At 64.6% G+C, this 87350-nt stretch carries 85 protein-coding genes, 1 tRNA gene and 3 pseudogenes; 52 read left to right on the forward strand and 37 right to left on the reverse strand.

Annotated features, from left to right (window positions below):
* Both BMW90_RS20925 and BMW90_RS20930 read left to right on the forward strand, forming a co-directional pair.
* The coding region (locus tag BMW90_RS20925) for an integrase core domain-containing protein (RefSeq protein WP_139211136.1) at positions 1-324 on the forward strand (324 nt) is incomplete at its 5' end.
* Entirely contained in the window at positions 321-1235 is a 915-nt protein-coding gene (locus BMW90_RS20930) for an ATP-binding protein (protein WP_074838851.1), read from the forward strand. The genes BMW90_RS20925 and BMW90_RS20930, both read left to right, overlap by 4 nt.
* 281 nt (positions 1236-1516) lie before the next feature.
* Here BMW90_RS20930 and BMW90_RS20935 read toward each other — a convergent pair whose 3' ends face one another.
* Entirely contained in the window at positions 1517-2113 is a 597-nt protein-coding gene (locus tag BMW90_RS20935) for a TetR/AcrR family transcriptional regulator (RefSeq protein ID WP_074838854.1), read from the reverse strand.
* Positions 2114-2231: 118 nt separating this feature from the next.
* On the opposite strand from BMW90_RS20935, the gene BMW90_RS20940 reads away from it, so the two are divergent.
* The 8 genes from BMW90_RS20940 to BMW90_RS20975 all read left to right on the forward strand — a co-directional run bounded on the left by BMW90_RS20940 (position 2232) and on the right by BMW90_RS20975 (position 8704).
* Positions 2232-3257, forward strand: a complete 1026-nt coding sequence (locus tag BMW90_RS20940) for an aldo/keto reductase (protein WP_074838856.1) — start codon at positions 2232-2234, stop codon at positions 3255-3257.
* A gap of 53 nt (positions 3258-3310) precedes the next feature.
* Positions 3311-4258 (forward strand): SDR family oxidoreductase, encoded by a 948-nt coding sequence (locus tag BMW90_RS20945; RefSeq protein ID WP_074838859.1) that lies wholly within the window; start codon positions 3311-3313, stop codon positions 4256-4258.
* A gap of 40 nt (positions 4259-4298) precedes the next feature.
* Positions 4299-4805, forward strand: coding sequence for a hypothetical protein (locus tag BMW90_RS20950; RefSeq protein WP_074838861.1), 507 nt, complete (start codon positions 4299-4301; stop codon positions 4803-4805).
* A 103-nt stretch (positions 4806-4908) separates the two neighbouring features.
* The gene (locus BMW90_RS20955) at positions 4909-5265 is read left to right on the forward strand and encodes a YigZ family protein (RefSeq protein WP_074838864.1); all 357 of its coding nucleotides are present in this window, start codon (positions 4909-4911) and stop codon (positions 5263-5265) included.
* Between the two features lie 114 nt (positions 5266-5379).
* Positions 5380-6267, forward strand: a complete 888-nt coding sequence (locus BMW90_RS20960; RefSeq protein WP_074838867.1) for a LysR family transcriptional regulator — start codon at positions 5380-5382, stop codon at positions 6265-6267.
* 107 nt (positions 6268-6374) lie between these two features.
* Entirely contained in the window at positions 6375-6998 is a 624-nt protein-coding gene (wrbA, locus tag BMW90_RS20965; protein ID WP_074838869.1) for an NAD(P)H:quinone oxidoreductase, read from the forward strand.
* A complete protein-coding gene (locus tag BMW90_RS20970; protein ID WP_074838872.1) occupies positions 6998-7636 on the forward strand; it encodes a DsbA family oxidoreductase in 639 nt (212 codons plus the stop codon). Before wrbA ends, BMW90_RS20970 begins: the two co-directional genes overlap by 1 nt.
* A 171-nt stretch (positions 7637-7807) precedes the next feature.
* Complete coding sequence (locus tag BMW90_RS20975; RefSeq protein WP_074838875.1) at positions 7808-8704, forward strand: EamA family transporter; 897 nt, start codon at positions 7808-7810, stop codon at positions 8702-8704.
* 37 nt (positions 8705-8741) lie between these two features.
* On the opposite strand, the gene BMW90_RS20980 is transcribed toward BMW90_RS20975, so the two are convergent.
* Positions 8742-9506: an IclR family transcriptional regulator gene (locus tag BMW90_RS20980; protein ID WP_048532580.1), complete on the reverse strand. Its 765-nt coding sequence runs from the start codon at positions 9504-9506 to the stop codon at positions 8742-8744.
* A 217-nt stretch (positions 9507-9723) separates the two neighbouring features.
* On the opposite strand from BMW90_RS20980, the gene BMW90_RS20985 reads away from it, so the two are divergent.
* The 15 genes from BMW90_RS20985 to BMW90_RS21055 all read left to right on the forward strand — a co-directional run bounded on the left by BMW90_RS20985 (position 9724) and on the right by BMW90_RS21055 (position 23645).
* Positions 9724-10560: a cyclase family protein gene (locus BMW90_RS20985; RefSeq protein ID WP_074838878.1), complete on the forward strand. Its 837-nt coding sequence runs from the start codon at positions 9724-9726 to the stop codon at positions 10558-10560.
* An 84-nt stretch (positions 10561-10644) separates the two neighbouring features.
* Positions 10645-10989, forward strand: coding sequence for a cupin domain-containing protein (locus tag BMW90_RS20990; RefSeq protein ID WP_074838882.1), 345 nt, complete (start codon positions 10645-10647; stop codon positions 10987-10989).
* Position 10990: 1 nt separating this feature from the next.
* A complete protein-coding gene (locus BMW90_RS20995; RefSeq protein ID WP_074838884.1) occupies positions 10991-11788 on the forward strand; it encodes an SDR family NAD(P)-dependent oxidoreductase in 798 nt (265 codons plus the stop codon).
* Between the two features lie 24 nt (positions 11789-11812).
* Positions 11813-12718 (forward strand): 3-hydroxyacyl-CoA dehydrogenase family protein, encoded by a 906-nt coding sequence (locus BMW90_RS21000; RefSeq protein WP_211568988.1) that lies wholly within the window; start codon positions 11813-11815, stop codon positions 12716-12718.
* A gap of 43 nt (positions 12719-12761) precedes the next feature.
* Positions 12762-14036, forward strand: coding sequence for an ABC transporter substrate-binding protein (locus BMW90_RS21005; RefSeq protein WP_074838890.1), 1275 nt, complete (start codon positions 12762-12764; stop codon positions 14034-14036).
* 52 nt (positions 14037-14088) lie between these two features.
* The gene (locus BMW90_RS21010) at positions 14089-14817 is read left to right on the forward strand and encodes an ABC transporter ATP-binding protein (RefSeq protein WP_074838892.1); all 729 of its coding nucleotides are present in this window, start codon (positions 14089-14091) and stop codon (positions 14815-14817) included.
* On the forward strand, positions 14810-15517 hold the full coding sequence (locus BMW90_RS21015) for an ABC transporter ATP-binding protein (RefSeq protein ID WP_074838895.1): 708 nt from the start codon (positions 14810-14812) through the stop codon (positions 15515-15517). The genes BMW90_RS21010 and BMW90_RS21015 overlap by 8 nt, the downstream gene beginning before the upstream one ends.
* Position 15518: 1 nt before the next feature.
* Positions 15519-16382 carry a branched-chain amino acid ABC transporter permease gene (locus BMW90_RS21020; RefSeq protein ID WP_048532569.1) on the forward strand — a complete coding sequence of 288 codons (864 nt, stop codon included), beginning with the start codon at positions 15519-15521 and terminating at the stop codon, positions 16380-16382.
* The gene (locus BMW90_RS21025) at positions 16379-17395 is read left to right on the forward strand and encodes a branched-chain amino acid ABC transporter permease (protein ID WP_074838897.1); all 1017 of its coding nucleotides are present in this window, start codon (positions 16379-16381) and stop codon (positions 17393-17395) included. Before BMW90_RS21020 ends, BMW90_RS21025 begins: the two co-directional genes overlap by 4 nt.
* A 10-nt stretch (positions 17396-17405) precedes the next feature.
* Positions 17406-18341, forward strand: coding sequence for a 3,5-dioxohexanoate:acetyl-CoA acetone transferase (locus BMW90_RS21030; protein WP_074838900.1), 936 nt, complete (start codon positions 17406-17408; stop codon positions 18339-18341).
* Positions 18342-18353: 12 nt separating this feature from the next.
* Positions 18354-19166, forward strand: a complete 813-nt coding sequence (locus BMW90_RS21035) for a glutathione S-transferase family protein (RefSeq protein ID WP_074838903.1) — start codon at positions 18354-18356, stop codon at positions 19164-19166.
* 55 nt (positions 19167-19221) lie between these two features.
* Positions 19222-20238 (forward strand): type 2 periplasmic-binding domain-containing protein, encoded by a 1017-nt coding sequence (locus BMW90_RS21040; RefSeq protein WP_074838905.1) that lies wholly within the window; start codon positions 19222-19224, stop codon positions 20236-20238.
* Positions 20238-20756, forward strand: a complete 519-nt coding sequence (locus tag BMW90_RS21045) for a TRAP transporter small permease (RefSeq protein ID WP_048532564.1) — start codon at positions 20238-20240, stop codon at positions 20754-20756. The genes BMW90_RS21040 and BMW90_RS21045 overlap by 1 nt, the downstream gene beginning before the upstream one ends.
* Positions 20756-22051, forward strand: a complete 1296-nt coding sequence (locus BMW90_RS21050) for a TRAP transporter large permease (protein WP_074838908.1) — start codon at positions 20756-20758, stop codon at positions 22049-22051. The genes BMW90_RS21045 and BMW90_RS21050 overlap by 1 nt, the downstream gene beginning before the upstream one ends.
* A gap of 4 nt (positions 22052-22055) precedes the next feature.
* Positions 22056-23645 (forward strand): alkaline phosphatase family protein, encoded by a 1590-nt coding sequence (locus BMW90_RS21055; RefSeq protein ID WP_074838911.1) that lies wholly within the window; start codon positions 22056-22058, stop codon positions 23643-23645.
* 39 nt (positions 23646-23684) lie between these two features.
* Here the strand turns inward: BMW90_RS21055 and dtd are convergent, their stop codons facing one another.
* The 12 genes from dtd to BMW90_RS21115 form a co-directional block, all read right to left on the reverse strand.
* Positions 23685-24128, reverse strand: a complete 444-nt coding sequence (gene dtd, locus BMW90_RS21060; RefSeq protein WP_074838914.1) for a D-aminoacyl-tRNA deacylase — start codon at positions 24126-24128, stop codon at positions 23685-23687.
* Positions 24125-25036, reverse strand: coding sequence for a carbohydrate kinase family protein (locus tag BMW90_RS21065; RefSeq protein ID WP_074838916.1), 912 nt, complete (start codon positions 25034-25036; stop codon positions 24125-24127). The genes dtd and BMW90_RS21065 overlap by 4 nt, the downstream gene beginning before the upstream one ends.
* Before the next feature lie 285 nt (positions 25037-25321).
* Complete coding sequence (locus BMW90_RS21070; protein WP_074838919.1) at positions 25322-26440, reverse strand: TFIIB-type zinc ribbon-containing protein; 1119 nt, start codon at positions 26438-26440, stop codon at positions 25322-25324.
* 79 nt (positions 26441-26519) lie between these two features.
* A complete protein-coding gene (locus tag BMW90_RS21075; protein WP_074838922.1) occupies positions 26520-28127 on the reverse strand; it encodes a Tad domain-containing protein in 1608 nt (535 codons plus the stop codon).
* A 93-nt stretch (positions 28128-28220) separates the two neighbouring features.
* Positions 28221-28610, reverse strand: a complete 390-nt coding sequence (locus BMW90_RS21080; protein WP_048532554.1) for a hypothetical protein — start codon at positions 28608-28610, stop codon at positions 28221-28223.
* A gap of 540 nt (positions 28611-29150) precedes the next feature.
* Positions 29151-30269, reverse strand: coding sequence for an SPFH domain-containing protein (locus BMW90_RS21085; protein WP_074838929.1), 1119 nt, complete (start codon positions 30267-30269; stop codon positions 29151-29153).
* A gap of 43 nt (positions 30270-30312) precedes the next feature.
* On the reverse strand, positions 30313-31275 hold the full coding sequence (locus tag BMW90_RS21090; RefSeq protein ID WP_053083368.1) for a DUF2927 domain-containing protein: 963 nt from the start codon (positions 31273-31275) through the stop codon (positions 30313-30315).
* A 4-nt stretch (positions 31276-31279) separates the two neighbouring features.
* Positions 31280-32479, reverse strand: a complete 1200-nt coding sequence (locus tag BMW90_RS21095; protein WP_074838931.1) for a toxic anion resistance protein — start codon at positions 32477-32479, stop codon at positions 31280-31282.
* A gap of 34 nt (positions 32480-32513) precedes the next feature.
* Positions 32514-33392, reverse strand: a complete 879-nt coding sequence (locus BMW90_RS21100) for a 5-bromo-4-chloroindolyl phosphate hydrolysis family protein (RefSeq protein ID WP_048532550.1) — start codon at positions 33390-33392, stop codon at positions 32514-32516.
* Complete coding sequence (locus BMW90_RS21105) at positions 33392-33574, reverse strand: hypothetical protein (protein ID WP_048532548.1); 183 nt, start codon at positions 33572-33574, stop codon at positions 33392-33394. Before BMW90_RS21105 ends, BMW90_RS21100 begins: the two co-directional genes overlap by 1 nt.
* A gap of 52 nt (positions 33575-33626) precedes the next feature.
* Entirely contained in the window at positions 33627-34445 is an 819-nt protein-coding gene (locus BMW90_RS21110; protein ID WP_074838933.1) for a TerC family protein, read from the reverse strand.
* Positions 34446-34540: 95 nt separating this feature from the next.
* The gene (locus tag BMW90_RS21115) at positions 34541-35326 is read right to left on the reverse strand and encodes a pseudouridine synthase (protein WP_048532546.1); all 786 of its coding nucleotides are present in this window, start codon (positions 35324-35326) and stop codon (positions 34541-34543) included.
* A gap of 51 nt (positions 35327-35377) precedes the next feature.
* On the opposite strand from BMW90_RS21115, the gene BMW90_RS21120 reads away from it, so the two are divergent.
* Both BMW90_RS21120 and BMW90_RS21125 read left to right on the forward strand, forming a co-directional pair.
* Complete coding sequence (locus tag BMW90_RS21120; protein ID WP_074838935.1) at positions 35378-35827, forward strand: nucleoside deaminase; 450 nt, start codon at positions 35378-35380, stop codon at positions 35825-35827.
* A complete protein-coding gene (locus tag BMW90_RS21125) occupies positions 35824-36372 on the forward strand; it encodes a pseudouridine synthase (protein WP_074838938.1) in 549 nt (182 codons plus the stop codon). The genes BMW90_RS21120 and BMW90_RS21125 overlap by 4 nt, the downstream gene beginning before the upstream one ends.
* A gap of 152 nt (positions 36373-36524) precedes the next feature.
* Here the strand turns inward: BMW90_RS21125 and hemF are convergent, their stop codons facing one another.
* The 4 genes from hemF to clpS form a co-directional block, all read right to left on the reverse strand.
* Positions 36525-37418, reverse strand: a complete 894-nt coding sequence (gene hemF, locus BMW90_RS21130) for an oxygen-dependent coproporphyrinogen oxidase (protein ID WP_074838940.1) — start codon at positions 37416-37418, stop codon at positions 36525-36527.
* Between the two features lie 119 nt (positions 37419-37537).
* Positions 37538-38338 (reverse strand): SDR family NAD(P)-dependent oxidoreductase, encoded by an 801-nt coding sequence (locus BMW90_RS21135; RefSeq protein WP_048532540.1) that lies wholly within the window; start codon positions 38336-38338, stop codon positions 37538-37540.
* Between the two features lie 38 nt (positions 38339-38376).
* Complete coding sequence (locus BMW90_RS21140; protein ID WP_074838943.1) at positions 38377-39351, reverse strand: class I SAM-dependent methyltransferase; 975 nt, start codon at positions 39349-39351, stop codon at positions 38377-38379.
* A 25-nt stretch (positions 39352-39376) separates the two neighbouring features.
* On the reverse strand, positions 39377-39730 hold the full coding sequence (gene clpS, locus BMW90_RS21145; RefSeq protein WP_048532537.1) for an ATP-dependent Clp protease adapter ClpS: 354 nt from the start codon (positions 39728-39730) through the stop codon (positions 39377-39379).
* A gap of 350 nt (positions 39731-40080) precedes the next feature.
* Here clpS and BMW90_RS21150 point away from each other — a divergent pair, with 350 nt between their 5' ends.
* The gene (locus BMW90_RS21150; RefSeq protein ID WP_074838945.1) at positions 40081-41568 is read left to right on the forward strand and encodes a D-alanyl-D-alanine carboxypeptidase family protein; all 1488 of its coding nucleotides are present in this window, start codon (positions 40081-40083) and stop codon (positions 41566-41568) included.
* Positions 41569-41776: 208 nt separating this feature from the next.
* Here the strand turns inward: BMW90_RS21150 and BMW90_RS21155 are convergent, their stop codons facing one another.
* Both BMW90_RS21155 and BMW90_RS21160 read right to left on the reverse strand, forming a co-directional pair.
* A complete protein-coding gene (locus tag BMW90_RS21155) occupies positions 41777-42835 on the reverse strand; it encodes a quinone-dependent dihydroorotate dehydrogenase (RefSeq protein ID WP_074838948.1) in 1059 nt (352 codons plus the stop codon).
* Positions 42832-43170 carry a DUF952 domain-containing protein gene (locus tag BMW90_RS21160; RefSeq protein ID WP_074838951.1) on the reverse strand — a complete coding sequence of 113 codons (339 nt, stop codon included), beginning with the start codon at positions 43168-43170 and terminating at the stop codon, positions 42832-42834. Before BMW90_RS21160 ends, BMW90_RS21155 begins: the two co-directional genes overlap by 4 nt.
* Before the next feature lie 186 nt (positions 43171-43356).
* Here BMW90_RS21160 and BMW90_RS21165 point away from each other — a divergent pair, with 186 nt between their 5' ends.
* The 7 genes and pseudogenes from BMW90_RS21165 (at position 43357) to BMW90_RS21195 (ending at position 51353) form a co-directional block, all read left to right on the forward strand.
* Entirely contained in the window at positions 43357-44916 is a 1560-nt protein-coding gene (locus BMW90_RS21165) for a bifunctional metallophosphatase/5'-nucleotidase (RefSeq protein ID WP_074838953.1), read from the forward strand.
* Positions 44917-44997: 81 nt separating this feature from the next.
* Positions 44998-45290: pseudogene (locus BMW90_RS21170) on the forward strand (DnaJ family domain-containing protein).
* A gap of 121 nt (positions 45291-45411) precedes the next feature.
* Positions 45412-46608 carry a class I SAM-dependent methyltransferase gene (locus BMW90_RS21175; protein WP_074838955.1) on the forward strand — a complete coding sequence of 399 codons (1197 nt, stop codon included), beginning with the start codon at positions 45412-45414 and terminating at the stop codon, positions 46606-46608.
* 5 nt (positions 46609-46613) lie between these two features.
* Positions 46614-47279 carry an SOS response-associated peptidase gene (locus tag BMW90_RS21180; RefSeq protein WP_074838957.1) on the forward strand — a complete coding sequence of 222 codons (666 nt, stop codon included), beginning with the start codon at positions 46614-46616 and terminating at the stop codon, positions 47277-47279.
* A gap of 83 nt (positions 47280-47362) precedes the next feature.
* Positions 47363-47436, forward strand: a tRNA-Gly gene (locus BMW90_RS21185).
* A gap of 115 nt (positions 47437-47551) precedes the next feature.
* Entirely contained in the window at positions 47552-49345 is a 1794-nt protein-coding gene (locus BMW90_RS21190; protein WP_074838960.1) for an ABC transporter transmembrane domain-containing protein, read from the forward strand.
* A 124-nt stretch (positions 49346-49469) separates the two neighbouring features.
* A complete protein-coding gene (locus BMW90_RS21195) occupies positions 49470-51353 on the forward strand; it encodes an acyl-CoA synthetase (protein WP_048532526.1) in 1884 nt (627 codons plus the stop codon).
* A gap of 393 nt (positions 51354-51746) precedes the next feature.
* Here the strand turns inward: BMW90_RS21195 and BMW90_RS21200 are convergent, their stop codons facing one another.
* From BMW90_RS21200 to BMW90_RS21210, 3 genes are all read right to left on the reverse strand, one after another.
* Positions 51747-52118 carry a DUF2237 family protein gene (locus BMW90_RS21200; protein ID WP_048532525.1) on the reverse strand — a complete coding sequence of 124 codons (372 nt, stop codon included), beginning with the start codon at positions 52116-52118 and terminating at the stop codon, positions 51747-51749.
* 18 nt (positions 52119-52136) lie between these two features.
* The gene (gene pth / locus BMW90_RS21205; RefSeq protein WP_074838963.1) at positions 52137-52832 is read right to left on the reverse strand and encodes an aminoacyl-tRNA hydrolase; all 696 of its coding nucleotides are present in this window, start codon (positions 52830-52832) and stop codon (positions 52137-52139) included.
* Between the two features lie 113 nt (positions 52833-52945).
* Positions 52946-53590: a 50S ribosomal protein L25/general stress protein Ctc gene (locus BMW90_RS21210; RefSeq protein WP_074838965.1), complete on the reverse strand. Its 645-nt coding sequence runs from the start codon at positions 53588-53590 to the stop codon at positions 52946-52948.
* Between the two features lie 163 nt (positions 53591-53753).
* On the opposite strand from BMW90_RS21210, the gene BMW90_RS21215 reads away from it, so the two are divergent.
* Together BMW90_RS21215 and BMW90_RS21220 are read left to right on the forward strand one after the other, a co-directional pair.
* Positions 53754-54911 (forward strand): MFS transporter, encoded by a 1158-nt coding sequence (locus BMW90_RS21215; RefSeq protein ID WP_074838967.1) that lies wholly within the window; start codon positions 53754-53756, stop codon positions 54909-54911.
* On the forward strand, positions 54901-55500 hold the full coding sequence (locus BMW90_RS21220) for a GNAT family N-acetyltransferase (RefSeq protein ID WP_074838969.1): 600 nt from the start codon (positions 54901-54903) through the stop codon (positions 55498-55500). The genes BMW90_RS21215 and BMW90_RS21220 overlap by 11 nt, the downstream gene beginning before the upstream one ends.
* Positions 55501-55605: 105 nt before the next feature.
* Here BMW90_RS21220 and BMW90_RS21225 read toward each other — a convergent pair whose 3' ends face one another.
* On the reverse strand, positions 55606-56772 hold the full coding sequence (locus tag BMW90_RS21225) for an alpha-hydroxy acid oxidase (protein WP_074838972.1): 1167 nt from the start codon (positions 56770-56772) through the stop codon (positions 55606-55608).
* 134 nt (positions 56773-56906) lie between these two features.
* Between BMW90_RS21225 and BMW90_RS21230 the strand changes: the two genes are divergently transcribed.
* Together BMW90_RS21230 and BMW90_RS21235 are read left to right on the forward strand one after the other, a co-directional pair.
* Positions 56907-57452, forward strand: coding sequence for a heme NO-binding domain-containing protein (locus BMW90_RS21230; RefSeq protein ID WP_074838974.1), 546 nt, complete (start codon positions 56907-56909; stop codon positions 57450-57452).
* Positions 57453-57456: 4 nt separating this feature from the next.
* Positions 57457-58827 carry an ATP-binding protein gene (locus BMW90_RS21235; RefSeq protein ID WP_083416145.1) on the forward strand — a complete coding sequence of 457 codons (1371 nt, stop codon included), beginning with the start codon at positions 57457-57459 and terminating at the stop codon, positions 58825-58827.
* 27 nt (positions 58828-58854) lie between these two features.
* On the opposite strand, the gene trpA is transcribed toward BMW90_RS21235, so the two are convergent.
* Positions 58855-59646, reverse strand: a complete 792-nt coding sequence (gene trpA, locus BMW90_RS21240; protein WP_048532517.1) for a tryptophan synthase subunit alpha — start codon at positions 59644-59646, stop codon at positions 58855-58857.
* Positions 59647-59853: 207 nt separating this feature from the next.
* On the opposite strand from trpA, the gene ychF reads away from it, so the two are divergent.
* Positions 59854-60951, forward strand: coding sequence for a redox-regulated ATPase YchF (ychF, locus tag BMW90_RS21245; RefSeq protein ID WP_074838976.1), 1098 nt, complete (start codon positions 59854-59856; stop codon positions 60949-60951).
* Positions 60952-61031: 80 nt separating this feature from the next.
* Here ychF and BMW90_RS21250 read toward each other — a convergent pair whose 3' ends face one another.
* Complete coding sequence (locus BMW90_RS21250) at positions 61032-61781, reverse strand: FadR/GntR family transcriptional regulator (protein ID WP_048532515.1); 750 nt, start codon at positions 61779-61781, stop codon at positions 61032-61034.
* A gap of 297 nt (positions 61782-62078) precedes the next feature.
* On the opposite strand from BMW90_RS21250, the gene BMW90_RS21260 reads away from it, so the two are divergent.
* From BMW90_RS21260 to BMW90_RS21270, 3 genes are all read left to right on the forward strand, one after another.
* Complete coding sequence (locus BMW90_RS21260) at positions 62079-63506, forward strand: sulfatase-like hydrolase/transferase (RefSeq protein WP_074838980.1); 1428 nt, start codon at positions 62079-62081, stop codon at positions 63504-63506.
* Between the two features lie 119 nt (positions 63507-63625).
* On the forward strand, positions 63626-65059 hold the full coding sequence (locus BMW90_RS21265) for an aldehyde dehydrogenase family protein (RefSeq protein WP_074838982.1): 1434 nt from the start codon (positions 63626-63628) through the stop codon (positions 65057-65059).
* A gap of 38 nt (positions 65060-65097) precedes the next feature.
* Positions 65098-66267, forward strand: coding sequence for a mandelate racemase/muconate lactonizing enzyme family protein (locus tag BMW90_RS21270; RefSeq protein ID WP_074839037.1), 1170 nt, complete (start codon positions 65098-65100; stop codon positions 66265-66267).
* Between the two features lie 119 nt (positions 66268-66386).
* On the opposite strand, the gene BMW90_RS21275 is transcribed toward BMW90_RS21270, so the two are convergent.
* The gene (locus BMW90_RS21275) at positions 66387-68900 is read right to left on the reverse strand and encodes a cation:proton antiporter (protein WP_048532511.1); all 2514 of its coding nucleotides are present in this window, start codon (positions 68898-68900) and stop codon (positions 66387-66389) included.
* 212 nt (positions 68901-69112) lie between these two features.
* Here BMW90_RS21275 and BMW90_RS21280 point away from each other — a divergent pair, with 212 nt between their 5' ends.
* On the forward strand, positions 69113-69862 hold the full coding sequence (locus BMW90_RS21280) for a sulfite exporter TauE/SafE family protein (protein ID WP_074838984.1): 750 nt from the start codon (positions 69113-69115) through the stop codon (positions 69860-69862).
* A 168-nt stretch (positions 69863-70030) separates the two neighbouring features.
* Positions 70031-70960, forward strand: coding sequence for a DMT family transporter (locus BMW90_RS21285; protein WP_244526570.1), 930 nt, complete (start codon positions 70031-70033; stop codon positions 70958-70960).
* 4 nt (positions 70961-70964) lie between these two features.
* Here BMW90_RS21285 and BMW90_RS21290 read toward each other — a convergent pair whose 3' ends face one another.
* Positions 70965-71660, reverse strand: a complete 696-nt coding sequence (locus tag BMW90_RS21290; RefSeq protein WP_074838987.1) for a FadR/GntR family transcriptional regulator — start codon at positions 71658-71660, stop codon at positions 70965-70967.
* 480 nt (positions 71661-72140) lie between these two features.
* The gene (locus BMW90_RS21295; RefSeq protein WP_074838990.1) at positions 72141-73199 is read right to left on the reverse strand and encodes a tyrosine-type recombinase/integrase; all 1059 of its coding nucleotides are present in this window, start codon (positions 73197-73199) and stop codon (positions 72141-72143) included.
* 755 nt (positions 73200-73954) lie between these two features.
* On the opposite strand from BMW90_RS21295, the gene BMW90_RS21300 reads away from it, so the two are divergent.
* The 4 genes from BMW90_RS21300 to BMW90_RS21315 all read left to right on the forward strand — a co-directional run bounded on the left by BMW90_RS21300 (position 73955) and on the right by BMW90_RS21315 (position 77760).
* A complete protein-coding gene (locus BMW90_RS21300; protein ID WP_074838993.1) occupies positions 73955-75049 on the forward strand; it encodes a tyrosine-type recombinase/integrase in 1095 nt (364 codons plus the stop codon).
* A 767-nt stretch (positions 75050-75816) separates the two neighbouring features.
* Positions 75817-76221: a hypothetical protein gene (locus BMW90_RS26475; RefSeq protein WP_074838997.1), complete on the forward strand. Its 405-nt coding sequence runs from the start codon at positions 75817-75819 to the stop codon at positions 76219-76221.
* Between the two features lie 79 nt (positions 76222-76300).
* Complete coding sequence (locus BMW90_RS21310) at positions 76301-76747, forward strand: hypothetical protein (RefSeq protein WP_074839000.1); 447 nt, start codon at positions 76301-76303, stop codon at positions 76745-76747.
* A 518-nt stretch (positions 76748-77265) separates the two neighbouring features.
* Positions 77266-77760, forward strand: coding sequence for a DUF421 domain-containing protein (locus BMW90_RS21315; RefSeq protein WP_074839002.1), 495 nt, complete (start codon positions 77266-77268; stop codon positions 77758-77760).
* An 87-nt stretch (positions 77761-77847) separates the two neighbouring features.
* Here the strand turns inward: BMW90_RS21315 and BMW90_RS21320 are convergent, their stop codons facing one another.
* The 6 genes from BMW90_RS21320 to BMW90_RS21345 form a co-directional block, all read right to left on the reverse strand.
* On the reverse strand, positions 77848-78306 hold the full coding sequence (locus BMW90_RS21320; RefSeq protein ID WP_074839004.1) for a protein tyrosine phosphatase family protein: 459 nt from the start codon (positions 78304-78306) through the stop codon (positions 77848-77850).
* Between the two features lie 10 nt (positions 78307-78316).
* A complete protein-coding gene (locus BMW90_RS21325; protein WP_074839006.1) occupies positions 78317-79708 on the reverse strand; it encodes an MBL fold metallo-hydrolase in 1392 nt (463 codons plus the stop codon).
* 120 nt (positions 79709-79828) lie between these two features.
* Positions 79829-81568 carry a SulP family inorganic anion transporter gene (locus tag BMW90_RS21330; RefSeq protein ID WP_074839010.1) on the reverse strand — a complete coding sequence of 580 codons (1740 nt, stop codon included), beginning with the start codon at positions 81566-81568 and terminating at the stop codon, positions 79829-79831.
* 61 nt (positions 81569-81629) lie between these two features.
* On the reverse strand, positions 81630-82547 hold the full coding sequence (locus tag BMW90_RS21335; protein ID WP_074839013.1) for an MBL fold metallo-hydrolase: 918 nt from the start codon (positions 82545-82547) through the stop codon (positions 81630-81632).
* Positions 82544-82984: a YeeE/YedE family protein gene (locus tag BMW90_RS21340; RefSeq protein WP_074839016.1), complete on the reverse strand. Its 441-nt coding sequence runs from the start codon at positions 82982-82984 to the stop codon at positions 82544-82546. Before BMW90_RS21340 ends, BMW90_RS21335 begins: the two co-directional genes overlap by 4 nt.
* A gap of 10 nt (positions 82985-82994) precedes the next feature.
* Positions 82995-83423, reverse strand: coding sequence for a YeeE/YedE family protein (locus BMW90_RS21345; protein WP_074839018.1), 429 nt, complete (start codon positions 83421-83423; stop codon positions 82995-82997).
* 95 nt (positions 83424-83518) lie between these two features.
* Between BMW90_RS21345 and BMW90_RS21350 the strand changes: the two genes are divergently transcribed.
* Together BMW90_RS21350 and BMW90_RS21355 are read left to right on the forward strand one after the other, a co-directional pair.
* On the forward strand, positions 83519-83818 hold the full coding sequence (locus tag BMW90_RS21350) for an ArsR/SmtB family transcription factor (protein WP_074839021.1): 300 nt from the start codon (positions 83519-83521) through the stop codon (positions 83816-83818).
* Positions 83819-83905: 87 nt separating this feature from the next.
* A complete protein-coding gene (locus tag BMW90_RS21355; RefSeq protein ID WP_139211502.1) occupies positions 83906-85600 on the forward strand; it encodes a hybrid sensor histidine kinase/response regulator in 1695 nt (564 codons plus the stop codon).
* Between the two features lie 116 nt (positions 85601-85716).
* Here the strand turns inward: BMW90_RS21355 and BMW90_RS27075 are convergent.
* Positions 85717-85806 (reverse strand): annotated as a pseudogene (locus BMW90_RS27075) (L,D-transpeptidase family protein); the annotation flags it as partial.
* 28 nt (positions 85807-85834) lie between these two features.
* Positions 85835-86994 (reverse strand): IS3 family transposase gene (locus BMW90_RS21360; protein WP_139211503.1). Its coding sequence is split into 2 segments (ribosomal slippage): positions 85835-86745 and positions 86745-86994, totalling 1161 coding nucleotides; the frame shifts between segments, so codons are not numbered across the junction.
* Between the two features lie 67 nt (positions 86995-87061).
* On the opposite strand from BMW90_RS21360, the pseudogene BMW90_RS21370 reads away from it, so the two are divergent.
* Positions 87062-87262: pseudogene (locus BMW90_RS21370) on the forward strand (integrase core domain-containing protein); the annotation flags it as partial.
* Positions 87263-87350 lie beyond the last annotated feature (88 nt).

Below are 87350 nucleotides of genomic sequence, written 5' to 3' on the forward strand. Positions count from 1 at the left end.
TGGCATTACATCGCACCGGGAAAGCCAATGCAGAATGGGTTCGTCGAGAGTTTCAACGGGCGGATGCGCGATGAACTGCTCAACGAGACCATGTTCCGCAACCTGGCACACGCGCGCGTCGTGATCGCCGCATGGGTCGAGGACTACAACACCGAACGCCCGCATTCGGCCTTGGATTACCAGACCCCGGTCGACTACGCGCGGACCCTGACCACCGCAATCGCCCGTCCCGCTGCGCGAGATGATAGCTCCGCGCGTCGGGCGATTGCTCAACCTGCGCCAACCGGCGTAAACACCAATTGGGCTCCGGTCGCGGCTGGATGAAAGTTCAGTGGCAGGTCACGAGGGGTAAGCAACTTTTCGACGCGATGACATGGTGCACTACCGACTACTATGTGAAGGCGAAATCTGGCCAACCCTTTGAGGCCCGGGGTATCATGGTTATCGGGGAATCCCGCCAAGGAAAGTCGAAAGAAATTGAGCGGCTCCGAGAGAAGTTCAACGACGGGACGGTGATTATGCCCGACGGGCGACCGGCCAAGATCCTTCACTGCATACTCTCAGGCAAGATCACGTGGAAAGATCTGGGCCAAAAAATTCTCGACCTCCTTGGCTACTCCCTAAAAGGGCGAAGGACCCAAGCCGAGATTTGGGAGAAAGTCATCAAATACGCCGAACTGCAAGGTGTGGTGGGCATTCATTTCGACGAATGTCAGCACGTCTTCGTCGAAAAGAGCTACCGAACCAACCAGCAGATACTCGACAGTTTCAAAACCCTCCTGAAAGAGTCCCGCTGGCCTTTGATGCTAATCTTGTCTGGTGTTCCGAGCCTGGCGCTGCACATTGCTCGGGAGGAACAACTTTCATTCCTCCTCAGGACCGTTCGTTTCGAGAGCATCGACATGGAAAAACAAGGCGATCTCGATGAGATGCTACAGCTGACGTTTACTTACGCCGAAAGAGCCGGACTGGATTTCGAACCGCTCGGAACTAAAGACTTCTTGGAGCGGCTTGCCTTTGCCTGCTGCAACCGCTGGGGCCTGGTTATCGAAATGCTGATTGAAGCTTTCACCTATGCTCAATTAAATGGCGACGAGGTCTGCGCTATAGATCATTTTGAACATGCCTACGCGAAGGCTTATTCGGCCCCGCTTGGATATTCCCCATTCACCATGCCGGACTATCGCGACGGGTTCGATCACGAACGAATGATGGAACTGCTCCTTCGCACTTAACTCCTCGACATCAGTAACAAGACATCAGGCCCGCTTCAGCGGGCCTTTTTCTTTGCAAGCCCTCCGGTGTAGGTGCGCATGCTTTTGATGTCAGTGCGCACGCTTTTCCCTGACCGGAAAAAGGGTGTCCATTTAACTGAATGAAAACAGTTGGTTGTAGTGTGGTCGAATCACCCTCTATCGCTGGATGCGCACGCTTTTGGTGATTTGGCACATGTTGCCACGCATGGCCACGCCCCTGCGTCACGTGCGCCGACTGGCCTGGGCCGCCGAGAGCGCAGTCAGCTTTCCGGCGAATAATGGGCGAGGAACATGTCCACGCAATCGGCAATGACGCTGCCTGCGTTTTCACCGGCCTGCGTTCCCAGCAGGAATTGCGGCCAGACCAGGAAATGCTTGACCATCGACAGGAGCTGACCGGCCGCGAAACCGGGCTCGCCCTGCCGCAAGGCGCCCGCCTGCATGGCCTCTGCGATCAGCCCCGAGATCGGGCCGTCCTGCAAGGCGGCCTTGTCAAAGAAGGCGCGCGCCAGCACCTGGTCGCGCAGAAGCTCGGACAGCACCAGCCGGTTCAGCCCCATGTAATGCTCACCGGTCAGATGCGAGATGTAATCCTCCACCGCCGCGATCAGCTGCGCGCGCAGCGGCGCCTCCGGGTGATAGCGCAGCCTCGGTGCGGCCGCGATCTCGTCGAGAAGGATGTCGGTGATGGCCTGAAACAACACCTCCTTGCTTTCGAAATGCTTGTAGAGCGTGCGCTTCGACACTTCCGCCAGTTCGGCGATTCGGTTCACCCGCGCGGCGGGAAAGCCCTGCTCCCGGAACTCCTGAATCGCCGCATCGAGAATATCTTTTCGTTTCTTTTCAGTCAGTTTCATCTCTTTTGCCCGGTTTGGATCGAAAAATGTAAACATCAGGGTTTACACGTATCGCTGCCGCTTCTATGTAAACACCAAGGTTTACCAACGCAAGCGCCACGGCGCGAAAGGAGCCAGGATGAAATACAAGCAACTCGGACAGACCGGCCTTTACGTTTCGGAGCTGACACTGGGGACGATGACCTTTGACACCGAGGGCGGCAGCTATGCCGGGTTGATCGGCGCCACCGGGCAGGATCTGGCCACCCGCATGGTCGACCTGTCGATCGAGGCGGGGATCAACATCTTCGACACCGCCAATGTCTACAGCTCCGGCGTCTCGGAAGAGATGCTGGGCAAGGCGCTTGGCGCGCGGCGGCAGGACGTGCTGATCGCCACCAAGGTCTACAACACCATGACCACCGGGCCGAACGATCTGGGCACCAGCCGGCTGGCCATCATGCGCGAAGTCGAGGCCAGCCTGAAACGGTTGGGCACCGATTACATCGATCTCTACCAGGTGCATAATTTCGACATCACCACGCCGCTGGAAGAGACGCTGCGCGCGCTCGATGACCTCGTGCGCCAAGGCAAGGTGCGCTACATCGGGCTGTCAAACTTTGCCGGCTGGCAGATCGCCAAGGCCGATGGCATGGCGCGGCTGCTGGGCACCGAGCGGTTCTGCTCGGCCCAGTCCTACTACTCCCTCGTCGGTCGCGAGCTGGAGCGCGAGATTCTTCCGGCGGCGATGGATCTCGGCCTCGGCACCTTTATCTGGAGCCCGCTGGCCAGCGGCTTTCTGAGCGGGAAATACACCCGTGACAGCGAAGCTTCGGGGCGCCGGGCCAACTTTGACTACCCGCCGATCGACAAGGATCAGGGGTTCGACATCGTCGACGTGCTGACGGACATCGCCGAAACCAAGGCCGCCTCGGTGGCGCAGATCGCGCTGGCCTGGCTGCTGCACAAGCCCGGCGTGACCAGCGTCATCGTCGGCGCCCGCAAGGAGGCGCAGCTGGTCGACAACCTCGGGGCCGCCAACATCGCGCTGAGCGAAGAAGAGATGGCACGGCTCGACACGGTAAGCGCGCTGAAGCCTGAATATCCGGGCTACCTGCCGACGTGGAGACGCGGCGACACCCTGTTCGGCATGCTCGACGACTGAGCGAAAAACATCGCGGCCTTCACCGGGCGCCTCTCACACCAAGGATGACCCCCATGAAAGACACTCAATTCGGCCCCGAGGGCTGGACGCCCGAGCGCCTCGGCGACCTCAGCGGCAAGACCTATGTCATCACCGGCGCCAACGCTGGCGCCGGCTTTCAGGCGGCACGTATCCTGCTGGGCAAGGGCGCGGAGGTGGTGATGCTGAACCGCAGCGCCGAGAAATCCGCCGCTGCCGTGGCTGAGCTGAAGCAGGAATTCGGCGCCGACGCCCCGGCGCGCTTCATCCGCATGGACCTGGCCGAGCAGGCCTCTGTCCGCATGGCTGCCGAAGAGGTGCTGAGGACCACCCCGCGCATCGACGCGCTGATCTGCAACGCCGCCATCGCCCAGGTGCCGACCCGCAAGCTGACGCCCGACGGCTTCGAGAGCCAGCTCGGCACCAATCACTACGGCCATTTCACCCTTTGCGGCATGCTCTTCGACCGCATCGAGGCGTCGAAAGGCCGGATCGTCGTCGTCGCGAGCCTCGGCTACAACATGGGGCTGAAGACCATCCGTTTCGAGGACATGAACTGGGACAAGGGCTATGGCCCGAACACCGCCTATTCGCAGAGCAAGCTGGCGCAGATGATGTTCGCCTACGAGCTTCAGGACCGGGCGCAGGCCGCCGGCCGAAAGGTCGCGGTCTATGTCTGCCATCCCGGCTCGTCCCGCACCTCGCTGATCTCGACCAGCGGCGGCTGGGCCACCCGGATCATCTTTGGCCTGATGTCGCTGTCGCCGATGGTGCAATCGGCCGAAAAGGGCGCCTACCCGGAGATCATGTGTGCCACTGAGGACGGCCTGCAACAGCGCGCGCTTTATGGCCCCACCGGTCGCATGGAATTCGTGGGCCCGGTCGGCCAAGGCACGCTGGAGCCGCACGCCCATGACAAGGCAGTAATGGTCAAGCTCTGGGAGCGGAGCGAGCAGGACACCGGTTTCACCTGGGCGTTGTGACACCCGCGTGGCGCCGATCCCTAAAACGAAGGGCAGAACCATGGACATCTTGAAAACAGCGACGGAGTGGACGCGAGCCGAGATGCTCTCTTCCACCGTCTTCATCCTTTTCGCGCTGGCATTTCTTTTGGCCAGCCTGGGGTTCTGGCAGATGGGCAGAACCGATGTGGCGCGGGCCTATGTCATCCCCATGCTGATCGCCGGCACATTGATCCTGATCCTCGGGCTTGGATTGTTCTTTCTCAGTCAGGCCCGGTTGACCGGATTTCCGGCGGCTTATAGCGCCGATCCTGCCGGTTTTCTCACCGCCGAGATCGCGCGGGCCGACAAGGTGCTGAACGACTACCGCATCGCCGTTTATCGCATCTTCCCGGTGATCATCGCCCTCTGTGCTGTCTTGATCCCGTTTCTCGCGGGGCCGATCTGGCGGGCGAGCCTGATTACCACCATCGCCGCGCTGGCGGTCGCCCTTGTGGTCGACACAAACGCCGATGCGCGGCTGCAAGCCTATCGGGCGCAGCTGTCCCTGGCGGGGGCGTCCGGCTGAGGCATTGCGGCTGCGCCGGGCGCCGCGCTCGGGGCGGCCGCTCTGGTGACACACTCCCCGGCGGGGCCTTGCCGCCGGCGAGATGCGGCTCTAAGCCTGCGGCATGCGTATCCTGGAGAATGTCATCACCGACCGCGGATCGAAATACGCGGTCTCGGGCGGGCCCTGTACCTCGGCGGCGGAGGCCAAGGCCTTTATCAAGGCGCTGTGCCGCAACAAGAAATTCGCCAAGGCCACGCATAACACCTGGGGCCTTCTGACCGAAGATGGCCCACTCAAGAACGACGATGGCGAGGCCGGGGCGGGCATGGTCATCTTGCGGATGCTGGAGCGGGAGCGGCTGCACAACCACATTATCGTCGTCACCCGTTGGTTCGGCGGCAAGCACCTGGGCGGAGATCGCTTTCGCCACGTGCAGGGCGCGGTGCGGATCTATCTCGACGATCTGGGGACGTCCTGACCGCGGGAACATCGCCACGGCGGCCGGTCTTCGCAGCCGGATGCAATCCGTGTTATGGCATCCGGCGTGCGCCGCGGGGGGCACGTTTTCGGGCCTTGCGGAGCCAATCGACAGATGGACAAGCTTTCCGTCATGCACGCCTTCCGGCGCATCGTTGAACGCGGCAGCTTTGCGCGTGCGGCCGAGGATCTCGGCGTTTCGCCGGCGCTCCTGAGCCGCGAGATCAAGCTGCTGGAGGAAAGCCTCGGCAGCACGCTGCTGACCCGGACAACCCGGTCGATGTCGCTGACCGAGGCGGGGCGCTTGTACTACGACGAGGCGAGCGGCATCCTCGAGGCGGTGACCGGGGTCGAGGCCCGCATCCGCGCCGGCGCCGGGGCGGTGCGCGGGCACCTCAAGGTCAATGCCTCCAGCTCATTCGGCCAGGCCGTCATCGCGCCGATGCTGCCGGGGTTTTTCGCGGCCTATCCCGAGCTTCGGGTCACGCTGTCGCTGGACGACCGGATCGTCGACATGGTCGAAGGCGGCTTCGACCTGTCGATCCGCATTCGCGCCGTCCTGCCGGATTCGGCCTTGCTGGCGCGCAAGATCGGCAGCATCCGGCAGAGGATCTTTGCCGCGCCCGCCTATCTTGACCAGGCCGGCCGCCCTGAGACGCCCGAGGATATCGCCGGCCACCGGGTCGTCGGTTTCCTGCTGGCCGATCACCTGAGCTCCTGGTCGCTGCACGGCCCCGCCGGCCATCGCACGATCGAGCTTGATCCGCCTGTCCGGGTCGGCAACAGCCTGGTGCTGCGCGATCTCTTGATTGCCGGGCAGGGGCTTGGCACCTTGCCGGATTTTGTCTCGAAAGAGGCCGAGGCGCGCGGCGCGCTTGTCCGGGTGCTGCCGGAGTGGGAGCTTCCGGCGCCGGAGGTCTTTGCCGTGACCGGCTCGCGGCTGGGCATGGATGCCAAGGTCACCGCCTTTCTCGATCACCTGCGCGTGGCCATGACCGCCTGACATTCTTCAGCCGGCGTAAAGAATGAAGTGAAAACCCGCCGGTTATTCCGGCCCGCCGCCGGCGCCATTCTCTTGGACAGCGAAACCGCAAACCCCGAGAGGATACCATGACCCGCGTTCTTGTTCTTTATTACTCCAGCTACGGCCATGTCCGCGCGTTGGCACAGGCCGAGGCCGAAGGCGCCCGGAGCCAGCCCGGCGTGCAGGTCGATCTGCGCCGCGTGCCCGACACCGTGCCCGAGGAGATCCGCCGATCCGCCGGCTTTGTCGCCGATGACACCCCGGTGGCGGCGCCGGCTGATCTCGAAGCCTATGACGCCATCATCTTCGGCACGCCGACGCTGTTCGGCATGATGGCCGGGCAGATGAAATCCTTTCTCGATCAGGCCGGCGGGCTCTGGGCGCGCAACGCGCTGGTGGGCAAAGTCGGCGCCGTCTTCGCCTCGACCGGCTCGCAGCATGGCGGGCACGAGGCGACGTTGCTCTCGACGCAGATTCCGCTTCAGCACTTCGGCATGCTGATCGCGGGCATGCCCTATACCTTTGCCGGCCAGACCTCGGCCGAGGGGATCGTCGGCGGCGCGCCTTACGGGGCCGGCACCATCGCCGGCGCGGATGGCGCCCGCACGCCCTCCGAGACCGATCTGGCCGGCGCGCGGTTCCAGGGCGCCCATGTCGCCCGGATCGCCACGCTTCTTTCCGGGGCCGCCCTCGCCGAAGAGGCCGCGTGATGGCTGCGCTGACCGTGGATTTCTTTCATGACGTCGTCTGCTGCTGGTGTTTCAACATCTCGTCGCGGATGCGCGGGCTTGCGGCGGAGTTCGACCTGGATATCCGCCACCGGACCTTTGTGTTGCAGGCGAGCCGGGCGGAAATGGCGGCGCGCTGGGGCACGCCCGAGGACGCGCGCGAAACCATCCTGGGCCATTGGGAGCTGTGCCGGCAGGCCAGCGACCGGCCCGAGCTGGTCGATATCGCGGCCATGCGGGCGGCCCGCTTCGACTATCCCCACGGGCTGATCGCCGCGCAGGGCTGCAAGGCAGCCGAACGGATCGGCGGGCAGGGCGCGCATTGGGACATGTTCGACCGCCTGCAATTCGCGCATCTGACCGAGGCCCGCAATGTCGCGGACCGCGCCACCATCTTTCAGGCCGCCCGAGATCTCGGCTTCGATGCGGCGGCTTTTGCCGGGGCGTTCGAAGACCTGGCCACCAGCCATGCGGTAGAGAAAGACCGGCAACTGGCCCGCAGGCTTCAGGTGCGCGCGGTGCCGACGCTTGTGGTCCGTGAGACCGGCGCCCGGCTGGTCAATGGCCCGGTCGAGGATCTGCGCGCCCAACTGCGCGCGGCGCTGCGGCTTGCGGCGTGAAAGGGGGGCAGATGTTTCTTTCGTTGTTCCGGCCCCGTCCGAGCCGTCGCCGCCGCGCTCCGCGTCGCGTGCCGCCCTGTCTGTTGCGCGACCTCGGCCTCTTGCCCGGGCCGGAAGGGCCGCGCTTTTCCCATCACTGGCCTTGGTAAACCTCGAACAGGAGACATCATCATGTCGCGCACGACCGATATCCTTATCACGGCACTGGCCCCTGCCGTCTGGGGCAGCACCTATCTTGTCACCACCGAGGCGCTGCCGGCCGGCTATCCGGTGACGCTGGCCGCGCTGCGCGCGCTTCCGGCCGGGCTGCTGCTTCTGGCGCTGACCCGGTGCCTGCCACCGCGCATCTGGCTTGGCCGCGTCTTCCTGCTGGGAAGCTTCAACTTCGCGCTGTTCTGGGTGCTGTTGTTCGTCGCCGCCTACCGGCTTCCCGGTGGGGTCGCCGCGACCCTGGGCGCGCTCCAGGCGATGATGGTCATCTTCATGGCCCGTGGCTGGCTTGGTACCGCGATCCGGGCCGGCGCGGTGGCCGCCGCCGCCGCCGGTGTCGCCGGGGTGGCGTTGCTGCTGATCGGCCCCGGGGCCGCGCTCGACCCCATCGGCATTGCCGCCGGCCTGGGGGGTGCCGCGTCGATGGCGGCGGGCACGGTGCTCAGCCGGAAATGGCAGCCGCCGGTTTCCGCCCTCAGCTTCACCGCCTGGCAGTTGACCGCCGGCGGTCTGATCCTTCTGCCGCTGGCGCTGATCGTCGAGCCGCCTCTGCCGGCGCTGACGGTCACCAACCTTGCCGGTCTTGCCTGGCTCGGCCTCATCGGCGCGGCGGCGACCTATGCGATCTGGTTCAGGGGCGTCGCCCGGCTCGAACCCGGCGCGGTTTCCATGCTGGGGATGATGAGCCCGGTGACCGCCGTCATTCTCGGCTGGGTCTGGCTGGGGCAGTCGCTGTCCCCGGTGCAGGGCGCCGGCGCGGTCATCGTCCTTGGCTCGGTCTGGTACGGTCAGCGGGCGAACCGGGTCCGCGCTGCGCCGGGGGCGGACCGCGGGGCCGCTCGCCTGGCCCGAGCCTGACTTCGACCCGGGGGAACTATCGTCCAAGACATCGCATCTAGGGGTCGAGCGGGAATTCGCTCTGCACCCGGTCGCGGGCGTCGCGCAGCGCGGCGTCCAGCTGCGGCCTGACGGCCGCGAAGCGCAGGGTCGGAACCGGAACCGAGATCGCGTGATAATTGCCGCTGAGGTCGCGAAAGGCAAAGCCCGCCGCAGAAATGCCAGGGGTGTGCTCGTCGATGTCATAGGCCAGGCCGGTTTCGCGGATCTCGGCGAGCTTGCGCAGCGTCGCCTGGCGGTCGCTGACGGACAGCGCGCGGGCGGTTTCCTGTTCGATCAGGCGCAAGGCCTCGTCATCGGTCATCAGCGCCAGGCAGGCGCGGCCGTTGGCGGTGGTCGACAGCGGAAAGACCTCGCCCACCGAGGACACCGTGCGCAGCCGGTGCAGGCCGGGCACCTGATCGAGAAAGATCATGCTGCCGTTGCGCAGCACCGCGAGATCGGTGGTTTCGCCGGTTGCCTGCGTCACCTCGTTGAGGATCGCGCGGCAACGTTCGACGATGTTGAAGTTCGCGGCTTCGGCAAAGGCGCCAAGCTCCGGCCCGAGCCGGATGCCGCCGCCTTTCGGGTCCTGGATGATGAACCGCTCTGCGGACAGGGCGCCGGTGATTCGCTGTACCGTAGAGCGGGGCAGGTCGACCCGCGTGGCGATCTGGCCTAGGCTGAGTCCGCCACGTTCCTCTTTGAGAACCCTCAGTATGGCCGCCGCGCGGGCAATGACCTGAATGCCGGAACGGTCTTTTTTGTCTTTTTCTTCAAGCATGTATCATCTGATCCCTTTGCATTCTTCCGGCGTGCGCGCCCAGTGCTGATATAAATTTATGTATCGCAATGCGGTGCACGTCAACCGCATTGTAGGTTTTTTGTTGACCGCATCGTGGTCGATACGTACCGTAATTCGGGACAGAGGGAGGAGCTCTCTGCAAAGTTTTAAGCCAACCGACACCGGCCCTCGCCGGTGAACAGAGAAGGTGAATCCGATGGTCGAGATCCGCGGAATCGAGTTTCAGGCAAATACCGACAACGACATGGGGCTGGAGTTCTACAATCTCAGCCACCGCTTCGGGTTTCAGAACCCCAACTGGCCGTATTTCCAGGATACCAAGATCGAACGTATCCACTACATGGCGAAATCCGGCGTGTTGAGCCAGCGCATCACGACCACGATGCATGCCACCACCCATATCGACGCGCCGGCCCATGTGGTGCAGGGCACGCCCTTCATCGACGAGGTGCCGCTGCCGCATTTCTTCGGCACCGGCCTGGTGGTGTCGATCCCCAAGAAGAAATGGGAGCCGATCACCGGCGAGGATCTGGAGAAAGCCTGCGGCCATGCGATCCGCAAGGGCGACGTGCTGATCATCAACACCGGCTGGCATCATGATTACGAGGACGGCGATTACTTTGCCTATTGCCCCGGTCTGGTGTCTTCGGCCGCCGAATGGATGGTGGAAAAGGGCGTCAAGGTCGTGGGCCACGACACCCAGGCCAACGACCACCCGCTGGCCACCGCGATCGGCCCGCAGCGCAACGGCCCGTTGCTGCCGCATCTGGAAGAGGAATACCGCGAGTGGTCCGGCGGCAACGACTGGAAAGACGATTTCCCCGAATGGGAGCCGGTGCACAACATCCTGTTCAAGAACGGCATCCTCGGCATCGAGAACGTCGGCGGCGACCTTGACGCGGTGACCGGCAAGCGCTGCACCTTCGCCTTCTTCCCGTGGAACTGGGATCGCGGTGACGGCTGCATCATCCGACTGGTGGCGATGATCGACAAATCCCAGGGCTTCCGCATCGACGACGGCGCCGAATTCTGAACCAACGGTGCGCCGTGAAGGCGCACCCTACAGGCACCGCGTAGGGTGCGCATTCATTGAGCACCGCTCCAGAGAGGGACCGCCATGCACATCAAACGTTTCAAGGACGCGCAGCCCTACGAGGCGCCCAATCATTTCGGCTGTCACGGGCTGCGGCTTCAGGGTTTCGAGGAGGGTGGGCCGAAGAACCAGTGGCTCGGCTACAGCCAGTTCCTGCCGGGCGGCGGCGCCGGCCCCGACAGCACCCCCTTCGAGAAGGTCTATGTGCTGCTCGAAGGCGAGATGACGGTGATCATCGACGGCAAGGAGACGGTGCTGCGCCGGATGGACAGCTGCACCATCGCGCCGGGCGAAGTCCGCAAGATCGAGAACCGCAGCAACGACACCTGCAAGATGCTGGTTGTCATTCCCTACCCCCCGGAGGTGTGAAATGAACGCGATGACGAACCCCCTTTCCATGTTCGACGTCAAGGACAAGGTGGCGCTGATCACCGGGGCCTCGGGCGCCTTCGGCATGGTCGCCGCGCGCATCCTCGCCGGGGCCGGATGCAACCTTGTCCTGGCCGCCGGCAACCAGAAGGCATTGGACGCGATCGCCGAGGAATGCCGGACGCTGGGGGCCGCGGTCTGCGCGGTCAATACCCGGCCCAGCGACGAGGGTGCCTGTCAGGCGCTCGTTGACGAGGCGGTGAACACCTTTGGCCAGCTCGACATCCTTGTCGTGGCCTCCGGCATGAACAAGGTCGCGCCGATCAACGATATGGCGCCCGAGACCTTCGAGAGCGTGATGGACGCCAATGTCACGCAAAGCTGGCTGCTGGCCCGTGCCGCCGCCGGGCAGATGAAGGCGCAGGGGCAGGGCGGCAAGATCGTGCTGGTGTCGTCGGCGCGCGGGCTGCTGGGCCATCCGGCCGGCTACACCGCCTATTGCGCCTCGAAGGCCGCGACCGACGGCATCACCAAGGCGCTGGGCTGCGAGCTTGGGCCGACCGGCATCACCGTCAACGCCATTGCGCCCACCGTCTTCCGTTCGCCGCTAACCGCCTGGATGTTCGAGGACACCGAAAAGGCCAAGGAGGTCCGCAAGGGCTTCCTCGCCCGCGTGCCCAAGGGCCGGCTGGGTGAGCCCGAAGACCTGGCCGGGCCGCTGCTGTTCCTCGCCTCCAAGGCGTCAGATTTCTATACCGGGCATATCCTCTATGCCGACGGCGGCTATACGGCGGGCTGAGCGATGGTTCCCAAGAAGCAACAGATGGCCGTCATCGGTGCCGGGCTCATGGGCCATGGCATCGCGCTCACCCTGGCGCGCGCCGGGCAATATGTGACGCTCACCGACCCGCATGAAGAGACGCTGAAATCCGCGCCAAAGCGGATTTCGGACAGCCTCAAGTCGCTGGGCGCCGCGGAAGACGAAATCGCCCGCGCGCTGAAGATGATCGAGCTGTGTTCCTCGGTGCGGGCGGCGGTGAAAGAGGCGGATGTCGTCTTCGAGGCGGCGCCGGAGAAACTCGACCTGAAGCGCAAGATTTTCGCCGAGGTCGAGGCGCACGCCCCAAAGGAGGCGGTGCTGGCGTCGAATACCTCGGTGATTCAGATCACCAGGATCATGGAAGGGCTGAACCTGCGCGAACGGGCGCTGGGCACCCATTGGTGGAACCCGCCGCACATGATCCCGCTGGTCGAGGTGATCAAGACCGAGTGGACCGACGCTGCCGTCGCCGACCGGATGATGGCGCTCCTGGCCAGTGCCGGCAAGACGCCGGTGATGGTGGAAAAGGACGTGCCGGGCTTTATCGGCAACCGGCTGCAACATGCGCTCTGGCGCGAGGCGGTGAGCCTGGTGGAACGCGGCATCTGCGATGCGGAAGCGGTGGATACCGTGGTGAAATCCTGCTTCGGCCGGCGGTTGGCCGTGCTCGGCCCGCTGGAGAACGCCGATCTGGTGGGCACCGACCTGACGCTCGATATTCATGAAAACGTGCTCTTCGACCTGGAGAGCCGGCAGGGGCCGTCGCCCTATCTCAGGCAACTCGTGCAAGAGGGCAAGCTCGGGATGAAAAGCGGCGAGGGGTTCCGCACATGGACCGAGGCCGAGGCCGATGCGGCGCGCGCCCGGGTGGGCCGTCACCTGACGAAACTCGACGGCATTCTCGACTAGGTCAGCAAAAAGCCGGTGGGAGACCGGCGCAAGGGAGGAACCAATGAACAAGTTCAAGACACCATCACGACGCGGCTTTCTGGCCGGGGGCACGGCGCTTCTGGCGGCCCCGGCCATCCTGCGCGGCACCCGCGCCTATGCCCAGACCCCGACGCTGAAAGTCGGCCATGTCAGCCCGCGCACCGGCCCGCTGGCGGGCTTTGCCGAGGCCGACGATTATGTCCTGGCCGCCGTGGCCGACGCCTTTGCCGGCGGCATCGAGAACAATGGCAAGACCTGGAACATCGAGATCATCTCGAAGGACAGCCAGTCCAATCCCAACCGCGCCGCCGAAGTGGCCGCCGACCTGATCCTGGGTGACGAGGTCGACATCATCGTCGCCGCCTCGACGCCCGACACGGTGAACCCGGTGTCGGATCAGGCCGAGATCAACGAGGTGCCCTGCATCACCACCGACTGCCCCTGGCAGCCCTATTTCTTTGGCCGCAACGGCGTGCCGGGGCAGGGGTTCGATTACACCTATCATTTCTTCTGGGGCCTCGAGGACGTGATCGGCGCCTTCCTCGACATGTGGGACCAGTCGGGCGTGCAGAAGGTCGTTGGCGGGCTGTTCCCGAACGATGCCGATGGCAATGCCTGGGGGCATCCCGAGCTGGGCCTGCCGACACCGCTGGCCGCCGCTGGCTACGACCTGACCGATCCCGGCCGCTACCAGCCGCTGACCGATGATTTTTCGAACTACATCAACGCTTTCAAGGAGGCGGGGGCCGAGATCGTCACCGGCAACATGATCCCGCCCGATTTCGCCACCTTCTGGGCGCAGGCGGCGCAGCAGGGCTTCAATCCCAAGGTCGTGACCATCGGCAAGGCGCTGCTCTTCCCTTCGGTCATAGAGTCGCTGGGCGATCGGGGAGACGGGCTTTCCTCCGAAGTCTGGTGGTCGCCGGATCATCCCTTCGCCTCGTCGCTGACCGGCGCGTCGGCCAAGGCGCTTGCCGAGGGATACACGGCAGCCTCGGGCCGGCCCTGGACCCAGCCGATCGGTTTCAAGCACGCGCTGTTCGAAGTGGTCGCGGATGTCGTGCGTCGCGCTGCGGATCTCGAGGATTACGAGGCCATCGCCGCCGCGATCCCCGAGACCAGGCTCGACACCATCGTCGGCCCGGTCGACTGGTCGAACGGCCCGATCAACAACGTCACCAAGACGCCGCTGGTTGCCGGCCAGTGGCAGAAGGAAGGCGAGGGCTTCGACCTCAAGATCGTCGCCAATTCCGCCGCGCCGGATATCCCGCTGACCGGCGAGCTGAAGCTGCTCTGAGTCCAAGGGGCGGCGGCATCCCGCCGCCCGACACCGCGCAGGGGAGACCCCGATGACGCAGATATTGCAACTCGACGCCGTGTCGAAAGCCTTCGGCGCCGTGACCGTCGCTGACGACCTGAGCTATGGGCTCGAAGAGGGTGAGGCGCTGGGCGTGCTGGGGCCGAACGGGGCCGGCAAGACTTCGATGTTCAATCTGATCACCGGCACTTTGAAGCCGGACGCCGGGCGCATCACCTTTGCCGGCGACGACATCACCGCGCTGGGCGCCGCCCGCCGCTCGCGCTCGGGCATTGCCCGCAGCTTTCAGGTGCCACAGCCCTTCACCCACATGACGGTGTTCGAAAATGCCATGGTGGCGGCGACGCAATCGGCCGGGCTTGCGGGGCGCGAGGCCGAGCGGCTCTGCATCGAGGTGCTCGACCAGACCGAGCTTCTGGACAAGGCCAATGACCGGGCCGGGGGGCTGACGTTGCTCAACCGCAAGCGGCTCGAACTGACCCGCGCGCTCTGTGCGAAACCACGGCTCCTGCTCCTTGACGAGATCGCCGGCGGGCTGACCGAGGCGGAATGCACCGCGTTGATCGCCACCATCAAGTCGATCCACGCCAGCGGTGTCTCGATCATCTGGATCGAACATGTGGTGCATGCACTGATGGCCGTGGTCGAACGGCTGATCGTGATCGATTTCGGCCGCAAGATCGCCGAGGGCGAGCCAAAGGCGATCATGGACAGCCCCGAGGTGCAGGAAATCTATCTGGGGATCGAAGCCGATGCCTGACCCAATTCTCAAACTGAACGGTCTCGATGCCTTCTACGGCGATTTCCAGGCGCTCTATGGCGTCGAGCTGAGCGTGCATGAGGGCGAGGTTCTGGCCATCATCGGCGCCAATGGCGCGGGCAAGACAACCATGCTGCGCTCGATCTCCGGGCTGATCACCAATGACGCGGCGCAAATCTCCTATCGCGGCCAACAGATCGGCAATGCCCGCCCCGACGTGGTGGCGCAGATGGGGCTGGCGATGGTGCCCGAGGGCCGGCAGCTTTTCCCGTCGCTCTCGGTCGAGGAAAACCTGATGATCGGCGGCCGGGTGAACCGCAAGGGGCCGTGGAATCTGCGCCGTGTCTATGACCTTTTCCCGATCCTCGAAGAGCGGCGCGCGCAGGCCTCGACCTCGCTCTCGGGCGGTCAGCAGCAGATGGTCGCCATCGGCCGCGCGCTGATGTCGAACCCGGATCTGATCATGTTCGACGAGATCAGCCTCGGCCTCGCGCCCGTCATCATCCGCGACATCTACAAGGCGCTGCCGGGGATTGTCGGCGGCGGCATGTCGGCGGTGATCGTCGAGCAGGACATCACCAAGGCGCTGGCGGTCTCGTCCCGCGTCTATTGCCTGCAAGAGGGCCGGGTGTCGCTCGAAGGCAGGTCCGACACCGTCTCGCGCGACGAGATCGCGCGCGCCTATTTCGGAGTGGAATGACATGGATTTCGTGAACGCCCTGGTTCAGGGCACGCTTCTGGGCGGGCTTTATGCCCTCTTCGCCGCCGGGCTCAGCCTGATCTTCGGGGTCATGCGGCTGGTCAATATCGCCCATGGCGACTTGATCGTGCTGGCCGCCTACCTCGGGCTGACGACGACGGTGGCGCTGGGGGTGCATCCGTTGGTGGCGCTGATCGTGGTGGTGCCGGCGATGGCAGGCATTGGCTATGTGCTGCAACGGGCGGTGCTGAACCACACGCTGGGCGACGACATCCTGCCACCCTTGCTGGTGACGTTCGGCCTGTCGGTCATCATCCAGAACGCTTTGTTGGAAGGCTACAGCGCCGACCCGCAGAAGATGGACGCAGGCGCGCTCGAGACCGCCTCGGTGGCACTTGGCCCGCTGTCGCTGGGGGTGCTGCCGCTCCTGACCTTCGCCATTGCCGTGGCGGTGATCGCGGGGCTGCAATGGTGTTTCTACCGCACGCCACTGGGCCGCGCCTTTCGCGCCACCTCGGACAATCAGGACATCGCCCAACTCATGGGGCTGAACAAACGCCATGTCTTCGGCCTTGCCATGGCGCTGGCGCTGGCAGTGACGGCGGTGGCCGGCATTCTGCTGGGCATCCGCACCAGTTTCGACCCCTCGGTCGGCGGCGGGCGCCTGATCTTCGGCTTCGAAGCGGTGATCATCGGCGGGCTGGGCAACCTCTGGGGCACTTTGGTTGGCGGCGTGATCCTCGGCGTGGCCCAGACCGTGGGCGCGACGATCAACCCGGGCTGGCAGCTTCTCGCGGGCCATATCGCCTTTCTCGTCATCCTTGCCGTGCGTCCCAACGGCCTGTTCCCGAGGATCTCGGCATGAGCACTGACATTCGCATAAGCCGCACCTCCAACGCTGCGAAAGTGGCCGCCGTTCTGGGCGCGCTGATCGTGGTGATCCTGATCGCCGCACCCTATTGGGCGGGCCGGGCCGACCTGCGGCTGATGGGCGAGATCTTCCTCTACCTCGCGCTGGCCTCGCTCTGGAACCTGCTGGCGGGCTATGCCGGGCTGGTCTCGGTCGGGCAGCAGGCCTATGTGGGTTTCGGCGGCTACATGCTGTTTGCGCTGACCATCTTTTCGGGCCTGCCGCCGCTGGTGGCCATCGCCTTGGCGGGTCTGCTGGGGGCGCTGATCTCGATCCCCGTCGCGGCGCTGATCTTTCGCCTGCGCGGCGCCTATTTCGCCATCGGCACCTGGGTCATGGCCGAGGTCTTCCGGCTGGTCTTTGCCCAGGTCTCGGCGCTGGGCGGCGGATCGGGCACCTCGCTGCCCACCGATATCGTGCGTTCCATGGCTGACGGCCGTTCGGCGCGCGAGGCGCTGTCTTACTGGCTGGCTCTGGGCGCGGCGCTCATCGTCGTCACGGCCGTCTACCTGCTGCTGCGCTCGCGCAAGGGGCTGGCGCTGACCGCGATCCGCGACAACGAACTGGCCTCGGCCTCGCTCGGGATCGACATCTGGCGCACCAAGTTCTTTGTCTATGTCGTCACCTCAGGCCTGACCGCCATCGTGGGGGCGCTGATCTTCCTGCAAAAGCTGCGGATCTCGCCCGATGCCGCCTTCAGCGTCAACGACTGGACCGCCTTTGTCATCTTCATTGTCGTCATCGGCGGCATCGGCACCATCGAGGGCCCGATCATCGGCACCATCGTCTTTTTCCTGCTGCGCGAAACCCTGGCCGATCTGGGCACCATTTACCTGATGGTTCTCGGCCTTGTGGCCATCGTGGTGATGTTGAAGGCGCCGCAGGGGGTCTGGGGCTTCATCCGACACCGTTTCGATCTGCAACTCTTCCCGCTCGGCTATCGCGTCGAGCGGTCCAAAGACAGTTAAGGAGGCCGCCATGGCTCGCCAGAAGACAATCATCACCTGCGCCGTCACCGGGGCGATCCACACGCCCTCCATGTCGGATGCGCTGCCCTATACCTATGACGACATCGCCACCCAGGCCGTTGAAGCGGCCGAGGCCGGCGCCTCGATCCTGCACCTGCACGCCCGCGACAACGAGACCGGCGCACCCTCGGTCGATGTGAAGGACTTCCAGCCCTTCCTGCCGCGCATCAAGCAGGCGACGGATGCGGTGGTGAACATTTCGACCGGCGGTTCGCTGTCGCTGTCGATCCAGGACCGGATCACCCCGGCCAAGACGTTTTCGCCCGAGATGTGTTCGATGAACATGGGGAGCATGAATTTCTCCTTCCACCCGCTGGCCAAGCGCTATGGCGACGACGACTGGAAATTCGACTGGGAGAAGGAGTATGTCGCGGGTTCCGACGGCAATATCTTCCGCAACACCTTCCGCGACATCAAGGAGGCCGCCGACACGCTGGCGCCGCATGACATCAAGTTCGAGCATGAATGTTATGACGTCGGTCACCTCTACAACCTGAAATTCTGCATGGATATCGGGCTGTTCAAGGCGCCGGTTTTCATCCAGTTCATCTTTGGCATCCTCGGCGGCATCGGCCCCGAGGTCGACAACCTGGTGTTCATGAAGCGCACCGCCGACCGGCTCTTCGGCGACGATTACCGCTGGTCGGTGCTGGGCGCGGGCGGATCGCAGATGTCGCTGGCCACCACCGCCAGCCAGATGGGCGGCAACGTGCGCGTCGGGCTGGAGGACAGCCTGTTTCTGTCGCGCGGCAAGCTGGCCGAGAGCAACGCCGCGCAGGTCGCCAAGATCCGCCGCATCGTCGAGGACCTGGGCTGCGAGGTCGCCACGCCGGACGAGGCGCGCGAGATCCTCGCGCTCAAGGGCGGCGACCGGGTGAATTTCTGAGAGAGCGAACAGATGCCGCGCATAGACCCGCAAGACCCGACACTGAAAGACCTGCAAGGCCTGCACCTCTGGCACGCGCCGATGTCGAGCTGTTCGCAGCGGGTGCGGATCGTTCTGGCCGAGACCGGGCAGGCGTTTGAAAGCCACCTGATCGATCTGGAAAAGGACGAACACGCCAGCGCGGCATATCAGAAGATCCACCCCAAGGGGCTGGTGCCGGCGCTGGTGGACGATGGCGCGCTGATCATCGAGTCGATCGACATCATCCGCCATCTGGCGCGCCGGAATGACGCGCTGGCCGCCACCGCCAAGCCGGAGCTGCTGGAGATGGCGGATGCGGCGCAGCTCGATCTCAAGCTGCTGACCTTCGAGTTCCTGTTCCGTGCCGCGCCACCGCCGCCGCCAGAAGTGGCCGAGGCCTTTCAGGCACGGCACCAAAACGCCTGGCTCAAGCAGTTTCGTCGCGATTTCGCCGCCGGCTTCGACCGGGACCGCATCGAGGCCGCGGTGCGCCGGACCGACGCAGGCTTTGCCCAGCTCGACGCGCTCTTGGCGGACGGGCGGGATTATCTGGCGGGCGCGGATTTCTCGCTGGCCGATATTGCCTGGATGCCGAACCTGCACCGGATGGACCTGATGGGCTGGCCCTACGCCCGCAGGCCGCATCTGAAAGCCTGGTTCGACAGGGTCTCGCAACGGCCGAGTTATCGCTCCGCGCTCGAGGCATGGGAGCATGCGCAGACGGTCGAGGCCTTCGCGGCCTACACAGCGAAACGCCGGGAGGAGGGCACCGATATCCGCAGCTTTGGCGGATTGGAGGACTGAGGATTGAAGACGGTGTGACCACACCGCAAGCTGGTCGCAAAACGGGAGAGAGAACATGACACTGAAACTTGCACTTGTGGCCTCGGCGCTGGTTGTCGCCGGCAGCGCCGCCACCGCCAAGACCCGGCTCTTGGTCAACTGCTTCTGGCCATCGAGCCATTTCGCCTGTTCCGAGGTGCTGCCCAACTGGATCGACGAGGTCGAGCGCGTGACCGAGGGCCGCGTAACGGGCATCATCCCGCCGAAATCGGTGGCGCCGCCGCCCGAGCAGCTGGCCGCCGTGGAAAAGGGCATCGCCGACGTCTCCGTCATGTTCAACGGCTTCTTCGGGGACGGGGTGCAGGGCCCCCGGGTCGCGATGCAGCCCTTTGTCGCCATCAGGGGCGCCGAAACTATGTCCAGGGCGCTCTGGGCCACCAACCGGAAATACTTCCCCGACGAGGTGAGCACGGTGCACCTGCTGTCGCAGTTCGTGATCTCGCCGGGCGAGCTTTACAGCCAGACCGACACGCCGATCACCACGCTCGAGGATCTGGCCAACCGCAAGATGTGGGTGCTGCCCGGGCCGCTTGCCGCGATCACCAAGGAGCTGGGCACCGGCGTCGTCGCAACCCCGGCGGTGAAATCCAACGAGATCATTTCGCGCGGCGTTGTCGATGGCCATCTCGGGCTTGATCCGCAGGCGGTGGAGGCGTTCCAGCTCTTGCCCTACACCAAGTCGACGACGCGATTGTCACAGCCGATCTACGCGACCTCCTTCTCGGTTTTTGCCAACAGCGACAAATGGGCCGAGATCTCGCCCGAGGATCAACAGGCGATCATGAGCGTTTCGGGCGACGTGCTTGGCGCGGCCTTTGGCAAGCGCTGGGACGAGGCGGCGGCGCAGGGCGAGGCTGCCTATGAAGGCGCGGGCCTTCAGGTGATCATGGCCGATCCGGCTTTCGAACAGGCGCTGATGGAGGCCTCGGCCTTTGTCACCGAAGGCTGGCTCAAGGCGGCCGGCGACACCGGCATCGACGCGCAGGCGGCGCTCGATTTCTACCGCAGCCAGCTTGACGGGGCGATGAACTGATGACCCGGCCGACAGACAGACACGCGGGCGCGGGCGTTCTCGCGCAGATCGTCAGGGGGCTGGAGATCTTTTCCAGCGCCGTGCTGGCGCTCATGATGCTGCTGACCTTCGTCGATGTCGTCGGCCGCTATCTCCTCGGCGCGCCGATCTTCGGGGCGTCGGAAATGATCTCGGTGATGCTGGCGCTGGTGATCTTTGCCGGCCTCGGCATCGCCAATGCCCGCGACAAGCACATCGTGGTCGAACTCATCGACGCCCGCGTCCGCGCCGTGGCACCGCGTGTCTATGACATCGCGGTGCAGGGGCTGTCGCTCTTCGTGATGTGCCTGATCGTCTATGTGCTGTTCGAGGCCGCCCTGCATGCCGCCGAAACGAATTCGCGCACCATCGTGCTGGAATGGCCGCTGTCCTCGATTTTCGGCGTGGTCGCGGCCCTGGCGGCGCTGAGCGTGGTCTGCCAGGTGCTGGGCCTGATGACCGGGGCAGGGCGCCACGACGATCATCTGGAGGATCTGTGATGGCCACCGCATTGATCGGTTTCGCCGCCCTTCTGGGGCTCTGCTTCCTGGGCTTCCGGGTGGGCTTTGCCACGCTGGTGGTGGGCTTCGTCGGCTTCGGTTTGCAACGCGGGTTCGAGGCGTCGCTGGCGATGGTCGGCCAGCAGGTTCTGGAAGACAGCATGAACTACAATCTCAGCGTCATTCCGCTCTTTATCCTGATGGGCGTCTTCATCGTGCATGCGCGGATTTCGAAAGATCTCTACGACGCGGCTTATGCCGGTCTCGGACGTTTCCGCGGCGGGTTGGCGCTGGCCACGGTGCTGGCGGCGGGGGGCTTTTCCGCGGTCTGCGGCTCGACGTTGGCGACGGCGGCGACGATGGCCAAGGTCGCGATGCCGCCGATGAAGACCTATCGCTATTCGGACCGCCTCGCCTCGGGCACCATCGCGGCGGGCGGCACGCTGGGCATCATGATCCCGCCCTCGGTGCCCTTGGTAATCTACGGGCTGATCGCCGAGCAGGACATCGGCCTTCTGTTTATCGCCGGTATCCTTCCGGGGCTCTTGCTGGTCACGCTGTTCATGATCTGCGTCGGCATCGTGGTGCGCCGCGATCCGCTGGCCGCCCCCGAGGCGCCGCCGCTGGAGCCGGCGCGCAGGACAGCGGCCATTCGCGGCACGCTGCCGGTGCTGATCCTTTTCTTCGTGGTGCTGGGCGGCATCTATACCGGTGCCTTCACTGCGACCGAGGCTTCGGGCATCGGCGCCTTCGGGGCAGCCGTGATCGCCGTTCTGCGCGGCAACCTGCGGACCTTGGGCGAATGGAAGGACTGCCTGTCCGACGCCACCGTGACCACCGCGACGATCTTTATCGTGCTGCTCGGCGCCATCGTCTTTTCGCAGTTCATCAATCTGAGCGGCATGCCCTATGATCTGCTCGACCTTGTGGACGCATGGGAGCTGTCGCCGTTCCAGCTGGTGCTGTTTGTCTGCGTGATCGCCATCCTGATGGGCATGGTGTTCGAGGCGATCGGCATCCTCGTGCTGCTGGTGCCGGTGTTCCTGCCGGCCTTGCAGATCAGCGGCATCGACATGATCTGGTTTGGCATCCTCGTGGTGCTGGTGTCCGAGATCGGGTTGATCACCCCGCCCATCGGCATGAACGTCTTTGTGGTGAAGTCGGTGCTGCCCGACGTCCGCCTCGGCGCGATCTTCCGGGGCGTGACGCCCTATATCATCGCGCTGGTCGCGGGGCTGGTTCTCGTCCTGGTGTTCCCGCCGATTGCCACCTTCCTTCCCGGACTGATGAGATAAGTACATGACAAAGATCAAGAACATCCTCTTCATCATGGCCGATCAACTGCGCTGGGATTACCTGTCCTGTTACGGCCATCCGCATTTGGACACGCCCAACATCGACAAGCTGGCCAGCAAAGGCCTGCGTTTCGACCGGGCCTATGTGCAATCGCCGGTCTGCGGCCCGTCGCGCGCCTCGACCTACACCGGCCGCACGGTGTTCAGCCACGGGGCCACCTGGAACCGGGTGCCGCTGCCCCTGGGCGAGTTGACGCTGGGCGACTACCTGCGCCCGCAGGGCGTGACGACGGCGGTGGTCGGCAAGACCCATATGGTGCCCGACCGCGAAGGCATGGCGCGGCTCGGGGTGGAGGCAGGCGGTGACATCGGCATCAAGGTCAGCCAGCCGGGATTCGACCCCTACGAGCGTGACGACGGGCTGCACCCGGATGGCGTGCTCGCGGCCAAGGGGGGCAAGCTGCGCTACAACGACTGGCTGCGTGACAAGGGCTATGCGGGCGACAACCCCTGGGATCGTTGGGCCAATTCCGCCGAGGGACCGGAGGGCGAACTGCTCTCGGGCTGGCATCTGAAGAATTCGAACCTGCCGGCGCGGGTCAGGGAAGAGCATTCCGAAACCGCCTATATGACCATGCGCGCCCGGGAATTCATCGAGGAGATGGGCGATCAGCCCTGGCTCTGCCACCTCAGCTATATCAAGCCGCATTGGCCCTATATCGCCCCGGCGCCGTATCACGACATGTATGGCCCCGAGAGTTTTCTACCGCTCCATCGCAGCGCGGAGGAGCGCGCCGACCCCAATCCGGTCTATGCGGCATTCATGGGCATGGAGGTCAGCGAGACCTTCTCGAAACAGGGCGCGCGCGAGGTTGTGCTGCCGGCCTACATGGGGCTGATCAAGCAGATCGACGACCATCTCGGGCGGCTCTTTGACTGGCTGGAAGAGACCGGGCGCGATCGCGACACGATGATCGTGCTGACCTCGGACCATGGCGATTACCTTGGCGATCACTGGATGGGCGAGAAAGAGCTGTTTCATGAGTGCTCGGTGCGGGTGCCGCTGATCATCTGCGATCCGCGCCCCGAGGCGGATGCCACGCGCGGCACCGCCTGCGATGCGCTGGTCGAGGCCATCGATCTGGTGCCCACCTTCCTCGAGGCCACCGGCGCGCCGCCGGCCGATCACCGGCTGGAGGGGCGGTCGCTGATGCCGCTCTTGCAGGGCGAGACACCCGAAGACTGGCGCGACGCGGTGCTGTCGGAAATCGACTATGCCTTCTATGCCGCGCGCGAGACGCTGGACGTCGGCCTGTCGGAGGCCCGCGCCTACATGCTGCGCAGCGAGCGGTGGAAATACGTATATTACCGGGGCTTTCCGCCGCAACTTTTCGATCTTGAGAATGATCCCGAGGAATTCCGCGATCTGGGCCGGGATCCGGCCTATCAGGCCGAGCGGGACCGGATGCAGGCGGCGCTGCTCGACCGGCTCACGGCGCGCAAGAACCGGGTGACCATGACCGACGCCGGGGTGCGCGCGATGCGGCGCGACGAAGACGAATCCGGCATCATGATCGGCAAATGGGGGGCGTGAACCGCGCGACGATCAGGCCCTAGGCTGGCCGCGGCGCGCTCAGGCCTCGGTGTCGAGCCAGATGGTGACCGGACCGTCGTTGACAAGGCTGACCTGCATGTTGGCGCCGAAACGTCCGGTTTCGGTGGCAATGCCCTCACCGCGCAGCGCGGCGGCGAACGCCTCGTAAAGTGCCGCGCCGGTTTCAGGCGCGGCGGCGGCGGAAAAGCCGGGGCGGTTGCCGCGGCGGGTATCTGCGGCGAGGGTGAACTGGCTGACGACAAGCGCCGTGCCGCCGATATCCGTGACCGAACGGTTCATCTTGCCGGCCGCGTCGGGAAAGATGCGCAGGCGGGCGGCTTTGGCGGCCAGCTTTCCGGCCTCGGCCTCAGTGTCGCCCTGCATGGCGCAGACCAGGATCATCAGCCCCGGGCCGCATTGGCCGAGGACGTCGCCATCGACCGTCACCTGGGCTTCGCGCACCCGTTGCAGCAGCGCCCTCACGCCAGTTCGTGCGCCCAGGGCGGATTGGCGCCGGCGCGGCTGACAGTGACCGCGGCGGCGCGCATGCCGAGCGCGATCGCCGGTTCCAGGTCGGCCAGCGTGGCCTGCTTGAAGGCCTGTTTGGTGGCAAGACCCTGCTGGTGCAGGCCGGCCAGCATGCCGGCGTTGAAGGTGTCGCCGGCGCCGACGGTATCGACCACCTCGACCTTGGTGGTGGGCAGGTCGAGGCTGCCCTCGGCGTTCTGCGCCAGCACGCCTTCGCCACCACGGGTCATCAGCACCAGGCCCACCCCCTTGTCGGTCAGCGCCTTCGGGTCGGTGCCGCCGGTGAGCCAGACGAGGTCCTCATCCGAGACCTTGACCACATCGGCCACCGCCAGCATCCGGTCGAGCCGGGCGCGATAGCGGGCCTCGTCGCGGATGAACCCGGGGCGGATGTTGGGATCGATCATGATCAGGCGGCTGTCGGCCTCGCGGATGGCGAGCGCCGCATAGGTGTCGCCGCAGGGTTCGACCGGCAGGCTGATGCCGCCAAAGAACAGCGCCGTCACCGCCGCAGGCACCGCGGGCAGGTCAGACTGCGCGAGCATGCGGCCGGCGGTGTTTTCATCGTAGAAGGCATAGGTGGCATGCCCATCCTTCAGCGTCACGAACGCCAGGGTCGTGGGCCGGTCACTGCGCGGGGCCAGAGCGGTATCCACCTTGGAGGCCACCAGATCGGCCTCGAGCAGCTGGCCGAACATGTCCGAGCTGAGCCCGCCGAAATAGCCCGCCGGAGCCTCGAGACGGCCAAGGGCGATCGCCGTGTTGTAGACCGCGCCGCCGGTATGTGGCGCGAATGCCGGCTCATCGAGGGTCGATGTGCGCGGCAACATGTCGATCAGCGATTCTCCGCAGCAGAGGATCATGAGGCAATTCCTGTATCCGGGGGTAAATTGTTTGCGCTAACTGTGACGTATTCGGCCCCTGCGCGCAAGCGCTCTCGGGGTGTGGGACGCCATGCCGCAACCGCTGTTGCGGAAATTTCCGGCCGGATGTGGCATAGTGCCGGGCACCGGAAGGACCACGGAATGCGTGCGGTCAGGGAGTGGATCGACCCGTTACGAATTTCCGCCTGGCCAGGGGAGCTTGCGCTGGCAAGGCGGCGTCGGCCTTCCGGTACGGGCTGACGTGCCCCGGGGAGGTGCGTCAGCCTATTGTTGCGAGATTGCCCAGAGATAGCCCAGCCCTCCTGCCAGGATGAGACCGATGACGACGGCGATGGCGATCTTGATCGCCGACCAGGGGCGTTCGCCCTGCACCCGGCCGGTGCGGCCGTTGACGACGAAACGATAGGTCTGGCCGCGATATTTGTAGGCGGCCAGCCAGACCGGCAGCAGGATATGCTTGAAGGTGATGTCGTCGACCGTGGTGTCGATGTCGGTGATGCGCTGGCGGTCGCCGCCGATGTCGAATTTCACATCGCGCTGAATCATCCTGTCCATCTGCACACGCGCCTCGGCAAAGCCATCGGCCAGCTCGACCGCATAGCCCTCGGCCCGGAACCCGGCCAGGAATTCGGGACGGTAGGGTTCGAGCGCGGCCAGATCCCAGGGTTCGAGATTGTCGGTATAGCGCTTGGGCAGCGAACGCGAGGCCAGCACCAGTACATCGTCGAAAAACCGCGCCACCCGGCCCGAGACCGCGCGCCAGCGCACCTTCTGCACCCGCTGGGTGACGCGCTTGCCGTTGCGGGTGACGGTGCGGCTTTCGTAATAGACCGTGCCGCGCTGGCCTCGATACGAGGATTTGGTATCGGCATCGAAAGTCCAGTAGGGGACATAGATACCATCCATCCTGCGGCCCTTGCGGGCGTATTGCTGCAAGCCGTTGGGCGCGAACCAGAGTTTGCCCAGCCAGTCGGTCATCGCCTTGTGCGCCTGGCGTTCCTCGAGCGCGAAGGGCAGCAATCCGCGCGGCTTGATATGGCGATGGGTGCCGGTGTCGATCACCACGGGGGTGGCGCAGAACGGGCATTCCCGGGCATGGACGTCGGCGTCGAATTCGACCTGGGCGCCGCAATTGGGGCATGTCGAAACGCGGGTTTCCTCGATCTCCTCCTGCGGCAGTCGTTGCGCCAGGGCCGCTTCGAAATCCAGTTCGCGCAGGGCGGCGCCGCCCCAGGGGCCGATGGCGATCTCGGCGCTGTTGCCACAATGGTCGCATGTCAGCCCGCCGGTGGCCGGATCGAACCGCATGTCGGCGCCGCATTCATCGCAGGCAAAGCGGTGTTCGGCTTCGGGGGCCGGCGGAGGAGAGAGCGTGTCGGTCATGCGGGGGCTTTCGCGAAGGATGACAGGGCGGAACTTGCCATATTTTCGACCGGGGAAGCAACGTGTTACAGCCCGCTGCTCACAGCGCCAGCTTGTAAGAGCAGCTCACCGCCAGCACCTCGATCTGGGTCTCGACAAAGGCAAACCCCAGGACATCCTCGAGCAGGGTCCGGAGCAATCCGCCTTCGGTCGTGCCGGGCTTGCCGAGATTGTCCTGCGAGACCGCCAGCGCCTCGGTGACGGGGTCCAGCAGATTGCCCAGGCCACGGGCGGATGATGCCAGGACGCATCCGGTCAGAAGACGGCAGGCGTGGTCGGAAGCCTTGCCCCCGGTCTCGGCCCGGAAGGCGCCGATGAGATCGGCCACCGCGCCGGTGATCTGTTGCAGGCCGTGGACATCGATCTGATAGTGGTCGGCGCGGATTTCCTTGACCTTGCCCTGCGCCACCTCGTCATGGGTAAATCTGATCCGGGTATCGCTGCTTTCCATCAGCTTGAGCGATTTGACCGGGGCCAGCGGTCTGTCGAGTGGCAGGCCCAGCAGGCGCAACGAGGCGTCCACGTTCAGCAATTCGGCGGTCACCGGCGCGAAGACGGCGGCGGTGTCCGTGCCGACGCGACTGCACTGGCGGCCCTGGGCGGCCAGCGTGGCGGTGCTGTTGGCCAGGTTGATCCCGAGACTGAGCCGCAGCAGCGACGACAGATGCAGCCCGTCGACGGCAATCCGGATCTGCGCGCTCTGGGCGCGGGCGTCCCGGCTTCCGGGGTGTGCCCCCAGCACGATCACGCGGGGTTCGGAAATCTGTACGCTGATCCCGGCGCCGGCAAAGGTTCCAAGCGATAGCCGCGCGTCGAGATCGACGATCCGCGCGCCAAGGACTTCCAGCGCGCCAAAGACCACATCCGAGATATGCAGCTCAAGCGGCGGAAGCAGCGTGTTGGTGACCTGCACCTCGCGCAGCCCGGGCGCGAGGTGCAGGAAGTCGCCCAGCCGCAGCCGCTCCGAGGCAAAGACCGGGGCCGCCAGCTCTGCCGCCAATCCGGTCTGGCCATAAGCCGCCTCGAGAATGTCGATCAGCGGCAATTCTGCGTCGAGAATGTCGCCATAGGTGGTATCGGGTGCCAGCAGTTCGCCCCTGAGCGCCAATTGGTTCATCAGACTCACGGCGTTGATACGAAGCCCGTGACCGGAACACAGAAGATCCATGTCGGCCCCCAGCAGCGGTTCGAGCAGACCGTTCAGAAGCCGCAGCGAGAGCAGGCAGTTTGACAGGGCAAAGCTGACCCGCGGGTCGACCACGGCCACCGCCGACCGGGTGACAAGCGGCGGCGCGTCGCGCAGGAAGAAGCGGCCGAGAACCGGGAAGCGCGCCGGCGAGGTCGCCACCACCTTGACCGCGGTGACACCATCGAGGTGCGACTGGTCCGGGTTGGCGACGAAGTCCCCGGCCGCCAGACGCCCGAACAGGATGTGATCGGCCGCCGGCGGGCGGATGTCGTAGATCTCGGATTGCACCAGCGTCCGCGCGGCGGCGGCGCGGGTTGTCGAGGCGGTGGAGAGGTTGCGCACCCCCGACAGCGCCGCAAGGTCGGCCTGCGACTGCACCGCCTTGCGCTGCGCGTTCAGGTCGGACAGGTCGATGGCAATGCCGGCCACCATGATCATTGCCGGCAGGAGAATGGCCATCACCACGCTCAGAAAGCCATCTTGGCACCGGAAAAAGCGGGCAAGCGGGCGAGAGAGGGAAGCGTTTGCGATACGACCTTGCATGGCGACCTCTTACAGAACGATCTGCGCGGAACGTTCGATCTGTTTCAGCTCGACGCCGAAAACCTGGACCGCACGATCGAGAAAGCTGCCGTCAATCGAATAGGACAGGGTGACCCTGCCCAGGGTCCGGCCGTCATCGATCTGGCAGGTCAGAGATTGCACCTGGGCCGGGTCGATGAAGGTAAGCTGACCGGTCACTTTTTCGAGCATGTCGGCCTGGAGCCAGGCACAGACCGCCTCCGGCTCGAGTCCGAGATCGATGTATTTCAACGATTGTCGCGTCAGGTCATGAGCGGCCTGCTGGACTTCGCTTGTGGTGGCAATATGGATCGCGAGGGAAACAAACATCACGACCACCAGCATGATTGCGGTCAGAATGATCGAGAATTCGACACTCACACTTCCGCATTCATCGTTTCGAAATTTGGAAAGTCGGGTCTTGAGGGGGGGATAAGGCATTTTCTGTCCTTATGGTACAAATACTATGGAATAACTCGTCTTATGGGGGAGTTTTGGACAAGGAATTGCGGCTCAAATCGGGCGAAATTGGGCACTTTTCAGGTAGGAAGAACTCTGGAATGCGACGCCTTCCTTGTGCGGCAACAATTTTTATGTTTTTTAACAATGACTTGGATGTTATCAGGCAGGCCTGCGCGGTCTGCGGATTAATCGGAAAATGAGGTGCTTCGAAAAGGTAAACAATTTATGCAACTTTTGAGAGATAAATCTCTCTACGACTTTGGTGCCTGTTAATTGATCAGAATAAATTTCCAAAGCCCATTGGCCGCGAATGAGAATCGGATCGTCGAATCACGGGAGTGGACTGCGGGAAATAATTCCGGAGCCTGGCCGGTCGCTCCCGGGCGCGTGACGGGCGAATGCGCGCCCGCAAGAGGCGCGGCCAGGCTCCGGGGCGGGCCCGGCCGCGCCGTGCAAGGATCAGTGTCCGGGTGGCGGCGGCGGCAGGATGGTAAAGAGCTGCGCCAGCTCCTGCACGTCTTCGGCGCGTTTCCAGCCGTCCTGACCGGCGGTCCAGACATAGGTTTCGCGGGTGATCTCCCCGTCCTGGGCCATGCGGCCAAGACGCGCCTTGGAGAAGGGGCCCTTGGTCTGGCCGCCCTCGGCGATGTGCCAGACGTGTTCGACCGGCGGCGGCGGGGGCGGCGCGGCGGGACTGGCGGCGGGCTGCTGGCCCCAGGAGCCTTGCGAGCCCGCCATCTGCTGCGCCATCGCCATGCCCATTCCCATGCCGAGACCGGCGCCCATGCCACCGCCGCCGCCGGGGTTGGATGCCGCCTTGGTCATCGCTTCGGCGGCGGAATACTGGGTGAACTTGCCGAGATCGCCGGCGAGACCCATCGAGGTGCGCTTGTCGAGCGCTTCCTCGACCGCCGGCGGCAGCGAGATGTTCTCGATGTAGAACTCGGGGATCTCGAGGCCGTAGCCTGCCACGATCTGGCTGATCTCGGCGGCGATCATCCGGCCGAGATCGGCGGTATTGGCTGCCATGTCGAGCACCGGTATGCCCGATCCGGCAATCACGCGGCTGAATTCCTGAACGATGATGTTGCGGATCTGATAGGAAATCTCGTCCATGGTGAATTCGCCGTCGGTGCCGACGATTTCCGTCATGAAGAGCGCCGGCTCCCTGACCCGCACCGTATAGGTGCCGAAGGCGCGGATGCGGGTGGGGCCGAACTCGGGATCGCGCAGCATGATCGGGTTCTTGGTGCCCCACTTCAGATCGGTGAAGCGGGTGGTGTTGACGTAGTAGATCTCGGATTTGAACGGGCTTCTGAAGCCGTGATCCCAGTGCTGCAAGGTCGTCATGATCGGCATGTTGTTGGTCTCGAGCATGTAGAGACCGGGGGTGAAGACATCTGCCAGTTGGCCCTCGTGCACGAACACCGCCGCCTGGCCCTCGCGTACCGTCAGCTTGGCGCCATACTTGATCTCATGGCCCTCGCGCTCGAAGCGCCAGACCATGGTGTCGCGGGTGTCGTCGGTCCAGTGGATGACGTCGATGAATTCACCGGTGAGGAAATCGAAAATGCCCATCGGGTCTCTCCCTTGGTTCAGCGAAAGTGGTCAGATCAGGTGCTTAGCTCGGTCCGCCGAGCATCTCGTCGGCGATGGTTTCGACAATCGGTTTCGCCTCGTCCCAGGACATGCCGGCGCGGAGCCGGCGGTCATAGAGCATCTTGAGCAAGAGCTCGTCATGGCTGGTCAGCAGGGCAAATTCGTCGTCGTCATTGAAGATCGACGGCCGGGCGCGCGGGCTGTCATTGGCCAGGCCCAGACCCTGCGCCAGCTCCTCGTGCACGCAGCTCTTGCGCAGGAGCGAGGGGTGTTCGGCGCGGATCAGGGCGATCGACTTGGCGTATTCGTGGCCGCCCGGCTCGGAGGAAAAGGCGATCACAAGGCAATGGATCGAGCGCGGCAGGCTGCGAAAGATGTCGAGCGCGTTCCGGTTGATGTTGGGCACGATCTCCTTGACCCGGGCGGGCAGGCGATCGCCGTCATCCTCGGACATGTAGAGCACGTAGTAATTGGGATCCCTGTCGGTCATCGTGATCGGATGGCCGGTGACGCGGGACAGCCGCGCGGCATAGCGGGCAACCTCGGCCCGGTCTATTGCCTGCTGCGCCTCCGGCACGGTGCGGCCGAACTCGACCGACATGCGGATTGGCTGGCCCCAGCGTTTGAGCCGGCTGGCACCGCCACGGCCCGAGCGCAGCCCGGCGCCGCGCACGTATTCATCGAAAAACGCGATCCGTTCGAAATTGTCGATCAGCATGCGGCGGCTGAACTCGGTGTCCGGGCCGCCGCCATCGGTGCGCAGCAGGCCCTGGGCCACCAGCTCGGTTTCGACCTGGGTATAATAGGCCGCGAGCTTTCGGCTGTCGTCCGAAGGGGTGGTCGGGCGCGCGGTCTCGGGCGGCTTGGGCGAGACAGGCGTGACGGGGCGGTCAGGCGGGACGGGCACCGGATCGACCGGGGTGGTGCAGGCCGACAGCGTCAGGGCGCCGGCAGCCACCGCACAGAGGAAAAGGCGCCCGACCATGCGCTCAGGCCGCCGGAACGGCGGTGCCGGCGGTGTCGCCCAGCCCGGTTTTTTTCGCCTTGGCCGCAGCCAGGGTGTCGCGCAGCTCTTGTTCCATGCGTTGCAGCTCCTCTTCGGCGTCGGCGCGGCGCGCCTTGCCTTCGTCGGCGATTTGCAGGCTTTCCTGGATGGTGCCGATCAGATCGGCATTGGCCTGTTTCACCGCTTCGATGTCAAACACCCCGCGCTCCATTTCCTCGCGGATCACCTTGTTCGAGTCCCGCAGGTTCTTGGCGTTGGCGGTCAGCAGCTCGTTGGTCAGGTCATTGGCCTCGCGCACCGCGGCGGCGGCCTCGGCCGAGCGCTGGATCGTCACCGCCTGCGCCAGCTGGGTTTCCCAGAGCGGCACTGTGTTGACGAGGGTCGAGTTGATCTTGGTCACCAGCGACTTGTCGTTCTCCTGCACCAGCCGGATCGAGGGCAGGGATTGCATGGTCACCTGGCGGGTCAGCTTGAGGTCGTGCACCCGGCGTTCGAGATCGTCGCGCGCGGCGCGCAGGTCGCGCAGCTCCTGCGCCTGCATCACCTGGCTGTCCTCGGGTGCCGCCTTGACCTCGGCCTCCTTGGCCGGGATCACCGTGTCATCCAGCTCTTTCAGCTTTTCCTCGCCCGCGGCGATATAAAGCGCCAGCTCGTCATAGAAATTCAATGTCTTTTCATACAGCATGTCGAGAGACTTGATGTCTTTCAACAGCTTGTGTTCGTGTTCGAGCAGATTGCCGGTCACCCGGTCGATCTGGCCCTGCACCTCTTCGAAGCGGGCGGTGAATTTGGCAAAAGGCGCGGCGCGGCCGATCAGTTTTTCCCACCAGCTCCGTTCGCGGCGCACATCAAGCTCCGACACCGAAAAGCCGCGGATCGTGGTCACGATAGAGCGCAGCGAGTCGCCGGCCGGCCCCACGTCCTTGTTGCGCACGTCCTGCAACATCGCCTGAGAGATTTCCTGAAGCTCGGCCTGGGCCGCCGATCCGAACGCGACGATGGAATTGGTGTCGTCCATGTCGATCTCGTCCATGCGCTGGCGGATTTCGCTGCTCACGGTGGGATCGGCCTGCTCCAGAGACACGATTTCCTGTGCTTGTCTCGGCTCGGGCAGGACCACGGCGCTCACCTCTTCTACCAGGGCCAAATCCTGTTTGGCCTTCTCTCTCACATTGTCCGACATGGGTTTGTCCTTCCCCGGTTAAACTGTCTCGGGCTCAGTCGAGCCGCACCCCTTCGCGCTGCAAACGGTCGCGCAGCACGTCTATTTCGATTGCCAGATCGGCGTTGCTGTCGCTCAGCAGCTTGCGTGTCTTGGCGACATAATTCTCTTCCAGATCGGTCAGCAGCATCAGGTAGTCAGATTTCGCCGCCACATCCCGGTCGCGGGCATAGATGTCGGCGAACTTGATCGTCGCGTCGCGGGCACCCATCAGGTAGACGCCGAGATAGCGCCGCGCCGAGGTCAGATCGCGCGGATCCTCCTCGACCGTGCGCAGCATTTCACGCACCGATTGCTGAAACCGTTCGACCCGCGCCTCGAGCCGCGGATCCTGTGCCCGGCGGATCGCGCCCATCATCGCAGCCAGATGCGCCTCGGCCTCGTCGATGACGCGCGCCACCCGGTCCTGCTGAAATTCGTCGACGCCCTCGATCGACTTGTTTCTCAGCGGGTCAGGGCCGAAAGCGGTGATATGCAGCGCCGCCGCGATCACCCCGTAGAGCCCGCTGGCGGCAAAGCCCAGCTCATGGCTCAGCCCGGCCAGTGCGGTGCCGGCGCCGATCAGGAGCGTGCCGAGGATCTTGCGCGGCAGGGCAGGGCGGCGCGCCACCTTGCGCGCGTCATAGGCAGCCTCGGCTTTGAGCCCCTCGCGGGTGAGCCATGCCGCCAATGTCCAGGTGCCGGCGCCGGCAAGTCCCAGCGCCAGCGCCTCGGGGCCCGTGCCGAAAGCGGTGAAGGCCAGAAGCGCGCCGGGCACGAACAGAAGGTTCGACCGGGCGCCGGTGGGGCTTACCGTCGCTTTCAGCGGCCGCAGGTCGGAGGCCGCATCTGTCTTGCCCTTGGGGCTGTAGGTTCCGCCGTATCTCTGCGCCATCACTCGGCCCCCAGCCAGCCGACGGCCACGCCGGACATCAGGAAGAACAGGCAGGCATAAGCCACCTTCTGCACGCCGTTCAGCTTGCCGCCACGATTGCCCGAGGACCAGACGGCCACCGCCACCGCGCCCACCGCAACAATCACCGCGGCCAAAATCAGCAGCGTGACAAACCGGATCATCAAAAAACCCCCTCAACCTCGCTCACAAGATAGGTGATGACAGGCGCCATCGCTAGTGCCGTGCCGCGGTGCGCCGCTCGGCATTGAGCTTGCGGGTATAGCCCGATTGCAGGATTTCCACCGCGAAAAGCACCACAACCGCAAAGTAGAAGGTGGTCTTGGACATCGGGATGATCTCGTAACCAAAGACCTTGAGCGCCAGGGTGTCGTCATGCATCGCATGCGCCGCCGCCTGACCGGCTTCGCCCAGCAGGACCACGCCGACAATCAGCAGGATGAAAAGGCCCAACACTTCGTACATCCGGTTTTTCTCGAGAAACCGCGTCACCCCGTCGGCCAGCACGAGCATCGCCAGACCCGACAACAGGATCGCGGCGGCGAGGATCGGGAAGACATCGGTGATGGCGATGGCCGAGAGCACGGAATCGAAGGAGAAGATCAGGTTCATGGTCACGATCAGCCCGATCACCTGAGCCGCGGATTTGCCGGATTTGCCCTCGATATCGGTCGTCAGATGCTCGATCGACAGCATGTGGCCGATTTCCTTGACTGCGGTGTAGATGATGAACACCCCACCAAGGACAAAGACCAGCGTCGCGAAATTGACGCCGCCGGTCAGCACGCCCTCCCAGTTCAGCACGAAAAACGGCGCGCTGAGCCCGTCGATCAGCCGGATCATCACAAAGAGCAGCACCACGCGCAGAACCACCGCGATGATGATCCCCCAGAAGCGCACCGCCTTTTGGTGCGCCACCGGCGCCCGCTGGCTTTCGATGGAAATATACAGCAGGTTGTCGAACCCGAGCACCGCCTGCAAAAAGCAGAGCATCACCAGATTGCCCAGGTTCTCGATGGTGAGAAGATCGGCCATGGTCCTGAAACCCCTTAAAAATAACGTCGATACTGCATAACGCAGAATCTCATGAATGAACAACGACAGGCAGGGGGAAAAAGGTCCCTGCGGTCTCAGCGAATGCGCTTTCTCCGGGTGCGCTGCGGTTTCGGGCGGTCGGGTTTGGCACCGTCGAGGCCAAGCTGATCGCGCAGGATCTTGCTGCGCACCTCCTCGACCTCGCCGGGCTTGAGCTGGCCAAGCTGGAACGGGCCGTAAGACACCCGGATCAACCGGTTCACGCTGAGGCCGATGCTTTCCATGGCGCGGCGGATCTCGCGGTTCTTGCCTTCGCGCAGCCCGACGGTCAGCCAGGCGTTGGCGCCCTGCTGGCGGTCGATCGAGACGATCATCGGCAGGTAATCGGTGCCGTCGACATGGGCGCCCTTGCGCAGCGGCTCGAGCAGCGCGTCGGTGGGCCGCCCCTTGACCCGCACCCGGTAGCGCCGCAGCCAGCCGGTCGAGGGCAGCTCGAGCTTGCGCTTGATGCCGCCGTCATTGGTCAGCAGCAGCAGGCCTTCGGAATTGAGGTCGAGCCGGCCGACTGACATCACGCGCGGCAGGTCTTCCGGCAGCTCGTCAAAGATCGTCGCCCGCCCCTGGTCGTCCCTGTGCGAGGTCACCAGCCCGGCCGGCTTGTGATAGAGCCAGAGCCGCTCGGGCTCGGGCGCATCCAGCGGCTTGCCGTCGACCTCGATCTTGTCCTTGCCGGTGACGTTGAGCGCGGCCCGGGCGATGATCTCGCCGTTCACGCGCACGCGGCCGGCCTCGATCATGCGTTCCGCTTCGCGCCGCGAGGCGATGCCCGCGCGCGCAAGAACCTTGGCGATCCGGTCGCCTTCAGGGGGTTTCTGAGCCATGCCGCAGCCTTAGTCAGTTGCGCCTTTGCACGCAAGCGGGCAAGAGAGGCCATGACCTTCCGTTCCCACATGGACCTGGCCCTCGAAGAGGCGCGTGCCGCCGGCCGGCGCGGCGAGGTGCCGGTGGGCGCGGTGGTGGTGGCGCCCGACGGCACGGTGGTGGCCCGTGCCGGCAACCGCACTCGCGAGCTCTGTGACCCCACCGCCCATGCCGAGGTGCTGGCCATTCGCGCCGCCTGTGCCGCGCTGGGCTCGGAACGGCTGGTGGGCCATGCGCTTTATGTGACGCTGGAGCCCTGCGCGATCTGCGCCGGCACCATCGCCGCGGCGCGAATCGCCCGGGTCTATTACGGCGCCTCGGACCCGAAATCGGGCGGCGTGGCGCATGGCGCGCGGGTGTTCTCGCATCCCCAGGCGCATCACGCGCCCGAGGTGTATGACGGCATTGCCGCCGAGGCGGCGGAAACCCTGCTCAAATCCTTCTTTGCGGAGCGGCGATGACGCGGCTGATCCTGTTTCACAAACCTTTCGGCGTGCTGTCGCAGTTCACCGACAAGGGTACCGAAGGCACGACGCGCCCGACGCTCTCGGACTTTGTCGATGTGCCCCGGGTCTATCCCGCCGGTCGATTGGATCGCGACAGCGAAGGGCTGTTGCTGCTGACCGACGATGGCAAGCTGCAACACCGCATCGCCCATCCCAGGGCCAAGCAGCCGAAAACCTACTGGGTCCAGGTCGAAGGCCTGCCGGAGCCCGAGGCGCTCGAAGCGCTGCGCCGGGGTGTTACGCTGAAGGACGGCAAGACGCGGCCGGCCAAGGCCCGCCGGATCGAGGCGCCACAGCCACTGTTTGACCGCGACCCGCCGGTCAGGTTTCGCAAATCGGTGCCCGATTGCTGGCTCGAGCTGACCATCACCGAAGGCAAGAACCGCCAGGTGCGCCGCATGACCGCCCATGTCGGCCACCCCACGCTGCGCCTGATCCGGGCGCAGATCGGCCCCTGGCATCTGGGTGGATTGCGGCCGGGGGAATGGCGCGACGCGTGAGTGGCAGAGAGCCGCGCCCCGGCCCCCGCGCCGGGGCCTCTCGCGGCAGAGCTGACCGTGAGGTCCCGGGGCACCCCCGGGACGGGGTCACGTCGGGCCCGGCGTCACGCGCTGGTCGGCCGGGCTTCAGCCCGGCACAGCCCGAACGCCGCTCACACCCATTTCGCCAAGGGCGGCAGCGACATCAACACCGCATCGGGGTCGTGCCCGGTGGCCAGCCCGAACTTCGTGCCGCGGTCGTAGACCAGGTTGTATTCGGCATAAAGCCCGCGATGGATGAGCTGCTGCTCACGCTCCGCCGTGCCGAAGGCCATCTCGCGCCGCTTTTCGACCAGGGGCAGATAAGCCGGCAGAAACGCCCGCCCGATATCCTGCGTCAGCGCGAAATCCGCCGCCCAGTCGCCGCTGCACCGGTCATCCATGAAAATGCCGCCGACGCCCCGCGCCCGCTTGCGATGGGGAATGTAGAAATACTCGTCCGCCCATTCCTTGAGCCGCGGGTATTCGCCCTCGCCATGCGGATCGAGATGCGCCTTTTGAACGGCGTGGAAATGCGCTGTGTCCTCGGCATATTCGATACAAGGATTGAGGTCGGAGCCGCCGCCGAACCACCAGGCATGCGGGGTCCAGAACATCCGCGTGTTCATATGCACTGCCGGCACATGCGGGTTGCGCATATGCGCAACCAGGCTGATCCCCGATGCCCAGAACCGCGGGTCCTCGGCCATGCCGGGCAGCCCCTTGCGCGCCGCCATCGACGCCTGCGCCGCCGCGCCAAGCTGGCCATAGACGGTTGAGACATTGACCCCGACCTTCTCGAACACCCGGCCGTCGCGCATCACGCTCATCAGCCCGCCCCCGGCATCCGAGCCATCGTCGGACGCCCGGGTGGTTTCCGTCACCTCGAACCGCCCGGCCGGCAGATCGGCAAAGGGGCCGTTCTCATGGCTTTCTTCCAGGGCCTCGAAGGCAGCCACGATCCCGTCGCGCAGATCGCGAAACCAGGCCGAGGCCTGCGCCTTTTCGGCTGCAAAGTCTTCCGTCATCGCCTCTTCCCTTCGTCCTGCCCGGGTCTCTTGTCTGGTTGTCGCAGGGCCGCAGCCGCACGGGGCCACGGAGGCAGGGCGCCCCCGTCAGCCCGATCCGCCGATCTCGTCTGTCGGGATCAATGCGCCGGCGCGGTCACCGGGTCAACCAGCGTGCGCCCGCCATCCACCGTCATGATCTGCCCGGTGACAAATCCGGCGCCCTCGGAAGCCAGGAATTGCGTCGCCTCGGCCAGTTCGCCCGGCGAGGCGATGCGGCCCAGCGGCGTGTTGTCCTCGATCTCGCTGCGGAACTCGCGGTTTTCCTTGAGCGCGCCCTTGAGGCTGGCCGACATCACGGAGCCGAAGGCCACGCCGTTGACCCGGATGCGATGCGGCGCCAGCGCCACCGCCAGCGAGCGGGTCATCTGGTCGAGCGCGGCGGTCGAGACCGAATAGGCCAGAAGCTCGGGATGCGTCCGCCGCGCCGCAATCGACGAGACATTGACGATCGAACCGAGCTGGCCCTCTTCCTGGCCTTCGCCCTGCTTGATCATCCGCCGGGCAACCAGCTGCGACAGCCGGAGCGAGGTCAAAAGGTTCTGCTGCAACAAAGTTTCGACGGTTTCGTCGTCCATGTCGAGCGGATCGGACGAGAGGATCTGCCGGCTGCCGTTGACCAGGATATCCACCCGGTCAAAGGCGTCGAGGGTGGCCGAGAGCAGATTGGCCAGCGTCAGCCTTTCGCGCAGGTCGCCGGCGAAATAGCGCGCCGGGCCGTCATCCTTGGTTTCACCCACCTCGTCGGCCAGCTTGGCTTCGTCCATGTCGGCAAAGACCACATTGGCGCCCTTGTCGATGAAATGCCGCCCGATGGCCAGCCCGATGCCATTGGCCGCCCCGGTCACGATGGCGGTCTTGCCTTCGATCGAGAAACCCATGTGTCGCTCCTGATTCCCTTGCGCCAGCCTAATCCGTCTCAGCGGTGGCCGCGAGCGGGGCGTGACGCCTGCAATATCTTGAATTTTCCATCGCCTGCCACTTCCTCGACCTTGCCGAAAGCGGCGTCAAGCGTGGCCTCGTAGGGCAGGTGGCGATTGGCCACCAGCACCAGCCGCCCGGCGGGCCGCAGGATGCGGCGCGCGGTGGCCATAAAGCTCTGGCCCAGTTCCGGCACTCCCTTGCGCCCTTGATGAAAGGGCGGATTGGTGATCACCGTGTCGAACAGCACCGGCGGCTCCCAGCGGCGCACGTCGGCCCAGTGGAACCGCGCCCGGGGATCGGTGACATTGTGGCGCGCGCAGTCCAGCGCCGCCGCGTCGCTTTCCACCAGATGCAGCTCTTCGATCGCGGGAGACTCGAGCGCCCTTGCCGCCAGAAAGCCCCAGCCGGCGCCGAGATCGGCCACGTGCCGCCCCGGCTTTGCCGGCAGATGCGCGGCCAGAAGCGCCGAGGCCGGATCGACCCCATCGGCCGAGAAGACGCCGGGCAGGGTGCGAAAGCCATCGGCTGTGCCCGGCGCGGCCTGCCAGTCGTCGAACACCGGCGCCGCCGCGAACCAGAAGGCCCGGCCATGTGCCTTGGTCATCTGCCCGGTGATCGCGACCCGGCCACGGCAGGCCTTGAACAGGCTGTCGACGCCGTCGGTCTTTTGCCCGTCAACGAGGATCGGCCCCTCGGGGCAATGGCGCACCGCCTCGGCCAGCAGCGCGCGCGCCTCGGCCTTGGCGCGCGGCACGATCACCACGGCCCCGGCGTAGGGCCCCTCGGCCCGCGTCACGCAATCGATGCCGGTCAGCGCGTCATGCACCTCGGCCGCGCGGCTGATCACCTGCATCCGGTCGCGGGGCAGGGCAGAAAGATCGGTATCCGCGGTGGGGGCAAAGACGGCGATGCGGCCGTCGGCGGGCATCGCGGCCTCGGCCAGCGCTAGGGAGAGACGGGAGGAAGCCATGTCAGCGGCGCGCAGCGGGGCGCGGCTATTCCTTTTCCATGGTGCATTGCAGCGGATGCTGGTGCCGGCGGGCAAAATCCATCACCTGGGCCACTTTGGTTTCGGCGATTTCGTGACTGAAGACACCGACCACGGCAATCCCCTTCTTGTGCACCGTCAGCATGATCTCGAAGGCCTGGGCATGGTTCAAACCGAAGAATCGCTCGAGCACATGCACGACAAACTCCATCGGAGTATAATCGTCGTTGAGCAGCAGCACCTTGTAGAGCGGCGGCCGCTTGGTCTTGGGACGCGTCTGGACCGCGATACCGGTGTCGGCATCGTCGTCCTTGTCCTGAGACACGGTGGGGCGTGCCATCAATACGGGCGATGTGATCATATCTGTCGGTCGCGTCCAGCTTGGTGCAGATCGGGTCGGTCCCTCTATATAACGCGCTGCGCGTTATAGAAAAGAGGGCGGCGGCGCTTTCCGCGATTTCGATAGCGGGCCCGCGGAGCCGCGCGCCTTGCCGGACAATGACAGGATTCGCCACATTCCCGCCACAATGGCTGGTTTAGTAACCGCATCGCAAGTACCCCCAAGATATATGAGGAAATGAAAGCGCTTTTGGTAAAATCCGTTGATAGTTAAGGGTTTAAAGAAAGAACTTCATATGATAAGCTACGGTTAATAAAAAGCTGACCAGACTGACAGAATACTGGCGGCACGAGGCAAAAGGCAGTTTTATCGTGAAGGTCCGGAACGTCGAGTCCGCCCGCCTGGGCGTCCTGTGTATTGCATTGATCTGGCTGTGCTTGGTGCTCCCGCTCAGCCTTGCCGCGGCGCCTTATGCCGCGATGGTGATGGATGCCCGGTCCGGCAAGGTCCTGCATTCCGAAAATGCCAATACCCGTCTGCATCCCGCTTCGCTGACCAAAATGATGACTCTTTATGTCACCTTCGAGGCGGTGCAGAACGGCGAAATCTCGATGGACACCGTGGTGACGATCTCGCGCAAGGCGGCGTCGGAACCGCCGTCGAAACTGGGCCTTCGGGCCGGGCAGAAGATCAAATTGCGCTATCTGGTGCGCGCGGCGGCGGTCAAATCGGCCAATGACGCGGCCACCGCGATCGGCGAGGCGATCTCAGGCTCCGAGGCGGCTTTTGCGCTGCGGATGAACCGCACGGCGAAATCCATGGGCATGACCCGCACCACCTTCAAGAACGCCCACGGGCTGACCGAAGACGGCCACCTGAGCACCGCCCGCGACATGACCATCCTCGGGCGGCATGTGATCTATGATTTTCCCATGTATTACAACCTGTTCAGCCGCAAGACGGCGGATGCAGGCGTGCGGAACGTCAGCCACACGAACTCGCGCCTGCTGTCGGCCTACAAGGGCGCCGATGGCATCAAGACCGGCTATACTCGCGCCGCCGGGTTCAACCTTGTCGCTTCGGCCGAACGCGGCCGCGAACGGGTGATCGCCACGGTCTTTGGCGGCCGCTCGACCACGACGCGCAACGCCCGCGTTGCCGAGCTGCTGGACCTCGGGTTCAATCGCGCGCCGACCCGTGTGGCGCTGAACAAACCCAGACGGCCGCAATATCGCGGCAATCAGGGGCTGGTCACCGGCGGCAACGATGTCGCCGTCGCCTCGCTTGGCAATGGCGCGCGGCCCGCCGCCGGCAAGACCATTGCCGTCAAGCTCGCCGTGGCGCGCAGCCTGCGGCCCCGGGCGCGGCCCGGCGCGGCGATCAAGATCCCCGAGGCGACCATCGTCGCCGCGGTCAAGGAGGGGGTGGCCGACGCGGTTGCCGAAGCCACCGCGGCCAAGGTAGCCAAGGCGTCACTGGCCGATATCGCCGAGACGCCCGCCGTGCGCCCCGAACCGCGGCCGGTTGTCCTGGCCAGCGCAGGCGCCGTCGCCGCCCCGGCCCCTGATCCGGTGGTGCGCGAACAGGTGCAGGAGATCATCACCCGCGTTTCGACCTCGGGCGGCCGGCACTGGGGCATCAACATCGGCCGCTACGGCTCGAGTTTTGCGGCGGAAAAGGTCTTGCTGAAAACCGCGCTGACCGAAATGTCCACTCTCGACGGCGCGCTGCGCAAGGTGGTGCGGCGGAGCTCCGGCTTTGACGCCAACTTCATGGGGCTCTCGCGTGAAACCGCCGATCTTGCCTGCCGGCGGCTGCAAGCGCGCAATATCTCCTGCTTCATGATCGGCCCGTCCTGACGGACTTTTTCCAGGGCGGGATACAGGTTTGATTTCAGAGGTTTGCAAAGCCCTGTTGTGACAGGGCTTTAAGCAATTGATATCGGCGGATATACGGATTGCAATGCGCGAATTGCGCAGAGATATCGTACAGAGAAATTCGTTCTACACACAGGTTTCACCATATGCTTGTCTTATTCGGACATCATATGCGACTTACTCACAGAATTTACAGCCAGGTCTTGATGTCGCTGCCCACGGCCTCCGAGACATTGCCGAAGCCGTCTTTTTCGAGCAACCGGTCCAGTCCGGTGACAATCTCCTGCACCAGCGACAGCCCGCCAAAGACCAGCGCGGTATAAAGCTGCACCGCGCTCGCGCCTGCCTTGATCTTGGCATAGGCCTGTTCGGCCGAGGCGACGCCACCGACGCCGATCAGGGGAACCGTGCCTTCCGTCAGATCGGCCAGCCGCGCCAGAACGCGGGTGGACTTGGCAAACAGCGGCGCACCGGAAAGACCGCCCTGTTCGCCGTGATGCGGCGACCGCAGCCCATCGCGATCAAGGGTGGTATTGGTGGCGATGATGCCGCTGATTCCCGAGGCGGTGGCGACGTCGGCAATCTCGGCCAGTGCCGCATCGTCGAGATCGGGGGCGATTTTGAGGAACACCGGGATCGGGCGCGCCAGCGCGGCCCGCACCTCCATCACCCCGGCAAGCAGCGCCATCAGCGCCGCGCGGCCTTGCAGATCGCGCAGCCGTTCGGTGTTGGGCGAGCTGACATTGACGGTGGCGAAATCGACATGTGGGCCGCAATGGCCCAGCACCTTGGCGAAATCGGCGGCACGGTCCTCGGAGGTCTTGTTGGCGCCGAGGTTGAGGCCGATCACCGCGCCCTGCGGCCGTTTCGCAAGCCGCGCGGCAATGGCCTCCATACCGTCATTGTTGAACCCGAAGCGGTTGATCGCCGCGCCGTCCTCGGTCAGGCGAAACAGCCGTGGCTTGGGGTTGCCGGGCTGGGGCAGGGGGGTTGCGGCGCCCACCTCGACAAAGCCGAAGCCGGCGCGGGCGAGCCCGGCCAGCGCGGTGGCGTTCTTGTCGAATCCGGCGGCGAGGCCCAGCGGGTTGGGCAGCGCCAGCCCGGCAAGCTCGGTGCGCAGGCGCGGCGCGCTCAGCGGCCCGGGGGCGGGCGTCACGCCCAGTTGCAGCGCGCGGATCGCCAGCCCGTGGGCGGTTTCCGGATCGAGCCGGTAGAGCGCCCGAAGGCCCAGCGTCTCGAGCAGGCTCACGCCAGGTCCTCCGGGAAGACATGTCCGCCGTCGCGCCAGGGCAGATCGCGGTGCCAGAGCACGTCGGATTGGCGCAACTTTCTGTAAAGATGCGGGAAAAGCGCGCCGCCGCGGGACGGCTCCCAGGTGATGTCCTTGGCCATCGCGGCGCTGTCGCAGGCCAGCAGAAGCAGGCCTTGCTCGCCCGAGAAATGCTTGGCGGCGGTTTCTTGCACCTGCTGGGCGGTCGAGAAATGCACGTAGCCGTCGGCCACATCGATGGGCGCGCCGGAGGTCTCTCCGTCGCGCACCAGAGCGGCCCATTCATCGGCCCGGAAGATTTTATAGATCAGCATGGCCGCTCATATCCCGCGCCGGGTGCGCCGGGTCAAGAGCCTCGCGCTGTCATCCGCCTGTCGCATTTCGGCGCAATGGATGCGCCATCCGGTGCTGCCGTAACCGGGTGGCCCTGCGTAGGCTTTGACAAGGCCCCGGTCCCGATGCAGCATCATCGCATAAAACCAACGGAGAGGTTCCAAGTCATGTCTGTTCGTCTTTTGACAAGCGCCGCCGCGCTTGCCCTGAGCGCAGGTGTCGCCAGCGCGGAATATGCGCTGACCATCCTGCACACCAACGATTTCCACGCCCGATTCGAGCCGATCAGCAAGTATGACAGCGGCTGTTCGGCCGAGGATGACGCCGAGGGCAAATGCTTCGGCGGTTCGGCGCGGCTGATGACCGCGATCAACGACGCCAAGGCGCGCAGCAACAACTGGGTGCTGGTGGATGGCGGCGACCAGTTCCAGGGCACGCTGTTCTATACCTATTACAAGGGCAAGCTCGCCGCCGAGATGATGAACCAGATGGGCTATACCGCGATGACCGTGGGCAACCACGAGTTCGATGACGGTCCCGAGGTGCTGCGCGGCTTCATGGACGCGATCGACTTTCCGATCCTGATGTCCAACGCCGATGTCAGCCGCGAGCCGCTGCTGGCCGATGTCTTGCAGAAATCCACGGTGATCGAGCAGGGCGGCGAGAAGATCGGCTTTATCGGCCTGACGCCGCAAGATACTCACGAACTGGCGAGCCCCGGCCCGAACATCACCTTCACCCCGCCCGCCGATGCGGTCCAGGGCGAAGTCGACAAGCTGACCGAGATGGGCGTGAACAAGATCATCGTCCTGTCGCATTCGGGCTACAAGGTCGACCAGCAGGTGGCCGAGAACACCACCGGCGTCGATGTGATCGTCGGCGGCCATTCGAACACCTATCTCGCCAATGACGACGAGAATGCCGATGGCCCGTACCCCACGGTCGTCAACGGGGTGCAGATTGTGCAGGCCTATGCCTATGGCAAATACCTGGGCGAGCTCAACGTGACCTTCGACGACGCGGGCAATGTCACCGAGGCCAGCGGCAACCCGCTGCTGATGGATGCCTCGGTCACCGCCGACGAGGCGGTGGCGGCGCGCATCGCCGAGGCCGCCCTGCCGCTGGAGGAAATCCGCAACAAGGTGGTGGCCGAGGCCGCCGAGGCCATCGAGGGCGACCGGTCGGTCTGTCGCGCGATGGAATGCCCGATGGGCAATCTGGTCGCCGATGCGATGCTGGACCGGGTGGCTGATCAGGGCATCGAGATCGCCATTGCCAACAGTGGCGGACTGCGGGCCTCGATCGACGCCGGCGAGGTGACCATGGGCGAGGTCCTGACGGTGCTGCCGTTCCAGAACACGCTGTCGACCTTCGAGGTTACCGGCGCGACCATGGTCGAGGCGCTGGAAAACGGCGTGAGCCAGATCGAGGAAGGCGCCGGCCGCTTCCCGCAGGTTGCGGGGCTGACCTTTGCCTTCGACGCTGCCGCCCCGGCGGGCGAGCGGGTGTCCGACGTGATGGTCGGCGGCGCGCCGATCGAGTTGGACAAGACCTATGGCGTGGTGTCCAACAACTACGTGCGCAATGGCGGCGACGGCTATCGGATGTTCGTCGATGCCGAGAATGCCTATGACTATGGCCCCGACCTGGCCGACGTGACGGCGGAGTACCTGGCGGAGCAGGGCCCTTACACGCCTTATACCGACGGGCGTATCACGGCGAAATGAGCCTCGGGGTGGCGCCGTCACCGGCGCCACCCCTTGCCATGCCCTCTTGCGGGGGCCTGCCGGATAGGCGAAACTTCGGTGATGGACCATCCGCTGATCGATCTGATTTCCGCCCGCATCCGCGAGGCCGAGGCGCAGGGCGCCTTTGAAAACCTGCCGGGCGCGGGCAAGTCCCTGCCGCCCTGCGACGATCCCGAAAACGCACTGCTCAATCGATTGGTGAAGGAAAGCGGCGGCGCGCCGGAATTCGTCAACCTCTCGCGCGAGCTGTCGCGGCTGCGCGCGGAACTGCGCGACACCGGCGGCAGGACATCCTCAAGGAGATGTCGATGATGGAAGCCCGCATCGAGTTGGCCCGCAAGGCGTATCGCTAGGCGGGCGTCCCTTTCAAAGACACTGCCAACCCCGGTCGCCGGCCCGGGCGCCCGTCGAAGCGGGCTTGAGAGAATCCCTGTGGCGGGGCAAACCGGGACGTGCGGGCAAGCAGGAGCAGACATGGTCACCGTCAAAGAGCAATACGAGGCCTTTCCCTATCCCGAACGGGACCCGGCGGAAGAGCGCACAAGGCTGATCACCGGATCGCCATCGCATCCGGTGGAACTGGATCACTATGTCTTTGCCGGCAAGCGCGACTGGCGTCAGCCGCTGCGGGTGCTGGTGGCGGGCGGCGGCACCGGCGACGGGCTGATCCAGATCGGCCATTATCTGAAGCTGCTGGGGCGCCCGCATGAGATCGTCTACCTCGATCTCTCGACAGCCTCGCGCCGGGTGGCCGAGGCGCGGGCCAGGGTGCGGGGGCTGACCTCGATCACCTTTCACACCGGCAGCCTGCTCGATGCGGCAGAGTTTGGCGCCTTCGACTACATCGATTGCTGCGGGGTGTTGCACCATCTGCCCGATCCCGATGCCGGCTTTCGCGCCCTGCGCGCGGCGCTGGCACCTGGGGGCGGCATGGGCTTCATGGTCTATGCGCCTTACGGCCGAACCGGGGTGTACCCCCTGCAAGAGGCCTTTGCGGCGCTCTTTGCCGATCTGCCGCCGAGAAAGCGGCTGAAGGCAGCCCGGGCGGCCTTTGACCGGCTGCCCGAGGGCCATCCGTTCAAACGAAACCCGCATCTGGGTGATCACCGGGCGTCGGACGCCGGGTTCTACGATCTGCTGCTGCATGGGCAGGATCGGGCCTATGACGTCGCCGAACTGGTGGCGACGCTGGAGCGGACCGGCTGGGCGCTGTCGTCCTTCACGCCGCCGGCGGCCTATGATCCAGGGCGGTTCGCGCCGGTGCCCAAGGCGATGGACCCGGTGGCGCGGATGGCGCTGGCCGAGAAGCTGGCGGGCACCATGCGGGTGCATATCGCCTATGCGGTGGCCGCGGGCACGGCCGCGGGCCGGGTGGCGGACGGCCGTGACCCGGCGCTGGTGCCGCATCTGATCGGGGTGGCGCCCGGGGCCCTGGCCAAGGCGGTGGCCGCGGGGCGACCGGTGCCGGTGACGTCCGGCGGGGCGCGGACCGAGCTGAAGCTGCCGCGCGAGGCGGCGCAGCTTCTGGCGCAGATCAACGGCAAGCGGGCCCTGGGCGAGATCGCCGGCAGTGCGGGGCTGGACGACGCGCGGTTCGCGGCGCTCTGGGCGCGGGCAACCGAGGGGCTGACGCGCTGGGGCCTGCTGCTCTATTCCAATTTCCTGAGGTAGCCGCGATGTGTGGCCGTTTCGCCGTGACCCTTCCGACCGATGCCATGGCGCAGCTGTTCGATGCTCTGCCGGCGAACGACCTGCCCGAGGTGCCCGATTACAACGTCTGCCCGACGACCCGGATCGCCACGGTGCGGGCCGAAGAAGGCCAGCGGCGGCTGGCGCCGATGCGCTGGGGCTTCCTGCCGCAGTGGTACAAGAGCCCGACCGACGGCCCGCTGCTGATCAACGCCCGCGCCGAGACCATCGCCGACAAGCCGGCCTTTCGTGCCGCCTGTCGTGCGCGGCGTTGCCTGATCCCGGTCACCGGTTTCTATGAATGGACCAAGGACGGCGACGGCAACCGGCTGCCCTGGTACATCCGGCGGGCGGATGGCGACACGCTGGCCTTTGCCGGCATCTGGCAGGACTGGGCGCGCGACGGCGAGGCCTTGCGGACCTGCGCCATCGTGACAACCGCCGCCAATACCAAGATGCAGGCGATCCATCACCGGATGCCGGTGGTGCTCGAGCCGGCCGACTGGCCGCTCTGGCTGGGCGAGGCGGGCAAGGGTGCGGCGCCGCTGATGCAGCCTGCCGATGACGCGGTGCTGGAGTTCTATCGCGTTGATCCGAAGGTCAATTCCAACCGCGCCGGCGGGCCGGAGCTGATCGAGCCGTTTGACGATTGAGCGGCCCGTGGCCGGGCGCGAGATATTCTTGCCGGTTCCGGTTGACCTGTCTGCCGGGGTGATTTAATCACCACTCCTGCCGAGCGGGCGTTGTGTAATGGTAAGACCCTTGCCTTCCAAGCAAGAGATACGGGTTCGATTCCCGTCGCCCGCTCCAAAGAATTCCCGACACGCTCCGGACCCGTCCTGCCAGGCGCGACAGATCGCCCGGGCTCTCTTGCCCCTTGTCGTGCTATTCAATACACCCTTGCCGGAACAGCTAGGAGCGCCACATGCCGCGTGGATTGGGCCAGCCGCAGGAAGAGCGGGACAAGTCGAAACGCATCGGCGCATTGGGCGCGCTCTGGCCGTTTCTCAGGCCCTATCGCGGGCTGCTTCTGGCCTCGATCCTGGCGCTGGTGGCCACCGCCTGCATCTCGCTGACGCTGCCGCTCGCCGTGCGCCGGGTGGTCGACAATTTCCGCGCCGAGGATGGCGCGCTTCTCGATCTCTATTTCGGTGCGGCGCTGGGCATTGCCGCCGCGCTCGCCATCGGCACGGCGCTGCGCTATGCGCTGGTCACCCGGCTGGGCGAACAGGTGGTGACCGACATCCGCAAGGCGGTCTTTGACCGGGTAATGGGCCTGTCGCCGGCGTTCTACGAAAAGATCATGACTGGCGAGGTGGTCAGCCGGATCACCACCGATACCACGCTGATCCTGTCGGTGATCGGCTCGTCGATCTCGATTGCCCTGCGCAACGTGCTGATCTTCTTTGGCGGCATGGGGCTGATGTTACTGACTTCACCCAAGCTGACCGGGTTGGTGCTGCTGATCGTGCCCGCCGTGGTGGTGCCGATCCTGACGCTCGGCCGCCGGTTGCGGGTGCTGAGCCGCGAAAACCAGGATTGGATCGCCGCCTCTTCGGGCAGCGCCTCGGAGAGCCTGAGCGCGGTGCAGACGGTGCAGGCCTTTACCCATGAGGTGCTGACCCGGCGGGCCTTTTCCGAGGTGACCGACAAATCGCTCGACGCGGCCAAACGCCGGATCACCACCCGGTCGCTGATGACGGCCATCGTGATCTTTCTGGTCTTTACCGGCGTGGTCGGCGTGCTCTGGATCGGCGCCCGCGACGTGCGCGCCGGCGAGATGAGCGCCGGCAGCCTGGTGCAATTCGTGATCTACGCGGTGATGGTTGCGGGATCGGTGGCGGCGCTGTCGGAGATCTTCGGCGAGTTGCAACGCGCCGCCGGGGCGACCGAACGGCTTGTCGAGCTGCTGCACGCCGAGGACGCGGTGAGCGATCCCGCAGACCCGCTGCCGCTGCCGGAAAGGGTCAGCGGAGCGATCTCCTTCGACGCGGTCAGCTTTACCTATCCGCAGCGCCCCGATGTCTCGGCGCTGGATCACGTCACGCTCGACATAGCACCCGGCGAGACGGTTGCGCTGGTCGGCCCTTCCGGCGCCGGCAAGACGACGATCATCCAGATGCTGCTGCGCTTCTATGACCCGGCTTCGGGGCGGATCACCCTGGACGGGGTGGATATTGCGGCCATGCGTCGCGACGCCTTTCGCCGTGCCATCGCCCTGGTGCCGCAGGATCCAGTGATCTTTGCCGCCTCCGCGCGCGAGAACATCCGCTTTGGCCGCCCCGAGGCCAGCGACGCCGAGATCGAGGCCGCCGCCCGCGCTGCCGCCGCGCATGACTTTATCTCGAAACTGCCCGAGGGTTATGACAGCGGGTTGGGCGAACGTGGCGTGATGCTCTCGGGCGGGCAGAAACAACGCATCGCCATTGCTCGCGCCATCCTGCGCGACGCGCCGGTGCTGCTGCTGGACGAGGCGACCTCGGCGCTGGATGCCGAAAGCGAGCGGGCGGTGCAGCAGGCGGTCGATGCGCTCAGCCGCGACCGCACGACGCTGATCGTGGCGCACCGGCTGGCGACGGTGAAAAAGGCCGACCGGATCGTGGTGATGGACCAGGGCCGCATTGTCGCCATCGGACCGCATGATCAGCTTGTGGCGCAGGACGGGTTGTATGCCCGGCTGGCGCGGATGCAGTTCACCGACGGGATCGCGGCAGAATAACACCAAAAGGACGCAGCGTTCAGCCTGATGCTACCGTGCGTCACTCTTGCGTGAACCGCGCTTCGCCCGCATCCTGTCGGCCATGTCAAAAACCCGCAGAAGACGGGTCAGGGGAGAGAGATTTATGGGATTTGCATCGGTTGCCGACCGCGACGCGATCGAAAACGAAATGCCGTGGAGCGACCGCGACGTGCCGGTCACGATCTATGGCTTGCTCGACAAGGTAAAGACACGCTTTCCGGAGCGGCCGGCCATCAGCTATCAGCTGATGTCGGGGCCCGGTGATCCGGCGCAGACGGTCTCCTGGTCCGAGCTGCACGGCAAGGTTTGCCAGGCCGCCAACCTGTTCCGCAGCCTCGGGGTGAAAGAGACCGATGTGGTGGCCTTCGTGCTGCCCAACTGCCTCGAAACCTCTTATGCGCTGTTCGGCGGCATGGTCGCCGGCATCGTCAACCCGATCAACCCGCTGCTCGAACCCGAGCAGATCGCCGCCATCCTGCGGGAGACCAAGGCCAAGGTCGTGGTCACGCTGAAAAGCTTTCCCAAGACCGAGGTGGCGCAGAAGGTGGCCGAGGCGGTGCGCCATGCGCCCGAGGTGACCGATGTGCTCGAGATCGACCTCAACCGCTATCTGACGCCGCCCAAGAGCTGGATCGTGCCGCTGGTGCGGCCGAAGAACCCGGTCCAGCACCGCGCCACGGTGCGGAACTTTGTCACCGAACTGGCACGCCACAACACGTCGCTGGATTTCGAGGACGTGCAGAAGGACCGCGTCGGCGCCTATTTCCACACCGGCGGCACCACCGGCATGCCCAAGGTGGCGCAGCACCTCTATTCCGGCATGATCTACAATGGCTGGCTGGGCGACCGGCTGCTGTTCGACGAGACCGACAGCATCATGTGCCCGCTGCCGATGTTCCATGTCTTTGCGGTGCATGTGATCCTGATGGCGGCGCTCAGTTCCGGGGCGCAGGTGGTCTTTCCGACACCGCAGGGCTATCGCGGCGAAGGGGTCTTCGACAATTTCTGGAAGCTGATCGAACGCTGGCAGATCACCTTCATCATCACCGTGCCAACCGCCGTTTCGGCGCTGATGCAACGGCCGGTGGATGCCGATATCTCTTCGGTCAAGACCGCCTTTTCCGGCTCGGCGCCGATGCCGCTGGAGCTGTTCAAGCGGTTCGAGAGCGCCTCGGACGTGCAGATCATCGAAGGCTACGGGCTGACCGAGGCAACCTGCCTGGTGTCGGTCAATCCCACCGAGGGCGAAAAGAAGGTCGGCTCGGTCGGCATCCCGCTGCCCTATTGCCACGTCAAGATCGTCAAACACGCGGGCAACGGCCCCGAGGAATGCGCGGTCGACGAGATCGGCGAGATCTGCGTGGCCAACCCCGGCGTCTATGCCGGCTCGACCTATACCGAGGAAGACAAGAACCACGAGCTGTTCCACGAGGACATCTACCTGCGCACCGGCGATCTCGGGCGGGTCGATGCGGATGGCTATCTCTGGATCACCGGCCGCGCCAAGGATCTGATCATCCGGGGCGGTCACAATATCGATCCGGCCGAGATCGAGGATGCGCTGCTGTCGCATCCGGCGGTGGCCATGGCCGGCGCCATCGGCCAACCCGACGCGCATTCCGGCGAGCTGCCCTGCGCCTTTGTCGAGCTGGTGGCGGGGGGCAATGTCACCGAGGAAGCGCTGATGGAACATTGCCGCGCCAATGTGCACGAACGCGCGGCGATCCCCAAGCATCTGACGATCCTCGACGAGTTGCCGAAGACGGCGGTGGGCAAGGTGTTCAAACCCGACCTGCGCAAGATGGCGATCACCCGGGTCTATGACGCGGCGCTGGCCGAGCGCGGGGTGGATGCCCATGTCGCCGAGGTGATCGATGACAAGAAACGCGGCCTGGTGGCGCGGATTTCCAAATCCGGCACGGCAAGGGAAGAGGACGTGAGCCATGTTCTCGGCGCCTATACCCGGCCCTGGGAATGGGCCGAGTAAGCTGCCAGGACCGGCCCGCGCCCCGGGCTTGACCCGGGGCCTCTTGGCAGGCCGGTCGCGCTGCCGTTCATTCTGGGGCGTGGTGGGCGAGCCGGGAGGTCCCGGCACGGCGGCCGGGACGGGGGTGGCTTGCGGCGTGCCTTACGCGTCCCCGCGCCCCGGGCTTGACCCGGGGCCTCTTGGTAGGCCGGTCGCGCTGCCGTTCATTCTAGGGCGTGGTGGGCGAGCCGGGAGGTCCCGGCGCGGCGGCCGGGACGGGGGTGGCTTGCGGCGTGCCTCACGCGTCCCCGCGCCCCGGGCTTGACCCGGGGCCTCTTGGCGGGCCTGTGGCGCTGCCGGAAGTTTTGGCCCGAATAGCGCCGCCCGCGCGGCCCCGGCGCGGAGGGCGGGGCGTCAGCCGAGCGCGTTCTCCCGCAGCACCTCGAGCGAGACGATCTCCAGCGCCTTGCGGTGGGTTGCCGCCAGGTTGACCTTGGGCGCGCAGCCCTCGTCATGCGCTTGAAGGAAGCGGCCGGCGCAGAGGCACCAGTGATCGCCCGGGGCCAGCCCGGCAAAGCCGAAATCCGGGCGCGGCGTCGAGAGATCGTTGCCGACGTATTTCGAAAAGGCCAGGAACTCGGCCGTCATCACCGCGCAGACCGTATGGTTGCCGCGGTCCTGGGCGCAGGTGTTGCAATGGCCATCGCGAAAATAGCCGGTGAGCGGCCGGGTGGAGCAGGGCGCAAGGGTCTCTCCCAGCACGTTGATCGCAGGGTCTTTGTCCATGATGTGTCCTTTCCCGCCTCAGCGAAACTTGTCGGCCAGCTTCTGCAACGGCGACCGGCTGTCTTCCTCCGGCGCGGCAGCCGGCCCTGCGGCCTTGGCCGGGGGGGGCGTCTTCGCCCCGGACGCGGATGAAGTGGAGCTGCGCGGCGGCGCGACCTGAAGCGCCACGGCGTTGAGAAACTTCGACCGATCTCCGCGCGCCAGATCGTCGGCGCCCTGGCTGATGCCGGTCAGCAACGGCTCGAGCCAGTCGCCATCCGCCTTGGCGAAATCGTGCAGCACATAGCCCGAGACCAGCTCCTTGCGGCCGGGATGGCCGATCCCCAGCCGCACCCGGTGATAGGCCTCGCCGATGTGGCCGTGGATCGAACGCAGCCCGTTGTGGCCGGCATGGCCGCCGCCGGTCTTGACCCGGCATTTGCCCGGCGCCAGGTCAAGCTCGTCGTGAAACACGGTGACGTCCTCCGCCGCGAGCTTGTAGAACCGCATCGCCTCGCCCACCGCCTGGCCGGAGCGGTTCATGAAGGTGTCGGGCTTGAGCAGCAGCAGCTTGTCGCCGCCCAGCCGGCCTTCGGCCACACGCCCCTGAAAGCGGGATTTCCACGGGCCGAAGCCGTGCGCCTCGGCGATCCGGTCGACCGCCATGAAGCCGATGTTGTGCCGGTTGCCCGCATACTGCCCGCCGGGATTGCCCAAACCCACGAAAATCTGCATCTGCTCCGCTCCTCTGGCTCTGTTTCCTTGTGCCCGCTTTCCGGCCCGGGCTTCAATGCAAAAAGCCCCGGACCTGCGCCCGGGGCTTTCCATCAATTCTAGGGCAGCGAAGATCAGTCTTCGGTCTGCTCGGTCGCCGGAACCTCGTCGGCATCCACATCCTCTTCCTCTTCGTCGGCGGCCTTGAGGCCGGAGGGGGCAGAGATGTTGCAGATCACGAAATCCCGTTCGACGGTCGGCTTGGCGCCCTCCGGCAGGGTCACGTCAGAGATGTGCACGATGTCGCCGATTTCCATCCCGGTCAGGTCGACGGTGATGTGATCGGGGATGTCACCGGCGGTCACCACCAACTCGACCTCGGGGCGAACGACGGTCAGAACGCCGCCCTTCTTGATGCCGGGGGCCGCGTCTTCGTTCACGAAATCGACGTGGATGAAGAGGTTGATCTTGGTGGTACGGCGCAGGCGCATCAGGTCGAGGTGCGTCGGCAGGTCCTTGACCACATCGCGCTGCACGTCGCGGCAGATCACCCGAACGTCGTCATGACCGTCAACCTTGAGGTTGAACAGGGTCGACTTGAAGCGGCCTGCCTTCAGGCGCTTGAACAGCTCGTTGAACGGAACCTGAATCGGAAGCGGATCAACGTCGCCACCAAAAACGATACCCGGAACCATGCCGTCGCGGCGTGCCTGACGAGCGGCGCCCTTGCCTGTCCCCGTGCGTTCCTGGGCAATAAGATCTGGGATCTCACCAGCCATGTCATTTTCTCCTAAAACAAGGCGGGAATCCTCCAAGGCTGTATCCCCGCGTGAAGGCGCGCGTATAGACCGGATTGCGAAGTTTGGAAACCCCATTTCCGGCAGAGCCGGGCCTGCGTTTTTGCCGATTGCCAGCGCGGCCGTGTCATGGCACGGCTTGGCGATGATTTCACGTGACGATATCCGCGCCGCGCGCGCGCCCCTGGCCTGCTTTCTGACGCTGGGTCTGCTCTGGGGCGCCTTTGCCGCGCAGGTGCCCGGCATCAAGGCACGGATCGACGTCAATGACGGCGTCTTCGGCCTCTGCCTGCTGGTGGCGGCGCTGGGAACTATCGTCGCGATGTGGCTGGCGCCGCGTCTCGACGCGCGGCTGGAGCAGCGCACCCTGCCGGCGCTGGCGCTGGCGGCCGCGGTGCTGTTTCTGCTGCCGGGGCTGGCGACCGGGCCGCTGGGTTTTGCGCCGCTGCTTCTGGTCGCGGCCGGCACCACCGGCGCGCTCGACGTGGTGATGAATGCGCGGATCTCGGGGGTCGAGGCGCGGCGCGGCCGGCCGCTGATGAACTTTGCCCATGCGGTGTTTTCCATGGCCTATGCGGTCTCGGCCCTGACCGCCGGGCTGCTGCGCGAAGCCGGCTGGCCGCCGGTGGCGGTCTTTGCGCTGATCGCGCTGGCCATCCTCGCGCTGGTACGCGTGGCGCTCAGCGACCGCGCCGCGCCGCTCGACGAGGCGGCCGGCGCAGGGGCACCGGCGGCGGGCGGGCTGATCTGGCTCGGCGGACTGGTGATCCTGATCGGCTTCATGGCGGAAAACGCCACCGAGGGCTGGTCGGCCCTGCACCTCGAACGGTCTCTCGGTGGCGGCGCGGCCGAAGGCGCGATGGGCCCGGCGATCCTCGGCGGAACCATGGCGCTGGGGCGGCTGGGCGGCCAGGCGCTGGTGACCCGGTTCAGCGAGGTTACCGTTCTGGCGCTGGCCGCGGCGCTGTCGGCGACGGGTGCCTTTGCGGCCGCCTTTGCCGAGAGCCTCGCCATGGCCTATGCCGGATTTGCCGTGCTGGGGCTGGGTGTCTCGGTGGTGGCGCCGATGGCGTTTTCCTATGTCGGCCGCAATGTCGGCAACCGCGCCCGCACAGGTGTCATCGCGCAGATTTCCATGATCGGCTATACCGGCTTTTTCATCGGGCCGCCGGTCATGGGCTTCGTCTCCGAGGCCATCGGCCTCGGCTGGTCCTTCGCGGCGATGGGCGCGGCGCTGCTGGTCATCACCTTCGTCCTCGCGCCGCTGCTCGCAACCCATCACAGGAGAGGCCATGTTGGCTGACGGTTCCCACGACATTCCCCCCGGCAAGGTGGTCGAGGTCACCACCTATCTGGAAATGCGCCGGCCGCCGCCCGCGCGCGGCGGTGCCATGCCCGAAGGCTGCACCATCCGCCACGTCACCGATCCCGATCCGGCCTGGTATCGCGCTCTGTTTCTGCGCGTCGGCGGCGCGGACTGGTTGTGGTTTTCGCGGCTGCGTCTGTCCGAGGCCGCGCTCGGCGCTGCGATCACCGACCCCGGTGTCGAGGTCTATGCGGTCGAATGCCAGGGCCGTGCCGAAGGCCTGCTCGAACTCGACAGCCGCGACGGGGAGAGCTGCGAACTGGCCTATTTCGGCCTCACCCCGGCGCTGATCGGTCAGGGCGTCGGCCGCGCCCTGATGAATTTCGCCATCGAGCGGGCCTTTTCCCGGCCCATCACCCGGTTCCACGTCCACACCTGCCAGCTCGACAGCCCGCAGGCGCTGGGGTTCTATCGCCGCGCGGGCTTCACCCCGGTCCGCCAGAGTGTCGAAGTCAGCGACGACCCCCGTCTCACCGGCGATCTGCCGCCTGAGGCCGGGTCGCATGTGCCGATTTTCCGCCCCTGATCCCCGGTCTTCTTCTGTTCACAAATACCCGCGGGCGAGGCGCCGCAGGCGGCGGGGGCAGCGCCCCCTTTTTCCGCCTCGGGCGGCCATCAACCCCGGTGGCGCTCAGCGCTGCCAGCGGCCGCCGAAATCCTCCGGCACCCGCAGGATATCGCGGTTCACCTGCTTGATGTCGCGTTTGCCGCAGAGCGCCATCGAGACGTCGAGCTCCTTGTGGATCACCTCCAGCGCCCGGGTCACGCCGGCCTCGCCCATGGCCCCGAGACCATAGATGAAGGCGCGGCCGATATAGGTGCCCTTGGCGCCCATGGCGACGGCCTTGAGCACGTCCTGGCCCGAGCGGATGCCGCTGTCGAGATGCACTTCGATCTCGTCGCCCACCGCATCCAGGATTTCCGGCAGCACCCGGATCGAGGACAGCGCCCCGTCGAGCTGCCGTCCGCCATGGTTCGACACCACGATGGCATCGGCGCCGACCTTGAGCGCCATCCGGGCGTCCTCGGCATCGAGAATGCCTTTCAGGATCACCTTGCCGCCCCACAGCTCCTTGAGCTTTGCGATCTTGCCCCAGTCCAGCGTGAGGTCGAAATTCTCGTTGGTCCAGGCCATGAGCGAAGCGGGGTCGGAGATGTCCTTGACATGGCCGACGATATTGCGGAACTCGCGCCGCCGGGTCTGCAACATGCCCAGCCCCCAGCGCCAGCGGGTCGCCAGATCGGCGATCACGGCCGGGGTCAACTTGGGCGGGGCCGACAGGCCGTTCTTCAGATCCTTGTGGCGCTGGCCGAGGATTTGCAGATCGAGGGTGATCACCAGCGCCGAGCACCTTGCGGCCCGGGCGCGTTCGACCAGGCGGCGCACATAATCCTCGTCCTTCATGGTGTAGAGCTGGAACCAGAAAGGCTTGCTTGTGGCCTCGGCCACATCCTCGATCGAACAGATCGACATGGTCGAGAGGGTGAAGGGCACGCCGAATTTTTCGGCGGCTTTCGCAGCCAGGATCTCGCCGTCGGCATGTTGCATGCCGGTCATGCCCACCGGCGCCAGCGCCACCGGCATCGCCACATCCTCGCCGATCATCCGGCTGGCGGTGGCGCGGTTGTCGATGCTCACCGCCACCCGCTGACGCAGGCGGATCTGGTCGAAGTCCGAGCTGTTTTCGCGAAAGGTCTGCTCGGTCCAGCTGCCGGATTCGCAGTAGTCGTAGAACATCCGCGGCGCCCGCGATTTGTAGAGTCGTTTGAGGTCGTCGATGGAGGTGATCACGGGCATGAGCGGCTCATTTGCTGGATTGGTAAATTTTCCTTACCAGTTTGCCGATTTTCTCGCAAGTGGCCTGCGACGGAGTTTAAGCGCCTTTTTACTTCTCTGGGCTAGACCGGATCCAGCAGCCAAGGAGACGGCAGATGAAAGGCATGGTTTTCACCGAATTGCTGAGCATGGCGGAGCATGCGCTCGGCGAAGCGGCGGTCGACGATATCCTCGACGGGCTGGCACTGGACAATGACGGCGCCTACAGCGCGGTGGGCAATTATTCCTGTGGCGAATTGATGCGCATTGTCGGCGCGATCAGCGACCATACGGCGATTCCGGTGCCGGAGTTGCAACGCCGCTTCGGCCAATGGGTTCATGGACGGTTCGTCGAAGGGTATCCGGCGTTTTTCGCCGACAAACCCAATGCCCTGGCCATGCTCGACGCGATCGAGAACGAGGTGCATGTCGAAGTGCGCAAGCTCTACCCCGATGCCGAGCTTCCGACGTTCGAGACCGAGTGGCACGGCATGCGCGCGCTGACCATGACCTATCGCTCGGACCGGCCGCTGGTGCCCTTCTGCCATGGCATGATCGAAGCCTGCGTAGCGCATTTCAGGCAGCCGGCCGAGATCACGGTGACCGAGATCGGCGATGATCACGCCCGCGCGGCGCGTTTTCACGTGCAACTGACCGGGTAGGCGGGTGGACGGCGATCCGCCCAGATCGGACACCGCGCCGGTCTCGCGCCGGCGCTACCTGCGCGAGCGCAGGGCCCGCGAAGAGGCGGAATCCCTGCTCGACCAGAAAAGCCGCGAACTCTTTGTCGCCAATTCGGCGCTGCGCGAGCAGGCGGCCACGCTGGAGGATCAGGTGCGCGCGCGCACCGCCGAGCTGACCCGCGCCACCGCCGCGGCCGAGCGCGCCAATGCCGCCAAGACCGCCTTTCTGGCAATGATCAGCCATGAGATCCGCACGCCGCTCAACGGTGTGCTCGGCATGGCCGAGGCGCTGAACGATACCGGGCTGGAACTGGCGCAGAAGGACATGCTCGACGTGATGACCGCCTCGGGGCAGGCGCTGCTGTCGATCGTCAACGACATTCTCGACCTCACCAAGATCGAGGCCGAGCAGATGGAGATCGAGGAGATCGCCTTCAACCTGCACGAGCTGCTGGAAGGGGTCTGCCGGCTCCATGCGCTCAAGGCCGAGGAAAAGGGGCTGAGCTTCGAGCGCAGCTTGGAGTTCGGCAGCGACCGGCGGGTGGTGTCCGATCCGACGCGGATGCGGCAGGTGATCTCGAACCTGGTGTCCAATGCCGTCAAATTCACCCTGCGCGGCAGCGTGCGGCTGGAGGCACGGGTGCTGTCATCGGCGGAAGCGTGCGCGCGGCTCGAGGTGCGGGTCAGCGACACCGGTCCCGGGGTGCCGGCCGACAAGCGCGACCGGTTGTTCCAGCCGTTCTCGCAAACCGATGCCTCGATCACCCGCCGCCATGGCGGCACCGGGCTGGGCCTGTGGATCGCCCGGCGGATCTGCGCGCTGATGGCGGGCGACCTGGTGTTCGACAGCCCGCCGGAGGGCGGTGCCGTCTTTGTCGCTTCGTTCCGGCTAGCCGCCGCAGATGCCCCCGAGACCACCGGCCTGCTCGGCCCGCGCGAGGCCGAGGCCGTATTGCGCGCCCGACCCTGGCGGGTTCTCGCGGCCGAGGACAACAAGACCAACCGGCTGGTGCTGCACCATCTGCTCAAGCCCTATCCGCTCGAGCTGACCATGGTCGGGAACGGCGCCGAGGCGGTTGCAGAGGGGCGGGGCGGCGGGTTCGACCTGATGCTGATGGATGTGAACATGCCGGTGATGGGCGGGCTCGAGGCGGTGGCGCTGATCCGCGCGCATGAGGCCGAAACCGGGCGTGCCCGATGCCCGGTCATCGCCCTGACCGCCAATGCCATGACTCATCAGGTCGAGGAATATCTGCGGCGCGGGATCGATGGCCATGTCGCCAAGCCGGTCAAACGCGAGGTGCTGGTGCAGCGCATGGCCGATCTGCTGCGCGCCGGGGGTGCGGCGGGGTGAGGGGCTCGCCCGGGAGCAAGGCGGCCATCAGGCCCGGTGCGCACCTGCGGCCAGGGTCGCCACATAGGCCAGCACGTCGTCGACGCTTTCGCCGTCGCCAATCCGCTTGACGATGGCCGAGCCGACGACGCAGCCATCGGCCACCGAGGCCACCGATTGCGCCTTGTCCGGCGAGTTCACGCCGAAGCCGACGATCACCGGCAGATCCGAGGCCGCCTTGATCCGCGCCACCTCGGGGCCGACATCGGCCGCCTGGGCCTCGGCCGCGCCGGTGATGCCGGTGATCGAGACGTAATAGACAAAGCCCGAGGTGTTGGTCAGCACCTTGGGCAGCCGCTTGTCATCGGTGGTCGGCGTGGCGAGGCGGATGAAGTTGAGCCCGGCGGCCTGTGCCGGCAGGCAAAGCTCCTCGTCCTCTTCGGGGGGCAGGTCGACGACGATCAGCCCGTCGATGCCGGCGGCGCGGGCCTGCTCCAGAAAGGTATCGACGCCGCGCGAATAGATCGGGTTGTAATAGCCCATCATCACGATCGGCGTCGTGTCGTCGTCTTCGCGGAAGCGGCGGGCCAGCTCGAGCGTGCGGTCGAGCGTCATGCCGCCTTCGAGCGCGCGCTGCCCCGCCAGCTGGATCGTCGGGCCGTCGGCCATCGGGTCGGTGAAGGGCAGGCCGAGCTCGATCACGTCGACGCCGGCGCCCGGCATGCCGCGCACCAGGGCCAGAGAGGTGTCGAAATCGGGATCGCCGGCCATGACATAGGCGACGAAAGCCTTGCGGTTCTGGTCTTTCAGAGCGGCGAATTTGGCGTCGATGCGGGTCATGGGGCTGTCCTTCGTTTCCGTCCTAGCCATGTGCCGAATTTACGCCGTCTTGGCAATGGGGATCGGGTCCGGCCGGGCGGTGGGTTGCAAACCCACCCTACGGGCGCGTGTAGGGTGGGTTTGCAACCCACCGGCGCCGGCCACCGCTTGCCTTTGACCCGCAGCGCCAATAGAAGCGCCCCGACATGAGACAAAGGAGCGGCTCCCATGGGCTTCAGGATGGGGATTGTCGGGCTGCCCAACGTGGGCAAATCGACGCTATTCAACGCGCTGACGCGCACCGCGGCCGCACAGGCCGCGAATTTTCCCTTCTGCACCATCGAACCCAATGTGGGGGATGTGGCGGTGCCCGACGCGCGGCTCGACACGCTGGCCGGGATCGCCCAGTCCAAGCAGATCATCCCGGCGCGGATGACCTTTGTCGATATCGCCGGCCTGGTCAAAGGCGCCTCCAAGGGCGAGGGGCTTGGCAACCAGTTCCTCGCCAACATCCGCGAGGTTGATGCCATCGCCCATGTGCTGCGCTGCTTCGAGGATGGCGACGTCACCCATGTCGAGGGCCGCGTCGATCCGGTGGCCGATGCCGAGGTGATCGAGACCGAGCTGATGCTCGCCGATCTCGAAAGCGTCGAGAAGCGCCGCGCCGGTCTGGTGCGCAAGCTCAAGGGCGGTGACAAGGAGGCCGCCCAGCAGGAGCGGCTGCTGGCCGCCGCCCAGGCGATGCTCGAGGATGGCAAGCCGGCCCGGCTGGTCGAGGTCGATGATGAAGACCGCAAGGCCTGGAAGAATCTTCAGCTTCTGACCGCCAAGAAGATCCTCTATGTCTGCAATGTCGACGAGGGCAGCGCCGCCGAAGGCAACGAACATTCCGCCAAGGTGGCCGAGATGGCCGCCGCGCAGGGCGCCGGCCATGTCATCATCTCGGCCCAGATCGAAGAGGAAATCAGCCAGCTCGACGCCGAAGAGGCCGAGATGTTCCTGGCGGAGATGGGTCTCGAAGAGGCCGGCCTCGACCGCCTGATCCGCGCCGGCTATGACCTGCTGCACCTCGAAACCTATTTCACCGTCGGTCCCAAGGAGGCCCGTGCCTGGACGATCCGCGAAGGCACCCGTGCGCCGCAGGCCGCCGGGGTCATTCACGGTGATTTCGAAAAGGGTTTCATCCGCGCCGAGACCATCGCCTATGACGATTACATCGCCGGCAATGGCGAGCAGGGGGCCAAGGAGGCGGGCAAGATGCGCGCCGAGGGCAAGACCTATGTGGTGCAGGACGGCGACGTCATGCATTTCCTGTTCAACACCTGACCCCCGTCATCTGACGGGCGAGCACGGACACCCGGTCCGCGCTGTTTCCGCCGAAAGACGGCCCGGCCGGCGCGGCGTGCTCAGGCCGGCGGGTCGAGCTTCACCACCGCCGAGAGCCGCTTTGCGGCATCGGCCAGGTGGTCCTTCATCCTGTCATACGCCGCCTCCGCATCCTGCGCCTCGATGGCTTCGGCAATGGCGCGGTGCAGCGGCACCGATTGGCGGTTCAGCCGCTCCTCGGGATTGGTCAGCCGGATCGACAGCATGAGCCCGGCAAAGATCGCGTTTTCCAGCGCTTCGAGATAGCGGTTGTTGGTGGCGCGCAGCACCGCGATGTGAAATCGCGCGTCGGCCAGGACATATTCGCTGTTCTCGCCGGTATGGGCTTGCATCTGGTCCACCGCGTCGCGGATCGCCGCGAGCTGCGCCGCGCTGCGCCGGCTGGCGGCGTAATAGGCGGCGTCGGGTTCGATCGATTGCCGCAGTTCCATCAGGCTGATCAGCCGCTCGTCCTCGATGGTCAGCGACTGGTGCCACATCAGCACGTCGCGATCGAGCATCTGCCAGTGGCTGACGTCCTGCACCCGGGTGCCGATCCTTTGGCGCACCTCCAGAAGCCCCTTTGCGACCAGCATCTTGACCGCTTCGCGCACCGCCGTCCGGCTGACTCCGAATTCATCGCAAAGCGCGTTCTCGTCCGGCAGGAGCTGGCCGGGCAAGAGCTGGCCGTCGAGAATGCGCTCGCCCAGCTTGCGCGAGATCTGGCCCGAGAGCGAACGGGACAGGGTGGCCGACGCGGGGTTCAGGACGTCTGTGTCAGAGGCGGGCACGATGCGGATACTCCTTTTTGATTAATCATAATACGTTTGCCGCGGAGTGCAACGCGCGAGTTTGCGCCGCGTTTGGCGCGGCGAGCCCGAAAACTTGCATCTCAATCCTGCCCGACCGAAACTTGCACAAACATAATATGTTTGACTTTATGGCCCCGCGGCAGTACCAGAGACAACGTTAACCGGAGGGAGGACAGGATGACGAATTTCAAACAGGGCGTGGCGGCCTCGGGCCTGGCGATCTGGTGGATCGAACGCCCGCGCGCGACCCCCTGAAACCACTTTGAAAGTATCCGCATGACCGCGAAAAACATCATCCTCTTCATCACCGATCAATGGCGCTGGGACACGCTGAACCAGCCCGGCCATCCCTGCAAGCTGCCGCATCTTCAGGCGTTTCGTGACGAGGCCACGAACCACGTCAACGCCTTCACCTCGGTGCCGCTCTGCACGCCGGCGCGCGGCAGTCTCTTTACCGGAAAATGGCCGCATCAGACCGGCACCATGGACAATGTGCAGGGCTCCTCCTTCTATCCGCAGGGCAAGCTCCACCCCAGCCACAAGACCTATATGGAGCGGTTGCAGGAGGCGGGATACGACGTGTCCTTCATCGGCAAATGGCATCTTGGCGCCGGCACGTTGTCGGATCGCGGCATCGACGCCCAACTGTCGGACGGCGGCAGCGAGCCGCTGATCCCGGCCAATGATCTGGAGTTCGCCACGCCGCGCAAGACGCCGTTCTACGGCACGATCACCAAAGGCACCCACATGGACGAAAAGCGGGTGATGGCGGGGATTGAAAAGCTCGAGAGCCTCTCGGCCAGCGGCAAGCCCTTCTGCCTGATCGTGTCGCTCCCCGGGCCGCATTTCCCGCATCACGTGCCGGCGGAATGGGTGGGGATGTATGACGATCTGCCCGACGACTACATGCCCGAGAATTTCGTTCCGCAATTCACCGAAGCGGGCAAGCCGCAGGCCCAAGGCGCGCATTACTGGCCCTGTCAGGACACCCGTGGCCTCGACCAGCAGGACTGGCGCCGCACCGCGCAGCATTACTTTGGCTTCTGCTCCTTCATCGACGATCTCTTTGGCCGGTTCCGGCGCGAGATGACGGCGCTGGGGCTGGACGAGACCACCAGCCTCGCCTTCACCGCCGATCACGGCGAGATGCTGGGCGCGCATGGCTGGTTCGACAAGGGGCCGTTTTTTTACGAGGAGGTGATGCGCATCCCGATGCTGATCCGCGAGGCGGGGCAGGGGGCCGGTGCCGTCAACGCCGGGTTCGTGGGCTTCCGTGACCTCTTTCCGACGCTGCTGGCCGAAAGTGATGCGGCCGGTCTGCTGACGCCGGAGGAGGCCGGGCGCAGCTTTGACGCCACCGCGCATGACCACGCGACTTATGGCTACGACGCCTATCAGGGCCGGCAGTTCAAATTCCGTGGCATCCGCGAAGCGCGCTACAAATACGCCTGGAGCCCGCATGACCTCGAAGAGCTCTACGATCTCGAGACCGACCCGCAGGAGCGCATCAACCGGGCGGAGGATCCGGCGCTGAAGGCGGAAAAGGCGCGGCTGAAAACCCGGCTGTTCGACTGGATGCAGGCCGAGGGCGATGCGCTGGCCTTTGGCGGCTATCACCTGCCGGTGGGCAGCTATATCGACGGTCGCCCGGCGCAGGAACAACACGACCATCAGCAACATCTCAATCCGGCGTTGAAGCAATGACAATCACCGAAATCAGGACCTGCATGGATCATCTTCCGGGGGCATGGGATCGGGGTCGACTCCTGTTTCGGCGAGTGTTAAACATATTATGAATGTACTTACAGCCTGCGGAGACGCCCATGGTCCGGCACAAGAAGATGTATATCGGCGGTGAACTGGTGGAGGGGCAGGCCCGCCTCGACGTGGTGAACCCGGCCACCGAGGATTGCGTGGCCACGGTCGCCGCTGCCGGGCTGGACGACGTGGACAGGGCCCTGAAGGCCGCCCGGGCCGCCGCGCCCGGCTGGGCCGCGACGCCGGTGGCCGAGCGCCAGCGCTGGATGCTGAAACTGCGCGGCGCGGTGATCGCCAATCAAGAGATGCTGCGCGAGTGCATCCATCAGGAGATGGGCAAGCCCTGGGGCGGCACGCAGGAGGATTTCGACCTGCTGGAGCGGTCGCTGAAATTCTATGCCGAGGAAATCCAGCGCGTTCACGACGAGACGTTGCGCGATCTCGACGGCACTCACGACCATCGCATCGTCTATGAGCCTGTCGGCGTGGCGGTGGCCTATCTGGCGTGGAACTTCCCGCTCCTGAACCTCGCCTACAAGATCGCCCCGGCCATGGCCGCCGGCTGTCCGGTGATCATCCGCCCCTCGGCCGCGACCCCGGTCTCGGCCTATGCTGTGGGGGAATTGTGCCAGGAAATCGGCCTGCCGGCGGGGGTGGTCAATATCCTGACAACCGATGGCTACGGGCCTTCGGATGCGCTGGCCGCCTCGACCATTCCCAACCTGATCACCCTGATCGGCTCGACCAACACCGGCCGGCATCTGATGAAGGTGGGCGCGACCTCGATCAAGAAATTCTCGATGGAGCTGGGTGGCAATGCACCGGTGCTGATCTATCGCGACGCCGACCTCGACCTGGCGGCAGAGATTGTCACCACGGTGAAATTCAACAACGCGGGCCAGATCTGCGTGACCCCGAACCGGGTCTTCGTGGAACGCGAGGTCCATGAAGCCTTCCGCGACAAGGTGGTGGCACGGGCCAGGGCCGCCAAGGTGGGTTTTGACCGAGAGGCCGATATCCTCACTGGCCCGATGATCGACCGCCGGGCTTGGGCCCGGGTCAAGGGGCTGATCGACGAGGCGGTCGAAAAGGGCGCGACGCTGCTCGCCGGCGGCGACCGGCCCGAGGGGCTGGAGACGGGGCATTTTCTGGCGCCCACGGTGCTCGATCAGGTCACCCCCGAGATGCGGATTTACCAGGACGAGATCTTTGGCCCGGTGGTCAGCCTGATCCCCTTCGACGACCGCGAGGCGGTGCTCGACCGTGCCAATGACGGCGAGGAGGGCGGGTTGGCCTCCTACATCTTCACCGCCGATCTGGCGCTGGCCGAGGCGGTCGCCAAGCGCCTGCGCTATGGCGAGGTGCAGATTAACGGCGTCAAATACGACATCTACCTACCGCATGGCGGGATCGGGCAATCCGGCATCGGGCACGATTGCTCGCGGCTTGCCCTGAACGACTATCTCGTCGTCAAGCGTATCAGCCGGGGGCTGATCTGATGGAGGATTTCATGAAACTCGAAGCAATCGCCAGCTCTCTGAAGATCACCAGGATCACCAGCCACGTTCTTCAATGCGACATGCCCGAAGAGCTGGGCTATTCGCAGCAATACTATTCGAAACGCACCGCCCATATCGTCGAGGTCGAGACAGATCAGGGGATCACCGGCTGGGGTGAATGCTTTGGCCCGGGCAATGTCGCGCTGGCCAACAAGGCGATCGTGGAAAAGGTGATCCAGCCGCTGGTGCTGGGCATGGATCCGATGGACCGCGACGTGATCTGGCACCGGGTCTACAACCTGCTGCGCGATCACGGACAGAAGGGGATGCCGCTGCAATCGCTCTCGGGCGTCGATATCGCGCTCTGGGACATTGCCGGCAAGGTGACGGGCCAGCCGATCCACAAGCTGATCGGCGGCGCGCATCGCAGCCATGTGCGGTCTTATGGCTACGGCATGATGCTGAAACGCGAGAGCACCGCCGATCACGTCGCGCGCTTTGTCGATGAGGCGGCGGCGATCCGCGACATGGGTTTTGCCGCCACCAAGATGAAGATCGGCCTTGGCGCCAAGGACGATGTGAAACTGGCCGAGGCGGTGCGGCGCGGGGTGGGTGAAGATTTCGATTTCATGGCCGACGCCAACCACGCCTATACAACCTCTGACGCCTTCTACGTCGGCCGGGCGTTGGACGAGCTGGGCGCCTTTTGGTTCGAAGAGCCGATCGCCCCCGAGGATCTCGATGGCTACCGCGAGCTGCGCGCCGGGCTCAAGGTCAACATCTCGGGCGGCGAGGCCGAGTTCAACCGCTGGGGCTGGCGGGCGCTGTTGGAGAGCCGCGGGCTGGACATTGCGCAGCCCGAAGTCTGCGCGCTGGGCGGCATCACCGAATACCTGCGGGTGCTGGCGCTGTGCCATGCGCATTTCACGCCGGTGTTCAACCACGTCTGGGGCTCGGCCATCGCCGTGGCGACCAACCTGCACCTGCTGGCGGCCATGCCGCCGATGCCCGGCGGGCTGTTCCCGCGCGAGCCCTGGCTCGAGTTCGACACCACCGAGAACCGCTTTCGCGATCACCTGCTGGCGGAACCGCTGGATATTCAGGGACAGGTCAAACGCAACGACGGGCTGATTGCGGTGCCCACCGGGCCGGGGCTGGGGGTGGAGCCCGACCGCGGCTTCATCGAGGCCTACGAGATTGAAGGGTAGCCGCCGGCCCGACGGCTAGAGCGTTTCGGGAAAACCTTGAATCACCAAAACCCTGCCACGCCTTCGGCGCTCTCGGGCTTTTGGTGATGCTTAATGGCTCAGGTATTCCCCGAAACGACTTAGGAGCCTTTGTCCGCGTCCGGCAACAGTCCCGCCGGTTCGATGCCGCGTTTTTCGGCGCTGGCGCGCACCGCCTTGCGCAGCGCCTTGCTGCGCACGATCAGCCGGCGAAAGCGGTCCTCGTCCAGCACCAGCAGCGTGGTGGGGGCGATGGCATGGGCCTCGGCGCGGATTGATCTCTGCGTCAGGATCGCCATCTGGCCGAACATCTCGCCGCGCCCCAGCCGCCAGGACTGGCCGGCGGACTTCAACTCCACCGCGCCCGAGGCGATGAAGAACACCCGTTTGGCGGCGCTGTCCTTGTGGATGACGACTTCGCCGGCATTGACATAGCGGGTCTCGAGCACCCGCCCGAGCCGCTTTACCGCGCTTTCCTCGAACTCGGCGAACAGCGGGAACTGCCGGACCAGCGTCGTCCTTTGCAGCGCGATATCGAGCCGGGGGCGGGTTTCGGCGGCGGCCCGGCGCGCGGCGAGTTCCTGCATCAGCGCGGTATGGACCTCGGCGCCGATCAGCCCGTCCTCGCGCATCATCATATATTCGCGTTCCTCGAGCCGCAGCGCGGTGCGGCGGATGAAACGGCGCTCGAGCTTTTCGGCATAGCCGGGATATTGCAGGCGCAACCCCTCAAGCGCGGTTTCCACCGATTCGATCCGCCGGGACAGCAGCTCGTTCAGCAACTCGGCCACGCGGCGGCCGTGAATCCTGCGAATGCGGCCATCGATAAAGCCGCCGAGATCGCGCAGGATCAGCCGTTGCGACAGCAGCAGCTCGAAGCGGTCGGCGGTCATCCTGGCCAGCGGCGCCGCCAGGCCGATCCGAGCATTCAGCGCGACCGCGGTGCGGAACGCCAGGCCATAGGCAACGCTGCGCCGCGCAGCGCGCTGGTAACCGCTGCGGCCCTGTGATCGCGCGCCCTCGATCAGCCGGTCGGCATCGGAAAGCACCTTTTCCGCCATCCTGGCCGAGATCGTCCGTTCGCGCATCCGGTGCAGGATGGTGTCGCGCTCGTGGCCGGCAAGAACGATCAGGCCCAGGGCAATCCGGTCGCGGTCGAGGATGTCGGCGCTGTCCTCGGCGGTCTTGACCGCCGCGTCGAGCCGTTCGCCAAAGCGTTTGGCTTCCGAGCGCACGATGTCGCGGCTCAAGTCGTAGTTCTCGGTGGTGCGCGCCACGTCCTCGCGCACGGTCTGAAGCGCCACGGCGACCACCTGCCGCGACAGCGCCTGATCGATCGGCGACAACTGGTCGAGGCCGAGCCGGCCGATGATCCAGCGCAGGGTCGTGCCCTGCACGATCAGGGTAAAGAGCGTGAAACCGGTGGCGAGGATGCCCACCACCCGCTGGATGCCGTCGGGCACTCGGAAGCTTTCGGTGACCGCCAGCGCCAGCGCCAGGGTCACCGCGCCGCGCAGCCCGCCCCAGAGGATCGCGACCCGGTAGGGCCGGTCGACCGGCGGCGACAGCTTGAGCCGCGACAGCAGCGGCAGCAGCCCGAACAGGATCACCACACGCGCGGCGATGGCGGCGAGGATCACCACCCCGACCAGCAGGAAATCGGCGAACCTGACCTCTTCCAGAAGCCGCGGGATCAGCAGCGCGGCAAGGATGAAGATCAGCGCCCCGGCCCAATGGGCGAGCACGTCCCAGAGCTCGCGCAGGTTGGCCCAGGCCTGCGGCGGCAGGCGACCAGGGGCGGTCAGGTTCATTGTCAGCCCGGCGGCAACCACGGCGATCACCCCGGAGGCGCCGACGATCTGTTCGGCACCGATATAGGCAAGGTAGGGCAGGGCGACCGAGATCGAGATCTGCGCCAGCTCGTGCCGGCTGAACAGCGCCATGACCCAGACCGCGACCCGCGCCGCGAACCAGCCAGTAAAGGCACCGCCGGCGATCAGCATCGGAAACCGGGCCAGCGCCTCGCCAAGTTCGGGATCGGGCAGGCCCAGCATCACAAAGCCCATGAACAGCCCGAAGAGCGCGATGGCGGCGGCGTCGTTCAGCAGGCTCTCGCCCTCGATGATCCGCGCCAGCCGGCGCGGCGCCGAGATCGAGCGGAAGATCGAGACCACCGCCGAGGGGTCGGTCGTCGAGACGATGGCGCCGATCAGCAGGCAGGCCGCCAGCGGCAGGGAACTGGCCCAAGCCAGCGCGTATCCGACGCTGAAGGTGGCCACCACCACCGCCACCACCGCCAGCACCAGGATCGGAACCCAGTCGTCCAGCATCCGGCGCAGGTTCATCCCCAGCGTCGCCTGAAACAGCAGCGTCGGCAGAAAGACATAAAGAAAGACATTCGAGCGGATGGGCAGCCCGAGGATCGCCTCGGCCACCGGATTGAGCGCATCGGTGAGCTGGGTGCGCAGGAAAAACGTGGCACCAAGGCCGATCATTACCCCGAGCACCGCGAGGATCACGCTGTAGGGCAGGCGCAATCGCGCCGCCAAGGGCTCGGCCGCGCCGATGACCAGGAACAGCGATGCGATAATGGTGGTGATCAATACGATATCCATGTCTATGGAATATCAGAAGCATTCCGGGGCGCACGCGAGATTTTGGCATTTCTGCCCGGCACCGGCGTCTTCAGCGAGAAAACCGGCATGCGTGGTTCGTCGGATGGCAGAACCGGAAAATGCGGGCGGGGCCCCGTGGTCGCGAACGAACCAATTTGCAGACCAATCCCATCTGCGGCATAGGGCGGAAACGTCGACGCGAGGAGCCTGGAATGCTGTCTTATGCCGTACTTGTCATCGCGGGCCTTCTGGCCGGGATGATCAACGCCATCGCCGGCGGTGGAACGCTGCTCAGCTTTCCGGCGCTGGTCTGGCTGGGGGTGCCGCCGATCATGGCCAATGCCACCGCCACCCTGACGGCGCTGCCCGGCTATATCGGCAGCGCCTGGGCCTACCGGCACGACATCCGCGCCGAGGGCAGCCTGCCGTTGCGGGCCATCGTGCTGGTCTCGGCTCTGGGCGGCCTGGCTGGGGCGGGGCTGTTGCTGATCACGCCTGGCGACGCCTTTGTCGGCATTGTGCCCTGGCTGCTGCTCACCGCGACGCTGCTCTTTGCACTGGGGCCGCGGCTGGTGGCGGCGGTGCGGGCGCGGGGCCACGCGGTGATCGGCCCGCTGGTGTCGGCCGTGGCGTTGCTTCTGGTGGCGGGCTATGGCGGCTATTTCAACGGCGGGCTGGGGATCATGCTGCTCGCCGCCTTCAGCCTGATCGGCTTCGAGAACCTGCACAACATGAACGGGCTGAAAAACCTGCTGTCGGCCGTGCTGTCGTTGGTGTCGGTGACGACCTATGCCACCGCCGGGCTGATCGCCTGGGAATCGGCCGTGGTGCTGGCGCTGGCGACGACGCTGGGCGGCTATATCGGCGCGCGCCAGGCGCGTCGCATCCGGCGCATGGATCTGTTGCGGCTGCTGATCGTCGCCATCGGCGCGGTGCTGACCGTCGTGTTCTTTGCGCTCTGACAGCGGCCGCGCGGGTTGATCCGTCGCGCCGCGGCCCCTAGACAGACAGAAAGCCGCGAGGCGCGCGATGGCGTCGCCGCCGCAGTCGCGCGTCCAAAGCCCGTATTCTCCGTCCTGAACGCCCGGACATCCGGCCCGCTTGCGGGCCTGTCATTCGTGAGGTGATCCATGTCCGACTCGACACTCGGGATGATCTTCATGGCCCTGGCCATGCTGCTGCTGCCCATTGGCGACACCTTTGCCAAGGTGCTGACCGCCGATTTGCACCCGGCCGAAGTGACGCTGGCGCGGTTGCTGGCCCAGGCGCTGTTTCTCGTGCCGGCGGCGCTGCTGCTGCGCCATCGCCTGCGCGGGCCGATGTTTTCGCCGGTTGTCGCCCTGTCCGGTGGCCTGGTGATGGTGACGCTGGGCAGTCTGATCTGGGCCTTCTCGGTGATGCCGATTGCCACGGCGATTGCCATCTTCTTTGTCGAGCCGCTGATCCTGACCGCGCTGGTCGGGCCGCTTCTCGGCGAAAAGGTCGGCGCACGCCGGATGGCGGCGGTGGGCATCGGGCTGATTGGCGCGGTGATCGTGATCCGCCCCGGAGGCGGATTTGGCGCGGCGGCCCTGCTGCCGCTTCTGGCCGCCGTCGCCTATGCGCTGAACATGATCGTGCTGCGCCGTGCCTCGAAGCTGCGCTCGGCCCTGACGGTGCAATGCGGCGCCACCTTCTATGCCTGCCTCGGCATGGGCGGGCTGACGCTTGTCTTCGGGTCGGCAGGGGCGATCACGGCCAGTTTCGCGGCCCTGCCGCCCGCCGGCTGGATGGCGATCCTCGGCGCCGGGGCCTTTGCCGCCACCAGCTTCGTTCTGATCGCCGAGGCCTTCCGCAGGGCCGAGGCCGGCACCTTGGCGCCGTTCCAGTATCTCGAGATCGTCGGCGCCACGGCTGCGGGCTATCTGGTCTTTGGCGATTTCCCCGACCTCTGGACCTGGGTCGGGATTGCCATCATCCTGGGCTCGGGGCTCTATGTCTTCTGGCGCGAGCGGTTGCCGGCCAACCGCCCCGGCATCGCGCCGGGCCGCCGCCGCAGCCGCCGCATCCGCGCCCGCTGATCGCTCAGTCCGGGCCGGAAGAGGCGGCCCTGATGGCCTGTCGCACCAGCGCCAGGTGGCCGGCCATCTCGCGTCGGGCCGCCTCGGCATCACCGGCGGCAATGGCATCGACAATCGCCTGGTGCTGATCGGAATGAACGTGACGAAAGGCATCGACGCCGACCCGCCGGTAGGTGCGGTCCCATTCCCGCTGCCACACCGACCGGCAGCGCGTGCCGGAAAAATGCCGCAGGAGGGCGATCAGCACCGGATTGCGCGTCACTTCGGCAATCGCCTGGTGAAAGGCGTCGTCTGCGCGTTCGCAGGCCGCGTGATCGCCCGCCCGGCGCCCGGCGGCGACCCGGTCGCGCAGATGCGCGATGTCGGCCGGCTCGCGCCGTTCGGCGGCGGCCGCCGCGACCTGCGGTTCGAGCAACACCCGCGCATCCATCAGGTCGAGCGACGTGGTTGCTTCGATCAGGATCGCATCCCGGAGCGGCTGGCCGATCGGCGCCCGGCCGCGAAAGGTGCCCTGGCCGACCCGCCGCCAGATCTGGCCCCGGGATTCGAGCTCGGCCAGCGCGGCACGCAGCGTCGCCCGGCTGCATCCCAGGGTCTCGGCCATGCGGCGCTCGGTCGGCAACCTGTCGCCCGAAGCCGGCGCTGCGCGGTCGATCAGCCGCTGCAACCGCCCGAGGGCGTCCTGTTTCGTCATCCGCATGGGATGCGTCCCTCCCTTCAATTGCGGCGTCCCAGCCGCAGTACCGCCCGCTTGTCCGGCGCGCCGGAGTTTCGCCCCGGCCCTGTATACGCTCCGACAGCCCCAGGGCAAACCTGCGCCGTTTCGGTCCTCGTGCCAGGAGGTCGCCACAGACGATCTCGCCGCAACCGCCGCCCCGGCAATCGGATGGGCGGGCCCGAACGACTGGCCCGCAGTGATCCGGGCCGAACCGCCGCCGCCCCTGCGGGCGCGCGTCGTGACTGGGTGCAATCCGGGGCAGGTCCGGCCAGTCGAGAGGTTTTTTCGGCACGGGGCAGTTTTGCCTTGTAATCCGGACGTTGGCTTGGATATACGCGTCGGCGGAGACGTGGCCGAGTGGTCGAAGGCGCTCCCCTGCTAAGGCCGCAGACACTCTGGGTAAGCCGCTGAAATTCAGCGGCTTTTTTAGTTCCCCGTTTTGGGATTCCCAAATGTTTCCCATCATGGCCGAAAGTCCCAACCATGTTTGAGGACACGCTCGCCCAGATCCGTGGGCGGGCGCTTACGGTAGCGGCGTGCCATGGCCGCGCCGGCCCAGCCGCCCCTGTCGATCAACAAGTCGTGGTCGCCGACCAAGGCACTGAACCAAGTGGCCCAGGCGTGACGCAAGCTGTAGAGAACCAGGCGCTCCTTCTCACCAGCCTTCGACAGTCCAGCGGCGGCGCAAAGCTTGTGGAACTGCCGGATCACTGTGGTGCCGCGCACCCCGTCCGGCACAATTTCTCTGCCAGTCGTCGACAGGAAGACTCGACCTTCCTGTGGCAACTCCCCAATAAGCTCCCATGCCCTAACGGGTAGTTGCACCATTCGTGCGCGGTATGGAGTCTTCCCGCCCCCGGGTTCCTCACCGCGTATCCAAATTTCGCGGGAAGTCCGGTGGATATCTTCGGCCCGCACGCAGAACATCTCCCCCGGCGTCGCGCCACTGCCGATCAGGAAGGCGAGCATCTTCAGCAATCGCCGTTCAGGATCGCGCACGTTCTCGGGAGGATCTTGCGCTACAGCGATCAGACATTCGAACTCCTCCGGGGTCACGATGCGGGTGCGCTTATTGTCGGTCACCCGTTCCGGCCTCAGGCCGCAGGCATTGTGAATTACAGCCTTGAGCGGGACAGTGACTTGTCGTCGCGCGGTCGCGTCCGACCAGCCCGGCTTCCTAAGTTCTACCTTGCACTGCTTTATCGTGAAGGCATCGATCTCGTTGACCCGGGTCAGCGGACCAAAATAGGCGATCAGGCGTCGCACGAAGCTTCGGTTCTTGCCGAACTCGGCAAGATAGAGCTCGGCGGCCTCCTCGAACGATGGAAAGGCCGCCATGGCGCGTTCCCACGCCGCGTAATAGACCCCTTTCGCAATCTCTTCGGCTATCGTAATCGCTTCCGGATCGCGGACGCCCGTCGATCGCCGGTAGCGGTCTCCCTCGACACGAAAGTCGTAGCACCACGACCCGTCCTTCCAGAATGGATACCAGCACGGCTGTCCCTCATCTTGTTTTCGCATTTCATTACCTCTCTTATATTGTTGATGTGTTTCTCGTAGAAAACAGGCTTCCGCCCACGCATTTCACAGACTTCTATTTTGGTTCTGTATTTCTTGCGGATATCGAATAGTGTGCGCACACAAACGCCAAGTGCGCGGGATGCTTGAGCACAATCGAGAGGAACCTCGAAGCTCACAGCCTCAATATCCTTCTTGCTCATTTCACCTCGCAATCTGCATTGAACTCAAAAAGCAGCGCTTCCTGGTTGCTTCTCGCTATGCATTTGATCCCATAGTTTCCGTTGTTCACTTGGCTCCTTTCCGCGCAAACTTCTCCTGACCGCCGCCCGGAGGCGACGTCGACGAATGCGCCAACGACCTGATTTAACTGACCTAAGCAAGGTTGAGGCTGCTCTGGCCGCTGTTCAAGTCCGAAAATTCCATTCCGCTTCTGGAGGTGTTGTGCAGGCTTTAGGCGATCGGTCGGAAATTTCCGATTTGGAGCGGAACATCCATTTTCGCGGCGCGTGGAAAACACAACGCGCATCTTGAGGCGCGGGGATCGCGACAAAGAAGGAAGCGGTTCCAGTTCGTTTTTTCCGCGCTCGGTAAAAACTCCGTCAGAGAATTCTAAATTCGGGGGCGGAAAAAACTGACGGTAATCCGAAGAAGTTTTTCCTTCCGGTAGACCAAGGCGGAAAAACTATCGGGAATTCGCTTCGCCTTCTCGAGCACCGGCCAAGCTTGTTTGCACAACAGGCGAACGGAGGCCAGACTTGGGGAAAAAACATCCTTGGAAACCGACGTGGTCGGAAAAAACAAATGCTTGGATCATCGACTTTTGGGTCGACGGAAAGCGTATCAGACGGCGCCTGCCAATCCATGACAAGGAACTCGAGCCTGTCGCCGAGGCGCGGGCAAAAGAAATCTATGCTGAGGCCTGGCGAAGCTCAGGCCAGGCTGCAACGAAACAGAAAATTCCGACCTTCTGGGAAGCTTCAAGCCTCTATATCGAGGCCGGGGGGGAGGCCCGGTTTCTTCCGAGGATCGTCGCTCACTTCGGCAAGAACACCCAGTGTGATGAGATAAACGAAATCGCGATCGCTCGCGCGGCGCGCGCGCTCTATCCCCTGGCAAAACCGGAGACCGTCAGGCGGCAGCTTCGCGTGCCAATCAAGGCCGTTCTGAACTTCGCGGCCGGTAACCGGCGTCAGAAGCTTCCCGACACGCGTCGGACGCGGTGGCTGACACCGGAGGAAGCAGAACGGCTGCTGGAGGCCGCGGCAAATCCGGAGGTCGCTGGCCTCCGCGACCCGCACTGCCAGACATTGCGCAAGATCGCCTTCATGTTGGGCACTGGCGCGGGCCCCGGCGAGACCATGGGCCTCGACGGAAAACACTGGAATCCCGCAACAATGGAGTGGTGGCTGCCCGGGACCAAGACAGTCTACCGAGCCCGCTTCGTGCGTCTGCCATCCCGCACGGTGGAGCTCATCTGGCCTGTTCCCGATGAGGGACCGGCCTTCCCGGCGCCGAACGGTCAACCCTACGTCTTCCGGAAAAATCGGGGCGGACAGATGGCGGCGGCGTTCGGGAAAATTCGGGCCGCTGCGGGGCTCGGACCTGATGTCGTTCCCTATACGTGTCGGCATTCTTGGGCGACATGGTTCTATGCGCAAACGACGGATTGGGCGGCACTCCTCGACCAAGGCGGCTGGAACCGCGCGGATACGGCCAACCGATACAGAAAAATCGCGCCGGCGGATCTCGGCCAACGACTTCTTGCGCATGGGTGGGATTTCCGTCCGGATAGGGGTGAGCCTGTGCGGTTCGGTGAAATGGTTTCCCTGCGCTTCAATGGGGGAAGCTGAATGGCCTGCAAACAACAACCGGCGGAAATTACCGAATGCTCTGGCGCTGAAATTTCCAGTTTTTTCGCCTGGCCGTCGTGGGATGTCGTCTTCCGCTTATTTTTCGTGTCCGTGTCAGCAAAGAGCGATTTGAGCCGAAAGCGTGGGCACTATCAGTTCCCGGAAAATTCCGGACCAAGGGTGCCCGAAATTTCGCAGCGCTTAGCAAGTAATCGACCAGTGATCAGACCTACCCGCCTCGCGAGCGACCTGCGGCACAGAGCGCGCGTGTCCATCCGCCAGCCGTCACGCTCTCATGGGGCCGCTTTGTGTTCGAAGGCACGCGGGAGTCCTGACGCCGCCGCGCTTGGCGCGGGGGAGGGGGAGAAAAAACACGGTCGATGGACGATGGGCTCATTCGCCGCGCTCTTAGCACACCCTCGGAAAAAACGCTGGTCCCCAGTAGCTTAACAAGCCCCGATAAGAACCGATGCGCGGCTCAAGCCATGTTGCAGAATGAAACAATAGGGGGAACAATGTGATCGATTTATCGCTGTAAAAGAGCGCGAAGTCGGGCCCGTGCACCGAATCATTTCGGTGTCTCGGAGTCCGAAACCCGTTCATGCAGCGTCCTGGTGGGCTCGCCGGCGGTCGGTCCTCACACGAGACCGTGCCGACGGGCGAGCTCAACCAAGTGCAAGCGAGAGACGCGGGATAACTGGACCCGAACCTATGGGACCATCTTGACAAGCACCGAACGCTGTCGCTCGAGAAATGGAATTAGCTCAATGACACTTCACATTACGCGAAAGACCTGCCCCGCTCTCCAGGCGGAAGCCGCTCTGAAAGGCTTTCTTGGAGGCCATGTCGAAGCGCTGATCTGTGCCGCCGGCCTCTTGGGCTGCCAGCCCGCCGTCCGGCGCACCGCCCGCCTGATCGAGGCAATCCTTACGGCACCCCGTCTCACACGGCGGATGCGGAAGGACCTCATCGGGCTGCACCGTCTTCTCTCGCTGGATTGCGTCGATGATCGCGCCAGCCTCGAAGCTGCGTGCTTTGCTAAGATCGATCCTGCTTCCCCCGTTGTGGAAGAAGTTTGCGAACTGTCGGATTGTCTTCGCGGGCACTTGACCGCCTTGGCAGATGCCGAGGCTCAGGACCCGCTTTGGAATGACCTCACAGCTGCGGCTTGAGCCGCCTCCAGAGCTCCGCATTGCGGGGCTCTCTTGACGCGCCAATAGCGGCGCACCGCAAACCAAAGGGGTAGTGCACATGGTCACCAAATCGAACGCGACCGACTTTCATCTGAGGGCCAAGGCGATCCTTGCTGTCCGCCACGGCCGTGAGCTCGCGGAGCTCTTGTTGACGACGCGCGGCCTGCCGATCGGGGAGGTCCGGAGCGCGATACTCAGTGCCTGCATTCGGCGGCTACAATGCGGCGAGGTTACCGACGGAAGGGATCTTACGGTCATAGAGGCGATGTTGGAGAACGTTGCAGCGGTGCTTCCAAACGAAGTTGTTGACGTGAGGGTCGATTGGTGCTTGGCGACAGGTGAGGATGGAGAGGAATTCTGGTGCGCAGAGAACGTTCCGGTATACAGCCAGCGTGGGGAGATACTGTTTGAGCTCCAAATCCGGATGAAGCGGTTCCTTGAGGTGCGGCAACGTTTTATCGATCAAGTTAACGCCGAACGGCTTGAAAGGCAGCACCTCCGGTAAAGTCTTGAAAGAAGCCCCTGCTTTCCACCTATGGCATTCCAAGCAGGGGCATGACTGATACATCGTGGAATTCGCATCGAAGGCGCCTGTCGGCTTTATGCCAATCTGATGCGAGAGACTGTCACGAACTTTCTGCAAGTGCTTATCCGAAAGCCCGCGTCTCCACTAAGGAAAGCAGGGGTAATAGCACCCGGCCCGTTTGTAATGCGGAACTTCCTGCCGTTTGCTGCGGACGCACAGTTTTCGCTTCAGTTGGGAGACCCCCGGTCGACGGGGTGGGGAAGGGCCAAGCCGCACGGCTCACGAATAACCGAAATCCGCCCGTAGCTGAACCAGACGCGTCGGCGGGGATGCAGCGACCTGTGTAAACGGCAAACCATTTGGGGGCGACGTTCACTTGCCTTGCGGTCCCCTGGCGCTCGCGCGCGGAGTAAAGCTTGACTGCACCATTGCGAAGTTGCCCTTAACTGTGTTGGGCTCAGAGTAGTTTACGGTGAGGCGCAGAGGGAGCCGCGAGCATGGAGACATTCCATTATCTGATCGGGCAGGATACGCCGCATATTGCCTGGTGGCAGATGAGCCTGCGCGCCGTGATCATCTTCCTCTACGCCATCCTACTCTACCGGGTGGCCCCGCGACGATCATTTTCAAATCTGTCTGCGCAGGACATTGTCCTGACTGTCGTCCTGGGGTCGAGCCTGAGCCGGTCGCTCACCGGCAATGCTCCGTTGCTGCCCACCCTTGCCGCTACCGGCCTGCTGGTGGTCCTGTATGTGTCCGTGACCGCTTTGGCGCCCCGGTCCAAAGTCGTCTCCCGCCTCCTGAAGGGCCGCCCCATAACTCTTGTTCGCGACGGAGAAGTTGACGACGAGGCGTTCCGGAAAGCGCATTTCGGCGAGAACGATATCGCAGAGCTGTTGCGGCTGAATGGCTTGCGGGATCTCTCGGAAGTCGAGGAAGCGCGTCTTGAACGAAATGGTCAGGTCAGCGTGATACCAAAGAGCAGCACCTGACCTTGTGCCCGGCCGTTTTGACGGCGTGATCAGAGGACCGCCCCGGACGCGAATGGCCGGGGGCTGGCTCCCCCGGCGTCGGCAGAATTATTTGCCGTTGTGGCTGTTCACGTAGTTCTTCACGAAATCCTCGAGCTCCGGCGTGTCACACTCGAAGCCCATTTCCTCCGCCTTTTTGATGACCTCTTCGCCGGTCATGCCTTTCTCGCAGCCGATGTGCATCATTACGAAGGCGCCGGACCGCTTGCCGGAGGCGCAGTGCACGAGAACGGGCGCCGGCAGATCGGTGGCCTTTCGGCGGAAGTCATCCACAAGATCTTCGGACAGTTTCTCGCCGTCGACCGGATGGTGCAGGAAGGTCAGACCGGCCTCCTTTGCCTTTTGACCTTCCTCCTGAGGCTTCATCTTCAGCTTCTTGTCCTCGTCATCGGTCTGCATGTTGATGAGCGATTGGAAGCCCTCCTGCGCGGCCTGCCGGATCTGATCTGCCTCGGGCGCGAACTTGGCGATGGTGAAACGGTCGTTGATCTGAACTGTATCTTGCATGGTGTCCTCCTTAACTCGGTTTTTCAGTTTCGTAGTCAGCAGCCTGCCAGGCCTTCCAGCTTCCGGGCACGTTGCGCACCTGCTCGAAGCCATTCTTCTTCAGCAGGCTCGCGGCAATCGAGGCGCGGAAACCGCTGGCGCAATAGGTGGCATAGGGAGCGGAGCGATCGAGGTCGTCCAGCTCCTCGCGCAGCTTGCCGAGAAAGGCATGTCGCGCGCCGGGGATGTGCCCGCCCTCCCACTCGCCGGGTTTGCGCACGTCGAGCGGTTGCAGGTCCTCGGCCTTGTTCAGTTCATGCACGGAAATCTGCGGGATCTGAGCAAATTCCCGTCCGGCTTCGCGCCAAGACGCCATGCCCCCGGCGAGGTAACCGCCGAAGTTTGTGAAGCCGGTGCGCCAAAGCAGGCGCAATACGTCGGGCAGATCGCCGTCATCATGCAAGACGAGGTATAGCGGCTTATCGGGCTCGAGCAGCCATCCCGCCCAGACCGAAAGCTCCGGTCGGGCGCCGATATTGAGGCTTCCCGGCACGTGACCCGCGCCGAAATCCATCATGTCGCGGACATCCAGCAGCTGCGCGCCATCCTCAGCGGCCGCTGCAAAGCGCGCGACGGTCATCGGCTCGATCCGCGGCAGGTTGCGCTGGACCTCGGGCCCTTCGGAATTCACCTTCTTCATGCGCGGGTAATGCGTCGGCACCGGCGGGGCATCCCCCAGGATCGCCTCTTTGAACTCCTCCAGATCGTCGATCCGAGCGTAGCGGTTGAAGCGCCGCTCGTATCCGATGGTCGAGCACATCCGGTCACCGATATCCGGCCCGCAGGCCGAGCCCGCGCCGTGGCAGGGATAGATGATGACATCGTCAGGCAAGGCCATGAAAACATCACGGACCGTGTGAAAGAGCTTCTCGGCCAGTTCCTCGGACTGATCGTCCCCCAGAAGGTCGGGTCGCCCCACGCTATCGACGAAAAAGGCGTCGCCGGAGAGCACACCCCAAGGGGTCTCGGAATCGCCGTCGAAGAGCAGGTAGGACATATGCTCCGGCGTATGGCCGGGGGTGAAGCGCGCCTTCATCCGCATACCGCCGAAGGTGAATTCGTCCCCGTCGCGCACCGCCTCATGGTCAAAGCCGTATTCAGCCCCGCCCTCGGTGCTCACATAGAGCTTGGCCTGCCCATCCAGCCGGTCCACCAGTTCGCGGGCACCGCTGAGAAAGTCGGCGTGAATATGGGTCTCGAAGACATGAGTGATGGCCATCCCAAAGCGTCGGGCGGTCTCGAGATAGATCTCCACGTCGGGCCGCGGGTCGACAACGGCGCAGGTGTGGGACGCGTCATCGCCAAGCAGGTAGGAGCATTCGGCGACACCGTCGGCGAGTATCTGTTCGAAGCGTAGGGTCATGTCAGGTCCTCCTGCTGACAAACCATTGACTGCCGCAGGGTGTTCCAATGTGCCTGGTTAGGCAGGTGAGGTTTCGCTGACGCCGCCGACTTCGCTCGTGATCGTATTCGCCTGGGCGGTCTATCTCCCGCTCTCGCGGGTCCGGAGCCTGGATGTGTCTTTCAGATATAGCTCAGCCTCGTGCTGGCTCAGGAAGATCTCGCCCGTCAGCTCATCGAGGAAATGGCTCCGCTTGAGGCGGTCCATCACCGGTCCCTTCACTTCGCTCAGGTGCAGGCGGATGTCGGCGTCACGGAGGCGTGCATTGATCGCCTCAAGTGATTCCAGCGCCGAAAGATCAACCTCATTGACCGCGGGAAACATCAGCACCACGTCCGTCAGTTCCGGCTTGTCGGCGGCATAGGCGGCAAGCTGGTCTTCGAGATAGCGTGCGTTCGGAAAATAGAGGCTCTCGTCGACCCGCAGCGACAGGACATGCGGCTGGGTTTCTACCTCGTGGCGCAACACATTGCGAAAATGCTCTGTGCCAGGCACGCGGCCCACGACCGCCATGTGCGGGCGCGACGTCTTGTAGAGATGCACGAGGATCGAGGTAACGACCCCGGCCGTCACGCCCAGCTCAACCCCGGCCAGCAAGGTGAGCAGGATCGTTACTGCAACAGCGGCAAAGTCGGCACGGCTGAAGGCCCAGGCGCGCTTGAGGATCGACAGATCGACGAGGCTCAGCACAGCAACGATGATCGTGGCCGCCAGGGTGGCTTTGGGCAGATAATGGATCAGCGGTGTCAGAAACAGCGCCGCGAGCGCCAGACCGAGGGCGGTGAAAGCGCCGGCGGCCGGGGTCTCGGCGCCCGCGTCATAGTTGACCACCGAGCGTGAGAAGCCGCCCGTGACCGGGAAGCCGCCAGTGAAGGCCGCACCCATATTGGCCGCGCCGAGGCCGATCAGTTCCTGGTCGGGGTCGATCCGCTGGCGCTTCTTCGCGGCCAGGGTCTGCGCGACCGAAATCGATTCAACAAAACCGATGATCGAGATCAGCAACGCGGGCATCGCAAGCTGTTTGATCAACTCCGGAGAGACCGACGGCAGGGTAAGTGGCGGCAGACTTTGCGGCACCTCTCCCACGATGGCAACGCCGCGCTCGCCGAGATCGAAAAACCAGACGGCCAGCGTGGTGCCGACGATGGCCAGCACCGGGCCGGTCTTCGCCCCCAGGTCGGCCGCTCGCGGGCCGAGCCCGGCACGAAGCAGAAGCGGCTTCAGCCCGCCCCGCACCCAGTAGAGGAAGGCCGTGGCCGAGGCACCAAGCGCAAGGGTGATGAGATTGACGTCACCCAGATGCGCCCAGAGGCTTGCGAGAATTTCGATCAGCGTGTGGCCCTCGGCATCGATGCCGAGGATGTGGCGTAACTGGCTGGCGGCGATCAGGATGCCGCTGGCGGTGATAAAGCCCGCGATTACCGGGTGGGACAGGAAATTGGCCAAAAATCCCAACCGCAGCAGCCCCAGGGCAAGGAGCATCGCGCCAGAGAGCGCCGCCAGCGTCAGCGCCGCGGTAACATAGCCCGCCGTGCCGCTTTCGGCGATATTGCCGACTGCCGCAGCTGTCATCAGCGACACCACGGCCACCGGTCCAACCGCGAGCGCCCGCGACGTGCCAAAGATCGCATAGAGGAGGATCGGCGCGATAGACGCGTAAATCCCGGCCTCCGGCGGCATCCCGGCCAGCAACGCATAGGCCAGCGACTGCGGGATCAGCATGATCGTGACGATCACCGCTGCGACAGCATCGCCGGTAAAGGCGGAGCGATCATAGCGACGCCCCCAGTCAAGGATCGGGAAATAGCGCGGCAGCGACATAGCATCAGGTCCGGGATCAGTGAGGAACTGGAGGGTGGCCTCATGACCACCCACCCGAGGTTCAGTCGAAGCGGTTGACCGGCAGCTTCAAGTAATGATTGCCGTCATCTTCCGCCGGTGGCAGCCGCCCACCCCGCAGGTTCACCTGGAGCGCGGCCAGGATGCGGTCAGGTAGCGGCAGCGTCGCATCGCGCTCCTGTCGGCGCTTGATGTAGTCCTCACGGTCGGTGCCGTCCTTGACGTGCTTGTTGTTTGCCTTGTGCTCTGCAACCGTCGCTTCCCACATCGGCTCGTCGCGGTCCGGCCCGCCGTAGTCATGGCCGACGAAGAGCCGGGTGTTGCCCGGCAGCGCCAGGATCTCCTGGATCGATTCCCAGAGCTCGGATGTCTTGCCGCCCGGAAAGTCCGAGCGCGAGGTGCCGACGTCGGGCTGCATCAGCGTGTCATGCACAAAAGCCGCGTCGCCGCAGACGTAGGTGATCGAGCCGAGCGTGTGGCCCGGCGACAGCATGACCTTCACGTCGAGCTCACCGATACTGAATGTCTCGCCCTCCTCAAATAGGCGGTCGAAATCGCGTTCGGGGTCAAAGGCATCTGGCAGGTTGTATAGATCGGCCCAGATCTTCGCGATCTCGGGAACCAGAGCCCCGATGGCGTTCGGCGCACCAGTGCGCTCCTTCAGATGCGCCGAAGCCATCACATGATCGGCATGCGGATGCGTGTCGAGCACCCACTCAACTTCCAGCCCGTTCTCGCGCACGAGGTCCAGAACCTGGTCCATGCTCTCGGTCGAGAACCGATAGTTCCGGTGATCGAAGTTCCACGCGACGTCGATCAGCGCTGCTTTCTTCGTCGTCGGATCGGCGCAGATGTATTGGATGGAACCGGTGTCGGGTTCATAGATGCCCCAGACATCGGGGCTGCCTTCGCCGGTCGAGGGCGAATGGCGGACGACACGGGACTTCAGCGGATCTTTCATTGGGTGGCTCCTTTCAGCGAGAAGGGTTTGTCGGGCGCATGGCGGGCCGCCCACATGCCAATCAGCATGAACGGCACGAAGATGAGGGTGCCTGTGGCGGCGATGGGAAGGGCAGTGAGCGCCGGTCCGGGGCAAAACCCGCCGAGCCCCCAACCCGTTCCAAAGATCGCAGCTCCTACTACCAGCTTCGGCTCGAGGTCGCTCTTCCGCGGGATGCGGAATTCGCTGTCGAAGAATGGACGGTCGAGCGCCCGGGTGAGCCAGGCGAACCCTGGCGCCGTCACCAGGATGGCGCCACCCATCACGAAGGCGAGGCTCGGGTCCCAACTGCCGAACAGGTCGAGAAAGTTCAGCACCTTGGCCGGGTTGGCCATGCCTGAGATGATCAGGCCGAGGCCGAAAATCAGGCCGGAAATTAGGGCAAATATCTGTTTCATCGCTGAGACCTCAAATCAGGTGACGGGTGACGAGGACGGTCACGAAGGCCGCCGTCATGAATACGATCGTTGCCACAATGGAGCGCGCTGAGCCGCGGGAGATGCCGCAGACCCCATGGCCCGAGGTGCAGCCGCTGCCGAAGACGGCGCCGAAGCCCACAAGCAGGCCGGCAATCGCCATCAGAACCGGGCTGGACGGCACCCATTGCTCAGGCCAATCGCCCGACACCAGCAGCCAGAGCGGAGCGGCCAGCAACAAGCCCAGGACGAACAGGGCTGAAACGCCGCGCGCTTCACCGTCGCTGCTACGCGCGAAGATGCGTGAGGTCAGCCCGCTGATCCCAGCGATGCGGCCGTTCGTGGCCATCAGCAATACCGCCGATGCCCCGATCATCATGCCGCCGCCGAGCGACAGCCATGGTGTGAATGCAGTTTCCATCTCTCCACTCCGTGATGGCGCGCAAGATCGTGCACGCTTGATGTTATCTATTGTCGATGTATATCGGAGCCTGAATATTCAAGGTGAGGCATGTAGTGGCCGACGACGACCTGCTTGACGGCGACATCAAAAAAGCCGCTGAACTGATGAAGATGCTGGCCTCGGAGGCCCGTTTGCGGATTCTGTGTCGTCTGGTGGAAGGCGAGCGCTCGGTAGGCGAACTCGCCCAAGCCTGTGGCGTCGCTCAGCCCACGATGTCTCAGCAACTCAAACGGCTCAAAGACGCCGGTCTGGTAGAAGGCCGCCGGGAAGCCCAGACGGTCTACTATCGACTTGCAGGGAATGAAGCTGCGGCGGTGCTGGAGACCCTGCACACCCTGTATTGCGCACGTTAGCGCTGGCCAATGTCGATTGAGAAGGGGCTCGCAACTTGAACGGACAAGAACATTGAGTATTGATCGCGCTTGCCGTGTAATCGCTGTATGAACACACAAGCGATCAGGCGACTTGGCGTCCAGATGGGCCGCCGCTTAACCAAGGATGCCCGGCATCTGAAGATCGGCTTGGGCGGAGCCGTGGCAACGCTCTTGTTGGCCTCGATCTGGATCGTGGTGGACGCGCGGCAGGACGAGCAGGCCGATGTCCGCACCGCAGCGACGAACATCAGCGCGCTCCTTGCGCAGCAAGGCAGGACCGCGCTTGAATCAACCGACCTCGCATTGCGTGCGATCGCCGCTCGGCTCGAACGCGAGGATCTCCCACAAGACGACGCGGAATTTCGCACGTTCATTCGCAGTCTCAACGAACGCCTTGAGACGGTTCGTGCGCTCTTCGTGATCGGAGCGGACGGCCACATCAGTCACGACACCGATTACCCGGACACTCCGCGCGTTTCGCTGGCCGACAGGCAGTATTTCAGCGTATTGCGCGACGACCCCGACAGGGATTTCTACGTCGGCCGCCCGATTCTGAGCCGGTCGGTCTCGCGCTGGTTTGTTCCCGTCGCGCGTCGCCTCGAGTCCAGCGATGGCCAATTCGCCGGGGTTGCGGTGGCGGCGCTTGAGCCGAACTTCATCGAACGAACCTACGGCCGCCTGAAACTCGAGCCGCGTGACGTAGTCGCCCTGTTTCATGCGGACCGAACTCTGATTGCGAGCGTCCCGCCGCTGCCCGACGCCTATGGAAAACAGGCCGAGAATGTCAGGATTTTCGCGCCCGACCTGGCCGAGGCTTCAAACGGTATTTATCAGACCATGAACCCACTTACCGAGCGCGAGGCGGTGGTCGGGTTTGAACGTTTTGGCGCGTTCCCTCTGGTAGTCGCCGTCGGGCTTGACCACGGCGACGCTCTGGTCGATTGGCGCCGGACACTCTGGACCGTCGTTCTCGCCGATATCCTCCTGATCTCGCTGATGCTACTGCTCTACTCGGCGCTGGAACGTCGTCGGCTCGAGCGGCAGGTCGAGCGCCAGAAGGCAGTGATGGAGCAGAAACTTGAGACCATCGGTTTCATGACAAGCGGAGTCGCACATGACTTCAAGAACATCCTTGCGGTGATCGACTCCGCGGTGCGCTTGCTGCGTCGAAGAGACGTTGACGAGACCTTGCTTCGGGGCATTGATGAAGCCCGAGAGCGCGGTGTCGGGCTAATCTCTGATCTGCTCAAGTTCGCCAAAGATCAGGAGGTGCATACAAGCACATTCAGCCTGGATGGGCAGATCCGCTCCCTCGAAGCTCTGCTCCGCCGCAGCACGGGCTCAGGTATCACGCTTTCACTCGATCTCGAGGCCGGCGAAGCCTGCGTGGAGGCGAGCCGAGCGCTTTTGGATGCGGCTTTGATGAATCTGGCGGTCAACGCCTCGCACGCAATGCCCAAGGGGGGCGAACTCGTTATTTCGACGAGGGTCGTCGACCTCGAAGAACATCCCAGCCTTCATCCCGGACGGTATGCGTCCATTCAGGTTGAAGATACCGGACAAGGCATCACTCAGGAAACACTGGCCAGCCTGTTCCAGCCGTTCACAAGCACGAAAGGGGCTAATGGCACCGGTCTCGGTCTCTATCAGACACAGCGTTTCGCGCGGGAGGCTGGTGGAGATATAGGCGTCACCAGCGAGCTTGACCACGGAACGCGAGTGCAAATTCTGCTGCCGGTGGCAGACAGTTCTGCGCGTTAAAGATTGGCGGTTTGTTCCCGCCGAATTCTATGTGATCGCGCAGATAACGCCCGGATTCCGGATTATTAGACCGAGCTGCCCGGCCTCAGGCCGGACAGCCTTTCAGGCAGTTCGAGTTAGATGATCCGCACCTGCGTTCCGACTGGCGTGATCTCGAAGAGCTCCGCGATCATCTCATTGTAGAGTCCGATACATCCGTCAGAGGATGTGACCTGCCCCCCGAGGCTCCCTCATTCATAACGAGAGTTTGCGGGTTTGGATTTCATATTCTTCGTCGTAGGTTTGGGCAAGCGCGGCGAGCGCGGAGCCCTCAATTTGCTCAAGCGCTCGCCGCGCCTCTGCGGGTGTTTGGTTTCCGAGTGATGAGTGCGGTCTGACGTTATTGTAATCGTATCGCCAAAGGGCCAGCTTTCGGCGGGCATCATCTAACGTGTCGAAGATCTCCTCATTCAGCAACTCGTCTCGCAGGCTGCCGTTGAAGCTTTCGACGAAGCCATTCTGCTGAGGCTTGCCGGGGTCAATGTAATGCCAATTAACGTCGTTATCGCCGGCCCATTTCAGGATCGCACGGCTGGTGAACTCCGTCCCATTATCGCTGACAATACAAGCTGGCTTCCCGTAGACACGCACAAGCGCGTCCAATTCGCGGGCTACACGTGCGCCAGATATGCTCGTGTCGGCCATCAGGCACAGGTTCTCGCGGCAGCAGTCGTCGTTCACGGCTAACATACGGAACTTGCGGGAAGCACCAAACGTGTCAGACACAAAATCCAAGGACCAACGCTGACCTGGGTGCAAGGCCAGCGGCATCGGTGTTCGCGATCCTCGCGCTCGTTTGCGGCCCCTGCGCCGTCTGACGCCCAGCTTTTCCTCAGTGTAGAGGCGATACAGCTTCTTGTGGTTCATGATCATCCCTTTGCGTTCCAACAGCACGCCGATCCGACGATAACCAAACCGACGACGCTTGCTGGCAATCGCCTGCATTTCTTCGCGAACTTCTGGATTATCCGGCGAGTGATCACGCCGGACGGTCTTGGGATCGACACCGACAAGCCTGCACGCGCGGCGTTGCGAGATATCATGATCCAGCATCGCCTTGCGTGCAGCAGCCCGTCGCACATTCGGTGTCGTCAGTTCTTTCCCAGCAAATCCTTCAACACAACGTTGTCGAGCATGGTGTCAGCCAGCAGGCGCTTCAGCTTGGCGTTCTCGTCCTCGAGCGACTTTAAGCGATGGGTGTCAGAAACATTCATGCCGCCATATTTGGCTTTGAACTTGTAGAACGACGCAGGGCTCAGCCCATGTCTGCGGCACACCTCAGCTGTCGGCATCCCAGCTTCTTGCTCTTTGATCATCCCAATAATCTGGGCCTCTGTAAAACGACTCTGTCGCATTTGTTTGCTCCTTCAAGGGTTGAGCAAACTCTACATTAAAGTGAGGGACGTTTCGGGGGGCAGGTCAGACACGTTAGATGATGCCCGCCGAAAGCTGGCCCTTTGGCGATACGATTACAATAACGTCAGACCGCACTCATCACTCGGAAACCAAACACCCGCAGAGGCGCGGCGAGCGCTTGAGCAAATTGAGGGCTCCGCGCTCGCCGCGCTTGCCCAAACCTACGACGAAGAATATGAAATCCAAACCCGCAAACTCTCGTTATGAATGAGGGAGCCTCGGGGGGCAGGTCAGATGCACTGTAAGCGCCCGGTTTCTACCGCAGCGGCTGGTCCTTGACGCGGGCGATAATGTC

Origin of the sequence: Marinovum algicola (assembly GCF_900109145.1) — a bacterium.
GTDB classification, from domain to species: Bacteria; Pseudomonadota; Alphaproteobacteria; order Rhodobacterales; family Rhodobacteraceae; genus Marinovum; species Marinovum algicola.

Excerpts from the sequence above, each read along its gene's own strand:
- BMW90_RS20930 (WP_074838851.1), top strand. The coding sequence starts at position 321 with ATGAAAGTTCAGTGGCAGGTCACGAGGGGTAAGCAACTTTTCGACGCG.
- BMW90_RS20935 (WP_074838854.1), bottom strand. The coding sequence starts at position 2,113 with ATGAAACTGACTGAAAAGAAACGAAAAGATATTCTCGATGCGGCGATT.
- BMW90_RS20940 (WP_074838856.1), top strand. The coding sequence starts at position 2,232 with ATGAAATACAAGCAACTCGGACAGACCGGCCTTTACGTTTCGGAGCTG.
- BMW90_RS20945 (WP_074838859.1), top strand. The coding sequence starts at position 3,311 with ATGAAAGACACTCAATTCGGCCCCGAGGGCTGGACGCCCGAGCGCCTC.
- BMW90_RS20950 (WP_074838861.1), top strand. The coding sequence starts at position 4,299 with ATGGACATCTTGAAAACAGCGACGGAGTGGACGCGAGCCGAGATGCTC.
- BMW90_RS20955 (WP_074838864.1), top strand. The coding sequence starts at position 4,909 with ATGCGTATCCTGGAGAATGTCATCACCGACCGCGGATCGAAATACGCG.
- BMW90_RS20960 (WP_074838867.1), top strand. The coding sequence starts at position 5,380 with ATGGACAAGCTTTCCGTCATGCACGCCTTCCGGCGCATCGTTGAACGC.
- wrbA (WP_074838869.1), top strand. The coding sequence starts at position 6,375 with ATGACCCGCGTTCTTGTTCTTTATTACTCCAGCTACGGCCATGTCCGC.
- BMW90_RS20970 (WP_074838872.1), top strand. The coding sequence starts at position 6,998 with ATGGCTGCGCTGACCGTGGATTTCTTTCATGACGTCGTCTGCTGCTGG.
- BMW90_RS20975 (WP_074838875.1), top strand. The coding sequence starts at position 7,808 with ATGTCGCGCACGACCGATATCCTTATCACGGCACTGGCCCCTGCCGTC.
- BMW90_RS20980 (WP_048532580.1), bottom strand. The coding sequence starts at position 9,506 with ATGCTTGAAGAAAAAGACAAAAAAGACCGTTCCGGCATTCAGGTCATT.
- BMW90_RS20985 (WP_074838878.1), top strand. The coding sequence starts at position 9,724 with ATGGTCGAGATCCGCGGAATCGAGTTTCAGGCAAATACCGACAACGAC.
- BMW90_RS20990 (WP_074838882.1), top strand. The coding sequence starts at position 10,645 with ATGCACATCAAACGTTTCAAGGACGCGCAGCCCTACGAGGCGCCCAAT.
- BMW90_RS20995 (WP_074838884.1), top strand. The coding sequence starts at position 10,991 with ATGAACGCGATGACGAACCCCCTTTCCATGTTCGACGTCAAGGACAAG.
- BMW90_RS21000 (WP_211568988.1), top strand. The coding sequence starts at position 11,813 with ATGGCCGTCATCGGTGCCGGGCTCATGGGCCATGGCATCGCGCTCACC.
- BMW90_RS21005 (WP_074838890.1), top strand. The coding sequence starts at position 12,762 with ATGAACAAGTTCAAGACACCATCACGACGCGGCTTTCTGGCCGGGGGC.
- BMW90_RS21010 (WP_074838892.1), top strand. The coding sequence starts at position 14,089 with ATGACGCAGATATTGCAACTCGACGCCGTGTCGAAAGCCTTCGGCGCC.
- BMW90_RS21015 (WP_074838895.1), top strand. The coding sequence starts at position 14,810 with ATGCCTGACCCAATTCTCAAACTGAACGGTCTCGATGCCTTCTACGGC.
- BMW90_RS21020 (WP_048532569.1), top strand. The coding sequence starts at position 15,519 with ATGGATTTCGTGAACGCCCTGGTTCAGGGCACGCTTCTGGGCGGGCTT.
- BMW90_RS21025 (WP_074838897.1), top strand. The coding sequence starts at position 16,379 with ATGAGCACTGACATTCGCATAAGCCGCACCTCCAACGCTGCGAAAGTG.
- BMW90_RS21030 (WP_074838900.1), top strand. The coding sequence starts at position 17,406 with ATGGCTCGCCAGAAGACAATCATCACCTGCGCCGTCACCGGGGCGATC.
- BMW90_RS21035 (WP_074838903.1), top strand. The coding sequence starts at position 18,354 with ATGCCGCGCATAGACCCGCAAGACCCGACACTGAAAGACCTGCAAGGC.
- BMW90_RS21040 (WP_074838905.1), top strand. The coding sequence starts at position 19,222 with ATGACACTGAAACTTGCACTTGTGGCCTCGGCGCTGGTTGTCGCCGGC.
- BMW90_RS21045 (WP_048532564.1), top strand. The coding sequence starts at position 20,238 with ATGACCCGGCCGACAGACAGACACGCGGGCGCGGGCGTTCTCGCGCAG.
- BMW90_RS21050 (WP_074838908.1), top strand. The coding sequence starts at position 20,756 with ATGGCCACCGCATTGATCGGTTTCGCCGCCCTTCTGGGGCTCTGCTTC.
- BMW90_RS21055 (WP_074838911.1), top strand. The coding sequence starts at position 22,056 with ATGACAAAGATCAAGAACATCCTCTTCATCATGGCCGATCAACTGCGC.
- BMW90_RS21065 (WP_074838916.1), bottom strand. The coding sequence starts at position 25,036 with ATGATCCTCTGCTGCGGAGAATCGCTGATCGACATGTTGCCGCGCACA.
- BMW90_RS21070 (WP_074838919.1), bottom strand. The coding sequence starts at position 26,440 with ATGACCGACACGCTCTCTCCTCCGCCGGCCCCCGAAGCCGAACACCGC.
- BMW90_RS21075 (WP_074838922.1), bottom strand. The coding sequence starts at position 28,127 with ATGGCCATTCTCCTGCCGGCAATGATCATGGTGGCCGGCATTGCCATC.
- BMW90_RS21085 (WP_074838929.1), bottom strand. The coding sequence starts at position 30,269 with ATGGGCATTTTCGATTTCCTCACCGGTGAATTCATCGACGTCATCCAC.
- BMW90_RS21090 (WP_053083368.1), bottom strand. The coding sequence starts at position 31,275 with ATGGTCGGGCGCCTTTTCCTCTGTGCGGTGGCTGCCGGCGCCCTGACG.
- BMW90_RS21095 (WP_074838931.1), bottom strand. The coding sequence starts at position 32,479 with ATGTCGGACAATGTGAGAGAGAAGGCCAAACAGGATTTGGCCCTGGTA.
- BMW90_RS21100 (WP_048532550.1), bottom strand. The coding sequence starts at position 33,392 with ATGGCGCAGAGATACGGCGGAACCTACAGCCCCAAGGGCAAGACAGAT.
- BMW90_RS21105 (WP_048532548.1), bottom strand. The coding sequence starts at position 33,574 with ATGATCCGGTTTGTCACGCTGCTGATTTTGGCCGCGGTGATTGTTGCG.
- BMW90_RS21110 (WP_074838933.1), bottom strand. The coding sequence starts at position 34,445 with ATGGCCGATCTTCTCACCATCGAGAACCTGGGCAATCTGGTGATGCTC.
- BMW90_RS21115 (WP_048532546.1), bottom strand. The coding sequence starts at position 35,326 with ATGGCTCAGAAACCCCCTGAAGGCGACCGGATCGCCAAGGTTCTTGCG.
- BMW90_RS21120 (WP_074838935.1), top strand. The coding sequence starts at position 35,378 with ATGACCTTCCGTTCCCACATGGACCTGGCCCTCGAAGAGGCGCGTGCC.
- BMW90_RS21125 (WP_074838938.1), top strand. The coding sequence starts at position 35,824 with ATGACGCGGCTGATCCTGTTTCACAAACCTTTCGGCGTGCTGTCGCAG.
- hemF (WP_074838940.1), bottom strand. The coding sequence starts at position 37,418 with ATGACGGAAGACTTTGCAGCCGAAAAGGCGCAGGCCTCGGCCTGGTTT.
- BMW90_RS21135 (WP_048532540.1), bottom strand. The coding sequence starts at position 38,338 with ATGGGTTTCTCGATCGAAGGCAAGACCGCCATCGTGACCGGGGCGGCC.
- BMW90_RS21140 (WP_074838943.1), bottom strand. The coding sequence starts at position 39,351 with ATGGCTTCCTCCCGTCTCTCCCTAGCGCTGGCCGAGGCCGCGATGCCC.
- clpS (WP_048532537.1), bottom strand. The coding sequence starts at position 39,730 with ATGATCACATCGCCCGTATTGATGGCACGCCCCACCGTGTCTCAGGAC.
- BMW90_RS21160 (WP_074838951.1), bottom strand. The coding sequence starts at position 43,170 with ATGCTGATCTATAAAATCTTCCGGGCCGATGAATGGGCCGCTCTGGTG.
- BMW90_RS21165 (WP_074838953.1), top strand. The coding sequence starts at position 43,357 with ATGTCTGTTCGTCTTTTGACAAGCGCCGCCGCGCTTGCCCTGAGCGCA.
- BMW90_RS21175 (WP_074838955.1), top strand. The coding sequence starts at position 45,412 with ATGGTCACCGTCAAAGAGCAATACGAGGCCTTTCCCTATCCCGAACGG.
- BMW90_RS21180 (WP_074838957.1), top strand. The coding sequence starts at position 46,614 with ATGTGTGGCCGTTTCGCCGTGACCCTTCCGACCGATGCCATGGCGCAG.
- BMW90_RS21190 (WP_074838960.1), top strand. The coding sequence starts at position 47,552 with ATGCCGCGTGGATTGGGCCAGCCGCAGGAAGAGCGGGACAAGTCGAAA.
- BMW90_RS21195 (WP_048532526.1), top strand. The coding sequence starts at position 49,470 with ATGGGATTTGCATCGGTTGCCGACCGCGACGCGATCGAAAACGAAATG.
- BMW90_RS21200 (WP_048532525.1), bottom strand. The coding sequence starts at position 52,118 with ATGGACAAAGACCCTGCGATCAACGTGCTGGGAGAGACCCTTGCGCCC.
- pth (WP_074838963.1), bottom strand. The coding sequence starts at position 52,832 with ATGCAGATTTTCGTGGGTTTGGGCAATCCCGGCGGGCAGTATGCGGGC.
- BMW90_RS21210 (WP_074838965.1), bottom strand. The coding sequence starts at position 53,590 with ATGGCTGGTGAGATCCCAGATCTTATTGCCCAGGAACGCACGGGGACA.
- BMW90_RS21215 (WP_074838967.1), top strand. The coding sequence starts at position 53,754 with ATGATTTCACGTGACGATATCCGCGCCGCGCGCGCGCCCCTGGCCTGC.
- BMW90_RS21220 (WP_074838969.1), top strand. The coding sequence starts at position 54,901 with ATGTTGGCTGACGGTTCCCACGACATTCCCCCCGGCAAGGTGGTCGAG.
- BMW90_RS21225 (WP_074838972.1), bottom strand. The coding sequence starts at position 56,772 with ATGCCCGTGATCACCTCCATCGACGACCTCAAACGACTCTACAAATCG.
- BMW90_RS21230 (WP_074838974.1), top strand. The coding sequence starts at position 56,907 with ATGAAAGGCATGGTTTTCACCGAATTGCTGAGCATGGCGGAGCATGCG.
- trpA (WP_048532517.1), bottom strand. The coding sequence starts at position 59,646 with ATGACCCGCATCGACGCCAAATTCGCCGCTCTGAAAGACCAGAACCGC.
- ychF (WP_074838976.1), top strand. The coding sequence starts at position 59,854 with ATGGGCTTCAGGATGGGGATTGTCGGGCTGCCCAACGTGGGCAAATCG.
- BMW90_RS21260 (WP_074838980.1), top strand. The coding sequence starts at position 62,079 with ATGACCGCGAAAAACATCATCCTCTTCATCACCGATCAATGGCGCTGG.
- BMW90_RS21265 (WP_074838982.1), top strand. The coding sequence starts at position 63,626 with ATGGTCCGGCACAAGAAGATGTATATCGGCGGTGAACTGGTGGAGGGG.
- BMW90_RS21275 (WP_048532511.1), bottom strand. The coding sequence starts at position 68,900 with ATGGATATCGTATTGATCACCACCATTATCGCATCGCTGTTCCTGGTC.
- BMW90_RS21280 (WP_074838984.1), top strand. The coding sequence starts at position 69,113 with ATGCTGTCTTATGCCGTACTTGTCATCGCGGGCCTTCTGGCCGGGATG.
- BMW90_RS21285 (WP_244526570.1), top strand. The coding sequence starts at position 70,031 with ATGTCCGACTCGACACTCGGGATGATCTTCATGGCCCTGGCCATGCTG.
- BMW90_RS21290 (WP_074838987.1), bottom strand. The coding sequence starts at position 71,660 with ATGCGGATGACGAAACAGGACGCCCTCGGGCGGTTGCAGCGGCTGATC.
- BMW90_RS21295 (WP_074838990.1), bottom strand. The coding sequence starts at position 73,199 with ATGCGAAAACAAGATGAGGGACAGCCGTGCTGGTATCCATTCTGGAAG.
- BMW90_RS26475 (WP_074838997.1), top strand. The coding sequence starts at position 75,817 with ATGACACTTCACATTACGCGAAAGACCTGCCCCGCTCTCCAGGCGGAA.
- BMW90_RS21310 (WP_074839000.1), top strand. The coding sequence starts at position 76,301 with ATGGTCACCAAATCGAACGCGACCGACTTTCATCTGAGGGCCAAGGCG.
- BMW90_RS21315 (WP_074839002.1), top strand. The coding sequence starts at position 77,266 with ATGGAGACATTCCATTATCTGATCGGGCAGGATACGCCGCATATTGCC.
- BMW90_RS21320 (WP_074839004.1), bottom strand. The coding sequence starts at position 78,306 with ATGCAAGATACAGTTCAGATCAACGACCGTTTCACCATCGCCAAGTTC.
- BMW90_RS21325 (WP_074839006.1), bottom strand. The coding sequence starts at position 79,708 with ATGACCCTACGCTTCGAACAGATACTCGCCGACGGTGTCGCCGAATGC.
- BMW90_RS21330 (WP_074839010.1), bottom strand. The coding sequence starts at position 81,568 with ATGTCGCTGCCGCGCTATTTCCCGATCCTTGACTGGGGGCGTCGCTAT.
- BMW90_RS21335 (WP_074839013.1), bottom strand. The coding sequence starts at position 82,547 with ATGAAAGATCCGCTGAAGTCCCGTGTCGTCCGCCATTCGCCCTCGACC.
- BMW90_RS21340 (WP_074839016.1), bottom strand. The coding sequence starts at position 82,984 with ATGAAACAGATATTTGCCCTAATTTCCGGCCTGATTTTCGGCCTCGGC.
- BMW90_RS21345 (WP_074839018.1), bottom strand. The coding sequence starts at position 83,423 with ATGGAAACTGCATTCACACCATGGCTGTCGCTCGGCGGCGGCATGATG.
- BMW90_RS21355 (WP_139211502.1), top strand. The coding sequence starts at position 83,906 with ATGAACACACAAGCGATCAGGCGACTTGGCGTCCAGATGGGCCGCCGC.